We start from the raw sequence: 89,207 nt of genomic DNA, 5'->3' as shown, positions 1-89,207 counted from the left end.
TCTCGGCTCACACTTGATACGCTCTACGGTGAAACGTTATCATGACAGCGTGATAATCGCAGACGCAGAATCCCCAGAACACGCGCCTGACCCGTCATTTGCGAGGAAGCGTCTGGCATTGTTCAGGCGTACAGGAGCATTTGCTACGGGCTTTGAGGCGGAACTCTGGGGTGTCCGCTACAAGATAATATACTGGTCAGACAGTCGGCATTCCGACGAGGAGATCATGAGAGAATACGACAATATCTGCCGTGAAACGTTCACGCCGGAAGAGTACGAACGCTACATCAGGATACCGTTTTAAGCCTCAGGGCAAGGCCGGCAAATACCCTGTCAACTATGTCCGCCCCGCGCGCGAGAAGCTGATAGACTTTGCCGGTCTCTTCCCGCCATCGTCTTTGTGCTTCGTCTACGGGCACAATCCCCCCGCAGATTTCCGTGCAGAGTATCACACACTGCCTCAGCACACGCATTCTAGCCGCGAAGAACTCACACCCGAGCCCGCGCTTCACACCTAAGTGAACATTGACGACGAGGCCAGGCAGCAGAGCATCATCACGCTCGAGGTCAGACACAGCAGGAAACTTTCCGTAGAGCCTCTCAGCGTAGGCACGTTTGCCCTGAAATCTGCCACCAAGAATAACATGCACACTCAATCACCATCCCCAGCAGCATAACCGCTTCACTAACCTCAACGAACGCACCCAGCAAATCCCCAGTGATTCCGCCGAAGAGCTTCAGGCACATTCTCCGCCAGAACAGCAGGCACAAGCAGAACGACAGAGCCGGTGTTGCGCTTCCCAGAGGCAGAAGCCATATTATCATCACCACGAAGAAGATAGTATCCTGCTCTTTCCGTGCTGCTCCGAGAGTTGCGGCGAGACCGTCATTTTTCGCGAACGGCAGGCTGTTGAGCATGAAGCCCATTCCGAGACGCGAATACGCCGGCACGGCCGCGAGCGCAAAGGCGGAAACGTTCAGCGTGAGGAGCTCAGAGAACATGAGAGTTTTCGAGAGAACAACTATCACGCATCCCATCACGGCGAAACTTCCTGCGTGCGTGTCGGAGAGAATCTTAAGGCGCGTCTCTCTGTCCCTGTGCGAGAACACGGCATCGCAGGTGTCCATCAGTCCGTCGAGGTGAAGCCCTCCAGTAAGCCCGAGCGTGAACATCATCATGATGAACCCGCGCAGAACCGGCGAGAATACTTCAGTCAGCGTGAGCACCTTCCACACTGCGAACCACAACAGCCCGAACACCAGCCCGGCAGCCGGAAGCATTACGCAGAACCAGCGCAGAGACGAAGAGTCCCACAGAGGAAGAATCTTCTGCGGGACTGGTATTGCCGAAATGAACGACAGGACGATTAACAGCGACGCGAACACTTACACTCCGAACGTCTTCGAGACTCTCACAAGCTCATCACGAATCTTTATGTGCTGGGGACATGCCGCTTCGCACTTCCCGCACTTGATACACTTGCTGGCGTGTTTGTGCCCCATCCCTTCAACGTTCCACTTCTCGTTGTTCTTCGCGCTCTCAAGGTTGCCGTAAAGCGTGTACATGTTCAGGGACGTGAAGGATGCCGAAATTCCGATGTCCATCGGGCAGACTTTCGCGCAGTAGTTGCAGGTCGTGCAGGGGATTACAGGAACTTTCGCGAGGGCGACGCGCGCTTCGTCGATGACCTTCTTCTCTTCGGCTGAAAGGTGCGTAAAGGTCTTCATGTACGACAGATTGTCCCTCATCTGCTCGAGGTTCGACATTCCCGACAGGACTACCATAACGCCGTCAAGGTCTGCCGCGAACCTCACAGCCCACGACGCGCAGGAAGACTCCGGCTCTGCTGCCTTGAGGATTCTCTCTACGCTCTCGGGAGGCGTGGCCAAGTTTCCGCCCTTCACGGGTTCCATGACGATGACGGGCTTCCCGTGCTTGCGCGCAACCTCGTAGCACGCTCTGGACTGTATCGCGGGGTTCTCCCAGTCGCCGTAGTTTATCTGGAGCTGTACGAACTCCGCTTCTGGGTGCGCGTTCAGAATCTCGTCTAACTGCTCGGGTGTTGAGTGGAACGAGAAGCCCAAATGCTTAATCCTGCCTTCCTTCTTCTCGTTGAGGAAATAATTCCAGAGGTCGAAGTCGTCGAATGGCTTTGTGCGCGAGTCTCCGAGATTGTGGAGAAGGTAGAAGTCGAAGTACCCTGCTCCCGACTGGCGCAGTGATGTCCTGTACTGCTCGAGCGCGTCGTCCTGAGTCTTGCAGCCGATCCACGCGGCATTCTTCGTCGCCAGCTGGAAGCTCTCTCTCGGGTAACGCTCAACCAGTGCCTGACGGATTGCGTCCTCGCTTCCGGGATAAGCCCACGCCGTGTCGAAGTACGTGAAGCCCGCCGCCATGAACTCATCAACCATCTGCTTGACCTGCTCGATGTCGATTACGTCTTCAGAGCCCTCAACTCTCGGAAGGCGCATAAGGCCGAAGCCCAGTTTCTTGATGTTATCGCCTAACATAAATTTACCCCCTCATGAAATGAATTATTTTATCTTAACATCCTAACCCGCGCTTTAATCAACGTCTTGCCCGCCTCTTCTCCTCGTCAGGGAACAGCCCGAACTTCGACAGCCCAGCTATACCCTGCTCAAGACGGGACACAGCCAGCGGCATAAGCTCAACAATCACGTGATTATCCTTCAGCCGGATTGCCCCGACCTCCGAACGTTCGACCTTGAGGGCACGGCACATTGCGTTCAATACTCTTCCGACATCCTGAGCCTGCGAGCTCTTGAAGTATCGGAATGCTCCCTTAGGCCGGGCTTCCTTCTTCTTGGCCGGAGCACGTGATGGCTTGCGGGTGCGTTTTGCCTGTTCGCGCTCTAATTCCTTGTCGAGAGCGTAGCCCTTGTTCCGTGCACTGAGAACTGCAAGGAGTTTCGCGATGATGACCTTCGGTTCTGCACGTTTCGCGAGGTCAGCCGCCCACTTCACGCACTCGCCGTAAAATTCGTCGATTGGCGCGGCGAAAATGTCCTGTTCCGCAGCATCACGCCACGCACTGCGGATCTCCTCGATGTTCGGCACGTCCCGCCATTCGGTGCGAATCTCCGTGCCCCTCAGCATCTCTCTGAACCTACCGGCTTCCGGCGGAGACAGCAGAACGAGATTCACGCCCTCATGTCCGGCGCGTCCCGTTCTTCCGCTTCGGTGAATGAATGTCTCTCTGTCGTCAGGAAGTCCGAGCTGAATCACGTGGCTCACCCCCTCAATGTCCAGCCCCCTCGCCGCAACGTTCGTAGCCACAAGGCACGGCACAGACCCCGACTTGAACGAGGCAAGAGCGGCGTTGCGTTCCTCCTGCGTCATGTCGCCCTGCAGTGCCGAAGCCCTGAAGCCGTGATCCTGCAGCCTCTGCGCAATCTCTATCGATTCCATCTTCGTATGGCAGAACACCAGCGAACGTGAAGGATGCTCCCAAAGCAGTATATCAACTAGGCCCTCAAATCTCTTCTTCGAGGGAATCTGGTACACTCTGTGCAGTATGTCTTCATGCTGTGAGCCTTCTTCGTCAACCGACAGGGTAAGCGGTTCGTGAAGGTATTTCTGTGCGAGTGCCTTGACATCATCGGGCATTGTCGCGGAAAACAGCCACCGCCTGCCTTCGGGTATCGCGTCAAGTATTGCCTCCAGCTCCTCGCGGAATCCCATGTCGAGCATCAGGTCTCCTTCGTCGAGGACAACCGACGCTATTCCGTCAGTCTTCAGCGAGCCGCGCTGAATGTGGTCTCTCACGCGCCCGGGAGTTCCGGCGATTATTGCCGCACCGTGCTTCAGAGCCTTAAGCTGGCTGACTATGTCCATTCCGCCGACAAGTGATGCGCAGGAGATTCTGAGGAAACGGCCGAGAAATTCGGCTTCGTTCGCTGTCTGCTGTGCGAGTTCGCGCGTCGGAGCAAGGACGAGAATGCGGGGCGTGCGTTCACCTATCGCGAGTTCCTGAAAGAGCGGAAGAAGGAAGGCTAATGTTTTGCCCGAGCCTGTTTTTGCACGGACAATCAAATCACTGTTCCAGTCCTCAGAGAGTACGCGATCCTGAACCTCCATAGGCGAAGTGAATCCGCGTTCATTGAGAGCAGAGAGGAGCTCTTTTCTGAGGCCGTAATTGCTGAAATCCAAGATGTATTAATTCCTCCAACAAAAATTTTGCTTATTATCGCACACTAGCTCTCTACTCTCTCCACTCTTCATAGATCATGCGGACAATCTTCCCGTCCCTTATCCTGAACGTAAAGGCGGCATACTCTCCTGCTTCGTACGTCCATGCTGATGCGGACTTGTTGTCTGGTTCTCCGAGAACACGCGTGAGCTTGCTTGTGCTGTCGCCGATGCGAAGCTCACCGAAGCCGAAATCTTTGTTGGGCTGCCATGCCTCAACCTTCACCAGCCAGCCGCGACGGTCGTAGCTTCTCTTGATCTCGGGGTACTCAAACTCGCCGTCATACTCGCCCCAGTAATCATAGTCCCTGTATGGACAGTAGGTCTGCAGCACCTCAAGAATGAGCTTGCCGACTGGTGATTTCTGGACTTCCTCGCCGTAACAGGGCGTGAGATATTTCCCGAACACGAAGGCTGACTCCTGAATGTCCTTAGGGAATATCTCGTACCACACTTCTCCGTTGACGCGTGTCTGGCTTTCGACGATAACCTTTTCGCCGGTGTGAAGGCGACCCCAGATGTCAGCGTTGGTGTCGGGTCTCGCACGATAACGGACGTAGTCGCCGGTGCAGACACCTAGTGTCGGGAACTCGACGAACCTTTCAGCGGCAAAGATTCCTGACGAGGAAAGTACCAGCATTATCACAGCATAAACTATTCTTCTCATGAAAATTCCTCCTTTCTTGCAAGTGTAGCAGACTTTACACGAAATTTGCTCCCTCACAGCCGGGACAATCCGCACCTATTGCCTCTCTGAAAGAATATCTGCCGTAATTCCAGCCGTAGAACAATATGCTGTCCTCGCCGTCATCAATGACACCTTCAAGCTCATTCTTCAGAGCACCGAGCCTTGCGGGGGTAAGTTCGCCCTCGAAGACGCTCCTCTGAACATGAACGAGATAACGCCGTGAGATTTTGAGGACTTTTGCGACACGTTTAGCGTTGACATCGTAGACCATAATCACGAACATTCTCTACCACCTGTGAATAAACGGTTCATAGGGTGCACCGCCGGTTATGAAGTTCTGCACCTTCTGTGCTTCGAGCCTGACCATTCCGCGCCAGCTGGACTTCCTCCCTCCTGAAGGCACATCAATAGTCCGGGCTATGCTCTTCTCCCACTCCGAGACGATAACGTGCCGTGCACTCTCTGACGCGTAAATTCCTCCCGAGTCATTGCGGCTGAAGTCTGAGGCGTGAATCATGTGCCTGTTGACGAGGGAGAAGATTAAGCGGTCGACGAGGAGTGGCTTGAAGACTTCGGACAGGTCGAGGTTGAGGCTGATGCGCCTGTCTGACGGCGAGTGCAGGAAGCTGATTCTGGGGTCAAGACGTGTGCGGTAGATCTGCGACAGGGTCATAGCGTAACAGAGTGAGTTGACGAAGCTGATCAGCGCGTTCATGGGGTTGTTTGGTGGACGGCGGACGCGCTTGACGATGAAGAAAGCCTCATCCTGAATCAGCCTGTCAAAGAACTGGTAATACATGCTCCGAGCGGTGCCTTCGAGGCCGAGCAGTGAGGGGACGTTCTGGACTTCGGAGACTTGGTGCGCGCACTGTTCGAGGTAGTCGAGGATGTCGGCAGCGTCTAGGGAGTCGTGCCTGCGCTGGTAGTACATGATGAGTCGGCGCATGTTGCCGATTGCCCCGAGAACGAACGCGGCGGCCAAGTTGAGGCGTGAATGTTCGTCGAGCCAGTGGGCGGCCTGAGCGAGGAGGACGGTGGAGGAGTTTTTGTTCTCGCGGGGGTAGTAAGTGCCTGTGTATGTGCCGTAATGGCTGAAGAAGTGTAGGGGGATAGATTTTTCCGTGAGGAGCTCGAGGAGGGATTTGTTGAGGTCGACTTCACCGAGAACGAGTATGTCGTCGACGGTTTCGATGGGGATGAATTGAGGGGGCTGGTTCTTGAAGGTCATGAGGAGGGTATTGTCTTTGCGTTTGAGGGTGCCGGAGCTGAAGATGTAGAGAGTTTTTCCCATGAGAGTATGGAGGCCTCCTTTGTGTGAGTGATTGGGAAAAAGAAAAGACCCTGCCGGTCTGTAGCAGGGTCATAAATCCTAAGAGGAAGGTTCAGTAACACAGCTGAAAATGGCAACTCTGGCGGCGAGCGGGTTTCAATTCCTCAAAGGAAGGTTCAGTAACGGACTGGAAGACAACGTTCCGCACCGTTGTCCAGGTTTCAATTCCTCAAAGGAAGGTTCAGTAACGACAACACAGGAGAAAGACGGTAAGAGGCGTATCAGGTTTCAATTCCTCAAAGGAAGGTTCAGTAACAAATAAAGCTGCGTCAATTAGGGAACCTAGAAGGTTTCAATTCCTCAAAGGAAGGTTCAGTAACTCTTCACACACCGCATCATTACTACGTTGGAGATTTTAACATACTTGCAGAAATTACGCAATGTTTCACCCTCCTAACTCATAACCCCTCACCGCATCAACATTCCTCCTCCTGCACCGCGTGAGTCGCTCTCCCCGAAAACTCAATTTTTCGCTCGGTAATTCTGCATATTGGTCAATACGTAGCCCAAAAACAGCCCCCAAACCCTTGCAGGTTCAGGGGCGCAAATTTGACTTTTGAGCAGTCGACCTCTACACAAGAACATCTACCGCAGACGCAAGACCGTAATCCCCCTTCCAGCTCAGAATACGCACCTGCCAGCAATACCCCGTCAGCACCTCAAGACCTCCCGCAAGACCGCGCCTCTTCGCAGTGTTCAGTGCCTCGTCAATCGGTACGCATATCACCTGCTCCTTGTAGTGCTGGAAGTACAGAAACGCATTGTCGTAATCCATCGCCATCGCATACGGAGTCCCGCCCGGCGCGTAATCCTTCTTCCCCTGCCTCTGGTACAGGTACTTCACAGGAGCATACGCATTCACAACAAGTTTCCCAGCCTTGCCCCCGCTCGTGTACACGCTCTCAATCCCTACCGCAAGATACTTTCCGCACGCATCACGTTCAGGGCTGTAGTACCACGCCGACTTGCTCGCAGGAAGAAACGCCTCCACTCCCTCAAGGTCAATGCGGTAGCCCGAAAATCTGCTGTCCCTGCTTACGCAGCGCGTCATTACCCGCCCGCGAATGTAGTCCTTCGCCTCGTACGCCTTCAGAATCTTCGTCCACGATGACCCGTAGAACGGTGAAGACGAGTCCGACGTGTTGATAGTTACGAGCTCGCCTTCAGAGGTCTCGACAGTGAAGAAGCTGTTTCCCGCCTCCTCAGTCTTCGTGCTGAAAAGGTCATGCATCCAGTCGAACAGTCCCATTCCTGCCCGCCCCCTTCCCTAAATCTCCGCCGCCTCCTCAAGTTCAGAAGGCTCGTCCACAGCCGCACTCCCTCCGCACACAGAGCACGACGGAACGCGCTCAAGCCCCAGATGCCTCACGTTCAGGCAGAGTGCCCTATCACTCCCCTCATCGCCCTCGTCGTCAATAGTATATCACCGTCAGGCTCGGAAGGCTCCTACGTCCCATGAGCGCATCAATCGTCCTAAGTGCCGCAGTCTCCGCGACTACGTTAATCTGTGCGGAAAGCCCGGGCTGAATCGTCAAGTCCCTAACGTCCGCAGCCTCGCTGTAGGCTACAGTCTCGTTGCGCTTTCCCGACTCGCTAAGAATGGTGTTCCTGTGGCAGGCAAAGCAGGCCTCCTCAGAGTCGGGCTCGTACACGTGCACAATTCCCGAAGCCGCGCGCTCGTGAAGCCCCGCCTGTACTGCCTTGATTCCGTTCTTGACGGCATAATCATTCACGAGCATCCTAGAGTCGTCCGTGTCCGTAGTGCAGACGATGATGCTGCTCTCTCCCGCGCACCTCATGAACTCGTTGTAGCCCTCCTCGCTGTTCACGATGTCGTACGGGAAGGCCTCAGCGTCAAGCGAGGGGTTCAGTCCAAGAATCAGGTCTCTGACAACGCAGGCCTTGTTGCGTCCGAGATGCACGAGTCCGGCCTGATGGCGCGCAATGTTCACGGGGCTGAGCCTGTCGGGGTCGAACAGCCTGAAGTGTCCCGCTCCCGCACGGGCAAGCGAGAGTGCCATAGTCGCACCCAGACTCCCGCACCCGATAAGCGTAATGGTCTTGTCCCTGAGCTCCGTCGTCTCGGTAAGCCCGGCGTTGCGCTCGTAAATGCTGTTCTCGGGGTCAATGATTACGCTCTTCACCGCCTGAATCTCTCCCTCGCAGGAATGCCAGCACCTCACGCCCTCCGTGCCGACAATAACCGTAAGCACCCCCTCAATTCCGCACACAGGGAGGTTTTCTCCGCTGTCCTTCATGAACTTGGCCGCAGAGTTCTTGATGCCGGGCGTGTCGAGAAAGATATAGCTCTCGTTCTTGTTGTACGTTCCGCGAATAATCCGGCTGTCCTCCCCCGACGCAAGGAAGTCATCAACGTCGCTCATGCTGAGGTACGCGGTTACGTCCGGCTTCTCGCCGGGGGGCTCGGAGAGTTCTACAGTGCCGGTATGGCTGAGGATTCCGCCTCCGAGCTGGGGGGAAAGAATGAGGTTGTTCTCCATCACGAAACCTCCTGCGGTTCTGTTCACGATGGGCAGAAGGAGCATAGGCCAGCCCTCCGTGCTGATAATTCCCCTCGCGGTGTTAATGTCCGTTCCGCTGAGAGAGTCGAAGTCTCCCGGGTGCTTGTGCCACTCGCCGAGATAGTCCCAGCCCTCCGTCTCCCTGTACCAGTCAACCCGCGAACGGTAATACTCCATGTGCGGCGAAAACATCCCCGCGCTCCTGACCGCCTCAGTTCCCGGCCCGGTGGCACGCTCGACGTTCACGGTGATGAAACCGTCAGAGTCTCTCTGCCAGCTCCCGATGAGTGCTCCGCCGGTCTCACGGTCAGGGGAGTTCATGGACTCGGCGGCAATCCGTGCAAGTGCCTCGTCGGAATACACGATCTCTACAGGAGAGTCCTCACAGCCCCACACGCGCTTCTTGACCAGCTCCGTGCCGTTCCTGCTGCCGGATCTGAAAGCCATGTTGCGCGGCATCACCTTGCCCTCAGAAGTTACGTAGCCGATATTGTTCTCGTCATTGAGCACGCGCTCAGTGAGACTCCTGATGTCCATCTCTGCCGCCCCGTCGAAAGGGTTAGAGCGAGTTCCGCTGTTCATGCGGGGATTTACGCCGCCGCTGGTGCTGTCCCTGTAAGGCATCCTCATTGTGTGTAATTCCTCCTCTGCTTTGTGCCGTGAATACTTCGCCCACTTGTCAGCCAGTTCGTTGCCTGCGCTTCCGTTGTGAGCCTTTATCTTGCTGATGATTATTCCTGCTGTCTGTCTGAGATGAGATACTGCCGAGATTATCGGGTCTAATTCCGCGTTGAGGGTTATGCTGTCCAGAAGCGGAAGACAGTCCGAGAGAATCTCTGTCCTGATTCCGTTATGAGCTTTCAGAATTTCGCAGGCCGCGAGAACTGCAAGCCCCAGAGCCCGCTTCTCTGCGTCCCTGCTGTCCGAACACATGCAGTGTGCACAGTACACCGTGTGCTTCCCGTCGCGGAACGTCCTGATGCCCGCAACGTGCGGAGGTCTTGCGCACCACGACGGAACAACTACGGCGATTCCACCTGCACCGGTTCTGCAGGAGTAAGACGCGTCGCAGTACAGGTGCACTATCTGCCGCCCATGTCCCATAGCTACCTGCCGGGCCAAGTTCCCGAACGCTTGTAGACCTCCCACGCGTTGAGCCACGCCGCAGACCACGCAATCACAGCCGCCGCAGTCGTGCCCGCATCGACTCCCTCTCCGCCGCCCCCGTGATCGTTCGAGTACAGGCAAAGATGACCATCTACGTACTTGTGAGGGGTGCTGGTGTTCATGAGTTCGAGGACGTAGGCCTTGATCTGTCCATGAGGGTAATTCGGGGGGTAAACTGCCGCGACGCTGTATTCAGTGTTGAAGTTGGTGGTGAGACGGCCGCCCCAGAAGGTAGTTCCGCGCGGGGCAAAGGGATAAGTTCCGTCCCCCTCGAACAGCTTGAACTGCGGGAAACGGTTAGACATAGTGTTAATCTCGCTGGTGAGACGGGTGCGAGCCTCAGAGTTCATAAACTTATGCGCCTCCTTTCCGTAATATTTAGTTGGGTTATCGGTGAAAAATTGCCCCGCTGGACAACGAGCAGGGCATTTATTGAGTTGAGTGTGAAGGGTTAATCTATTTTCCTGAGTATGTAGGCGTTGTTGGCGGGCTCTACCCTGACGATTTCGGCATCAAATTCATCACCCTTGCCTACAGAAGGGACTGTCTCCCAGCGCACTGACATTCCGCTGGTGTCTCCGATGATTACGCAGTCAGGCTTGCCGTTCTTCTTGAGCTTCCTGCAGAGCACACGGACTTTCTTCGGCGCGTCCTCTGAAGACGTTTTGCCTCCGGCGTTCTGCTTCGTGAGGAGTTCCTTCTGTCTCTTCGTAAGCTCAAGCTCCATTCTGCCATAGCCGGAACGCGTTTTGCCCCCTATGCCGTAATTCTTCAGTGCCTCGCAGATAAGTATGAACACGAAATCAGCCCACTCTTCCCGCGTTTTGGGGTCAGGGTCTTCACAGGCTATCCCTATCTCGAATGTTCCACTGACATGCAGAAACCGAACAGGTACAGGCTCGTCGAAGTCCGAAGGCACATCCTGCCCGCTGTGATGAGGAGTCATAACGTCGTGCTTCAACGCCCCCTTTATGCTCTCGGGCACAAGCCACGCATCATAGAACCTGATGAACCCTGCCTCCTGCTCCTTGTCGTCGGAATGTCCGAACAGCAGGCCGTACAGCTCGGGCTCAATCACTCCTGCGGCGTAATGTGCTGTTATGCCCTTGATGGACGAGCCGGGCAGCATCGGAATCCCGTACGTCGGATTGAGGGTTAAGCCTGTCTCGAGGACATTAGACGAACCCAGACCGGCAATCAGCGGCTGTATAGTCTTTGCGCGCTGGAATGTTACTGTTTCTGCCAAGACCTCACGCCTGCTCGTGAAGGCTTCCGTGTAGAGAGGGGCTGCTTTGAGTGCCGCCTTCTTCATTGCCTCGAACAGGGCAACACGCAGTTCTTGTACACGCGTTGATGATTCGCCCTGCATTCCCTTGACGTAGAGCTCCTTGACGTAACGCGACATAATCAGCGAGGCATTAGCACCATTCTCCAGCGCAAGCCCGTCAAGTTTTTTGCGGCAGCTCCTCACTAGTCATCTCCTCCTCCCGTTGCCTGACAATAACGCTTCAGCCACGACGCAGCACTAAGCGCGTGAAGCGTCATCCTCATGTAGTCGTTGAGTTCTGCACGGCGGCTCTCTGTCTCGAGAGGGCAGGAACTGTCTGCCTTCGCAAAAACTGCGTTGATGTCTTCAAGGTAATCCTTCCTCTTCTTGGCCTGCGCAAATGATACCGCCTGAACGAGCCCGCACGTGTGTATCATTGACGGGAAAGACAGCGCAAAGCTCTTGTACTCCTTGAAGCTGTCCTGAGTACTGCGCTCCGAGATTCGGGCGAACGCCTCCTGAGACATTTTCTGCTCGTTAGTGATTATAGGCATGATTATTCACCGTCCTCAAAGATGCACCGTGCAATTCCCTTCCCCGTCGATGCCTTGCCTCCGACCTGAAGGGTGAGCGGTTCGGAGCAGAAAGCCTTGATGAGTTCATCCGGCGTGAACTTTCCGCCGTAAACCTTGTCGCACCACACGCGCCCCGCCAGCAGAGTCTCGACCGGCAGAGCTTCCTCGTACCACAGAGCTTTACCCGCCGCAGTCCCGGTCTCGGGGTCAATCTTTATGCGAGCGTTGACCTCAGTACCAGACTTGCAGAGGAACGTGAACACATCATCGCTGACAATCACGAAGCGTTCACAGAACATCCCGCGCCATGCCTCTTTGCCCTCGAACACGGAGGCCGAAACCCTGCGCGCAAGGTCTCCCACTGCACTGCTCGTCTTCGCGTCAAGGTCAATATCTTCGAGGTATATTGTAGTCTCCTCTCCGGCAAGCAACGACTCTTCCGGCATTACGGCTTCATAGAGCGCGAGGGGCTCGTCAAAGGTGATGCCCATTCCGAGACGTTCAAGGCAGAAAGGAGAGGTTACCCACGCAAAAGTACCGTAGAAGCTCCGTACCGGCATGCAGAAAATATTTGCGTCCGTGAAGACCAGAGAGCCCGCAAGTGCCGCATCATCTCCTCCTGCACCGAACGCCGCAATCTTTTCGGGAGTCGTCCTGTTCTTCTCCGACGCGTCAAAGTGATCCGCCATTATTCCCTTGATGCTCGAGCCGGGAATATAAGGCCAGTCCGTAACTTTTTCCCGAGCTACCGGCAAATCTATATAGCCGATGCCTCTTCCGCTTCCGACATGAATCGGCGTAACCGCATGAATCCAATAACGAATTTCCATCCCTCAAACCCCTCCTAATCTTCCAGTCAGGCCAAGCCCGAACCCGTCATTAATGTCCTGAATGTCATCGCACACGGACTTTAACCACACATCCGACGCGCGGATTTCACCTTCAAGCACCTTGAAGAAGTACACGCTCCCCGCAGGTACTGCCCTCCTCATTGGCTTATGCTCTCCCTTCTCGTAATCCCAGCCCGAGACTGCCTGCCAGCGGTCAGTTACCGCCGAGAGAAGCTGAACCTTTGCCCTTGTGCCGGGAAACTCTCCCGAGAGATCCCCGAGAGTCAGCCAGCCCGGAAGCCAGCCCTGCGCGAAGATTGCCGGTGTCGCGAGCACGAGCCTGAAGGTTTCATTGATAGCGTAAGTTTGCGGGAGACCTTCAGGGTATGACCACAACGCATTATCCTCATCACAGCGCGTGAAGCCCGCAAGCCGTCTTTCTCCGCCTAAAGGTGCTGTGAACTTTTCCGGCAGAGCGTCAGTGCCTATGTCGATGCTCAACTGTCCGAGAGAGAGCCCGCCGTCATTGTGCAGGAAGTCAAGCCCTGTCGTCGTGAAGAGCCGTCCGTCAGCGGAGTCATTACCCGCCGCGCCGGTTTCTGGGATTATGCTTGCGTGAGTACGTTCATCACGTGCAGGTGCTGAGAGCGTCTCCGATTCATCAAGCGTAAAATCCTTTCTGTCGTTGAGCCATTCGGTTATGAGTTTGCGGCTCCAGAAGGCTTTGAGCTTGTCGGGCTTGAACTCTCCGTCTTTATCCAGAGCACAGGGCATTAATCCTTCAAGCGGCATATCTGCTCCCGAACCTTCGGGGAATTTCTTCATGTCGAGAGGCCTGAGCCTGAAGATTTCACCCTTGCTCACTACAATATCAAGCGGTCGAGGAAAATACATATCTCCCTTGAACAGCGGAAACGCTCCCTGAACCCTCACTCGCCGCAGCGCAGACGTGTCCGGGTTTGCGGAGGACTTCCAGAGGACGGCTCTCACTGCTCCGGCTGAGGCTGTCTGCGGAATCCACGAGAGCGAATGCATACGGCTTCCCGCACCGAACGGACGCGCATCCCTCATTATGAGAGGCTCAAACGGCGTTATCCTGTACTTCATGCTTCTCCCTCCTCTACTGGCACAGCCATTCCGCCGCAATCAGCTCGTCCGCAAAGAGCCTCATTGATTCGGCATCGTGTACCTTGAAGGCTATGTAGCTGTTCACGAGCTTCTTGTCCTCGTCGGACAGTGATATATCCTTGCGCCGGAATATCCTCATAACGTCAGAAGTTACCGCTGTCTTCAGCGCGTCTCCTGCTTCCCAGTTGTCATAGAAGGCCGCGTTTTCCCTGAGTTCGTAGGGGAACTTTGCGGGTATCTGCTCGCGCGTGAACCTGTCCGCAAACCACATCAGCCGTTCGTCGAGGGACATTGCGGAAAGTTCTGCGCCGTCTCCTGCTTGCGGCTTCCACTGTTCACGCACTGTGAAACCTTCGCTGCCTCTGGACTTTATCGACACAGCAAGCCCGTCCCGGTCTTCGCCCCTCTCGTCTGCCTTGCCGTCTGCTCCCTTCTTGGCCGCAGTCTCAGCGTCCCTTCCCCACTGCAGCAGCTGCGACAGGTCTTCTTTGGCGTGAGCAACCGACAGTCCGACGGACAGTGAAGCTCCGTAACCTCCCATAATCCTGCCGAACAGTTCATGAAGCTCGCGGACGCAGGGCATAGCCTTATTCAGTGCTATGAAGGCCATAACGTCGTCTCCGCCTGTGTAGATGCACTGACCGCCGAAATCACTAACAACTTCACGTGCCTTCCCTGCGAAACCCGACAAGTCCCGCGAAAACTTCCTGTGCTCGTCCGCAGTCGTCATCCTGCCGAGTGCCGCACCCATCCTGTCTCCGTCAGCACATATGAACGCCACATAGTGTTCACCGTCCTGCCCAGAATCAATTGCCGCATCAGATACGGGCATGAAACGCTCATCGTCCTTGCCGGGTACGCGCTTGATGAGTCCGATTGCGTCGAGGGATTCACCGCGCTTTATCCTGATGTCTCCCGTTACGGCCTCAATGTTCGCGATGTCAGCTTCGTTGAGCCTGTGCCTGAACACGCTCTCACGCAGTCCGTCAAGCGAACTCTTAGGGACAGGAGCGGGGCAGGGGGTAGGCGCAAAGTTCCGAATGTTCTTCCTCGCGGCCAAGAGACGGGCGACGTTGTGGCGGGCCTCGTAGTAATTCCCGTTCACAATGGGTGTCCACGCGCTGTAGAACTCTATGATGTCGTTAATCTGGCTGTTCCATCTCGTCCAGTCTATCCAGCCCTGCATCCTCCTGAACGTTCCCTCAGCAAAAACTTTCAGCCTCTTCACCGCCGCTTCACGAGCAAGACGCGCAATCTCCCTGAAGTCGTGCTCGCCCGTGAACTCCGCAAGAATTACGTTAGCGACGCTCAGCGGAGAGTTAGGGGCAAGCTCCTTCTTGTCCGTTACGCTGGGGAAAATCAGCGTTCCTCCGTTTTCCATCACAGAGAGTGCGGCTGCTTTGGCGAGTTCAGAGAGCATCATTGAGCCGAACCAGAGGTCGCGCATCCTTCTTGCAGAAGCTATGAACTCCTGAACAGGCCCTATCGATATTTCGAGAAGGTAATCACTCATATTTCTTGTAACCCTCCCTGTCTATGTGCGTTACGAAGCCGGATATTGCGTCAAGTTCTCCCTTCATCGGCGGAATGCTGCTGTAGATTGCCCCGCGCCTGTCGGGAATGTCAGCTCCAGTAAGCCCCTTAGCCTTCAGAGGCTTCGTGAAGACCTCGTCAGTTACGGGCAGGAATATCACCGCCGAGAACCAGCCTTCGGACGTACGGAGTGCCTTAGTGATGACGGGGCTGGCCATTCTGCCGGGATTGTCCTTGTCGCGGCTGTCGCGTGTGCCGAGAATTACGCCGAACTTGTCGAAGTTTATGGGCATACCGAGCGCGGCCTTCGGAGCTAACAGCCGGTCTGTGCGGTGATTCTTCACATCCTTGATGGATCGTGCTTCCGGCCACTGTGATGCTTCGCGCATGTCGCCCGTTCCCTTCCTGTAAGCTCTGTAACTCTTCAGAGCCCCAGTCCACGCGGTTTTTGCGTCAGCCTTCTTAGTCCAGAGCGTGATGCCGGTACAGCACTTCATGACTTCCGAGAGGGGCAATAATGCTCCATCAACGCACCTGAGCGAGCCGCAACCTCTGCGTGTCCTTGCTCCTATTCCGCCGAAATACACCCACGCCGACACAGCAAGACGTACCTTGCGCGTGTACTCTTCGGGGTACGTCAGGGACAGCCTGAACTTCAGCCCCTTGCTGAACACTGCTTCATTCATCGTCTTCAAGACGGGGAACAGCGCATAGCCCTCAAGTGATGAAGGCGTATACTGCGGAGGACTCTCCGGCGGAAGTACGAATGCCGGAACGTCAGCAGAAATTTTCCCCGCCTTGTCCGTGCTGCCGAAGAGCTCAGCTTCTCCGTCGAGCCCGAGCATCCTGAACCAGTACCGCAAGTGTCCGCGAATCGCCGGAACTCTCACGGGACGTGCGCGGTCAACATGCCCGGCCTCATAGCCTCCGCCGGTCATTGGTGTTATTGTCTCTAGTGTGAATGTGTCTGTGAATGGTCTGCTTGCTGCTGAAACTGTCGGGGGTGATGCGCTTATGTGCTTCTTGTCGAGCCTTGCTGTAATGCTCCGCAAGATTAAGCCCTCCCTTCTACTTGTGCCCTATCCCCATGTCTATATCATCAATGACGAGATTATTTCCCTCCCAGTGGCAGAAACCCCGCTAGCCTCCCATGTCGGGCCAGAGGTTGAACTCATGAGTCGACGGAGGACGCGGGTTGTCGATGAGCGGACGGAAATTGCAGCTCCTGAGGAACTCTCCCTTGTCGATCTGCCTCGAGAGCTTGTCGACTGCCTGATTAAGACGCATAATCCTGTCAGGCATCATGAACTTTGCGATGTCGTACACCTTCTGCGTTATCACTATGCGTTCAGAGAGAGGCTCAAGCACTCCCCCGCTGTATGCGCTGTGCTGTACGTCCTCGAAGATTACCCTTCCCCACGCCGACAGCGAACATCTGCCGTCAAGAATGTCCAGCAGAGTCTCGGGGATTCCTGCGCACTCCGAACGGTCAAGCGGTTCTTTCTGCATCAGCCTGAACTTCCCGAAGTTGTCGAGCACGGACTGCCGGGCCTGCGCGTTGAAGTCTGCGGGGATTCTGGGGATTCTCAGAAGCTCGTTGCTCGTCTCGAAGATGTATATAGTTTCGTCGGCGTAAAACATCCCCAGCGTCTGCATGTAGCCCTGCAGAGCCTTGAAGCCGCCGATGGGGTTGAAGATAACCCTGTAACCCTGCGACCTGTAGCCGGGAATTGTGTCCGCGCACCACTGAACGAGGTTATTGATGCCCATCTGGAACTCTTCAACGTTGCCGATTCTGAGATCCTCAACGGGTACGAGGTTCATGGTGATTCCCTTGTTCTCTGCCCACAAACGCAGAAGTTCGGCTGCAGAGTGCCCCAGATACGTATCCGTGTGAATGAGGTAGTGTTCATCCTGCTTTGCGTCGTCGAGTCCTGCGCCGCCGCCGTAGAAGCCTACGAAGCCGTTAAGTTCTGCGGAGAGTCCGCGCGTCTCGTCAATCGAAGCATTAAGCATCTTGTCCAGCTTTGCCGAAACTATGCCATCTACTCTCGAGAGTTCTTCGGGCGTGAAATCTTCCTTCCTGCAGTCAGCCTTGTCGTAGAGAAATTTTTTGTCCGCCGGACTCTCTCCGTTCGTGAGCGTACTTGTTCCGCATGTCGAAACCGTAAGTGTCCTCACTGAGTAATCATCTCGCTTTCTGTCTGTATGTGCTTTGCGTCTCCCTGACGATGACGCTTGCTGGAGAGACGCTTAACCTTTCTGCGCGTTTTAGTCTTTGAGGCCGTGTATACCCAAGAATCATTCTTCACACGGGGCTTCATTGCCATCACTCCTTAACTATACAGCCCCATCCTCCGCTGTTCTTTGCGCCGAGCCCGCAGTCTAATGCAACCTGCAATAACTCTTCATCACCCTCAAGCCTGAACTTTCCCCACCAGCCTTTGATGGGGAACGAGCTTTCACGGTCATACATCGAGACTCTGCGCTTGGGTTCACCGAGAGGAGTTATCCTAAAGTCTCCGGCGGGTGCTTCGCGTTCCGGGTACAGTATGCTGAACTTACGCAGAAGGTTTGCGTGAATGCCCTCCTGAAACTCCGGCTGATTCGGCGAAAGATATTCCGTGTAACGCCGTCCGTCTTTCTCCGCAGATATGTAGCAGGTTATCGGTGAAAGCGTGCGTACTGTTATGCGTGTACTTCCTGCCGTATAGCGTTCGGTCTCGAGCTTCGAACAGAGAACGTGATTATTCCCCACACGTATATCTTCGCGGCCAAGTGCGCAGGACGTGAAGCCCTGTATCAGGCTATCATGAGGAGTTGAAACGGTGAGCCGTACAGGAAGGGGGAAGAGTGCAGTTCTGTCGCCGAAAGTCGGACGTGAATCAGCTGCCGGCCATCCCATAGCGAACATCTTGAACGTTCTGCCGTCAGAATCATAGCCCTCATCGTGGAGGTACGCTGCTTCTTCCGGCGGGAGGAGTGAATACAGAACGGACTGGAACAAATGAAGGTTAGCAGAGGGAAGGCGCATGAATTTTTCTGTCCGCGAAGTGAACCAGAAAGTTATATGCATTGCTTTGCTCCTCCGTGAAATATGCTTATGGGATGCGAGTATTATACCCCATCCATCCGCCGGATACACAACGGAATCTGTAGCCCAGAAATTTCATCCTGCCCGCGTGAGTGATTAAGGTCTTGGCCTCGTTGATGCGGAGGGTCAAATCTCCTTCGAGGAACGGCAAAATGTGCTTTAAGGCCTGCCAGGCTGATGCTTCACTGCGGCAGAATATGAGCATGTCATCAGCATAGCGCACGAAGTTTTCGCCCCGCCTGATGAGCTCGCAATCAAGCTCGTTAAGCATGATGTTGGCGAGGAAGGGGGAGAGAGGTCCGCCCTGAGGTATTCCCGTGCTGGTGCGGATGAGCCTTCCGTCTTTGAGGAGGGGAGAATTTATGCAGTCCGCGATGAGGGAGATTAGGCGTTCGTCGCGAATATCCCTGCTGAGAATCTGCAGGAGTCTGCCTCTGTCTACGCTGTCAAAGAACTTCTCGATGTCCATATCTGCCGCCCAGACGTACCCTGCATTGAGGTAGTCGAGGCATCGTGCTACTGCGTCCTGAATGTTCCTTGCGGGTCTGTAGCCGAAGCTGTTGTCGGAGAATGCGGGTTCGTAGAGGGGCATAAGAACCTGAACGATTGCGCGCTGAATGAGCCTGTCTGTTGCTGTGGGAATGCCGAGCGTCCTAGTGCCGCCGTCAGGCTTGGGGATTTGGACGTACCTGAGGGGCTGAGGTGAGTACGTGCCGGAGAGGACGGAGTATCGGAGTTGTTCTCCGTGTGTGCGGAGGAAGGAGAAGAGCTGCCGGGTGGTCATGTTGTCGATGCCGCGTGCGCCTTTGTTGCGGGAGACTTTGGCGAAGGCGGCATTGAGGTTGTCTGGGGACATAATGAGCTCGAGCAAGGGGATGCCTCCTTGATGTTGTGTTATGTGTTGGGAAATAGCAAGAGAATGTAAGTATTCCTCTAAGGAAGGTTCGGTAACATGTACTGCAAGAGCGAGATCGTCGTGGACGCGGAGTTTCAATTCCTCTAAGGAAGGTTCGGTAACCGTACAAAGTACGCAGAAGGGCAGCCAAACGTCTGGTTTCAATTCCTCTAAGGAAGGTTCGGTAACATTGTAGGAGTGAGGTCGTTGTCGACGCAACGAGTTTCAATTCCTCTAAGGAAGGTTCGGTAACTCGAGCAGTTCGACAAGCCAGCAGTCGAGAAGATCAGTTTCAATTCCTCTAAGGAAGGTTCGGTAACGACAAAGTGCTTGCGCGCCAACAGTTTCCGTGACATGGTTTCAATTCCTCTAAGGAAGGTTCGGTAACTCTTCGCACCCTGCCCCGTTACTGTGTTCGTGATTTTAGCACTCTTGCACGAATTACGCAATCTCTTCATCGCCAAATCCATAAACCCGCACCATTCCCGCAAACCTCTTCCGGCACACCGTGAGTCGCTCTCGAGAAAAACTCAATTCCTCGCTCAGCAGTTCTGCGCATTGGTCAATACGTAGTCCCCAAACACCACCTAAACCCTCACCACGTCTGCATCGTAAAATTGACTTTTGAGGAGTCGACCTCCTCAGGCTTCCCTGACTTCTTTTGACCTCCCACCTCCCCGACGCTTCTCCCTCGTCCTCTCAGCCTCACAGCCCAGAACATCACAATCATTAATCACACGCACAACCCTAATCCCCATCATCCAGACTCCTCCTCCCTACCACTTGATGATAATCTTCACCAGCTCAGCAATAATATCGCCAAGCCCGCCGTCATCCCCACCCGTCATCAGACCGCCGCTCTCCAGCATCTTCATTCATCATTCCTCCTTGATTTCAGCTTCCGTAAAAATTACTGGAAGTTTTGGTGAAAATGCAAATAAATGCGTTTTAAGGTACAATACACATATCCATTACACATTACAGTTAAGGAAGTGCCAGCTTAATGGGCAGAGATATTCTCATGATATGTACTACCGGGACTTCAGCATCCTACCTCAAAAGCTGCAAGTCTCTCGACGAAAAGGATGATGCATCAATCCTTCAGGCTATCCTCAGCATTCCCGGCAAAGACGGCGAAAGAGTCCCGATGATCGAGCTCATGTCTGACCCGCAGGGACATCATGACGCAATGAATGATGCGAACTTCGGGGGCTCGCAGTTCTTCCCGAGCGCGGAATTACAGACCATACTGCGCTGGCTCAAGGACAAAGCTCATGACATTGACCGCCTGAAAGTGATTATGCTTCCGTCGCAGGTAGAAGACTCAATCTTCACCGCCAAAGTTACCCTCCTGTGTCTCGAGCACCTTCACCCACTCTACAGCAATATCACCCTCATCGACGGAGAAACAATCCCCCTGCCTCTTCTTGTCGACAACAGAGAAGACTTCCTCTCTACCGTTGCAAACCTATTCGGGAAGTTCGACGAGCTTATAGAACGTGAAGGCAGCAAAGGCCGCGAAGTCATCATCTGCTCAACAGGCGGCTTCAAGTCCGTTGCGGGGTTCGCGATGCTCTATGCTCAGCTTCATTCTCTGCCGTGCCTGTACTCGTTTGAGAAGAAATTTTCGGAAGCATACGAGGTTATGAGCCTCCCTCTGGGTTATGCCTATGCCAGAATGGACGAGGAAATCAACATGCTCAAAGCCATTCACAGCAACGCCGCCCCCAACACAGAGGCACTCCCGCAGTGGGTAAAGGACTCCAAGCAGTTAGCCGGAGCACTCCTCGACAGCTACAATCAAGCCCGCGTAAAACCCTACGGCACAGGAGAATACCTCTTCAACCGTCTGCGTGAATGCCGGGACGGAGACGAATGGGCAGACTACCTCCAAAATCTTTTGGTGAAGAACTGGGCCAATCTCTGGCTAGGAGACCAGATACCCGAAACAGTAGAGCACAGCCGTCGGCACTCAAAGCGTCTAATGGAACTCGCCGCAAGCCTTTTCCGCTGTGCAGGAGACAGAATGCAGGATATAGGTTTCACACGCGATGACCCGAAGCCCTTAGCCCTGCTCATAGCGTCGATATACCTTCACGACATAGGACACACCGCGCTGTCTTATCCAGTTCTAGCTCCTGATGACAGCATTGAACGCGCAGACATCTTCCCGCTCGGACTGTTCCCCTCAGCAGTGAGAGAGCTCCATCACCTTCTGACGGGTGAAGTTTTGGGGAGAACTCCAGAACGTTACTTCGGAGAGAGAAACCCGAAGCGTGAAGTCCTTGAACGTTTCGTGCCCCTCATTGCCGCGCATCACAGAGGCTACACCGTGCTCGCGGGCGGCGAAACATCGTCCCCGAAGAAGCGCATAGTTCAGGCTGGTTATCTGCTGTTCGGAGAGGAGAAGTTCACGGAGACTTTGAGGCCTCTTCAGGACAGAGCAGAAGGTGCGGAGGACGTGCAGAAGCTACTGTGGGTTACGGCACTGCTCAGGATTCTTGACGGGTGCGACGTTCAGTCAGACAGAGTCATAAGCCCCGAGTATCTGGACTACAGGAACAAACGGAGTGCTGACGAAGCAAGAATGGTACGCGCTGAGCTTGAAGGGTTCATGCGTTTTCTGCCCGCCGGACTCAGGGAGAAAATCAGGGTGCTCGACGCAGAAGGAGAAATCAGCGGGATTTATGAGGATGTGTTTGCGGGATTGACGGAACTTAAGGAGGAGCATCGTACATGGAGGAAGGTACAGGCTGAGGCACTCCCTAAATTTATGGCGTTGTCCCTCGCGAATCGTCTTGCGTTCAAGAAAGAGCAGCATAATCATTTCAGCAAGCACAAGTGCATAAGGTTCGTCCTGCCTTCAATGAATGAGAAAGATAACACAATCACTATTAACGTTTTTCCGAATGATGAAGTAGATGGTTACACAGAAGCAGCTTTGAGCATATCTGATGACATCAGAAAGGAGTACGAGGCGGTGAAAGAAGTACTGCGGGGCTTCCCTGAGTTTCTCGCAGAACCTGTAGGAGGCAGAGCATGAATATTGATGAGGTTATAGCAGTTGTTCGGAAAGCATCAGGTATTGACGCAAGGGAGATTAGTTTTTCGACGGACGGAGGGAGTACGCTTCTTGTGCTTGAGCTTGCGGGGCAGGAGTTCGCCGGTCTTGCGGCCAAGTACGGCACGGAGGATAAGTTACTGCTACGGTGGCTTCTGCCTGAGAGCGACGGAAATTCGTGCATCGTCAGGGACGCACTGAGCGGAAGGACGTACACCGCAGGAAGCATCTTCCGCCGTCCCGAGTTCGCGCCCGGCAATCATGCTCTGAATCTGTCCCCTGACCTTGACGCTGAAGGCAGCTTCGCGGGGTCTTCGTGGCTTCGTGATGTCTGCGAGAAGTGGAAACGTTTTGCGGAGGACATCAAGGCATCAGGAGAATGCACGCTCGATAACTTCATTAGGCTTGAAGCAGGGCTGAACGCGTTTTTCACCAGCGCACGAGCACGGAAGTCCGCAGGTTTTGCGCCGGATGCCCCAAGCGAGGACGCTAACCCTCTGCTTGAACTCGAAGCCAAACGTCAGGTTCTCATAGACTGGCCCGCAAGAACATTAGGCCGCCTCAGAATCCCGCATAAATCGCACAGAAACAGGTTATGCCCCTTCCAGACTCCCGAGTCCAAACGTACAGGACTTCAGCTCACGCTTGCTGCCGATGCCTCGATAAGTGAAGGTACAATCCGCGCGGGAAGGGCTATGCTCTCTGCGGCTGTGGGGCTGATACCTTACCCGAACCACACGGACGGCCCGCGTCTCATGATGGGCGGCAAGAACATGAAGCAGGCAGAAACAGGAACAGCTGGAGCAGAAGCCCCGATAGTGCCGGGATGTTATGAGGGCGAAGCGATGAGCGGTTTTCCCGTGTTCAACAGGAACAAGAAGGCGGGAAGGTTTTTCCCCTATCTCGGCTTGAACGCTCTGACGGTGATTATGCCGTTCGACGGGTACACGTACGAAGATGGAATAGTCATCTCCGAATCGCTCGCTGAAAGGCTGTGCATCCCTGAAGGACATTACAGGTATTCGCGCGTCTTCGACGTTGTGCTGATGAAGCAGGAGCTGGAGGAGGCTGGCATAACTGACCTTGAAGCTCAGGACTTGGCCGGACTGTTCGGAGACGCTGGGGGCAGAAAGTGCATTTACGGCGACCTTCTCCCTGAACCGCGCGTGAAGTTTTACCGCGACGGCAGGCAGCTGGAGTGGCGGGAAAGATACCGGCATCACTCGCCCGGCATCCTCGAGAGCGTGAAGGTGAAGTGCACAATAACAGGAGACTCGGGCAGAAGCGACAAGGACGCAAAGAGCTACGAAGCAGAACTGTCCGTGTCGTGGAATTTCCGCGTTGTCCGGCGAATGGGGCTCGGCGACAAACTTACCGGCAGGAACGGCAACAAGGGAGTTGTTACGAAGATACTTCCTGATGAGCTTATGCCTCATGTTCACTTCAAGGATGAAGTTTTGCCCGCCGAGCTGATTATCTCTCCTGCGTCGGTGATTGGCCGAAAGAATCTCGGGCAGATCTGGGAGATGATACATTCACTGCTCGCACTTAAAGGTGGCGCGGAGCTGGAGGAGTTTCTTGATGATGAGGACATAGACATAAAGAATGAGCCTCTTGACAAAATACCGGGCTTCCGTGAACGTCTCGGTGAGTTTCTCGCGGAAACAGGGTGCGACGAGTCCGGGCTGTTCAAGGTTACGCGTGAGGGGCACGAAGACACAAAGGCTTTCGCGGGGTGGCAGTACTTCTGCCGTCTTCACCATCACGCGTGGAAGAAGCTGCAGGCTCGCGGCGGAAGGGATGTCCCGTACAGCTCTCTAACCGGCCAGCCCCTGCAGTGCGGAGCGTTGACCGGGCAGCGGATGGGCGAGATGGAGAACTGGTCTCTTCTGAGTCATGGTGCGGGAGAAATCCTCTCTGACATGCGCAGGAATTACACCGGGAATTTCGCTACGACTCGGGAGCTCCTCAGAAAAACCCTGCGTTCTCTGGGCGTAATCATGACGGAGACAGACTCGGGGCTTGAGTTCCGTGCGCGCAATGATGAGGATGATGCGGGGCTCAAACGCGAGCCGGTGGAATGGGCATCAGTCCGTGATGGGAGCGAGCCCTTCTGCATACGCATAAAATCCGGCAAGAAGGACGGTGAAATCTCGTGCAGGGCATTGGCGGAAGACATACGCAGCAGGCTCAAGGACGGGCACACGGCACGAAGGCTTGACGCTGTCCTGAAGGATGAGTGTTTCTTCAACCCTGACGGCAGCATTCACGCTGAACCCGACATAATCAGGGGCTGGGACATGTCGAGGCTTCTCCTGCAGTTCTGCATGAACGGTTCAGATTTCAGGAGGGCAAAAGCTCTCGCGGATTATCATGAAGGTTTGATGAAGATTGTTTCGGGCAAAAACGGACTGCCGAGAAGTTATTTTGCTAGGCGGCGTTATGACCATTCAGGGAGAGCAGTAATTGTCCCTGAACCGTCATTGATGCTTCATGAAGCATTTATCCCAGCCGCAATGTTAATCGAGCTTCTTGACGGCTACAGTTTTAACTATGTATGCAGACTTCCCGAGAGAGTACGGGATTTTGACGCGCTCAGAAGAATCTTCAACGATTACGACGAACGCAGAGACGAAGCCCGTAACTTGGCGGGAGAGTTTGACGAGTTCCTGAAAAGTGCTGAGGGGGAGCTGTGGTGCTTCATGATACGTCAGCCCAGCCTTCACCGCCACAGCGTACAGTCCTTCAGGTTAAGGTGCTGGGAATTTCCAGTAATAGGCATTCCTCCGATGGTTACGCCGGGCTTCAACGCGGACTTTGACGGCGACACAATGGCTGTCTTTCTGCCTCCGTATGACGACGCTAAGGACTTGCGCCCCTTCTCGGTCATCAATAATCCCGGTCTCGTAGGAACAGGCGAACCTGCGCTGGCTTCCGGCAAAGACATTGCGCTGGGCTGGAAGGGTACGGGGAAGTTCTCTGAACACCTGGATGAAGTACTGAGCGATATAGCACCTCTGAGCTTCGAGGAGAGGAGCAGAACACTGCAGGAGCTTCAGGCACAAGTGATGCGGGAGTCCTACGGTGCGGCGACGTTAAGCCCTATGGACTGCGAGAGGACGGCAAGCCCTATAGGCAAAATAAGCATGATGAAGGACGAGCCCGACACGGACAAGGACGGGCTGAGCATTGACGACAAGGACAGCTTCAAGAAGGAATACATAGCCGGTAACCTCTGGGAGGGCTTGAGCGATGATGAACTGTTCATGTACAGCTACCCGTCGCGCTACTCGATGGCACAGAAGAAGTTATCCGTTGCTGAGGCTGGGTATCTCTCCCGTCTTCTAGCAGAAAAGCTCTACGAATACACCGTGAGCATTCCTGACTGCGGGACAAAGAAGGGGCTTGAGGTCTCGTACAAGGACGGAAAGCTGTACGTTGACGGAGTCGCAATGCCTGAAGCTGATTTTCCACGCGTCTTGTGGGGCAGAGTCTTGGCCGGAGAGAGTGAGTGCCTTGACGTTGAGGCTGTAACCGAGAGGCTGAAGGCGGGGGAGACCGTGATAGTTCGTTCGCCGCTGACCTGCAAGGAACGCAGAAGAGGGCACGTGTGCTCGGCGTGTTACGGTGCTGATGTTGCAGGAAGGCCGTACAGAAGGCCAGGGCCGGTGCGTGAAGGTTTTGCGGCGGGGCTGACTGCGGCACAGGCAATCGGCGAGAGAGGCACTCAGCTCGCAATGAAGAAATTTCACGATGTCGGAGGAAGCACGCCGGATGAAGTTACGGTGAAGCAGGTGCAGGGTGTCCTGATGAAGAAGCACACTCTCAGCGACACAATCACTGCTATTCTCTGCCGTTCGTCTAACATGAAGCAGGCACTTATACATTTCGAGGTTGAGGCGGCGTACACAAAGCAGGATACAGGGTTCTTGTCCGAACTTGCGGGCGAGAGGGTATCGCTGCTTCTGCGGTCATTGCGCAAAGGTGCGAAGAGTGATGACTTGTCAGGCATAAAGAGCCGTCTTCTGTGGGAAGGAGGAGATGAGTAATGCCGGAAATTCTTACGCATTCACAGACAGAACGCGAACGTACCGGCAACATTGAGCGTTTATCGTTCGGCGGGACAGATTACATGCCGGACAACACAGCACTTGAACAGCCGGAACTTGACCCTGAGGACGACATAGATTTTGAGCCGGAAGACCCGACAGACTACGAGGACGAATATCATTCTGACGACGAAACCGGAAATGACAATGAAGATTTCCGGCGCAAGTCAGTAATCCCGATCTGGATGCTTTGCGGAGACCAGATATTGTGGTCAGCCCTGTACTACCGGCCAAGCTCGAAGCTCCCTCCGCGCGAATACCTCAGGAGAAGGCTTCAGTTATTGCTGGGGTTCTTGTCGCGCGAGTTTCCCGGCCGGAAGCCGGAAGAATTACTGCTGAGCCTTCGGGGATTCTTCACGCAGGATGATGAAGGCGGCGGATGGATGGACACCCTTAAGACGGTCGGAATAGTCTGCGGGGGGCAGGTTCTGCCGCTGGGGAAATTCCGTGCGGGAAGGGGCAAGGGCAAACAGCCGGAAGGAGGCTCAATCCCTCTGCCTGAACACTTGGAGTATCTGTGGCTGTCCCGCGAGCTCGAGCATCACCCCGAACCGAATCCGTTGGACTGGCGGAACTGCAAGAAATGGCTTCCTGAAGGCTTGCGTGAGTTTGCCCGCAATATCAACACTTTCTGCGCAAAGAACTTCGGACGCGAGGACGACGCAGAAGACGACGGCCGCAGGAAATCACGCGGGCGGGGATTAGGCATCAAAACCGTAAATTTCTCGTACAACGATGATCCGACAGTAATGCAGCGCAAGAGGCTCGGGGGCTGGAAGAAGTGGCTCGAGAAACAGCAGGAGGGCAGTCATGAATGATATTGATGTGAGGGTGTGCTACGCGTATGACATGAGCGCGCAGGTTGAGGAACGCCGACAGTTCAAGGCATTACTGGGTGAGATTCTGGAGGGTCTGAAGGCCGGAGGGAAGCAGGAATTTTTTGCGTTCAGCGGGAAAATCAGGAAGTCGGACATAACGGAAGCAGACCTGATAATAGGCGACCCGTCGCACAACAGCTTCAAGTGGATAAGTCCCGCCGAGAAAGAGTCCATGCAGCCCGTGCCAGCACTGATAATCCTATCTTCCGACGTTTGGAGCAGTGATATAAACAATGTCTTGATGAACCCTGTGTTCAACGTTATGGGAGTCTTCAGGCTGGCCAAGCTGTTAGGTGAGGGCAGAGACCCTGAGGACTTCGGTGAATTTGCCGGAGTGTTCAAGAAGATTCTTCGTCAGGTGCTGAGGAAGAAGGCCGGGCTTCACGAGGAAGATTTGTCCAAGCCCACAGACTGGAAGGCAAAGCTGGACTCTGGGTGCAGTACTGATTTCGTCAGCCTGTTTTCTTCGCCGTCAATGCAGCTGATGGCCCGGCGGTACAAGGATGCCGTCCTCGACATAGACACGCCCGAACTCCGCAAGGTACGCTCGCAGCACTTCAGGAGCAGCACGATGTCCGAGCGTCTCTCGGAACTCTCCGGCTTCGGTTTCGGGAAAAATGCCCGCGTGCCGTCAATGCTGATACTCGGAGAGACAGGGTGCGGAAAAACTCTCCTTGCCACAGCCGCCGCAAGCGTGATAATGCACAACCGTCCCCTTACGAAGATAAACATTGCCTCCTACACTAAAGACTCTGTTGATGCGGTTCTGTTCGGTTCGGTGAAAGGTTCGTACACCGGCTCAATAACTGACAGGCTGGGAATATTCATAGAACATTGCGGTGAAGTTGTGTTTCTGGACGAGATTGGGGACATGGATGCGGAGATTCAGACGCGCCTTCTGACATACATGGACAATGGAAACGTTCTGCCGCGCGGAATGGACAGGCCGGTTTGCGTTCCGTGCATACTGATAGCCGCGACGAACAGGGATGTTAGGCACGATCCGTCATTCAGGAAGGACATAGTGAACAGGTTTGAGCACGTGATAGAGATACCTGCACTGCGCGAGAGGAAGCAGGATATACGTCTGTTAATCAGCATGGTGCTGCAGGATGCGAGGATTAACCCTGCTTCGCCGGACGGGAAGCGCAGAGCTGAGAGGATAAGCCTTGATGCGATAGAGTACATAGAGGGCAAGGACTTTCCGGGAAACTTCAGGGAATTGCGGTTCTGTCTGTCGCAGGCTGTGAACAAAGCGTATTCTGAAGGGAGCAGGTGTATCTGCGTCAGGCATTTGGCGTGAGGGATGCCCTTAGTTCCTCGCGGATTGACGAGATGCTGATAATTTCGCCGTCTCTGATTACGTGCCACACGTCGAAGCCGTTGACGCGCGAGGCCTTGAGATTCTTTGCCTGTGCCGCGCAGGTGTGGATGTCGAGAACTTCACCGTGATACATCAATTTTCCGTCTTCTCTGAGCTGTGCGCACGGAGTCCCGTCCTTGAGGCAGAAAGATTCTCCGACAGTGAAAGCTCCCGCGTCAATCATCTCCGACAGAGTTACGCGCATAGGTTTGAGGTCGAAGTCTGCGCGGGCAATCTCCGAGTCCTCAAAGCTTACTGCATTGAGCCGTCTTTCTCCGTGTTCGCAGTAGAGTTTCTCTCTCTCTATCATGATGTACCTGCGCCCGAGTTTCTTGGCCGCCGCCGCGGTGGTCATTGTTCCGCCGAAAGGATCTAGCACGACATCCCCCAAACGTGATGAGATTGCGATTATGCGTTCCAGCAGGGCTTGGGGCTTCTGGGTGCTGTGGAGCTTTTTCCCGTCTGAGCCTTTGAGCCTCTCTCTTCCAGCACAGACAGGGAACGTCCACACTGAGCCAAGCTGTTTTCCGCCGTTGAGGTGCTTGGCTGTCTTGTAGTTGAAGGTGTAGCGGGAGAACTTGTCCCTGACTGCCCAGATTAGAGTCTCGTGGCTGTTGTTGAGCCGTGAACCTCTGAAGTTCGGGACTGGGTTTGACTTCTGCCATATTATGTCGTTGATGAACCAGAAACCGAGCTCCTGCATTACGCTTCCGAGAGTGTAGATGCACTGCATAGAGCCTATGACCCAGATTGAGCCGGAGGGTTTGAGGAGTCTGCGGCATTCTGCAAGCCACTTTCTGGAGAAGTCTGCGTAGTCCGCGAGGGAGGCGAACTTGTCCCAGTCGTCCGAGCAGCCCTGAAACTCCGAGCCTTCGGGTCTGTTAAGGATGCCGCTGGTCTGCATGAAGTAAGGAGGGTCGGCGAATATCAGGTCTACGTACTGGTCGGGTAGCTGTTGCATCTCGCTGATGGTTTCGCCGTTAATGATTGTATCGCACATTAATGAAAACCTCCTCGTAAAATTAATGAAAGTGTTGCTATAATTTTAGCATCATGAAGAATTACGAAGACTTTGCTGATGAACTTAACGCTAAAATCAAGTCTGATGATGATTTCTGCTACGAACTGCTTATAACGGTCATAAGGAATCCTCAGAGATACACGGGAATATTCCGTGTCAGCAACGCCAAAACAAAACTAATCCAGAATGTTACGCAGAGCAGAGAAATAAAGTTCGGCGACTTCATGGAAGACTTAATCACGTGGTATATATCCGAAATGGGTTATGAGAACCTTGATAAGCACATATCGAATAACCTCGAGGCAGACCAGCTTTTCAGGAAAGGAAGAGCGGTTTACCTGATTGAGCAAAAGATTCGTGATGACCACGACAGCACGAAGAAGCGCGGGCAGTATGACAACTTCCGTTTAAAGTATCTGGCATTGCAGGAGAAACACCCTGACTGCGAAATCAACGCGGTTATGTGGTTCATTGACGGCAGCCTCAGGAAGAACAGGAAGTACTACCTTGAACGTGCAGAGGCAGAAGCTGGCACAGGCATAACCATTCACATCATTTATGATGGAGAATTATTCACGGGGATTTTTGCACGCCCGGATGTCTGGGAAGAACTCTGTAGTCATTTGGCTCGCAACAAACTTGATCGTACTGATGAAGTGCTGAGTATTCCAGACTTTGACACCAGCTCGGAAATTCTGCTGGCATTGATACGGCTCAAGACAGAACAGAGGAACTTGTACGAGCGGCTGTTGTCATCACGCCCTGAATACGTTCAGCTACGGGCAGAGCTGTTCCCGACAGGCACAAACCTCAGCCTTTCACAGACCAAATAAATCCCTCCCGCATCGTTTCAGCAGGAGGGACAAAGTTACTCTCTCTGTTACGCGATAACCAGCAGAATATCTCCGGTGCTCACGCTGTCTCCGCTCTTCACGCGGATCTCCGTAACCTTCCCTGAAGCCGTCGCAAAGACCTCGTTCTCCATCTTCATGGCCTCGAGCATCAGCACAAGGTCTCCGCTGTTCACGCTGTCTCCGACGTTGACCTTGACGCTGAGAATCTTTCCGGGCATCGGTGCCGTAACCGTCATTGCGTCGTCCGCAACAGGTGCAGGAGCCGCAGGAGCTTCAGCCGCCGGTGCAGGTGCAGGTGCCGCCGCAGGAGCTGCTGCCGGTGCAGGAGCTGCCGCCGGTGCAGGTGCAGGAAGAGCCGCGCCCGCCCCGAGTGCCTCGACCTCCACAGTGTAGGCCGTGCCGTCTACTATTACTCTGTATTTATTGCTCACGATTCTTATTCTCCCTTCGTTGTTGTTAGTTCCACTTGCGGGTCAGCCTGTTTGCGTTCAGATTAAGCATTCCCGCCGCCTTCCATCTTCTCGTCCAGTAATCCCCGCCGTTCATTCCCTGAACCTCAGGCGTAACTGACAGGATACGGAAATCACTGCTCCCCGTGAACTCCACTATAGCCGCAGTGATCGCCGCAACAATCTTCGCTTTATCCGCAGAAGATGCCTTCGTCAGTACAGGCTTGGGGGCTGGAGAGGCTGAAGGCTTGGCGGGAGCTACATCATTTTTTTTTTCCGTGCCGCCAGCGAACAGCCTCATTCCGTAGATTACTCCCGTGAGCACTAACAGTACTCCGAACACTATCGAGAATGCTACGATGCTTACATTAATTGCTCCTGCTATTCCCTCGAAATGCATTATCCTTCAACCTCCTTTAGTGCGGAATTACTCCGTGCTTCTTGGCCGGACGTGTCTCGCGCTTGCTCTCCATTGCCGCAAGTGCCATGCACACACATTTGCGCGTCTCCTCAGGAAGTATCACGCAGTCAACATATCCCCTCTCTGCGGCTCTGTAGGGGTTGGCGAACGCCTCACGGTACTCGTCGATCTTCTCGAGCATCTTCGTGCCGGGGTCAGTCGCGCCGTCAATCTCCTTCTTGAAGACGATTCTTGCGGCACCTTCAGCACCCATGACCGCGATTTCTGCCTGAGGCCACGCCAGAACCACATCAGCACCGAGCGACTTGCTGCCCATCGCGATGTATGCCCCGCCGTAAGCCTTGCGCATCACGACCGTTACCATCGGGACGCTGGCCTCGCTGTAAGCGTAGAGCATCTTTGCGCCCTGACGAATTATGCCGTTGTGTTCCTGGTCTGCGCCGGGCAGGTAGCCGGGAACGTCGACAAATGTAACTATCGGGAGGTTGAATGCGTCGCAGTGGCGCACGAAACGTGAAGCCTTGTCCGAAGCGTCAATGTCGAGGCATCCCGCAAGAACGTCTGCGTTATTCGCGACGATTCCCACAGCACGCCCGCCGATGCGTCCGTAGCCGATAACGATGTTCTTTGCCCATCCGGCCTGCACTTCCGTGAACTCTCCGTCGTCAAGCACGCGCGTAATCACCTCGTGAACGTCGTAGCCCTTATTGGGGTTGACGGGAACTATTCCGCGAAGTTCAGGGTCTGCACGGTCAGGGCTGTCCGCTGTGGGCTTGAAGGGTGCGTCGTCAAGGTTGTTCAGCGGAAGGTACGACAGAACTTTACGAACCTGCGCGAATGCCTCTGCCTCGTCCTTCGCCTCGAAGTGCGCTACTCCGCTCTTGGTGTTGTGTGCTTCTGCTCCTCCGAGCTCCTCGCCGGTGATTGCCTCGCCCGTTACTGCCTTGATGACTTCAGGGCCGGTGATGTGCATTACACTTTCTCCGTCAACCATGAAGATATAGTCAGTGAGTGCAGGGCTGTACACCGCTCCTCCGGCTGTAGGGCCAAGTATCACGCTGAACTGCGGGATTACTCCGCTGGCGAGAGTGTTGCGCTTGAAGATCTTTCCGTAGCCGTTCATCGCGTCAAGTGCTTCCTGAATGCGCGCTCCGCCCGAGTCGTTGAGGCCGATTACCGGGCATCCCATCTGCATAGCCATATCCATAACCTTGCAGATTTTGTCCGCGTGCTTCTCGCCCAATGACCCGCCGAACACCGTGAAGTCCTGGCTGTACACGAAGACTTTGCGTCCCTCGATTGTGCCCCAGCCGGTTACTACCCCGTCCCCGAGAGGCTTCCTCTCTTCAAGGCCGAAGTTGGTGCACCTGTGCGTAACAAACTCGTCGATCTCTACGAACGAACCCGGATCAAGAAGCTGTGCCAGTCTCTCGCGGGCTGTACCCTTGCCTTTGGCCTTCTGCTTGTCAACGGCTTCTTTCCCGCCGCCGGACTGTGCAGAAGTACGCTTCTCGGCAAGCTCCGCACAAAGCTCTTCTATAGTACGAAGTCCCATAATCCGACAAGTTCCTCCTTTATGTGTGTTGTGTGTAAAATTTTTGGATGCAAGCTAGAATAACATAATAACCCGTTCATTGCAAAGATTGCGCCTACGCGATGTTCTTGCGGATTGTCAGCACATTTTTGCCGTCCTTGTGCTCATAGCTCACCGAGTCCATGCTCTTCTTCACGATGTAGATCCCCAGCCCGCCGATGCTCCGTTCTTCCGCGCTAAGCGTTATGTCAGGGTCAGGCTTCTCCAGAGGGTTGTAGGGAGTCCCGCTGTCCGTGAAGGTTATCTCTGCGTCAGTGCCATTCTTGGCGACGGTGATTCTTGCCGTCTCAGAGCCGGAATAGTGCGCGATGTTCACGAAGAGTTCTTCCGCCGCAATGTTTATCTGCGTCTGCGTCTTCATCGGACAGCCCCATTCCTCGAGATGCCCGTCAATGAAATTCAGCACCTCATCAAGCCTCTCGGTTGCCGCTTCTACTTCAAGTTCATGCATATGTTCACCTCCCGTGAACTTCAGGTACAGCATCGTTATGTCGTCAAACTGCGGAGCTTCCCCCGTGAACTCGTCGACGCTCTGCTTCACGTGCGACAGGACTTCCTGCGCGGTCATGCCATGCGTCTCGTCGAGAACCTCGAGCATCCTGTCCGTGCCGTAAAGTTCGTCGTGTATGTTCGTCGCTTCAGCCACTCCGTCGGTGTACACGTAGAGGCTGTCTCCGTGATTCAGCGTGAACTCGCTCTCCCTGAACCTCAAGCCCTCCATTGTCGCGACGGCCGGGCTCTGCTTCGTCTTGAAGAGTTCGTAGCTTCCTCCTGCCCTGCAGATTGCCGGGTACTCGTGGCCTGCATTCGAGGCGATAACTTTTCCTGTAGACAGATCCAGAATCCCCAGCCACACCGTTACGAACAGGTCAGCTTCGTTGCCCTCGCACAGCTGGTTGTTCACGTCGGCGAGAATCTCGCGTGGAGTTCCCCCCATCATCGCGCGGTTCTTGATGAGCGTCTTCGCGATAACCATGAACAGTGCCGCAGGTACTCCCTTCCCCGAAACGTCAGCCATAACCAGCCCGAGATGTTCGTCGTCGATCAGGAAGAAGTCGTAGAAGTCTCCGCCTACTTCCTTTGCTGGGTTCATCGTCGCGTAGAGCTCGAACTTTTTGTGTCCCAGATACGGCGACAGAATCTTCGGGAGCATGTCCGCCTGAATCTGCGTCGCAACGTTGAGCTCTGCACCGATTCTCTCCTTCTCAGCGGTAACAGCGGCCAAGTTCTTGATGTAGTCCTTGAGGGATGCCGCCATCGTGTTGAAGCTCTGGGCAAGGTCGCCTATCTCGTCGTTGGTGCGGATTTCGGCGCGGTGATCGAGATTGCCGGAGCTTATCCTGGAGACATCGCGGTCCAGCGCAACTATCGGCGAGGTGAGCTTTGCTGAGAACTTCCGTGCCGTAATAATCACGATCACTATTATCAGGGCAAACGCTGCAGTGAACATAAGCATTGTCATGATGATAGTGCGGTTCACCGAACGTACAGGCGACAGTATCGTGCTCTCGGGAATTTTCACGCACAGCTTCCAGTCCGTCATGCTGATCGGTGTGTATGCGTAGTATATGCCGTTATCGGACAAGGCTATTCCCGTCTTCCGCGCCAGAATGTCAGACAATATCTGTTCGTTCGCATCGGTATCGTCGAATAACGTCCTGCTGCTGCCCTTGCTGTCGTACCCTTCTATGATTCTGTCTTTCTGGTCGGCAAGAAATACCTGCGCTCCTTCTCCCAAATCGATATTCACAAGCTCGCTGTATATGTCTGCTACCTGTATGTCCATCCCGATGACTCCGGCGCATTCGCCTTCAGCATCGTAGAACGGAACAGCACAGGCTAATACCGGCTTGTCCCTGTACTCGTCCCAATAGACCGCAGAAAAATATGTCTTTCCTGTGTTCATCGGCTCATGATACCAGTCGTACGAGAAGAAAGCGTAATACTGTTCCGTGCCTTCAACATTTTCTGCCAGCTCTGACTGCGCATCATAGTCGACCATGACTCCGCGCTTAGTTCCCGCGTATATCGTCGTAACTATGCTGCTGTTGTGCCGGATTATCGGATCGAAGACCTGCTCAAGATTCCCGAGCAAAGTTACTTCATCGCTGACTGCCTCAAACGAAATGTCGGGATTCTCGAGGAATCTTTGCATCGCGAACACTCCGGCATTCTCCATCAATGGAGGACGGACATTCTTTGCGGCATAGTTCGAGGGATTCCTGTAGAGGTCCCGGGCGTATTCTGCACAGTTCAGAAGATAACCTGCGTACTTGCTGAGTTCGGAATCCGCAAAGCGGGCTTTGTCCTCAATTATCGTCCTGAGGTTCTGCTCCATCTGATGAATCAATGCAGACTCGCTGTCTCCCTGAATACGCATCATGCTGACTATTCCGGCTGAACTCGTTACGATTAACGCAGCTATAGATATTGCCATCACCATACGCTGAATCTTCTTGCGTATCGGCAGCCGTTTGAGCACTTTCTTGGACTCCATGCCTGTACCTCTCCTTTACACTACTACGTGAATGTTATTCTCTCCGCCTGAATAGCCGTAAGATGCCCGCAAAGCTCTGTGCTTGATTATCTTCAGGCTCATCATGCCCAGAACGTCATCACCTTTGGAGATCACGAACGGGTTATACATTTTGCCCTCATAGCTCAGCCTCATAGATATTGCGTCGCTGTAGTTTATTCGGACTCTTATCTCCGCTTCTGGCAGTGCCTTGAAGATGCGTATGGACATCTCCTCAATACAGCTTTCTATCTCGAACATCCGCTTCATGCCCAAGCCCTTGCTCTCGCCGGTCAGCTCTAGTACTTCATTCGCGCTTTCGAGGCTTTCGGGGTCAGAGAACAGCGAGAACGCCGCGTCATCCTTTACGCTGCAGAAAGGCGGAACTACAGGCTCAACAGCGAGAGGCCCGGACAAGAGGATATTGATGGGCAGGCCTACAATCATCTCTGCCGCAAAGTACGACAGAGAATATTTCGTGTCAAGGCACAATGCAGACGACACCGCACACAGCCCGGAATAGATTATGTATTTGCGGACGGACTTGAAATGCACCGTGTGAGAACGCGAGAATATGTGCCAGCCGAGCCACATAACGAGCCCGTTCACTACTATGCAGAAACACTCATAACCTGCATCGCTCCATGACACGCCCATCACCGCAGAAGGGACAATGCTGCCTGCACAGCACCCTGCGATTCCCCAAGACCCGAAAAACAGTCCGAGCGTTGAAGGCAGAAAACTCTTCAGACCGGCATTGATGGGGAAGAACTCCGTTACTCTTACAGGGACATCAAGAAGAATATACGCCAAGCACGACAGAACTAGGAGCTTGATTTTATCGTGAAACTTTCTTTCCTGCATGGAACATTTTCCTCACTGTACTGACAAATTCCGGCTCGGTAGTCAGAAGCCCGGCCACCATGATTACGCTGCCGATTATCTTGTATGGAGTTATGACCTCAGGTTCTGTGCTGAACAACGCAGAGAGAACGGGAGATACTGCCATAGTGATAACTATTCCTGACGAGAGAACTAATGACGTGTTGAGTGCACTGACATACCTTTGCGCATAAATCTGGATGACTGTATATAAGCCGCGTATGAAGAAGCCGATGTAGATCACTATTCCCCAGAATTGACGCTCCGAAGGAAGAGTGAACGGCATCTTGTAGAACCATGACTCGCCTACCCACAAAATCAGCGTAAACAGGAAGCAGAACAGGTTATGACCCATCGACAGGATCGAGGGATTCGAGGCAGAAGCATAATACCCCACAGTGATTGTGTACGTCGCAAAAGCGATGTCGGCAATCACGAGGTAGAGGATGTGCCTGTCCCACAAGCCTGTAATGTCCATGTCAAGGATGAAGAACAGCCCGATGAAGACTATTATTATTCCGACGATGCTGCTCTTCTCGACGGACTGGCCAAGAAACGCGACAGAGATTATCACGATGAACAGGAAGTACGACGAAATGACCGCCGCTGTCATTGTCGGGTCAACGCCTGACGAGCCGAGAAGCATGAAGATGTCAAACACCATCAGTTCGGCGGCAAGTACAAGGCTCTGGAGAACCTGTTTTGCGTCGAGCCTGAAGAGTTCTTCGAAGAAAAACGCCAGCGTCATGATGAACCCCACAAGGTTAGTCATGCACAGGAACGCAAAGTGCGAAACGTCTTCAGGAACATACGACAGAAAGACGTACTGTATTGCATCAAAGATGGAGATCATCAAGAGCAATACGTTAGCTTCAAGTTTGTTCATTTGTTGTCGGCAATCTCACAGATAGTGAATTTTTCCAGCATGAAGTCAGGCCTGTATGACATTTTCGCTTTCCGCAGGCCCGGAGTTCCGCAGTCCTCTTCCCTGTTGATGTAGTCGCAGTCAGCACAGCATTTCCTGACGAGTTCACGGACAAGAACGCAGTAAATATCTTCCGTGTCATTATCTCCCTTCTCGACCAGGACATCATAATAGCTGTCATCCATGCGGTATCCGAAAGCGTAGCCCTTCAGTTCCCCGTCAACGAACACAACTATTCCCGAGAGGCCAAGCTCTGAATAATGATCGAGCCACCGGCATACTCCCACATGCTCAGCATCAAGCTCATCCTTCAGGCGAGAGTCCGCAGACTGCTTCCTGAGAGCCAGCCAGCATTCCTGGAACTCCCTTATTGCAGGGATATGCTCCTCCCGAATCAGACAGATAGAAACACGGCCGGCGTAATGCCTGAAGAAGCAGTTGTAGTCATAACGCCGCGAACTGAACTTGCTGCCCGGATAATCAGCAAGGCTGGAGCGTCTGTGAATGTACTCTGAATAGTCGCGGGAAGGCTCTATCCTGAAAAGCCCGGAAAATAATTCCTGCACAGCTTCAGCAGCGTCTTTGCTGACTGCCTCGAAACGTGCAGAAAAATTGCGTGAGTGGGCATCTTCGAGTACATTCATTACGGCCTTGCGGAGGGCTGTCCTGTCCGTAAAGTCCCCAAGAGGGAACAGGTAGGCTCGTGCGGACGAAGTACAGCGTTTGGTGCGGAGGAAGTACAGGACATCGTCTTTCTCGCACACCATGTCGCCAAACATGCCCTGCGTTCCGAACAACGACATGAATGAGTACTGGCAAGAATGCCCGCCCCACTTCGAGAAGTAACCCTCAATCATGCTGCGATCACTGAGGGTTACCGGCCTGAAGTCGAGCATACAGACTACTTCTCGATGTTCAGAATCTCGTCGAAACCTGTTACCTCGAAGATCTCCAGAATCTCCGCTCCGGCATTCTTTATCGTCATGCTGCCCTGCTTGTTCATGGTCTTCTGTGCCTTGAGGAGCACGCGCAGTCCCGCCGACGAAATGTAGGCCAGCTTCGCCATGTCGAACACGAGTTCCTTCACGTCCCCCGCCATCGAGGCATTGAGTTCCGCTTCAAGCTGGGGTGCTGTAGTTGTGTCGAGACGGCCGTCAAGCGCAATGGTCAGTGAATCTGTTGCTGTTGCTTTGGTGATGTTAAGTGCCATAATAATATTAACCTCCGTAATTGGATTTGCGTAAAGTATCATTTTTCCCACTGCAAGTCAATAATCTTGCTGTCTAGACACATCAACAACTTGTTGTATAATAGCCCAAAATTTTTATTACCCCATAAATTTTTCAAACCAGTCGGACAAAATTAGTTCACCTGAAATTTTTACACAGGAAGGAAATTCTGAGGATGCTCAATCATAAAGTTTCAGCGTCAGTGATTGTGTTGCTGCTGTGTCTCTGCGCGGCGGCGTTTGGTGCAGAACGTGTTGACTCTGTGCTCGCGCAGTGGTCTCATGAGCTCGAAGCTAGCGACAAAGACGGCGACCAGAGCATAAAGCTCAAGGCTACCTACTACTCCAACGATTACGTCGAAGCACTGATAGCCGCAGAAGCAGAGAAGAACCTCTGGACAGCCGACGAGGCCGAGAACTACAAGTACACGCTCCTGAAGAACCTCAACCTCGCCGAGTCGATACCGTTCCACATCGACATGTACGTCAGGGGAATCCCGATTTACGCGAGCCCGTTCGACAAGAACGTAACGATGATGGTAGGCCGTAAGAAGTACACGCCCATAGACTACGACAAACGCTTCAACTTCAGGATTCTCGGCCCGCGCGACGGAATGGTGTACTTTCCGCGCTATGACCCGAAGACCGGCAAGGACGTTCTCGAGGGTGCGCGTGATGTGCGCCTCGTCTTCAACAGCTCGATAAGCATCGCTTTGTCCGGAAGGGGCGACATAACGTGGGTGTGGGACTTGACGAAGGACAGGGCGAAGATAGGCGGAGGCAAGGCGGCAAACAGGCTCGAGATTGACCGTCTCCTGAAACGCAGCGAGAAGCTCAAGGCGGATCGTGATGCCCTGCGCAAACAGCTTGACGAGCTCGACAAGGAAGCGCAGGAAGTAAACGACAGGATAGAGGAACTGCAATCCGAGTAAACATAAGCTACAATATCTGCGCAATACAGACAGCACACGAAAGGAAGAGTGTAGTTACCATGATCAAGATGGACCGTATCGCTGTACTGACGAGCGGAGGAGACTCGCCGGGCATGAACGCGGCAGTGAGAGCCGTAGCCCGTACGTGCATGTTCAACGATAAGGAGTGCATCGGAGTAATGAGAGGCTATGAAGGCCTCATCGAGGGAGATTTTGTGCCCCTTGACCGTGCGGCAGTAGGCGGGATAATCCACAAAGGCGGGACTATCCTGAGGACTGCGCGGAGCGAGCGTTTCAGGACACCCGAAGGCCGGCAGGAAGCTCTCGAGCAGATGAAGAAGGCAGGAATTGACGGCCTTGTAGTAATCGGCGGAGACGGGTCGTTTCACGGCGCGAAGGAGCTTCATGATCTGGGCTTCCCGACGATAGGAATACCCGGCACGATCGACAACGACATTACGGGCACGGACGAGACCATCGGGTTCGACACGGCGGTGAACACGGCACTTGATGCCATCATGAAGCTGAGGGACACAGCCTCGAGCCACGAAAGGCTTTTTGTGGTCGAAGTAATGGGGCGCAACGCGGGATTTCTCGCGCTTGAAGTTGCAGTAGCGACGGGGGCAGAATATGCCGTAGTTCCCGAACTGCCGCTGAGCATCGGGAATCTGGTGAAGATTCTCAAGCAGTCCCACTCACAGCACAAGACGCACACGCTCATCATTCTTGCTGAGGGCGTAATGACAGCCGCAGAGATGCGCGAACAGCTCGCCGACGCAGGAGGGTATGACGCGCGGGTAACGGTGCTGGGATACATTCAGCGCGGAGGACATCCGACATCGTTTGACGTAGTGCTTGCGACGAGGATGGGAGCTTTCGCGACGGAGAACCTCATGATCGGCAAGTCCGGAATGATGGTCGGCAACATTAACCACAAGCTGGTGCTCAGTCCTCTCGAGAGGGCATGGAGCGAGCATAAATCCTTGAGCCCGGAGATGCTGAGCCTGATCAACAAGATGAACTAGTGCTTTACCGTGAGGGGAGTGAAGCTGTTGCTCCCCTCTCTTCACACAAATACACTCAATAAGGAAACAGTACATGCCAAGAAGAAAATCAGAAGACACAGAGACAGAACAGCCCCGCGCAGTCAGAACGCGCACGGTGCGCAGGACAACGGCCCGGAATTCGGAGCAGGACGAGGCGATGGCGATGCCTCCCGTGTCAGGAATGACGGCCGAAGAGCTCAGCGAGGAAGTGAGGGAGATTCAGACGGAAGGATATACCAGACCTGAAGAGGTCATGATGCCCGAAGAGCCAGACATTCAGGACGAGACAGCGGACGAGCCGGAGGAGTCCTCTGCGTTAGGCCAGCAGTATCGGACTGGGAGGCGCGAGATGATTCAGCACCCGAAGCCGAAATACACCTACGCGATGCTGTCGGCACGGAACGCGGCGGATCTGCGGAAGCTCGCGAAGGAATTTGACGTGAACGCTCCGGCGAACATGCGCAAGGATGATGTGATTATCGCGATTCTGAAGGCGCAGGCGGAGAGCATGAATTACCGTTTCGGCGGCGGAACGCTGGAGATTCTGCCGGAGAATTTCGGTTTCCTGCGACCCAAAGGAATGCTCCCGACGGATAATGACGTGTACCTTTCTGCCTCACAGATACGACGCTTCGGGCTTCGTAACGGCGATGTTATCTGGGGGCTCATTCGTCCGCCGAGAGACCAGGAGCACTATGAAGCGTTGCTGCGGGTCGAGACGGTGAACTTTACTGACCCTGAGCATTCGCGCAACAGGCCGATATTCGCCCAGCTCACGCCGGTTTTCCCGGACAAGAGGCTGAGCCTTGAGTACGAGAGCAAGGACATCGCCACGCGCCTTGTGGACATGTTTGCGCCGATAGGACTCGGCCAGAGAGCATTAATCGTGTCGCCCCCGAAAGCCGGAAAGACCACGCTCCTGAAGCGTATTGCCCGTGCGATCGCGGCGAACTCTCCCGACGTAATAATCATGGCACTGCTCATCGACGAACGCCCGGAAGAAGTTACGGACATTGCGCGCTCGATTGACGGAGAAGTAATCGCGTCGACGTTCGACCGGCCGTCGGACGAACATATACGCGTCGCCAACCTTGCGCTAGAGAAGGCGAAGAGGCTCGTTGAGGCCAAGAGGGACGTTGTGATTCTGCTGGACAGCATAACGAGGCTGGCGCGTGCGTCGAACCTTACCGTTCCGCCGTCAGGACGTACGCTGTCGGGAGGGCTTGACCCGTCGGGGCTGTACTTCCCCAAGAGATTCTTCGGGGCAGCAAGGAACTTCGAGGAAGGCGGAAGCCTCACGATAATCGGCACGGCTCTTACAGACACGGGCTCTAGGATGGACGACGTTATCTACGAGGAGTTCAAGGGCACGGGGAACATGGAGCTTCACCTGTCGCGGAAACTTGCGGAACAGAGGATTTTCCCTGCAATAGACATCACCAAATCAGGAACAAGGCGCGAAGAACTGCTTATCCCGGAGGAAGAGCTCAAACGCTTGTGGATTCTCAGGAAGAGAATAGCGGGCGTTGACGAGGCAGGGGCACTGAACCTCATACTTGACAAGCTGAGGCAGACGGAGAGCAACAGCGATTTCCTGAACTCAATCAAACTTGCCTGATACACGCAATCCCACAAGAGACGAGAAAACCCGCCTTAGCGAATAAGACGGGTCATTGTTCTCTGTGTGATGGAGCCGGTGAACAGATTCGAACTGTTGACCTGCGCATTACGAGTGCGCTGCTCTACCTCTGAGCCACACCGGCACAACAGGGGAAATTTTATCAGCCGATTAACTTTTTGGCAAGCCTCATCCTCTACATTACCGCATAGCACACAGTCTCGTTGAGGCCGTTGGAGTGATGGCGGATGTATAGCCTGTACTCTGGGACTACGCTTTTTATCCAGAGTGGAATCTCGTAGAGGTGGCTGGGCTGGTGGTAGATGCAGATCGCGAGTTTCGGCCTGTATTTCCTGATGGTGCGTTCTGCTCCCTTGAGGGCTTCGGGTTCTGCTCCCTCAATGTCCATCTTGATGAACGTTACAGGTTCGTCGAAGTGCTGGTTGTCGATGCTGTCGGCCTGAACTGTTACCTTGCCGAACTTGCTGACCTGTGAAATTACGCTGCCTGTTCCTGAGAAGTGAAGCTGTTCGCGCTTGCTCCACATTGCGAATGGCTTTACCTCGAAGTTCGTGAAGCCTTGAAGTGTCCGTGTGATTCTTGCGATGTTCTCTGCGTCCGGCTCCCAGATGTACGCCTTGCAGTTCTCGGGAGCTGTTGCATAGCTGGTCAGAAAGTGCAATACGTCTTTTCCGTCATACCCCCCCCCCGTCTACGTATATTTCCCTATCTTCTGGTACGCAAATGTCCCTAAGGAAATACTGTGGCTGAACGTTGTAGTTCCTCATCATGCTATAGTCTCCTGACTTGCTGGCATGAATGACGGCGTTGAAAGTTTCGCGGGAAAGATCATCGGCAAGCATGTCGTACACCTGCCGAAGTTCCTTCCCGTGCCTGCGAAGCCCTGCAGAGTAGTTGATACCCTGCAGGAATCTCGCAAATCTCGTGTGGCTGAGCTTGACAGCCAAATTCTTGAAGCCCATGCGTATCGCAAGGGCTCTGAGAGCGCGTAAGTCCAAAATATAGCTCCTCCTCGCCTATAACTTGAAACGAGCAGATATTATAGGCACAATCAGGAGTAATGCAAACGCGCCAAGTACAAGGCTTCCGCACCCGCCGCTGCCTCCACTGTCCGAGTCTCCGCCACCGCTGTAGCTCTGCTCGTCCGTAGTGTAGTCTTCGTAGTCGTCGTAGTCTGTCCACTCAGTGCTTTTTTCGGGGACTGCCGCCTGATAGTTCAGCGTCGCCAGAAGGTCGAGTTTCTCCCCGCTTGCGTCGAGGATTGCGCGCTTGAGCTGGTAGGCAGTGTAGTTCGGCTTCGCCGACGCGAGAAGTGCCGCCGCCCCCGCAACGTGAGGAGCCGCCATCGATGTGCCCTGAATTGCCCGCAGGCTCGTGCCGTCTGATGAGCGGTATGATGCCGAGTTCTGAAGCCACGTGCTCAGGATGTTCACGCCCGGTGCTGAGATGGTGGCGTTCGTGTTGCTGAAAGAAGCTATTGTGCCGTCAGTGTCCAGTGCAGAGACGGAGATCAGGTTGTCGAGGCCGTTGAACGACGCAGGGTAGACATAATAGCCGATACCGAACATGCCGTCAGGATCAGCGTATGTCGTGGGCTGTCCGACAGTAACGGCGTAATTCCCGGCCGCGCAGACTATTACCGCCTGGTTGAGCGCGTCAAGGTCCTTGAAGGCTCTCCATAAGGGCATCTGCACAAGGTTGTCATGTTCAGGTGCGGCAGGAATGTAGGTCTCCAGCGACAAGTTCACAGCTCTGACGTTCACGCCCTGCTGAATCAGTCCTGTTACGTAGTCTATCGCTGCGATTACGCCGGCAAACGTGCCCGAGCCGTTGCTGTCGAGTGCCTTGACCGAGATTAAGCCTACGTTCCAGTTCACGCCCGCAATGCCTCTGCTGTTGTTGCCGACAGCTCCGATTGTTCCGGCGACGTGAGTCCCGTGCCCTTGATCGTCGCGCGCAGAAGACCCGCCCGCTGTGTTTGTGCCGTACTCTGTAGCGACGTTGTCCGTGAGGTCGGGGTTGGTCTCGTCGATGCCGGAGTCGATTATCGCGACGTAGACGTTACTGTCTCCTGAGGTGATGTCCCACGCGGCGGGGGCGTTGATGGAGCTCAATCCCCAGCACTGGCTGATGAACGTGTCGTTTGGGGTAACAGCCGCCCTGACCTTGTAGTTCGGCGAGGCCGCGAGAACATCGGGGTTGGCGAGGAGTTCTGCGGTGAGGTCTTCGGGATTCTTTGTCTCAGAGTGAAGGAGCGCGTACACGGAACTTCCTGCGCCGGACAGGGCAGAGTAGACTTCCTTGACGCTGGCACCCCACGCGGCGGCAAATGACGAGGCCTTTACGCCTTCGGAGGGCTTGAAGACGACGAGGACATCGCCAGGCACGTACTCGGCTGAATATGCCGGGACTGCGAGCATCACGATTAATGCGCACAGTATGAACTTTCTGCAAGTATTCACAAACATTCACTACCTCTCTCAAATTATGGGATAATTGGCAAATTATATAACACTATTTCGGAGGATACATGACAAATAACGAAAATATCATCATCATCAACTGCGGTTCGCAGTTCACCCAGCTGATAGCGCGCCGTCTCCGCGAGATGAAGATACACAGCGTTATCCTGAACTGGGATGCTGATGCCGCGAAAGTCTCATCATACGCGCCGAAGGGAGTAATAATCTCCGGCGGTCCTGACAGCGTCAACGAACCCGACGCAATCACGGTTTCTCCTGCGATTCTGGAGCTGGGCTGTCCTGTGCTGGGAATCTGCTACGGAATGCAGCTGCTCGCGAAACTCACGGGCGGCGTTGTGAGTTCGGGCGGGAAACCTGAATACGGCGTAACTGCCATCCGCACTGCGAAGGACTCTGCTCTCCTGAAAGGCGTTCCCGAGACGCTGAACGTCCTGATGAGTCATGGCGACAACGTTTCTGTTCTGCCTTCCGGCTTCCGCGCAACATCATCAACGGCGGGCGGGGTAATCTCCTCGTTCGAGAATGACGCGCGAAAACTCTACGGCCTGCAGTTCCACCCCGAAGTCGCCGCAACTGAGCACGGCACGGAGATTCTGAGGTCGTTCGTGTTTGGAGTGTGCGGGTGCTCGGGGGACTGGGACTTGGCCGACTGGGTGAAGGGGACTGTTGAGGCTATCCGCGAATCTGTCGGGAGCGATAAGGTAGTGTGCGGTCTCTCGGGCGGAGTGGACTCGAGCGTTTCGGCTGTGCTGGTGAATAAGGCTATCGGCGGAAACCTTCAGTGCGTGTTCGTGAATCACGGGCTCATGCGCAAGGACGAACCTCAGCAGGTCATGAGCCAGTACGAAGCACTAGGCCTGAATGTGAAGTACGTTGACGCGTCGGACAGATTTCTTGACGCGCTCGCTAGGGTTACTGACCCGGAACAGAAGCGCAAGATTATCGGCCGTCTGTTCATTGAGGTGTTCGAGGAGGAGGCACGGAAGATTGAGGGTGCGAAATGGCTGCTGCAGGGCACAATCTATCCTGACGTTATCGAGAGCGGGACGAAGAAGGGCAGTGCGGTAATCAAGTCCCACCACAACGTCGGCGGACTTCCTGAGCACATGAACCTGAAGCTGTTAGAGCCGTTAAGAGACTTGTTCAAGGACGAAGTGCGCGCGCTCGGCCGGATAATCGGAATGCCGGAGGACATCATCAACCGCCAGCCGTTTCCCGGTCCGGGACTTGCGGTGAGGTGCTTGGGAGGGATTACGCGCGAGAGACTCGACACACTGCGCGAAGCTGATGCGATTTTCCGTGAGGAGCTCAAGAGTGCGGGGCTGTATGCTGGTATCTGGCAGTCGTTCTGTGTGCTTCTTCCCGTGAAGTCCGTCGGAGTTATGGGGGACAGCCGGACGTACAGAGAGGCTGTAGTGCTGAGAGCCATCCACTCGCAGGACGCAATGACGGCGGAATGGGTCAGGATAGATTACGACGTTCTTGACCGTGTCGCAAAGAGAATCTGCAACGAGGTCAAGGGCATCAACCGCGTTGTGATGGACGTAACGTCGAAGCCGCCCGCAACGATCGAGTGGGAGTAAGGATTAGGGGTTAGCTAACCCCTAACTTCCTTGCTATTATTCCGTCAACGTCAGCAGGATTCCTTGAGACATCGCAAGACCATTCGCCGTAAACCTTTACGAGGTTCACAGCCTTCACCCAGTCAGCGAGAGCCTCACGCTTCACCCTGTCCTGCTCCGACTCCCTGCCCTTGACCTCAAGGATGAGAGTTCTGCCGTTCGACAGCCTCACCAGAAAGTCAGGAAGGTATCTGTGAACTTTTCCGCCGAACATGTAGCTCACGCTGAAACCCAAGTGGTCATTCTTCGCCCACGCCTTCACGTCCGGGTTGTGGTCGAGGCACCAGCCTTCCGAGTGTTCCCATGTACTGTCGCAGACGCACTTGCTGATGTGTGAGTGCATGGTCTCATACGCAGGCCGGGCAGTCCACCACGGCGACATGTCCCGCGTCGAACGCCCCCTGTTCCCCTGCTCAATAACCGGGATAATCTCGTCTACGTTCTCGCTGAAGATATGCCCCCAGATGTGCCGGATAATACGCTTCATGTTCAGCGCGAGCATTATCTTCCGGCGCAGCTTGTCAGTCCCGAAAAGCTCCGGCTGAATCCTCACCGCACCTCCGCGCAGATATTCTTCCGTGAGACGAATCACCTGCCCGATATGTGCGAGCTTCACCCCCTTCTTCTGCCACTGTTCGCTGAACTCATCGTAGACTTTCCCGGCCGCATCAAAGATTATCCGCTGAAGCCTTACGCTTTCCCCCAGACGCTGGAGGTCAATCCCGCTGCACTTCTCCAAGTCCGCCTGCCCGTCGATAACCGGCGCAACATCCGCGCTGAGTATCGTGCTCCCTGCCTCAAGCACAAGTTCAGGCACGCTCCCGACATCAAGGCTGAGCTTCTGCCTCGTAACGTACTCAAGCCTGCTGACGACCGGCCAAGTTATCGCGTACTCCGAACGTTCCGGCAGTACCTTCACGATGCTCTTGGGCTTCTCGACTACGGGCGGGTCATTCTCCCCGGTGCTCTCGTCGCCGCCGAAGAACATCGACCTGAACGGCACTCCGAACACATTGACGTATTCCGGCGAAAACAGCCCGTCCTCGCTTTCCGGCGGATCGTATGACGTTCTCCGCAAGCCGCGCCCCACAACCTGCTCGCACAAAAGCTGGCTCGTGAATGCACGCAATCCCATTATGTGCGTAACTGTCCGCGTGTCCCATCCTTCAGACAGCATAGACACAGAAATTATGTTGCACTTCTTTTCGCCGGGCTGTCCTTCCTTGCCGACAGTGTCAGCCGTCTTCCTGAGCTCGTCAGCTTCCGGGCCGGTAATCTTGTCGAGTTTTCCCGAGTCTATGTGCAGAATTGCATCATCACTGCACAGGCCGGGCACTCCCGCGATTCCATCGCTGAACATCCGGGAAACTCTCGCGGCGGTCTCCGTGCTGTTGGTTACGGAAATCATCACGGGCAATGCAGGAACATCCGCCTCACGCCATGCCTCCAGCGTTTTCTGCCAGTCAGCCGCAAGAATAGCATACGCGTTGCGCACAAGGTCAGGAAGTTCGTCGTCTTCCCTGCTTCCTCTGCGCGTAAGGTCTGCCTTCACCTCCGCTTCTGCGTAAATGTGATACAGCTTCGGCTCAAACGTTTTTTTGTCCGGCGGAATGTTCGTGCCTGTTACGCGTCTGGGTGTCTTCACGATCCCGGCTTCTATCCCGTCGCTAAGTGAATAGTCGCTCACAATCCACGTGAACAGCCCTTCCTCATCTTTAACGCTCATTCCCGGCACAAAAGGTGTTGCCGAAAAGTCGTAGCATGTCCTTATTCCGCGCGTCCTGTGAAGTCGGTCAAGCCCCTGTATCCACACAGTAGCTTCCTTCTCGTCTTCCGTGAGCTTCTTCCTGCCCGGATTAACTCTCCACGCGTGATGCGCCTCGTCGTTGATGACGATGATGTTCCTCATGCTGCCAACAAGCTCCCTGCAGAAAGCGTTGTCGCTCTTCGGGCCTCTCTTGTCGACGCTGGTCGTGTCGGGCTTGTCGGGCTTCATCTCCTGCCAGTTGTGAATCTCTATGCGCGCTTTGTTGAGCATCTCCCTCATCTCAGGCGGAACAACAGAAAAAGTGTCGTAGTAATTCCCCGCTCCTCCGGGCAATAACACCTTCAGCCTGTCCTTGACGGTGAGGTTCGGCGTAACTATAAGGAAGTTCCTTGTGCCGTTTGTGCTGCAGGCCTGCCACGCAATGAGCATCGACATCACGATAGTCTTGCCCCCGCCGGTGCAGAGCTTTGTGCACAGCCGCCTGAACTCTCCGCCGTCGCCGTCAACCTGAACATTCGCCCGGCCTTCCTCGAGAAAAATCAGCGTCTCTATTGCCTCGAGCTGGCACCAGAAGAACGGGTACATTCGTGCGGAATTGTCGTGCCAGTGTTCGAGGAGTCTGCGGGTCGTTGCGGTAACGTGCGGATAAGCGTTTTCCCGCCATTCCCTGACGAGTTTGCGGATTGCGTTGACGTTGTCGAGGGGCTTGAAGATTGTGCGGCTGCTTCTTGGGACAGCGAGGAAGTACCCTGCAGGCCTGCGCTCCGGGATTATCTCGAACCTGCTGGTCTCGTCGTTGTAACGGTGATACTGCTGCGGTTCAACGTAGGGCGAATTTATCGTGAAGTCTTTGCGCTCCATCATTCGGCCTCCTCACGGCGAAGCACCTTCATGCTCTCAATCCCTCTGTCGTCGATGACCTTCACCGCGATTTTCTCTCCGGCCTTGAAGGGTAAAGACTCCGTGCCCGAATACGCCTCGATAAGTTCAGCGTCAATCTCAGCATTGAGAGTCCTTGCGAGCTTTGCCCATCCTCCGCTTCTGCCCTCCATCGGGAAGAACACCTGCGAGGGATTCAGAGTCCCGCCGTCATAATCAGGGTCAAGCATCCACATCGCAATCTTGTCAGCGTTGCCGGAGTCTACCTTTCCCGCCTTGACATCGTAATAGTCGAACCCCAGCACCCTCACGCGGTACATTCCGCCCTCAGCATTCAGCAGCTCAACATCCGGCTGACCAACGAGCCAGAAAGACTGGTCCGTCTTGAGCTTCTTGCGCAGATCCTCAGTCATCAAGTCCGTGTTCATTAACGCCTGAAGAATCGTGAGGCTGTGAACCCCGGCCAAGTCCTCGATGAGCTGCGATGCCTCCGGGTCGAACTGGAACGCCGCAAAAATCAGCATGTCGGGCTTCACGAGCAATGCTTCCTGCACTGCGTTGAAGACCCTGCGCGAGTCCATGAGGCTTGACTCGTCCGCGAAACACACATACGCGCTCCGTCCGTCCTCCGTCTCTGCCTCAGCGTTGAGCCACCGTGTGCCGGTCTTGGCCTCGACGCGTGAAAACCTTATGCGTTCGCCGCCCCTGCTGACGATTCCCGTAGCCTTGAGCTGTTCGCGCCAGTCCGATAGTTTCGCGCCCTCTCCTGCTGTGCCGGACTCTGCGGCCTCGTCGGGGGAAAACACTACGGGAGCAGGGAGAGCCTCGACGGTGAAAGGCCCTGTGAGGCGGATGAAGCCTGAGTCGGTCTCGGGTTTGTCGTAGAGGATTTCCTGTGCGGGGGGCTCATTGTTGGCGATGGATTTCAGCGTGATGTGCGGGACTGTCTCATACACGAACCCTGCGGAGACTCCGGCCTGAAGGTCGGCCAGCTTGTAGTAGGGGAAGGTGGCGGTGAGGAGTCTCTGCCGTGCGATGGCGATTGCTACGCGTGAGGTGTCTGCGGTTATCCAGCGTCTGCCCCACTGCTCTGCGACGAATGCGGTTGTGCCGGAGCCGCAGGTGATGTCGAGGACGAGGTCTCCGGGGTCGGAGGTCATCAAGATACAGCGTTGAATTACCTTCGTGGAGGTCTGGACTACGTAGAGCATGTCGGGAGTCCCGCCTGTGTCATTCCACATGTCGTCGAGTTGCATCATTGGCGAATCGCTCATGTATCTTTTGTAGCGCAAGGTCTTTCCTGAAGCACTGATGCGTCCTGCCGCTATGAGTCTCTTCATGCCTTCAATCGTTGTCTTCCAGTGATTATTTGCGGGTGGAGAATACTTCTTGCCCTCGAACTCCAAAAGTTCAGTAGAATTACTAGTTGCGCCAGCCGACAGTAATGTATCATACTGAAAATTTCGGCACCTTGATAGAAATGTTTTGTCGTTCATCTCCTCTGGTGTTAATTTCCTCACAGTTCCGTCCTCCAGCTCAATGTACCTGTACACGTCAAACGATGGCGTACCTGGCTTCCTCTCCACATATAGCTGGCGATACTTCACATGCTCCTTGTCCTTCGCGTACCACACGAGATAATCTGTAGTGCTACCCATGAGGTTCGAAGGATTCTTCCCTGACTTCGTGAACTTAATCATCGTTACGAAATTCTCGGGGGAAAAGACCTCATCGCACAGCTCCCGCACATGGTGAACATTCTCATCACTTATCTGCACAAACACGCTCCCAGAATCGCACAGCAGCTCCCTCACCAATAACAGCCGGTTTCGCAGATACGTCAAATACGAGTGAATCCCCAGCTCCCACGTGTCGCGGAATGCCCGAATCATCTCCGGCTCAGTGCTCAGGTCATCGTCGCTCCTGTCCTTAACATCCTTCTTCCCCACGAACGGCTGAAAGTTGCTCCCGTACCTTATCCCGTAAGGCGGGTCAATGTAGCACGTCTGCACAGTCCCTGCCATGCTCTCCTTCTGAAGCAGCGAGTTCATGATTATCAGCGAGTCTCCGGCTATCATCCTGTTCATCCAGTTCTTGGCGTGCTGGTAGGTCTCAACGGCCGCAAGCGTGCTCTTTGCCCTGTCAGCGTAAGACGCTTCGGGGAAAAGATACTGCTGGCGTTCGGGCGTTCTGGTCTCCTCCTTCTGGACTGGGAAAATTATTCTGTGCGGCCTCACTGTCTCGTGAACGTGGATTGACGACGTCGGAACGGTGAAGCTTTCTCCCTCAGTCTTTCCTGCCCAGTCGAGCGCGGGGGATTCGTGCGGGTCAAAAGCGTATGTGTGCGTAGGGTCTGCGGGGGGCTCAAGCTGTCCGTGCCCGGCTTCGGGGTTGTTTATGCGCGTCTCTGCGTGAATGGTTGCTGTCATTTCGTGCTTCTTTCCGCTCTTCTTTGTGGCCAAGATTGCGGTCTCCTTTCGTGAGGGTAAAAAAATTACCCGGCTGTTACACCGGGCAAGCGTAACCTTCTCTTAACGTGATAACAGCGTCAGCATAACTCCAGCCGCAACTGCCGTTCCGATAACTCCCGCAACGTTCGGGCCCATCGCGTGCATCAGCAGGAAGTGTCCCGGGTACTCATGCTGTACGCACCTCTGAACAACGCGCGCCGCCATAGGCACAGCACTGACTCCCGCCGCGCCGATCATCGGGTTGATCTTTCCGCCCGAGAGCACCTTCATTATCTGTCCGAACACAAGACCGCCGAACGTCGAGAACGCGAACGCTACAAGTCCCAGCGCGATAATTGCCAGCGTTCCCAGCGTAAGGAATCTCTCTGCCGCCATCGTTGAACCTACCGACAGCGCAAGGAATATCGTTACGATGTTCATCAGCTCGTTCTGTGCCGTGTTGCTGAGACGCTCGGTAACTCCGCATTCACGCAGAAGGTTTCCGAACATCAGCGTACCTACAAGCGGAACGCACGCAGGCAGAATCAACCCTGAAACCACCGTGCAGATGATGGGGAAGAGAATCTTCTCCCTCTTGCTGACGGGGCGGAGCTGTCCCATTACGATGCCTCTGTCCTTCTTGCTGGTCATGAGGTAGATAACGGGGGGCTGAATCATCGGCACTAACGACATGTAGGAATACGCCGCGACCGCAACAGCACCGAGAATCTGCGTCTGTCCGAGCATAACGGTCAAATAAATGCTCGTCGGGCCGTCAGCTCCTCCGATGATTGCGATTGATGCCGCTTCCTTGATGTTGAACGACACGAGGCCGCCCGTCAGAGTGCCGAGATAGTTTGCACCGATGAATGCCACGAACACGCCGAACTGTGCCGCCGCTCCCAGAAGGAACGTAATGGGGTTGGCGATGAGGGGTGCGAAGTCCGTCATTGCTCCGATGCCCAAGAAGATAAGTATCGGGTAAATCTCGAACTCTGCTCCGTAGTACAGCGAGCGCAGGAAGCCTATCGTGTGCGTTGTGGCGTTGTACTCGTCCCAGATGCCGGAGAGGGGCAGGTTGACGAGCAGACAGCCGAAAGCTATCGGCACGAGCAGGAGGGGTTCAAAGCCTTTGCCGATTGCGAGATACAGCAGGACGAACGAGACAATAATCATGATGATGTTGCCCGTCGTGAGCCCGAAGAATCCCGACTGAAGAATTAAGTCTTTCAGTGCAGCAAGATACATTTCCATGTTATGGACTCAAATCCTTTCGTGAAAAGTTTTTGTGAGTGAGTAATTTATATCACAACGCTTGATACTTTGGCAAATGAAAACATCCCCCCAAGTTTCGGAGGGATGCTTTATGTTTTTATGAGCATGGTCATCAATGATAATTCGTGTTGTTGGAGTGCAGATGCCTCGCGATTGTGTGCGCACCCTGAACGTTGTTGTTCGCCTGAACAGGTACGGCCTGCGGGTGTTCGGGAAGTTCGCTCTGAATCTCGCGTATCCTCTCTATGAGCAGGTTCACTATGTGCCTGTCCTCTTCCTGCGGTGAAATAACGCGCTCAGGTTCTGCGTCTGCGTCGTAAGAGTGCGACAACGACAGCGAGAGTTTCGCACAGCCCGGGCCTATGAGCTCGTAGAGGACGCTCGAGGCCAGAATAACCGTCCGCAACGCACTGCCCATGTCTCCGCCCAATGTCCGTGCTCCGAGTTCCGCGAGGCCTATTGCGACTCCTGCCTGCGGGATTAACGCTAGACCGAGATAGTTGCGCACGAGCTTATCCTTGCCGGTCATCAGGCAGCCCCAGAAAGCTCCGGCATATTTTCCCGCGATTCTCACAAGAAAGTACACAACTCCGAGCATCAGGAGAGACGTACCTCCTGCGCTTCCTCCGCCTGTGAGAGCAGCAAGGTCGAAGCTGACTCCCGACCTCACGAAGAACAGAAGCAGGAACGGAGGGCTGAAGGTGTTAATCTGCTTGAAGAGCTTGTCATCGTCAGTGATGTTGATGTAGACCGTCGACATGAACATACAGCCCAGAAGCGGCGACACTCCGAGAATCTCGCACACTCCGCAGAACCCGAACAGAACCGCAACAGAGATTATCAGCCTGTTATCCGTTGAACGCTTCGGGAAAAGCATCATCTTCAGGAGGACTCCGAGCAGTGCACCGATGATTATGCTGGCCAAGTTGATGAGCAGGGGAAGCACTATGTTTCTGAACTCGAAGTCCGCACCTGACGCTGTAGACGCGAGAGCAATTGATATGGCGATGCTGTACGCGAGAAGCCCCACAACGTCATCAAGTGCCACGACCTGAAGCAGGGTGTTCACGAAGTCTCCGTGTGCGCCTGTCTGACGGATTGTCATCATTGTTGAGGCTGGTGCAGTTGCCGACGCGAGAGCCGCAAGAACGACCGAGAACGCCAGATCCAGCCTGAGCACGAAAAACGCCGCGATGAACACGAACGCCGAAGCCGCCAGAGCCTCCAGAACGGTAATCACGAGAACTTTTGCGCCGTTGCCCCGAAGCGCGCTTACACGGAAGAACTGTCCCGTACTGAACGCGATGAACGCCAGCGCGACGTTGGGCAGAAAGGTAGTGTACTCGACGACGATTGACGGCACGAGGTTCAGACAGTAAGGGCCGATGAGTATTCCCGTAACTATGTAGGCGGTAACGTTCGGCAGCTTCAGGAGCTTGGTGATTCTGGTGAGCGCGAAACCGAACAGCAGCATTATTGCCACTGTGATTATCCCCACGCTTGCGGGCGAACCTCCGTGAAGATAATTCATAACCTGAGCAAACAAAATTATTCTCTCCTTTCTCGTTTGCACACGCCACAAATAAATTAATTCCCCTCACTTTTCGGCAGGGAGGGGAAATCAAGATTATCTGCTGTGGATAGTGAGATATTCTAGCATTTTTTCGGTGCTCCGCATTGTTATACTTACTGAATACCCGAGAAAATTAATCCCGTATATTGACACCTGAATTTTTCCCGTTATAATGTTTGGCATAACGAACAAATGAACAAAGCAATCCACAGAAGGCTATGAAGATGACTCTCGATTGTCATTTTTCTCGTTCTTGTTCGATCGTTTGATAGTTTTACCCCCCTCAAAAACTTGGCCGGGCTTCCAGCGATTTGGAGTAAGGCCACGTTTTTTTGTGCGCTATAATCTGCAGAAACACAAGGAGTGATTCAGCGATTGCCGCCGTTAATCAGCGTAATAATACCCGCGTTCAATTCGTCCGGCCGGATACGGGACTCACTTTTGAGCGTCATCAGGCAGTCTTGCAGTGAGACAGAAATCATACTCGTAGATGATGCCTCGAATGACGGCACGGGTATTGCTGCGTGGGAAATACTGGAAAATTCGGGTCGTCCCTTCAGGATTCTCACCAATCCCAAAAATCTCGGAGTGTCCGCCTCGCGCAACAAAGGGCTTGATGCTTCACGCGGGAGTTACATCTGGTTCATGGACTCCGACGACACAGCACACCCCGAAATGCTTGCTGTACTTCACAGGCTCATAACAGGTACTCAGAGCGATGTAGCTTTCTGCGGATACAAGCGGCACTTCACGGACGGACGGCCTGACGTTCACGCAAGGTGCTGCAGGCGCGATGGAATTTCCGGCGGCGAAAACTTCCTGCCGGAGCATACACCGCCGCTGTGGTGCTGCCTCTATGAAGCCGACTTCCTCAGGAGATATTCCCTGCGTTTTCACGACGGATGCACTTCTGGCGAGGATGTCGAGTTTCAGGCAAAGGCTTTCTGTTGCGCGCAAAAAGCTGCTTTCACGCCTCAATGCCTGTACTCGTACACGGAGCATGAGCCTTCGCGTGATAATATCATCAGCTACAGGCACAACACAGAAGCTCAGGAGCGTACGGCTGCCTATCTTCTGGAACATTCACGCACCGAACGAGTGAGGTATCTCGCTGAACATGTGCTAATGCCGCAGACAGTAATACGCAGGGCTAATCTATGTGCGATGACGGACAGCAAAGCAGGTTATGATTCTATCGTGCGCGAAAACAGGAATGTGCTCAATTGTGCTCTGGAACTGCGCGTATTGTCAGGAAAGCCTGAAGTGTTCTTCAAATCGCTGGCGATTCTGAAGTTCCCTGAGCTGTATTACAGGATGAGGACAAAATAACATGACGACAACAATTTTTGATGCTCCTTACGGCAATGATTCTGAAATTCCCGGCTGGCTCAGCGAGGACGGACACGGGCACATGAGGGGAAATGACTACCTCTTCACTCTGGAACGTAACGCTGACTGGCTCATAGTCAATGATACCCCGTATTCATGCTTCTGGACGGACATTCCCAGAGAGAGAAGAATACTGTTCATCGGAGAGCCGAAGGAGATTCACGACTGCTCGAAGATTCGTTACTACATTGAACAGTTCGGGACTGTCGTAACCCACTACGAGCTTCCCGGCTATTCCGGCAGGGTGATAACCTCCAACCCTAACTTAGGCTGGACGGCAGGAATTAGGGGCGAACTCTCTACGCTGCCCCGTGCGCTGAACTTCCAGCCCCCGCAAAAGACACGCGGACTCTCAATCATCACATCCCTCAAGCACAAGACACCTTATCACCGTAAACGTTTAGCTTTCCTCCGCGAACTTCAGAGGGAGTTTGCGGGAGAGATTGAGTGTTTCGGGAGAGAGTTCAACCCTGTGGACGACAAGCTGGATGCTGTTGAGCCGTACAAGTACCACGTTGTGATAGAGAACTCGCGGCACAGCTATTACTGGACGGAGAAGCTCTGCGATGCGTGGGCGGGCTGGGCACTGCCGATTTATTGCGGAGACCCTGCAATACTTCAGCAAATCCCCGACAAAAACGGGATTGTGATTATTGATGTTGATGACATTGAAGGTTCGCTGAGGAAGATTCATGAAGTCATAAACAGTGATGTATATTTGTCGAGGCTTGAGGCTATAGGCAGGTGCAGGGAATGGGCATTGAAGGCTTCTGACCGTTACGAGACAACATGCAGAATAATCGAGGAGTTCAACGATACCACGCCCAAACTTGCACGGCCGGAACTGTTCAGGCGGTTAATCAGCAGGAGCAAGAATGCACTGTACGAGCTGATGAAGGGAGTATCGCCGAGATTTGCGGACAAAGTTTTTGAGTCATACCACAGGATGAAGGGTAGGGTTTGGGAGTGAGAATACTATTCTGTTCGGACGCGCTGACGATTGACGGCGTAACAAGCTACATCCTCAACGTCGGAGCGGCACTCAGGCGCGCAGGGCACACCGTCGGAGTACTTGGCCGGTGGTCGGGCAAAGGCTTTCAGGCACGCTACAGGCAGGAAGGCTTCACGGTGATAACGTGCCCTTCACTTGGTGTCGGGAACATGTACTTTGACCTCCGCGCAAAACTCTTCAGGCCTGACGTGATTATGACTGACCCGCGCCGTTCCTTCCCCCTCGCAGCGAGAATCAAGCGTGTTACCGGCGCACCTGTAATCACGTACTTCCTTGACCCCGTCGAGAAGACTGACAGGCCGGGAAGAGACATACCCTCACTCGTGAAGTTCAGCGACGCATGGACAGCCTTCGAGCCCGGAATACTCGGACAGCTCCACGAACTCGGAGAGAGCATCCCGATCGTGAAGATGACACGTCCGCTTGATGTGTTCTTTGCGCCCTCAGAGCTTCCAACGCGCGAAAACTTCAGCATTCTGTGCTTCGGCCGTCTGAGCAGGTACAAGACACCGGGCATCTTCCACATGCTGGACAACATAGAGCTGATTCAGGAACACATACCCGGCTTCACGATAACGATTCTCGGCGGAGGAGGCTGGAGGTTGTGGGAGTTCCGGCTTCTTGCACGGAAGCTCAACAGCAAGCTGGGCAGAAAGTGCGTGAAGATTGCCGGTGCTCAGGACACCCCGCGACCGTTCATCGAGAGGGCTAATGTCGTCTTCGCGTCCGCAACGAGTGCGATGGAGGCGGCGTATTCCTTGAGGCCGGTTGTGGCGATGTGCTCGGGGTATCTCGGCACTGTTACGCCGTCGAACCTTGACGAGGCAGTCAGAAGCTATTTCTCTGAACGTTATGCAGAACATGACTTCTCGGGATTAACAGCGGACTTGTTCAGAATTTACGACCGCTACAACGATGAAGGCTTCAGGAATGACCTCAAGGAAATTTCACAGAGACTAGGGAATGAGTTTGCGGAGAGTGAGACAGTTCGCAGCTTCAACGAAATAACGTCCGGCATTCAACGGCACCCGAAGAACACCGCTTAGTGCTGCTCCCTTCCGGGCCTGACACGATTCACAGGTCTCCGCCGCGCTGAGCCGGACAATTGATATTCTATCACACTCCGATTAATTCACACCATATGGCATTACCGAGCCGCATACCTTTCGGAGTGAGGGCTATGCGTTCAGGCGTGATGATGAAGAGGTCAGAAGGCATCCTGACAATAATTCTCTCGGCTTCCGGCAACAATAATTCCCGTCTGATGCCCCATTTTGTGCGCAGTGAGAGTATCGCCAGCTCTATTGCACGTTCACGCGGAGAGAGTTCCTCACGTTCCGGTTCTTCACCGGCGAGCCATGCCTTGAGCGTGCGGGGGTTGGTGTACCTCACGCCGCCAGTGTACCCCGAAGCCGACGGGCCGAGAGCGATAACGTCAGAGTGATTCCAGTAGCTGATGTTGTGCCGGCACTCTTGGCCTTCGGGGGCAAAACTGGAGATCTCGTACTGCGTGAAACCTTTGCGCGGAAGGAAGTATTGTGCGTACCTGTAGAATAAATAGCCCTCTCTGTTGAGTTCTTCATTCCCGTACAATTTTCCCATAGGGGTATCGGGCTCAAGGGTGAGCTGGTACGTCGAGATGTGGGAGGCATACTGCATCACGGTACGGAGAGAACCTGCCCACGTTCTGAGTGTCTGCCCGGGCACGGCAAAAATCAGGTCGCACGACAGGTTCAGCCCCGCATCTCTCACCATCTCCATAGCCCGCAATGCCTGACGCGAGTCATGAAGTCGGCCAAGTGTCGCAAGCTCCTCGTCGTTGAGGCTCTGTACTCCGAGACTTACCCGCGTAATGCCGTTGTCCCTGAAGAACGCGATGTGCTCTTCTGTCAGGGAGTTGGGGTTAGCCTCTGCTGTTGCTTCAAGGAGGTGTAAGGTGTTGAAGTTGTGGTGAATCGTGCGCATCAGTTCCTGCCAGTGAGAGAGAGATAATACGCTCGGAGTTCCCCCGCCGATGTAGAGAGTCGTTACCTCTGTGCCCCTGAACTTCACGGCATCACGCGCAATCCCATCAAGCCACGCCTCAGCATCGCCAGCCCCTGCCCTTACGCTGTAGAATGAGCAGTAACCGCACTTCCTCTCGCAGAACGGAACGTGAACGTACAGGCTACTTCTCACCAGTATCAACCTGCATGAACGCTAGGAAGGCTTCCTGCGGGATTGAGACCTTGCCGATCTGCTTCATGCGCTTCTTGCCCTCCTTCTGCTTCTCTAGAAGTTTGCGTTTGCGCGTTATGTCTCCGCCGTAGCACTTGGCCAGCACGTCCTTACGTAATGCCTTGACGTTCACGCGCACAATTACCCTCCGGCCGATTGATGCCTGTATCGGTATCTCGAACAGCTGCGACGGGATTAACTCCTTCAGCTTCGTTACGACAGCATGACCGCGATTGTACGCTGCATCCTTGTGGCAGATGAACGAGAACGCATCAGCCGCCTCGCCGTTCACGAGAATATCAACCCTCACGAGTTCGCTGGGCTTCAGGCCAATTAACTCATAATCCAGCGACGCATAGCCCCTTGTCTGTGATTTCAGCTTGTCATGGAAGTCAACGATGAACTCCGACAGCGGCATCTCGTAAACAAGCCTCACGCGTTCGGGCGTAATGTAGTCCATTGATTTATACGTACCGCGCTTGTCCTGCACTAACTGCATTACACGCCCCGTGAACTCCGACGGCATAAACACCGACAGCTTGATGTACGGTTCGCGAATCTCCGTAATCTCGCTAGGGTCAGGAAAGTCCGAAGGCCTGTGAGCCTCGATGACCTCACCCGAAGCCTTCACGACCTCGTAGATTACGTTCGGAGCAGTAGCAACAAGTTCAACGCCGTATTCTTCGCGCAGTCGTTCTCTTACTACGTCCATGTGAAGCAGGCCAAGAAATCCGCACCTGAACCCGAAGCCGAGTGCCTCTGAGCTTTCCGGCTCGTAGGTTACAGCGGAGTCATTCAGGCAGAGCTTCTCGAGTGCGTCGCGTAACTGCGGGTAGTTGTCGCGTTCAACGGGGTAGAAACCGCAGAATACTACGCTCTTCACCTTCTTGTAGCCGGGCAGTGGTGAGGATGCGGGGTTGTTTGCGTCAGTGATTGTGTCGCCGACCTGAGCTTCTGCAAGCGTCTTGATGCTCGCCGTAACATACCCGACTTCTCCCGGTCCAAGCTGAGCAACTGGCTCAAAACCGGGACGGAAGACTCCTGCTTCGTTGACGGGGTAAGTTATTCCGTTCGACATGAACATAATGTTCTGCCCGGCCTTTATCGTGCCGTTCACGACTCTGACGTAGCAGATGACTCCTCTGTAGTTATCGTAAACACTGTCGAAGATTAGGGCTTGAAGCGGAGCGTTCGGGTCTCCTTCGGGCGCGGGAATGTCCGTAACAATCCGTTCAAGTATCTCGGGCACTCCTGCTCCCGTTTTCGCGCTGGCCAAGACTGCACCAGAAGCATCTATTCCCACAACGTCAGAGATTTCCTGTTTCGCGTTGTCTGGACGTGCTGAAGGTAAATCCGTCTTGTTGATGACGGGCAGAATCTCCAGCCCCTGCTCGACGGCCTGATAGGCATTCGCGACGGTCTGTGCTTCGACACCCTGAGTCGCATCGACGACGAGGAGCGCGCCTTCACACGCCGCAAGTGAACGTGAGACCTCGTAGGCAAAATCTACGTGGCCGGGTGTGTCTATGAGGTTGAGGATGTATTTTGTGCCGTCAGAGGCCGTGTAATCCATCCGTACAGGGACGAGCTTTATCGTTATGCCGCGCTCGCGTTCAAGAGCCAGCGAATCGAGAATCTGAGCCTTCATGTCGCGTGATGAGATTGTGCCGGTAGCTTCAAGGAGTCTGTCGGCAAGGGTAGATTTTCCGTGATCTATGTGAGCTATTATGCAAAAGTTGCGTATGTTCTTCATTCTTTCACCTCACGCAGAATAATATCACGGCGCAAAAAAATTCCCCCCGGCTGTCCGGGCCGGAGGGAGAAAATACGCCTGCTACCGCTCAGAGATAATGTACAGTTCTTCGGACTCCAGTTCCTCATCCCCGTGCTGTGCTCTGACTCCTACCTTGAAGTCTCCATGAACTTTCTCTGCAGGGAGTGTAAACGTGCCTTCTTCAACCGTAATATCTTCCGCAAGAGCGTCATCGATGAACACTCTGACATCTGAGGCATTAAAGCCCCGCCCGCCGACAATGAACCTGACGGGTGCGCCAGCTTTGACCTTGACTATGTCGCTGTCTCTGCCTTCATGCGCTTCGACGATGTCCCTGCTGTCGATCTGAAGGGTGATGCCGGACACCGAAGGCAAGGACTTTACTCCACGCGGTGTCGCTCCAACGTCAGTGGGAGTCGGTTCAACAACCTTCACTGTGAATTTCTTTGTGCCCGCAATTCCGTTTCTGTCCACAGCTTTGATGATGAACGTGTACGTTCCGACCTTTGTGAGGCCGCCGCTAACCTTCCCGGTTGACTTGTTGAAGCTGAGACCGGCAGGGAGGCTTCCGCCACCGAGACTCCATATGTAGCTCGGAGTGCCTCCTGAGGCCTTGAATACCCACACGACAGAAACTCCGCGCGTCAGCACCGTCTGGATTGTTCCTGTTACTGTCGTCTCGGTTACCGTCATCGCGAAGGACTTTGATACTGTGAGACCGTTCTTATCCCGCACGGTAACGGTAAAAACGAATCTTCCCGCCTTTCTGAGTGTTCCTGAAATCTTCCCCGTGCTGGAGTTTATGCTGAGGCCGTCTGGAAGTCTGCCGGAGCTTATGCGCCACGTGCAGGGCTTTATTGCCCAGTCGGCTTTGAGCGACGTTATTGATACAGTTGCTCCGCGTGCAAGTAGTGAAGGCACAGTTCCTGTTATCGCGGGCTGAACTATCGTTATGCTGTATGCTTTACTGCCCTCAGCTCCGTTTTTGTCTCTGGTCTTGAGCGTAAAGGTGAACGTTCCGGCCTTCTTGGGAGTTCCCTTGATGTAAATCCTTTCTCCTGATACGCTGAGATACAAGCCGTCCGGGAGTTTGCCTGAGGCAATGGAGCAGGTATACGGCGATGTACCTCCGGAGACCTTCACCCAGTCAGAATAGGGTATGCCGTTCACGCCGTTCATAAAGCTGTAGCTGAATGTGAGCACTACCTTCTTCTTCACCTTCATCTTGAAGGCTTTCGTGGCTGTTGCACCGTTCTTGTCGGTGATCTTCAACGTGAATTCATAATCCCTGATAGTGGAAGGTGTACCCTTGAAGTACACTCCGCGACCTGATACAGACATTGACAGTCCTGCAGGACGTGTGCCCCTGATTATCTCAGCCTTGAACGGTAACGTCCCATAATCCACGCCCACATATCCTTCATAGTACATGCCTTGCATAGCATCCTTCAGAGTCCCGAATATCACGGGAGGCCTGTTGACTACGAGCTTGAACTCTTTGGGATCGCTCCAGCCTGCTGAATTATACGCTCTGACCTTGAACGTGTACAAGCCACACACTGCAGGAGTTCCTGCGAGCTTGCCAGTGGACTGGTTCAGCGATAACCCTCTGGGCAGACTGCCGCTGATTATCGCCCACTTTGTCGGATTGTTCGAGGCAGCGAAGGTTACAGCATAAGTCCTTCCTTGCGTGGCCTGCGGAAGAGGTGAAGTTGTGGTGATTATGGGCTTTCTCTGCCTGACGGTAATGGTGAAAGTTCTTGGGGCAGAAGAGCCTGCGGAGTTCGTGGCAGTTACCGTGAAGTTCAGGGTGTAAGGCAGAGCCCTTTTTGCAGGGTTCTTCGGAGTGCCCTTGATGATGCCCGAAGTATCGCTCCCGTTGAGCATTTCCTGCGTGCCGATGCCGTTTGCCAGCGTTTTAGCAGTGCCGCCGGTGAAATAAATCGGTGTTGTGCCTGTAACCTGAATCTTCGCGTAGAAGAACTCGCCGATGTATGCGTCAGAAAGGCTTGTCGTTAGTATCTTCGGAGGCTCGTGGTATACCCTGAAGGAAGCAGGATAGTTTACGTACATAGGAACATAGCACTTCTCCGACAGCCTCGCGTACGTATACGTTCCTTTATGCGTCCCGACCATTCCATTCGCAACTGTGTCCCAGCAATAAGTCTGGTCAATGTACGTTATCGTTTGTGTACTGGTATTATTATCCACAACAAAAATTACGTGATTCCAGTCGTTGAGGTAATCACCCTTCTGTAGCTTCTTATAAGCAGGATAGCCTGAACTCGCTTGGCTGCTCCTGATGCTGGCCCAGATATTCTGCCACTGTTCGCAAGTATGGTCGTTGTTGAAGATAGCACTCGAGACTGACGACACCAACTTAGTGTAAGCACTGCTGTAGCGACTCTTGTGGAACATAACCGTATGTAGCAACGGCAGTTCCCTATCCCAGAAAGCCTGCCTTATGCAGTCCGTTACCAGCGTTGCGCAGACCATCCCGTACTTCATTGAACCGCCGTAAACGATTCCTTTGTCCGCATTAGATAACGCTTTGTACTCTGCGAACGATACCATGTTCGCGTAAGTGTAAGGTATTCCCTTGATTGTTCCGGAAACAGCTGTTGGATTCTTGTCTGCATGATAGCGAGGGATAGAATGCTTTACAGACCACGTATAATTGTAGATCTGGTAGGCATAATCTACAGCAGCGTCGCGCGGAGTCTTTGCCCAGACCGTCGAACACAGACACAGCAGCAACAGAATCACCGTACAAACAATTCCCGCAAATCTTCCCTTCCTCATTGGAACATCATCCCTTCCTTTGTGTGTTTTCTAGGCTCTGCAGGCTAGTTATCTTCTGGTGCTAGCTTGATATATATAGTCATTAGCCCACAAAATTAGCCTTGTATGAAAAATATAATCCACGTTTTTATCCTTGTCAATCGGTACTAATATCTCTCATTATCAACGATTAGCCAACATCAGCCTTGTTTTGTCTAATCCAGAAAGTTTATATTCTCGCAAAAAAGGGGCGGTTACTATGATTGACGGTTCAGTCTTGAAGGAACTTAGGCGCGAGAGAGGACTCAGCCAAGAAGAATTAGGCAATCTTGTCGGCACTGAAGGGAACGTAATATCACGCTGGGAGAGAGGCACGTCAACCCCGAGTCTTCATTACGTGCACAAACTCTCGGAGGTTCTGGAACGGCCGGTAGACTACCTCATGAAGGGTGAAGCATCCGACATCAAGGAATGCTCTATCTCCGAGAACAGAGGCGTACTAGTCTTCCAGACAGGAGAACAGAGGCTCGAAGTCCCCGCAACCCTAGCCTTCGCCAAACAGTTCTGGGAACGCGTCGACAGAATGATCGACAACAGCACGGCCGCAAAACAGCAAAATTCCCCCATGCCGTAAGACAAGGGGGAACAGTCAGTGTGTATTGTGTAGCGTTAATAGAACAGATGACCCAAGCTGAACACTCCCAGCCATGACATCAGGACGTTGATCAACACATTCGCCACAGAGAGCAGGAACAGCGTCTTGAACATGTTGTTCATCTCTTCGGTGGTGGTCTCCTTGCTCGCGCTGTAGGATGACATTATGATTGCTCCTCCCGTCGACAGCGGAGAAATCGCCGCCGCAAACGATGTCGCAATTATCGCGCTCATCAGCTCAACGTAACTCACCCCGAACGTCCTAGCAACATTATCCGCGATGGGCAGCAGTGCTGGCATTACGACTCCCGTCGTCGAGCTTACCCACGAGAGGATTCCCGAAGTTGCTGACATAATCGGCGTGGCAGTCTTCGCGGTCATCAGGCTCTTGAGGTAGTCGGAGACCAGTGCGATTCCGCCCAGCTTGTTGATGACGTTCACGAGTGCTCCAACGCCGCAGATGAACACCAGCGTTCCCCAAGGGATGCCCTTGATGGCCTTCTTCTCGTCAGCACAGCCCGTGAGGATAAGCACGCTCGCGGCCAAGAAGGCGAACAGTCCCGTATCGAGCTTGAAGCCTATGCAGCAGATCACCACGATAGCGATGACGCAGATTGTGATTCTCTGCTCCCTGTTGAACGCAGGGATGTCCGACCACTTCAAGGGGTTGTCAGCTTTGACCGCGTAGCCCTTGTAGAGGATGTAGACCACGCACGTGAACACGAACCCCGACAGCAGCGTCGACAGGAACAGGTGAAGCCCGAAGCCTGAATAACCCATCGGGTTGGAGAGCTGAGCCGCAAGAATGCCCGTTATCGAGAGCGTCGATGCACAGCCCGCGTTTGCCCCCAGCTTGGCGTATAATGACGTAGCCATAGGGTTGATGTCCATCTCGAATGCTAGGTACATTGCGAAGGTCGTCATTAATATTCCGGCCGCGATATGACCGGGTCCTATGGCTGATATGAATGCTGACAGCACGAACATCAAGATAGGAATCAGCACCGTGTGTTTGCCGACGAGGGCAACTACCTTCTTCGAGAACAGCTCGAGCGTGCCGTTCTGGCTGGCCATCCCGAACATGAACGTAACTCCCACGAGCGTAACGAACATTGACGAGCTGAACCCTGCGGTGATCTGCGAGGCCTTCATTCCGCCGACAGTTCCCAGAACGAACGCAACTCCCAGCGCGAAGAAGCCGAGATTGATCTTCTTGATGAAGCCGACTGCCACGACAACAGCAAGAACAACGAGCGATATTACCGGTAAATACTCCTGCATAATCTATACCTCCTACAACCTTATAGTTGCTGTGCCTTCCATGAGAAGATTCGCTGTCCTGAAGCCGAACGTGTCCTCGATGTACGGCACATTGCTTCCGTCCTGAAGCGTGAAGTCAGCTCCGCACTCGAGGATTCCTGCGGCGTGGCCTATCCTGATGAACTGAGTATCTGCGCCAGGAGCAAGCACCTGATTGACGATTGAGCCGGGAGTTACTGCGGCGGCGGCCGTGCACATTGCGCCGGTCATTGCGTAGGACGGGTGAGCTTTCTGCATCGACATCATGCGCGACAGAAGGTCAATGCTGCCCTTCGCTATCTTCTTGCCGTCGGAGGTTGTGTAGTCTTCAGGCTCTGCAACGAAAGTCATTTTTGGGATGCCGGGAGTGTCCCACGCAGAGCGCGTGTAGTCCTCAATCAGGCCGAGCTTCACTGCCGCGAGACCGCGAATCTTCTCGAGTAGCTCGAGTGCTGCGGGGTTGCCGTTTATCTCGTCGGGAGTCTCTTTGCCAGTAAGGCCGATGTCCTTTGCCTTCGCGAAGACGAGGGGATTCGCCGCGTCAACGATGGACACCTGAACCTTGCCGAAGCCGGGAACGTCGAGGGTGTCAACAACATTTCCCGTAGGAAGAAGGCCGTTTCCGAGAGTGCCGGAGGGGTTGACGAACTTCAGCTTTACGGGCGAGGCTGTGCCCGGTACTCCTGCTATTGCGAAGTCTCCCGAGTACTCTACCTGTCCGCCGGGGGTCTTTACGTCCGCCGCAATAATCTTGTTCGTGTTGGTGTTGAAGATTCGCACGGTCGTTGTTCCGTCTTTTGCCTCAACTAATCCCTTCTCGATCGCGAAAGGCCCGACACCTGAGGAGATGTTCCCGCAGTTGCCCTTGTAGCTCACTAGCGGCTTGTCGACGCTCACCTGTGCGAACGTGTAATCCACGTCAGCTTCTGGGTTGTCTGACTTCTTGATGATTGCTACCTTGCTCGTAACTGAGTATGAGCCACCGAGACCGTCAATCTGCTTTGCGTCGGGACTGCCCATAAGTCTGAGCAGTAACGGTTCCCACTCGTCGTGATTGGCGGGAAGGTCGGACTCGAGGATGTAGACTCCTTTGCTGGTGCCGCCGCGCATAATAGTTACCGGCAGCTTCTTTACGGCTGTCATCGTGTTTTACCCTCCGTTGTGTGTGAATTTGTGTTGTGGAATTGATGAGCAAAGAATACAGCGGGTGAGGTATAATGTGAAATACTCGTTGGGAATTGTTACCCTTACTGAAAGTTATAGTTGGAGGATGCTATGGACTTTAGGGAACTGTCATACATAACAGCAATAGCGAAGCACCAGAACATCACGAAAGCGGCGGAGGCACTCTACATCAGCCAGCCGGGGCTGAGCAAGTTTCTCGCCGGTCTAGAGGAGGAACTTGGCCTGAAGCTCTTTGACAGGCTGGACAGGAAGTACGTCCCAACTTACGCCGGAGAACGTTACCTCGAGTACGCGCGGGCAATACTCGACACGAAAGCCAGTCTCGACTCCGAACTCGACGACATAATCAAGCGCGATATCGGAGTCCTGAACATCGGCCTGCCCAACATGCGGTGTGCGTACGTCCTCCCGAAAACTCTCCCCGAGTTCAATGCGAAATACCCCAACGTCAAGGTAAACATCTTCGAGGGTACAAGCGCGGCGATAGATAAACGGCTTCTTGATGGAGAGACGGACCTAGCGTTCTACAGCAAGCCCCACGAATCGAACCCGCACCTGACGTACGAGACTCTTGCCCGCGAAGAACTGAAAGTGTGTACGTGCCGCAATCATCCCGTTAAGGCCTCCTCAGAGGACGGACACATAGAGCTTTCCGCGCTCAGGGACGAACGCTTAATCCTCCTCTCGCCCGAACAGCGGACGGGGCAGATTTCCCGACACCACCTGAAACTTGCAGGGATTCCCCTCACGAACTCAATCACCACTAACAACATGCCCGCCGTAATGTCTCTGACCGAGCAGGGCTGGGGAGTGTCATTCATCTTTGAGAGCCATTTACGCTGGCACTCGCCCGCACCAGAAATCGACACGTACAGCTTCGGCGACGGAAAGGTGATGAGCGACTTTGTTGCCGCGTACAGGAAAGGAAGCTACGTGTCCTCCTATGCGCGGGAGTTCATCAGGATTGCCGCCAAACTCTACAGCTAGCAGGCCTTCCTGACACTCCTTATGCCTCCGTCGTGAATCTGCCTCAGAATCTCTACTGCAACTTCAAGTGCCCTCTTGCCCTCGCTTCCTCCTACGACAGGACGGCCGTGATCCCGTACGCACCTCACGAAATCCGCAAGCTCCAGCTTCAGCGGCTCGCTCTTCGGGAAGACAGGGGTCTCGCGAATCTCTACCTGCCCGTCAGAATTGTTCACGCAACGAGAAATCTGCACGGTCTGCTGTTCGTAGTTGATGGTAATCTGACGTTCACGCTCAACTATCTCAAGCTGGCGGCACTTCTTCTCTGCGCAGCGGCTCACAAGAATGTGTGCGAGTACTCCGTTCTCGAAGGTTATCTGAGCGTCGGCAATGTCCTCATAGTCCGTGAAGACACATGCGCCCGTCGCGGCGATGCGGGCTATAGGAGAGTTCACCAGAGACATAACGATATCGATGTCGTGAATCATCAGGTCAAGCACAACGCCTACGTCATTGATTCTTCCCGTGAAGGGGCATGTACGGCGCGAATCCAGATACACCGGCTCGCACTTTATGCCGGAGATGTAGCGTATCGCACTGTTGAAGCGTTCGATGTGCCCGACCTGAAGCACGAGGTTCTTCTTCGCGGCGAGGTCAAGGAGTTCACCTGCTTCTTCCGGGCGGACGGTTACTGGCTTCTCTACGAGGACGTGTATTCCGGCCTCGAGGGCAGTCTTGGCGATGTCATAGTGCTGGCTCGTCGGGACGACAACGGAGATTGCGTCGGGCTGCTTGCGCCTGATAAGCTCCTCAAGAGAACCGTACGCAGGAACTCCGAGATGCTCGCCGATAAAGCGCGCGCGGTCAAAATCGCTGTCTGCTACTCCGACAAGGTTTGCATCAAGAAGCTCCGTGTATATCCTTGCGTGATGCTGTCCGAGATGCCCTACTCCTATAACTCCGATTCTTGCTGTCATGAAAAATATCCTTCCCCGTGAAATATTTTCTAAATATACTTATCACGGACTAAGTAATTTTTGTGGTATAGTGTAGAAAAATTTTTGGGAGGTTTTGTGAATGACGAAACAGGAAATTCTCGCGAAGGTCAATGAGCTTATTGCTGCTCCTATGTGCAACCCCGAACTCAAAGCGGCGGCTGAAGCGTACCTGAAGGCTCAGGACAAGAAGAGTGCTGATGCTCTGGTGAAGATGCTCGAGGCTACAGTCAGCAGTGTAGACGAGACGATTGCGTTTGCGGAGTCGGAGGCAGGAGCAAAGGTCTTCGGAGCAGAAGCGGCGAAGGGTCTTGCGGCGGCGGCCAAGAAGGCGAAAGCTGAGGGCGGGAAGTACTGCATATGTCCTGCGTGTCAGGCAGGCGGAGCAATCTGGGAGAGCAGGGAAGCATTAGCGTAAACAATGCTATAATAAGCACAGACACCCGAAGACGGGGGAAAGATTTTCGGATGTCTGCGCAACAACTCTGGGTTTGCCTAAATGGGACTGCCATCCCACTCAGGCAATGAAGTCAAAGCCTAGTACCCAAAGAAGGACAGTATCGCACGAACTACTGTCAGCACGATTTCAAGTAAAGCTGCATACGTACCGGCAACGGCTATTATATGCAGCATTTTTATCGCAAAGTCCAGCCATTTCATGCGCTCTCCCCTCCCTTCTCTTCGTCAGGAGGAGATACTCCCGAGCATCCCCAGCCAAACTGCAAAGATACCCCGTCTGCAACTTATTCTATCACACGGGAAATCTGCAGGTCATGCCTTTTTGCGTTGTACCATGATTCAATTCATGATAATCTTTCCCCCAAATCCCATTTTCTACAGGAGATAACATGATATTTGACAGCGTAAAGAAACTGCTGGGCCTTGACCCCAACGACAGGGCACTAAAGCATTATTCAGGCCTAGCAGACATAATCAACAGCTACACGCAGGACATTCACGCCAAAACTGACGACGAACTCAAGGCACGTTTCCTCGAGCTCAAGGCGCAGGTTCAGGACGGCGGAAGCCTTGATGACGTTATGCCGGAAGTCTTCGCGATAGTCCGTGAGGTCAGCGAACGCACGATAGGCCTGAGGCATTATGATGTCCAGCTCATTGGCGGAATGGCTCTCAATGACGGCCGCATAGCAGAGATGAAGACCGGCGAAGGCAAAACCTTAGTTGCTACCCTCGCAGTCGTGCTGAACGCAATGAAGGGTGAGGGTGTGCATCTCGTTACGGTGAACGACTACCTTGCGCGCAGAGACTCCGAGTGGATGGGGCCGATCTACAGTTTTCTTGGCCTGACCGTCGGCGTGATCTATCCCTACATGCCGCAGGACGAACGCATCGCCGCCTACAATGCGGACATAACCTACGGGACAAATTCCGAGTTCGGGTTCGACTACCTGAGGGACAACATGGTTCTGAGCCCGGCCGAGATGGTGCAGAGAGGACACAGCTTCTGCATTGTCGACGAGGTTGACTCGATACTCATCGACGAGGCGCGTACTCCTCTCATAATTTCCGGGCCAAGCGACGACGACGCAGAACTTTACGTTAAGGCCGACAACGCCGCGCGTACCCTCAGGGAAGGCACGGACTACGAGGCTGACGAGAAGGAACGCAGCATCTCGATGACTGAGGCAGGAATCCAGAAGGCGGAAGACTACCTGAAGATGCCCGGCCTCTTCTCGGATGCGGCACACTCCGAACTTGCGCACAGAATCGTGCAGTCCCTCAAAGCTCACAGGCTCTACAAGCGCGACACTGATTACGTCGTGAAGGACGGAGAAGTAATCATTGTCGACGAGTTCACGGGAAGGCTGATGATAGGCCGCCGGTACTCTGACGGACTTCATCAGGCCATAGAGGCAAAGGAACGCGTCAAGGTCGGACGCGAATCGCAGACTCTCGCGACGATAACCCTGCAGAACTACTTCAGGATGTACCACAAGCTGGCTGGAATGACAGGTACTGCCGCAACGGAAGCCGAAGAGTTCAGGGAGATTTACGGGCTTCAGGTGGTGAGCATTCCGACGCACAAGACGATGATTCGCACGGATCAGCCGGACGTGATTTTTGCGACAGAGCACGAGAAGTACACAGCTGTTGCGGATCAGGTCGAGGAGTGCCACAAGAGAGGGCAGCCCGTGCTCGTCGGCACAACGTCAATTGAGAACTCCGAGCGCGTCAGCAAGCTCCTCAAAGCGAGAAGGATTCCTCACAGCGTCCTCAACGCAAAGTATCACGACAAGGAAGCGGAGATTGTTGCTCAGGCAGGGCGTGAAGGAGCAGTTACCGTAGCAACGAACATGGCCGGGCGCGGAACAGACATAATGCTCGGCGGAAAAGACGCACCTAAGGAGGATCACGACAAAGTTGCTTCGCTCGGAGGGCTGGCGATTATCGGCACGGAACGCCACGAGTCCCGCCGAATCGACAACCAGCTTCGCGGAAGGAGCGGCCGTCAGGGAGACCCGGGCGTGTCGAGGTTCTACCTGTCGCTTGAGGACAACCTCTTGAGGCTGTTCGGTTCTGAGAGAATCCAGCCCCTCATGGGAAAACTTGGCCTCAAGGACGGCGAAGCTATAGAGTCTTCCGTTCTCACGCGGATAATCGAGAACTCACAGAAGAAGGTCGAGGAGATGCACTTCGACATCAGGAAACAGCTTCTCGCCTACGACAACGTCATGAACCAGCAGAGGGAAGCGATTTACACCGAACGCGGCGACATCCTCACTACACCTGACGACGAGATGCCTGACTACGGCTGGGACATAATTCACGGTGTGGTGAACGGCATACTAGATAGGTATTTTCCCGAGAACGGAGAAGCTGAACCAGAGAGAGCAGCATCAAGACTGCGCGGTCTGTTCGGTCAGGGTGCAGAAGGCAGAATCGCGAGCGTAGATACCCGCCTCGACATGGAGGGCATGAGGGAAGAGATACTTGACGGCGTGAAGTCCCGTTACTACGCGAAGATTGAGTCTCTCAACGCAAACGCTGAGGGCAATATTGCTGGTACAATCGTGCGGCACATAATACTGAACACGCTCGACTCTGCGTGGCGCGAACACCTCACCGGCATGGACGAACTCCGCAGAGGCATCGGCCTCCGTGCAATCGGCCAGAAAGATCCGCTCATCGAGTACCAGTTCGAGAGTTACAACCTGTTCACCGAGATGATGGAGAGGGTGAAGGATACTTTCAGCGAGCAGATATTCAGGGTTAGGATTCTGACGGAGAGCGAACGCCAGCCCAGACGCATGATGATGGAGAAGCAGGAGTTCCACACGAACGCACCCGCCGCACCGCGCGAGCCGCTGAAGAAGCTGCCAAAAGTCGGACGCAATGACCCGTGCCCGTGCGGATCGGGCAAGAAGTACAAGCACTGTCATGGAAGGGGGCTGTAACGCTTGAAGCGTAATTTTTGGCTTATGATTCTTCTGTTGTTCGTGAGGCCTGTTTATGCTGATGACCTCATGGACAGCTCGAAACTCAACATGCGGCATGTCGACGAGATGAACATGTCGGGAGTCCTCCCGTCCTACGTGAACCCATCGATGTCCTTCACTGAGGCGGAAGGCGTAGAGTATGACCTTTCGCGCATGAAGCAGATGAACCCGGACTTCACGACATACCCCGAAGCGGCTGGGATAATCTGGCTGAAGCACTCTGTGTACTCCTCACACAAAAACGGCGGGGCAGAAATAGCGAGGCTTTACGTGATACTTGGCCGGAGGGGGCTCGGCAGCAAGTGGCTGCACTGGAACATTCCCGTTCCTGCAGACGGCAGCGCGGAGGTCATCGAGGCAGACATCTACGACTTTGCGAGCCTCGCGAAAATTGGTTCAGCATCGCAGGAAGAGGACACGCAGGCAGGCATCATCCGCGTGAACTTTCAGGCACTTCCCGAGACGTTCATTATTGTGATGTCGTGGAAGGAGCATCTCCCGTCGAAGCTGAGCGTTGAGGGCTTGTGCTGGTTTCAGGAGGAACTGAGAGTGTGGGAGTCGATCGTTGAGGTGTATTCCGGCGAGTCGATGGCGTACAAGACGTTTCCTGACTTCGTTTCGCCGGAGACACAGAAGCTCACGGGAGAGACGCTTTCTACGTGGCGGCGCATAAACCTCGAACCCTACAGCACGGCCGGAGAGCTCGCACGCCTTCAGCGGTCAGGAGTAGCTTTCAGCACAAGGCGCGGGACTGGCGGTGCGCTCGGTGCGGTGAAGGACGCGGAAAGCCTGGCGAAACTTCCTGCGGATTCTGAGGCACTGGCCGGGTTCAAGCGTTCGAAGGCAGACGGTGCTGTGAGGCTCGCTGACTACCTGCGGAATCGTGAGACAATAGAGCTCGCTGAAGGCAGTCCGAGAAAGATTCCGGCTTCCGGCGCGCTGACGCAGAGGGAGAAGGCTATACTGGCCAAGTCGTGGCTTGAGGCACAGAAAGTCTCTGCGTCGCTGGTGTGGCAGCTGCCGTTTGAGCCCGACGAGAACTCTCCGCTGTGTGATGCGATGTTCTTCAGCCCAGTGCTGAATGTCTCGGGCATCAAGGGTATTGAGTTCGACGACCTCACCTCAGCGAAGCTCCTCGAGGGCGCGAAAGTCTTCGGCGTGTCTCCTGAAGGACGGATAACCACAATGCGCGTCCCGTCCTCGAAAGCCGCAGACAACAGGCTTAGTGCTGTGATGGATCTGAAGCTCAACGAACACGGGCAGCTCAGCGGTACAGTGAAGGTTACGCTTCGCGGAGCGTGGGGGGCTCTGATGCTCGGGAACAACCCCACGAACGGCACGGCAAGGGGTGCGTTGCTCTCGCTGTTTCCCGGCCTGACGAACTACAAGGACGTTGCCGTCAAGAACGTCAAGGGAGTCCCGGAACTCTCCTTCACCATCGAGAACAAGCCCGGTGTCGGCGGGACAGGAAGGGGAGTGCTGGCGATTCTGCCGTTCTTCGAGCCCGTTGCGATGCGCAAACTCGGAGGGTATGAAGCTCCTGTGGAGATGGCGTTTCCGTTCGTGATCGACCAGAACATCACGCTCGGTTTCCAGAAAAACGCGTCTCAGGCCTTAGTGAGCGGCAAGACCGCCAAGAATCCAGACAAAATAAACTACTCCGACAGTTACGTGAACAGGCGGCACAGGCTTATAGCTGACGCACGCTTCGAACTCAACATGACCAGCATAAGCGCGGGGAACATGTCTCTTCTTCGGAGACACTTGGACAACTGGCGGGCATTCTCGGCACGTCAGATTCCCGTGAGATAGGAGAGAGTGAGCATGAACGGAGAAAATACAGCAGTCGCAAAACTTAATGAGGCACTCACTAACGCAGTCAAGGCACTCGGCGTTGAGGATGTCCAAGCGGAATGGGAGCGTCCCAAGCACGAAGGGCACGGGGACAGGGCAGCAAGCGTTGCACTGAAGCTCGCTCGTCCGCTGAAGTCCAAACCGCGCGACATTGCGGAGAGGCTTGCGGAGAGCATAAAGGGTGAAGAAGTCATTACTGACACCGAGATAGCCGGGCCGGGCTTCATCAACATTACGCTGTCGGGAAAGTTCTACGCTGATGCGGTGAGCGACGTACTCAGGCAGGGCACGAATTACGGAGCAGTGAATCTCGGCCAAGACAGGCGGGTACAGGTTGAGTTTGTGAGCGCGAATCCTACCGGGCCTCTGCACATCGGGCACGGAAGAGGAGCGGCAGTAGGTGATGCCGTTGCACGAATCCTGAAGTTCACGGGCTGGGACGTTCAGCGGGAGTACTACATGAATGATTCGGGCCTGCAGATTGACACGCTCGGACGCTCTACAATGGCGAGATACTTCGAGCTTCTGGGTGAAGGTGATATTTTCCCCGAGAACGGCTATAGGGGAGCATACATCTACGACATTGCGAGGGAGATTATCGCGAAAGAAGGAGATCGTTTTCTCGACGAACCTGACGAGGAGAGGCTGGATTACTTCAGGAAATACGCATCATCCGTAATCATGGCGGGAATACGTGAAGACCTCGAGAGATTCCGCGTTGGCTTCGACAACTTTTTTGCGGAGGGTTACCTTCACGCCAACGGCCTCGTCAAGGGAGCGATGGAGGAGCTCAAGGCCGGAGGATACGCTTACGAGCAGGACGGGGCGTTGTGGTTCAGGACGGGCGACACTGTCGGCGACGACAAAGACCGCGTATTAATCCGCGCAAACGGAATCCCGACGTACTACGCGTCTGACATTGCGTACCACAGGGACAAATTCATCACGAGAGAGTTCGAGAGAGTGATTGACGTTTGGGGGGCAGACCATCACGGATACATCGCCAGAATGAAGGCGGCGGTCAAGGCGATGGGCAAAGACCCTGATGACTTCATCGTGCTGCTGATTCAGCTGGTGAACCTTCTGCGCGACGGAAAGATAGTTACGATGTCGACGAGAGCCGGAGAGTTCATCACGCTTGCTGACGTTCTCGATGAAGCTGGGGTTGACGCAACAAGATTCTTCTTCCTGATGAGACGCTCGGACAGCCAGATGGATTTCGACCTTGACTTGGCCAAGAAGCAGGGCAGCGACAACCCGGTGTATTACGTACAGTACGCACACGCACGGATTGCGGGGATTCTCCGCGAGTACGCGAGCAGGGGCGGAGACCTTTCGACGCTCGATGCGGGGAACATTCCCGCTGAAATCTTCGCCTCGAAGGACGCTAAGGACTTGGCCGACTGCCTAGCATCCTATCCTGACGCGGTTAAAGAAGCCTCGAACGACCTTGCGCCTCAGGCACTCACGGGGTACGTGCTGAACTTGGCGGGAGTGTTCCACTCGTTCTACAACACGAACAGGATTCTTGACGAGCCGGACGAAAACATACGCGCCGGACGGCTGAACATTGCGCGGGCTGTCAAGGCAGTGATTGCGTCGTGCCTTGAGCTCTTGGGAGTATCCGCGCCGGAGAGAATGTAGGATGCTCTTCCTGAAGCGGCTGCTGTGGCTGGTGCTGGGCGTTGTGCTTCTGGCGATAACTGTGGGGTACTACAGGTTTGAGCTTGAGAGGATTGCGCAGATTCGGGAGGCCATAGTGAAGAGCGAGGCGATACTTGCAGAGAAGCGCGAAGCAGTCCGCGAGTACAAGGAGAAGGTAGCGTTCTACAAGACCGAAGAGGGTGTGGCACACTTGGCGCGGGAACAGTATAACCTTGTGGGTGAAGGAGAGAGGGTGTTGCTGCTGAAGAGTCCTGATGTCGAGGAAGCAGAGCCTGAAACAGAAGCTCCTCCCGAGCCGGAAGAGCAGGAATGAAGAATCCCCCCTCGAACGTGAAGGGGGATTTGCTTTGTCGGGAGTTACCTGCTGCTTCTTGTGTCGTGGATTCTGTCGCGGGTGCTTAGCAGGATGGAATCTTGGACCTGATACTCGACAAGTACGAGGACGAATACCTCAGCAGATTCATTCGGCCAAGACGTGGCATCAACCCTCCCGACGCAGAAGAAGTGATGCGCTTCTGGGAGTACCTGAAGTACGACGCAGCTCTTCACGAAGACTACACGCCAGACTTGCCGCTGGTGGCCGATGATGTCCCAAAACAGGACTGCTCTTCACAATAATATTTGCCTTGAGTATGTGAGCGCGTATCTGGTGTTCACGGACGGGACGAGTTCGGACATACGGCGTGCAGAGTAAGAAGAGACCTCCTGAGATTCAGGAGGCCTTGTGAGTTAATGTGTAGCCTTGAGGTACTGCAGATCTCCGTACCAGTACGAGGCTGTTGTTCCGCCGTCAATCAGGAAATCGCTTCCCGTAATCCAGCGTCCTTTCTCGCTCATCAGGAACGCGGCCAAGTCCCCGACCTCGTCAGGTGTACCAGCCCTTCCCGCCGGGCAAAGCCTCAGCATCTTCCTGTAGCCCTCGCCGCGCGGACCGTGAAGCTCGTCGTTCGCGAGAGGTGTAATGATTATCCCGGGACTGATGGAGTTAATCGTTGCGCCACGCTTTGACCACCTCGAAGCCTCGTACATCACGCGCAGTACGTTGCAGCGTTTGGAGTACTGGTAGGCCTTGAGGGTGTCGGTTATCGCCGCAATGAATGGCAGAGTCATCAGCTCATCGACCGGCGAAGTCGCGAGCTGTGCGTTCTGCTCCTCAGAGAGCGCGCCTAACCTGTGGCCTGACTGAGAGGAGATTACGACACCAGAGCCGCCCTCCGCAATAACTTTCCCGAACTCCTCGAGCAGTACTGCCGTCCCGTACAAGTCTACCTTCAGGATGTCCTGAACTGAGGCCTGAGAGGGTGAGACACCTGCGGCATTGATGAGGTGCTTCACCGCCCCGAAGGTCTGCGCGTGTTCAACGAGTGCGAGGATGTCATCACGCGAGCCGAGATTCACGGCTATTGTGCTTGTCTCGAAACCTGCATCCTCGAGAATCTTGGCCGCTTTGTCCGCGTTCTCCTTCTTGAGGTCAGCAAGTACTACATGTTTCCCTGCTCCGACACGACGGGCTATTGCCTGCCCTATCGAACCTGTCCCTAACAATACAGCTACTTCTTTGTTCATCACTAAATCTCCTTCACGATTACGCTCATGCCTAGAACGCGTGCTGCTTTGTGTGCGCGACGTACGGTGCTTCGAGTGCCGCAATCTCCTCCGCGCTGAGGGTAATATCTACTGCGCTGGCGGCTTCCTCGACGTGCTTTACGCTGGTTGTGCCGACGACGGGCGAGCAGATGAACGGCTTGCTGAGCATCCACGCTAAGGCTTCCTGAGCCATTGTGCGTCCGTGCTCCTTCGCGACCTTCTCGAGGTTGTCGACAACGGCTTTATCCTGCTCTGCGGTCTTGTCCGTCCAGACCATCGGCGAAACCGCGTCAATCTTCGTGCGTGCCGTCTGAGTTCCCCACGAATGAGCGCACCTTCCTCCGGCAAGAGGACTCCACGGGTTCACGCCGACCTTCCTGTCGAGGCACAGAGGCATCATCTCGTGTTCTTCCTCGCGGTAAATCAGGTTGTACTGGTTCTGCATCGTGATGAACTTCGTCCAGTTATGACGCTCGGCGATGTTCTGCAGACGCTCGAACTGCCACGCGTCCATTGTACACGCTCCGATGTAGCGGGCTTTGCCGGACTTCACCACGTCATGAAGTGCCTCCATGATCTCCTCCATCGGCGTGAAGGCATCGAGCCTGTGAATCTGGTACAGGTCAACGTAATCCAGTCCAAGACGCTGGAGGCTGTGGTCAATCTCGGCCATTATGTTCTTGCGGGAAGAACCTGCTCCGTTGGGACGGCCTGCCCTCATCTCGAAGTTGACTTTTGTCGCGACGACGATTTCATCACGGTTGAGGCCGAACTCACGGATGAGCTTGCCGGTGATTTCCTCGCTGCTGCCGAGCTGGTAGACGTTGGCTGTGTCGAAAAAGTTTATGCCGAGCTCTACGGCCTTCCTGAAGAGGGGTTTTGCGTCCTCAAAGGGCAATGCCCAAGGAAAGACTCCGTTTTCTGTGCCGGGCTTGCCGAAGCTCATCATTCCGAGACATATGCGCGAGACATCTACGCCGCTGTTTCCGAGTTTCACATACTTCATTGTTCTGTTCTCCTTGCGTTTGGGATGACACAATGATAGCTGCGTATGATTAATTCCTCAAATCGAAATATCCAATCAATAATCAGCTATACTTATTTTAACTGAGAATCTTCAGCATCCGAAGCCACGCCATGAACTGCTCAGGCCACAGGTAACTCGTGAACGGTTTATGTCCCATCCCGATTTTGACCCGGCAGGAGCACACTCGGCGTTGTACACTGCCATCAACGCACCGGCATAGAACCCTACGATTCCGATTCGGTCGGGCTTGATGCGGAAGTCTCCTGCTCTTTCACGCACGAGCTTCACTGCCGCGTTAATGTCCTCGTACAGGAAAATTCCACCTCGAACGTCGGCGCGTCAATGTACTTCACTTCCTGCGCATGAGCTGAAGCCGCCATCATCAACAGCATTACCGCAAGCAGTATCTTCATCATTCGTCAAGTCCCTTCTCTGCAAGCCATTTCGACAGCAGGTCAGCAAGCTCTATGTTGTTGAGGTCAGAGAACATGAAATGCGTGTTGCCCTTGATGCCCAGTTCCGGCAGGTGAATCACTGTGCAGTCCCCGCCGTACTTGTTGACGAGCTCCGCGAACTTCCTGCCCATCGCAAGCTCAGCCCTCCACTGGTCAGAACCGTAATTGTCCGTAGGCTCTGTCGCAATGTGGTCGCCGTAGAAGATTATGATGGGAAACTTCGTGAACTTCCTGAACTTCTCAAGAGGAATCGCAGTCCCCTCGATGATGCCGAACGACGTAGCGATAGGCTCTGGCACTTCACCTTCAGGGAACAGTCTCGGACTTCCGCCTGGCTCGTAGGCAGCAATGGCCTTGATGTTCTCCGTCCGCAGTGCAGTCATCCATCCTGCTCCGCCTCCCTGAGAATGCGTTACGAGAATCGCCGGGCCCGTCTTTGCGAGCACTGCCGCCATAGCATCAGCAACAACGTCGAAGTCCAGAGGCGCGGTGTTCGGTGTCCCTTGACGGTAGAACTGCTCGAGACTCGCAGAATCTTTCGGGAACTGCGTATCATCGTAGAACTCCGGCCATCTTCCCAGACGGAACAGCGTGAACATTGTGCGGTCGTAATACGCGGGCGGTATAGCTTCACCCGAAACCGTCGAGAACCCTGCTTCGCCGCGTCTTGGCTGGTCGACAAGGTACGTACTGAAGCCCCTGCGCAGAAAAATATTCTGGAAGCCCTCGCGCCCGTCAGGAGTCGTCTCCCACGTCTTCTTTGACTGACCGCCTCCGTGAAGAAACACCATAGGCAGCTTCTTCGCTTTCTCGGGAATCTGATACCACACATACGCATGATCCCCGTACGCTGTCTGCCCCGACGGACTCCACAGGTCAGCGAACACGAACTCTCCGCTGTTCACAGCAACTTTTCCGCCCGCAGTGAAACTTCCCTGCTCCTGAATCACTATCGGTTCAGCGAACGCCGCCACCGGCAGCAGCACGGCAAGCACACACAACAATAACTTCTTCATGAGTAACCTCCTGGCAAGGGTGAGATTTGAACGGGGAAATAGTAGACGCTGGGGATATAATATGCAAATCACAGACACTATCAGCGATAGAGAAAATTTATCATGGACACAAAGCAGATTGATTACGTTCTGGAGCTGGCCAAGACCAAGAACTTCAACAGAGCCGCAGAAAACCTCTTTATCTCACAGCCCGCCTTGACCTACCAGATTAAGGCCATCGAGGCAGAGGTGGGCTTCATGTTGTTCGAGCGTTCACCGAGAGGAGCGGTGCTCACGCCTGCGGGGGAACAGTTCTGCGTAATGCTGAAGAACATTCGCGACGAGTTCAGGCTGGCCGTCGAGCAGGGACAGAACTTCAGCACGCACTACCGCACCAACATAACGATAGGCCTTCCGATGAGGAGCGCAGTACACTTTCTGCCTGAGGCTATCGAGAGCTTCGAGCAGTCCCACGAAGGAATATCAATCACTCCGCACTTCCTTGCGCTGTACGACACGTCATCATTCCTGAAGGGCGAGGAGGACATACTCTTTGCGCGCCAGAACAACGTCAAGAACATTCCCGGCATAAAGATTCACCCGCTGTTCGAGAGCAGAATATACCTCATCACCGAGAAGACTGACGAACTCGCTGGGAAAGACGTTGTGCATCCTTACGACTTGGCCGGAAGAGTTCTGATGGTAGGAGGAGGCTCGCCGCCGGAACTCCGTGCCGTGCAGAACAGGCTGATTGAGACGGTAGGGATGCACTACTTCAACAGCAACGACCGCGAGACAACATTAACGAACATTGCCGCACATAAGGGCGTGTGTCTTGCGCCGGGCTTCCTGAATGACCACAACAATGAATTCGCGTGGACACCCTTTGACTGCCCGGAAAAGGTGAAGTGCGTGCTGTGTACTCACTCTGACGAAAAGAGGGAGTGCGTAGGGGAGTTTGTCAAGCTGCTGCAAGAAATATACCGAGCACACCAAGAGTTCATGTTCTAAAAAGAAGGGTAAACGGACAAGCAAAGGTGTGCTATAATAACTAAGCTAATAGTCTAACGCACATAAACAGGTCGTGATTCGCGGTCACGTTCTATCTCTTTGTCTTGTCCTGTGTATATTTTATCACAGAATAAGTCAGTTTGTTGTTGTGCGTGCTTTTTCCTTGTTCGCGCAGTGCTTTGCGACAAACATCCCAAGGGGGGCGGGAACTCCAAGAGATACACTTCAGGCGCAAAACGGCGGGCTCTTCTGGAGTCTAATCTTTGTGTTCCGCTTTTGTGAGCGGAAATTGTTTTGTTTAACGAGAGGAGATCATTGTTGTGTTCAGGAAAATAGGTTTGCTGCTGCTCGTTGCCGCGTGGGTGCTCGCTGCTCTGACACCGGCAATGTCAGCAGATTATCAGTGCGTTTTGGAGGAGGAAGGGGATCCGGAGCTCCACGAGGACAATCCGGAGGCGGACGAGACATACTTCGGCTACAACTACCTTGCTAAATACAGACTGCCGGAGCTTAAGCTCTACATATTCGATAAAGCCGACCCTGACGATGAGAGTGAGATCACCACCGGCTTCAAGCTTTCGTGGGACATCACATTTTCGTCCAGCAACCTGAAGCTGAAGGAACTGAGCGCAGACTCTTCGGGGGGTATATTCGTGGTCAGCGGATTTCTGCCCGAGTCATCGGACGCTTACACCGAAGAAATCACAGTTAAAGCTAAGGTTACAGACACTACGGAAGATATGTACAGGGCATATGCTGTAGGTGTCGAGATCAGCTTTGATGTTCTCACTGTTGAAGTCAAGAAGGACGATGAGCATACAGCTGCTACATCAGACGCTCTCACGAAGTACCTCGTGCACGACAGCAATACGGACATCCACGAAGTTACCCGGAACTATAAGGTTACGGTTACAGTCAGCGCGGACTACGCTCAGCTGCTGACGAGGTACGATAACTACATCCAGTCTGAGGATGAATACACGATAAACCTTCCCGAATGGCTGACGTGGGAGCTCACTGGAGAGCAGGAAAACTTCGGCGGCAATGAGGATCTCGAGTCGGAGTTCACAGACAGGAAGGCAATAACTTCCATCGTGATAAAGTTCAACGACAGCTACGACGGAAAACTTCTTGGAGACCTGCAGGACGGTACGATCGCGAAGGTAAACGTCCCGTTTCTGGGTTTGGAGGGAGACGGAGTAGACGCATCATTCCTCCTGAGCTGGGATGTAACTTACCGCAAGCCTGCTCCCTTCACAGTAACGTCTGGCAGCCCCATGAGCTTCACGCTCTGGCCGGGCAGCACCGACGTAAAGACGGCTCAGTACTCCGGCTCAGAGCCTGTGAGCATAACGTCGAACGATACATCAAGCGGCGTAAGGTTCAACACAGCGGCTGCAAACGGGACTATAACCGTTACCGTCGAGGCTTCAGACAGCGCGGCTGCAGGCAGCTATAACAAGACGTTCACCTTCACCGACGCTTACGGAAATTCCGGCAACGTAACAGCAAACGTTACTGTTGTTCAGAAGCCAATCCCACTGACACCGAAGATCGCTATCACGGGAGAACCCAAGACGTTCTCGCTGAAGGCTGGAGAGTCCGCGTCAACGACACTCACAGCAAGCGGTGATGTCAGCGGAGACGTAACGTGGACTGTCGGGACACTCTCACCGGCGGCAGACATTCTCGTTACATGTTCAGGCGATGTTTCCGCAAAGGTATCTATAGTCGTGGGGCAGAATGTTTCGGCGGACACGTACAGCGTTACGGTTAGTGCTAAGGACTCAGCGGGGACATCGGCCAACACAACGCTGAGGATAACCGTCACAACAACTGTACCCCCGATACCAGACCCGTCCGAAGACAGCACGGACATCACCAGCAAGGTAGGCATCAAGAACGAGGATGGGACTGCGGTAAATTCACGGCCGTTCTCCACACTGGCGGCAGGCTCGAAGGCTACTTACACCATCTCGCTTGAGGGCACAGGCATAACCGCCCGGGCGTGGAAGCTGCTCATAAACGGTACTGCTGTGAGTTCGGCCGCTTTCACGTCAGCGGCGGACAGCTGGGCGAGGATAGTAACATCCAATGCGACATCAGCCACAGTTGAGGCAGCACCTCCCGCAGACCTCAGCACCGACTCTCAGATTTCGCTGTCAGTTACTGGCAATGACGGCAAGGAGTATACGGCTGATCTCGGGACGGTGAAGAAAGCGACAGCTGACACCAACTATAATCTCGGAAGTTCTGACGGAGGCTGTAACGCCGGAGCAGGGGTACTGATGCTCGCGGCTGTGCTGTTTGCGTTCCGCCGGAATAGTAGGAGCAGATAGTACATGTGCCGGGCATGAAACACTGAGCACTCTAAGTACATGCAGAATATCCCCGCGACTCCCAGAGGCCTGCATGGCTTGGGCGGCGGGGATTTTTCGCAGAGAGGAGGTATGACGGAACTATGAGGAAATTTCTTGTGATGGCACTGTTAGCTGTCCTGTGTTCGGCGGTGGGTGTCTCGTCAGCCGGAGCTGAGGAATACTCTTTCGGCGGTGAATACTACAACATGGGCAGGAGTGGTGATAGCTGGGAGGACGCTTACTTCATCAGATCGTCTGAGGACATGACGCTGTTGCGCGACAGAATCAAGAGCGGCGAGGAAGCGTCAGGGAAGTACTACAAGCTGGGCGCGGATATATCTCTGACTGGCTGGAGCAGTTACGGAATCTTTCAGGGGCACTTTGACGGGCAGGGGCACACGGTTGAGCTGAACGAAGCGGAGAGTGGCTTGTTTTACCGTACTAGTGGCGATGTTCCTGCAGTGATGAATCTCAATGTCGTCGGGGATATAGAGGCATCGGATGCTTGCGGTGCGATCACAGCTCACATGTATTCAGGAGTAATCGAGAACTGCAGCTTCAACGGCAGTATATCGTATCGTTCACCTAGTGCTGCCGACATAGGCGGGATAGTTGGATGGCTGCATGGCGGAACAGTCAGGAACTGTACAGTGAACGCTGAGATTACATCTGCCAACACTTCTCTTTGGTATTGTACAGGCGGTATCGTAGGATACTCATATGATTTTGAGGAGAGCGGGGACAGAATCAGTATAGAGAATTGTACTGTAGAGGCTGGCACCATCATAACAGCTTCGCAAGATGCAGGCGGCATCACTGGACGTGCAGGCGGCATCACTATCAAGAACTGTACCGTCGAGGAAGGTGTTGAGATCACTTCTGTCTCAGGTGATGTTGGCGGTATCGCCGGGTCTTCCTACAATGCGACCATAGAGGGCAACAGCTGTCCTTCAAGCTACCCGGCAGTAGGGAGAAGCAGCGGAGACATTCCAATCCCAGACTCCTCAGACCCCACGCCGCAAATCTCCTGGAACAAGCACCGCTATCAGGTCTTCAACGAACCCACGACGTGGGAGAACGCGAAAGCCCGCTGTGAGGCACTCGGCGGACACCTCGCGACAATAACAAGCTCTCTCGAACAGGAACAGGTCGAAGCCCTCCTCAGGCAGTCCACGACAAATTACACGTACTACTGGATCGGCGCGAAGTCCAACGCTTCCGGCTGGCTCGAGTGGGTTACCGACGAAGTTCTGGAGCGTCAGTACAGCAACTTCGGGGACGGACAGCCCGACGGCTCAGGAAACAACGTTCATATCGTGTGGGACTCGAATGCCGCAAACTCTTCCGCCAACGGCAAGTGGGACGACTCAGACGGTGCTGAAGCTCACGGATTCATCTGCGAGTGGGACGACGAACCCCAAGCAGTCGAGGAAGCTCCGGCCGCAACAGACTTCCAGACTTGGCAGCAAAACCCTGACGCGTGGAGGAGCGATGAGGACAGCAATGTACCTTCAGGAGCAAGGCCGAGCCCTGTGGGCACATCGCACCTCAGCAGCAACCCGCCTAATGTCAACATGCCTTCCCTGCCAGCATCGTATGATGCCAGAACAAGCGGAAACCTATCGCCGGTAAGACATCAGGGAATTTATGAGACTTGCTGGGCGTTCGCAGTTCTCGGAGCAATGGAAGCAGACTACATGCTACACAAAGCCCCAGCCTCCCCGGCCAGCCTTGACCTCTCAGAACTTCATCTCGCATGGTTTGCGTATGAGGCCAGCTTTGACAACTTCATGAGGCGCGGCAAGGATGTCCTCATGGAGGGAGGCGACCCCGATATTGCAGTCTCGTTCCTGAACAAGATAGATATAGCCCCTGTTGATGAGTCAGCGATGCCTTATTCTGAAGCCGGCACAATGTCTAGTGATTCCAACAGCAAGGTAAACGCGTTCCTGAACGGCAAGGCGGCGGGCAGCTTCGACAAATCACGCGTGATACTCTCTGACGTGAACGAACTCCACGACATAAAGACGGACTATGCCAATGATACCGAGACCGTGAACTACATCAAGCAGCAGATTATGGATCACGGAGCTGTGTATTTCCGTTACGTCAACGCGCTTCAAGGTTACGACAGCAATTATTCCACGTTCTACTCAACAAACAGCACCGCGTTGTCGCACGCGGCACTTCTTGTGGGCTGGGACGACGATTACCCTGCTTCGAACTTCAAGAACAATCCGGGTGTCAATGGTGCATGGCTGGTACGCTCAAGCCGCTGGACCGACAAGGAGACCGGCGAGCTGGCCAAGCTGGGCGATGATGACTACGGCTGCTTCTGGATGTCGTACGCTCAGGCTGGGACGGATGGGGGTATTGTGCAGCTGAGGTCATTCATAGTGAAGGAGCAGAGCCCCACTGAGGACATCACTTCAGGACAGGGAGCACGAAATTTACGGACCAACGGCAGCGCAAACCATACTAAGGACATCACTTCAGGATGGGGAGCACGGATTTTCCGTGCCTCGCGCAATGAGCGTATCACCCGCGTGTCGTTCCACACGACGGACAACAACATGACGTACCAGCTCTACATCAACAAGTTCGGCAAGAGAGTCCCGACAGACCCCGGACGCGCTGAGCTTCCGTTGTCGAGCGGCAGCATTGCTTTTGCCGGCTACCACACAGTTACGCTCCCTGAGGCTGTAAATCTCTACGAAGGGGATTACTACTCGGTCATACTGAAGATGACGACGTTCCAGACATCCAGCTACAGATACCCTACAGCGGTTGAAGCCAGCTTGGATAAGTACCTGGAGATTGCCGTGAACGAGGGGGAGAGTTTCTTTGCGGAAGGCGACGGCGTGCCGTCAGTGTGGCAGGACGGAAAGGATGTCAGCGGAGGACCGTACAATGCCTGCATCATGACGTTCACGGAGTCGTGGACGACGTACAACAGGCCTCCTGTAATCACCACAGCATACTTGCCTGACGGGACGGTAGGTGTGTCGTACTCGTTCACGATGTCATCATCTGGGAATCCGTCAAGCGAATGGAGGAGCGGCTCTCTTCCCGCCGGTTTATCGCTGAGCAAGGAAGGAGTTCTGAGCGGCCAGCCGGAAGCTGCCGGGCAGCACGAGATCTTCTTCACTGCGATGAACGAGGTCGGCTACGAGGAGAAGAGTCTTACCCTGACAGTGAATGAGGCCAAGAAAGACGAGCCTGAAGACGAACCTGAAGATGAGCCCGAAGACGAACCTGAAGACGAGCCCGAAGGTGAGTACTCCCTACTTGAGAATCATGACTCCGGCTGCAATTCGTGGTCTGGAGTGTACGCGGGAATGCTGGTGCTCGCTTTGGCGGCGGTGAGGAGGGCTCGAGGCAGATGAGGGTCTCGTTTGCGCACTGTGTAAGGCGGTGCAGGAGGTGCGGGCATGAGGAGAAGCCTCCTTAGGGGGAGGTTGTCAGCGGCGCATGAAGGCATACGGAATTTTTGTGCATGAAGAAGGAGGATAGATTTTCATGACACACAGAAGATTTATGTGGGTTATTGCGGTGGTGCTGTGTGCGGTGCTTGGGCTCACGGGTATGAGCTCGGCTACAAGCCTGATGTACGACGTAAATTCCCAGAAGTGGCGCGATTTGGAAGTCCTGAAGGTTCCTGGACGCGGTGGCGGTGATGTTGATAACGATTACTACGGTACAAACTGCTACTGCTTTGTGGACTGGGTGCTGAAGGATGATGGCAGAGGTGCACTCTCAGGGTTCTGCTATGAGGCGTACCTCAACGGATTGGACAGCATTATGCTGGCACAGTATCTCAACGCTCATCACAACAGCTCAGGCCCGAGTGAAGCGCAGGTTCGTGAAGCGTTTCAGAAGGCAAGTGCTGGTGATGTTGTGCAAATGCGTTGGTCATATTATTCTGGCGGCTCGAGTGTTCACACTGCGCTCATCAACGGTTTTGAGAGCAATGGTGTTTACTTCTTCCAGTCGCACGTAAGCGGATACGGCGTGAAGAAAATATCAAACAGCTTCTACACGTATTCTGAGCTGGCGCGGCGTTACACGAATCCGGGATATAGAGGCGGTTTCTCGATATACCGCTTCGGTTCAGTGCCATTCCCTCCAAGACCTGACGACGATTATGTCGAGAACCCCGCAATATACAGTCAGGGACTCCGCAGTCTGACCTCGAGCAAGTACGCCAAGATATACACGCTCTCCTCTGGACGCTACTACAACCTGTACAGCAACAAGGAGCTGACAAGCAGGCTTTCTTCAAGCGCGTGGACAGGTGAGAACGATGAAGACTGGCTGCTAGGTGTCGGCGTGAACAGCAACAGCGTCGTATACGCTCAAATATCCTACCCTACATCAAGCGGGCGCAGGACTGCATACGTGAGACTGCGCGAGCTCTTCGTCAAGGGGTCGGAGACAGAGTCCTTCAAGGCGGCGAGGAGTGCTTATGGCCTCTATAGGCGTCTCAATTCCGGGCGGAGCTGGTCGTACGGTATTGATGCAGAAGATCAGTGCTACCTTCTCACCAAAGAGAACGGCTGGTGTCAGGTCATGTACGCAACATCTGACGGACGCTGGCGCATAGCGTGGATGCCCGAAAACACCTACAACGTAATTAAGCCTGGCCCTATTCCGATCCCGGTAATCACCAGCATCGGCAGCCTTCCCAAGACAGTCGTAGCAGGGACATGGTTCAGCAACACCCTGACAGCCACAGGCTCAACCCCAATAACGTGGTCGACATCAGCCGGGACTCTTCCGTCAAGTGCATCACACCTACGCACCAACCTTCCTCCCGGACTGTCCATAAGCGGCTCAGGTACAACGGGCACAATCAGCGGTACTGTCGCTCATACCGACGCGGGGAAGGACTCGTACATGCCCTTGATGTACTACTTCAGCGTTACGGCCGCAAACTCATCCGGCTCATCAGCCCATAAGCAGAGCTACATCGTGGTGTATGAGCCTCCAGTGTTCGAGACTGCGGAGACACTTGCACGCGGCGACCTGAACTCCCGCTACAACCAAACCATCAAGGCAAAGGGCACCGAATGGAGCATGAGATGGAAGATCACCAAAGGCAAGCTTCCGCCAGGATTGACCTTTAACGGCAAATCCAGCAAGCGCGAAGCTACGATTACGGGTATCCCCACTCAGACAGGGTGCTTCAGGTTCACTGTGGAACTCAGCAACCTAGTCGGCGACTCTAGCACAACGACAACACGCGAGTTCGTCATCTACGTCGGGAACGTAGCCACAGAATACCAAGACCCAAATATAAAGCTGTTGTACAACTTCCTCAGCGGTCAGGCAGGGACAAGCTATTACGACTGGACGGGCATCAAGGATACTTCATCGCCAAGCACGAAGAACCTCGACAATTACATATTCCTTGTCTCGAAAGGCTCTCTTCCTCCAGGCTTGAGCATCGAGGAAAAATCAGCAAACGGCTACAACGTCGGCAAAGTCTACTTGAGCGGAATACCAAAGGCTTCAGGCACCTATGAGTTCACGCTGCAGGCGAAGAGAATCAGCGACGGCGGGTACAACACGCGGTCTTACACCCTGAAAATATCACCGGCATCAAGCACGGCTTGGCGGAACTACAGCATGTCGCTGCGAGGCGGATTCGTACAGTGGAAGATGATGCGTCTCAATTACTCTTCCTACATTACCGTCAGAGGCGGATCATCACCGTACACTGCTTCGGTTGTCGCTGGAGAGCTGCCTCCTGGTACAAGGCTTGAAGCATATCAGAACTACATATTCTTGGAGGGTGTTCCCAAGAAGGCAGGCGCGTTCCCGTTCACGATAAGGGTTACGGGCAGCAATAACGGGTATGTCGAGCAGTCGTACACCGTGAATATCGCGAAAAACCCCTACTACAAGTCAGGCGGCACAGGCAGCACAACCAAGCCCAAATATACGTCCAAAGAACTACCTGATGCCCACGTAGGCAGCATGTGGGAAGCTACCCTCGAATGCTCTGGCGCAGAACCTATAGCGTGGTACGCCGTCGGAGATCTGCCGGACTGGATGACGCTCGAAGAGGATACCGGCAGGATTTCCGGCATACCTATGGAACTCGGCAAGTACAAGTTCAAGGTCAAGGCTGAGAACGAGAAGGGCTCCGTAACGAAGTCGTTCAAGGTTAAGGTCGTGAAGACAGCACCAACCATCATAACGGCATCCTTGCCTGACGGAAGGGTTGGCGTAGAGTACACCGAATACCTCAGAGCATCAGGCACTGACCCCATAAAGTGGAGCAAGATCGGCAAGTTCCCGAGCGGCCTGAAGCT

At 54.3% G+C, this 89,207-nt stretch carries 71 protein-coding genes, 1 tRNA gene, 1 other RNA gene and 2 CRISPR repeat arrays (1 of these 75 only partly in view); of the genes, 24 read left to right on the top strand and 49 right to left on the bottom strand.

What is annotated here, in order from left to right; genetic code table 11:
- A partial coding sequence (locus tag IJT02_10070) for a hypothetical protein (GenBank protein MBQ7545272.1) occupies window positions 1-304 on the top strand: 304 nt, incomplete at its 5' end.
- Here the strand turns inward: IJT02_10070 and IJT02_10065 are convergent.
- The 20 genes from IJT02_10065 to ltrA form a co-directional block, all read right to left on the bottom strand.
- Complete coding sequence (locus IJT02_10065; GenBank protein ID MBQ7545271.1) at window positions 288-650, bottom strand: bifunctional adenosylcobinamide kinase/adenosylcobinamide-phosphate guanylyltransferase; 363 nt, start codon at window positions 648-650, stop codon at window positions 288-290. The two genes, IJT02_10070 and IJT02_10065, sit on opposite strands and share 17 nt — an antisense overlap.
- Window positions 601-1,386, bottom strand: a complete 786-nt coding sequence (locus tag IJT02_10060; protein ID MBQ7545270.1) for an adenosylcobinamide-GDP ribazoletransferase — start codon at window positions 1,384-1,386, stop codon at window positions 601-603. The genes IJT02_10065 and IJT02_10060 overlap by 50 nt, the downstream gene beginning before the upstream one ends.
- On the bottom strand, window positions 1,387-2,511 hold the full coding sequence (locus IJT02_10055) for an aldo/keto reductase (GenBank protein MBQ7545269.1): 1,125 nt from the start codon (window positions 2,509-2,511) through the stop codon (window positions 1,387-1,389).
- Window positions 2,512-2,569: 58 nt separating this feature from the next.
- Window positions 2,570-4,171 carry a DEAD/DEAH box helicase gene (locus IJT02_10050; GenBank protein ID MBQ7545268.1) on the bottom strand — a complete coding sequence of 534 codons (1,602 nt, stop codon included), beginning with the start codon at window positions 4,169-4,171 and terminating at the stop codon, window positions 2,570-2,572.
- A gap of 52 nt (window positions 4,172-4,223) precedes the next feature.
- A complete protein-coding gene (locus tag IJT02_10045; protein ID MBQ7545267.1) occupies window positions 4,224-4,877 on the bottom strand; it encodes an SH3 domain-containing protein in 654 nt (217 codons plus the stop codon).
- 34 nt (window positions 4,878-4,911) lie between these two features.
- Complete coding sequence (gene cas2, locus IJT02_10040) at window positions 4,912-5,181, bottom strand: CRISPR-associated endonuclease Cas2 (protein ID MBQ7545266.1); 270 nt, start codon at window positions 5,179-5,181, stop codon at window positions 4,912-4,914.
- Window positions 5,182-5,184: 3 nt separating this feature from the next.
- Window positions 5,185-6,189, bottom strand: coding sequence for a type I-B CRISPR-associated endonuclease Cas1 (cas1b, locus tag IJT02_10035; GenBank protein MBQ7545265.1), 1,005 nt, complete (start codon window positions 6,187-6,189; stop codon window positions 5,185-5,187).
- 67 nt (window positions 6,190-6,256) lie between these two features.
- A CRISPR array of direct repeats spans window positions 6,257-6,548; the repeat unit is 32 nt; unit sequence GGTTTCAATTCCTCAAAGGAAGGTTCAGTAAC.
- Window positions 6,549-6,799: 251 nt separating this feature from the next.
- Entirely contained in the window at window positions 6,800-7,477 is a 678-nt protein-coding gene (locus IJT02_10030) for a hypothetical protein (protein ID MBQ7545264.1), read from the bottom strand.
- Window positions 7,478-7,640: 163 nt separating this feature from the next.
- Complete coding sequence (locus tag IJT02_10025; GenBank protein ID MBQ7545263.1) at window positions 7,641-9,899, bottom strand: ThiF family adenylyltransferase; 2,259 nt, start codon at window positions 9,897-9,899, stop codon at window positions 7,641-7,643.
- Window positions 9,857-10,267 (bottom strand): hypothetical protein, encoded by a 411-nt coding sequence (locus tag IJT02_10020; GenBank protein ID MBQ7545262.1) that lies wholly within the window; start codon window positions 10,265-10,267, stop codon window positions 9,857-9,859. The genes IJT02_10025 and IJT02_10020 overlap by 43 nt, the downstream gene beginning before the upstream one ends.
- 101 nt (window positions 10,268-10,368) lie before the next feature.
- A complete protein-coding gene (cmr6, locus tag IJT02_10015; protein MBQ7545261.1) occupies window positions 10,369-11,388 on the bottom strand; it encodes a type III-B CRISPR module RAMP protein Cmr6 in 1,020 nt (339 codons plus the stop codon).
- Entirely contained in the window at window positions 11,388-11,738 is a 351-nt protein-coding gene (locus tag IJT02_10010) for a type III-B CRISPR module-associated protein Cmr5 (GenBank protein ID MBQ7545260.1), read from the bottom strand. Before IJT02_10010 ends, cmr6 begins: the two co-directional genes overlap by 1 nt.
- Window positions 11,739-11,740: 2 nt before the next feature.
- Entirely contained in the window at window positions 11,741-12,589 is an 849-nt protein-coding gene (gene cmr4 / locus IJT02_10005) for a type III-B CRISPR module RAMP protein Cmr4 (protein MBQ7545259.1), read from the bottom strand.
- A 3-nt stretch (window positions 12,590-12,592) separates the two neighbouring features.
- A complete protein-coding gene (locus IJT02_10000; protein MBQ7545258.1) occupies window positions 12,593-13,696 on the bottom strand; it encodes a type III-B CRISPR module-associated protein Cmr3 in 1,104 nt (367 codons plus the stop codon).
- Between the two features lie 13 nt (window positions 13,697-13,709).
- Window positions 13,710-15,230, bottom strand: a complete 1,521-nt coding sequence (gene cas10 / locus IJT02_09995) for a type III-B CRISPR-associated protein Cas10/Cmr2 (GenBank protein MBQ7545257.1) — start codon at window positions 15,228-15,230, stop codon at window positions 13,710-13,712.
- Window positions 15,223-16,302, bottom strand: coding sequence for a type III-B CRISPR module RAMP protein Cmr1 (gene cmr1 / locus IJT02_09990; protein MBQ7545256.1), 1,080 nt, complete (start codon window positions 16,300-16,302; stop codon window positions 15,223-15,225). Before cmr1 ends, cas10 begins: the two co-directional genes overlap by 8 nt.
- An 88-nt stretch (window positions 16,303-16,390) precedes the next feature.
- Window positions 16,391-17,431 (bottom strand): CRISPR-associated protein, encoded by a 1,041-nt coding sequence (locus tag IJT02_09985; GenBank protein MBQ7545255.1) that lies wholly within the window; start codon window positions 17,429-17,431, stop codon window positions 16,391-16,393.
- The gene (locus IJT02_09980; protein MBQ7545254.1) at window positions 17,428-17,574 is read right to left on the bottom strand and encodes a hypothetical protein; all 147 of its coding nucleotides are present in this window, start codon (window positions 17,572-17,574) and stop codon (window positions 17,428-17,430) included. Before IJT02_09980 ends, IJT02_09985 begins: the two co-directional genes overlap by 4 nt.
- A gap of 5 nt (window positions 17,575-17,579) precedes the next feature.
- Window positions 17,580-18,326, bottom strand: coding sequence for a CRISPR-associated endoribonuclease Cas6 (gene cas6, locus IJT02_09975; GenBank protein MBQ7545253.1), 747 nt, complete (start codon window positions 18,324-18,326; stop codon window positions 17,580-17,582).
- A 25-nt stretch (window positions 18,327-18,351) separates the two neighbouring features.
- Window positions 18,352-19,215 carry a group II intron reverse transcriptase/maturase gene (gene ltrA, locus IJT02_09970; protein MBQ7545252.1) on the bottom strand — a complete coding sequence of 288 codons (864 nt, stop codon included), beginning with the start codon at window positions 19,213-19,215 and terminating at the stop codon, window positions 18,352-18,354.
- Between the two features lie 50 nt (window positions 19,216-19,265).
- A CRISPR array of direct repeats spans window positions 19,266-19,627; the repeat unit is 31 nt; unit sequence GTTTCAATTCCTCTAAGGAAGGTTCGGTAAC.
- Window positions 19,628-20,242: 615 nt separating this feature from the next.
- Between ltrA and IJT02_09965 the strand changes: the two genes are divergently transcribed.
- From IJT02_09965 to IJT02_09950, 4 genes are read left to right on the top strand one after another with little or no spacing between them, the layout of a single operon-like run.
- Window positions 20,243-22,282, top strand: coding sequence for a hypothetical protein (locus IJT02_09965; GenBank protein ID MBQ7545251.1), 2,040 nt, complete (start codon window positions 20,243-20,245; stop codon window positions 22,280-22,282).
- Window positions 22,279-26,349, top strand: coding sequence for a hypothetical protein (locus IJT02_09960; GenBank protein MBQ7545250.1), 4,071 nt, complete (start codon window positions 22,279-22,281; stop codon window positions 26,347-26,349). The genes IJT02_09965 and IJT02_09960 overlap by 4 nt, the downstream gene beginning before the upstream one ends.
- A complete protein-coding gene (locus tag IJT02_09955) occupies window positions 26,349-27,227 on the top strand; it encodes a hypothetical protein (protein ID MBQ7545249.1) in 879 nt (292 codons plus the stop codon). The genes IJT02_09960 and IJT02_09955 overlap by 1 nt, the downstream gene beginning before the upstream one ends.
- Window positions 27,220-28,590, top strand: coding sequence for a sigma-54-dependent Fis family transcriptional regulator (locus IJT02_09950; GenBank protein ID MBQ7545248.1), 1,371 nt, complete (start codon window positions 27,220-27,222; stop codon window positions 28,588-28,590). Before IJT02_09955 ends, IJT02_09950 begins: the two co-directional genes overlap by 8 nt.
- Here IJT02_09950 and IJT02_09945 read toward each other — a convergent pair.
- On the bottom strand, window positions 28,574-29,650 hold the full coding sequence (locus tag IJT02_09945) for a site-specific DNA-methyltransferase (GenBank protein ID MBQ7545247.1): 1,077 nt from the start codon (window positions 29,648-29,650) through the stop codon (window positions 28,574-28,576). The genes IJT02_09950 and IJT02_09945 overlap by 17 nt on opposite strands.
- Before the next feature lie 53 nt (window positions 29,651-29,703).
- On the opposite strand from IJT02_09945, the gene IJT02_09940 reads away from it, so the two are divergent.
- On the top strand, window positions 29,704-30,504 hold the full coding sequence (locus IJT02_09940; protein MBQ7545246.1) for a hypothetical protein: 801 nt from the start codon (window positions 29,704-29,706) through the stop codon (window positions 30,502-30,504).
- 47 nt (window positions 30,505-30,551) lie between these two features.
- On the opposite strand, the gene IJT02_09935 is transcribed toward IJT02_09940, so the two are convergent.
- From IJT02_09935 to IJT02_09900, 8 genes are all read right to left on the bottom strand, one after another.
- Window positions 30,552-30,956, bottom strand: coding sequence for a biotin/lipoyl-binding protein (locus tag IJT02_09935; GenBank protein MBQ7545245.1), 405 nt, complete (start codon window positions 30,954-30,956; stop codon window positions 30,552-30,554).
- Between the two features lie 25 nt (window positions 30,957-30,981).
- Window positions 30,982-31,374, bottom strand: coding sequence for an OadG family protein (locus IJT02_09930; GenBank protein ID MBQ7545244.1), 393 nt, complete (start codon window positions 31,372-31,374; stop codon window positions 30,982-30,984).
- Between the two features lie 16 nt (window positions 31,375-31,390).
- A complete protein-coding gene (locus tag IJT02_09925; protein ID MBQ7545243.1) occupies window positions 31,391-32,950 on the bottom strand; it encodes a methylmalonyl-CoA carboxyltransferase in 1,560 nt (519 codons plus the stop codon).
- A gap of 94 nt (window positions 32,951-33,044) precedes the next feature.
- Entirely contained in the window at window positions 33,045-35,486 is a 2,442-nt protein-coding gene (locus IJT02_09920) for a SpoIIE family protein phosphatase (protein MBQ7545242.1), read from the bottom strand.
- Window positions 35,487-35,501: 15 nt separating this feature from the next.
- The gene (locus IJT02_09915; protein MBQ7545241.1) at window positions 35,502-36,368 is read right to left on the bottom strand and encodes a hypothetical protein; all 867 of its coding nucleotides are present in this window, start codon (window positions 36,366-36,368) and stop codon (window positions 35,502-35,504) included.
- Window positions 36,343-37,272, bottom strand: a complete 930-nt coding sequence (locus IJT02_09910; protein ID MBQ7545240.1) for a DMT family transporter — start codon at window positions 37,270-37,272, stop codon at window positions 36,343-36,345. Before IJT02_09910 ends, IJT02_09915 begins: the two co-directional genes overlap by 26 nt.
- Window positions 37,269-38,207 carry a DUF2156 domain-containing protein gene (locus tag IJT02_09905; protein ID MBQ7545239.1) on the bottom strand — a complete coding sequence of 313 codons (939 nt, stop codon included), beginning with the start codon at window positions 38,205-38,207 and terminating at the stop codon, window positions 37,269-37,271. Before IJT02_09905 ends, IJT02_09910 begins: the two co-directional genes overlap by 4 nt.
- A gap of 5 nt (window positions 38,208-38,212) precedes the next feature.
- Window positions 38,213-38,521 (bottom strand): STAS domain-containing protein, encoded by a 309-nt coding sequence (locus tag IJT02_09900; protein ID MBQ7545238.1) that lies wholly within the window; start codon window positions 38,519-38,521, stop codon window positions 38,213-38,215.
- Between the two features lie 194 nt (window positions 38,522-38,715).
- On the opposite strand from IJT02_09900, the gene IJT02_09895 reads away from it, so the two are divergent.
- The 3 genes from IJT02_09895 (at window position 38,716) to rho (ending at window position 42,135) form a co-directional block, all read left to right on the top strand.
- Window positions 38,716-39,471 (top strand): hypothetical protein, encoded by a 756-nt coding sequence (locus tag IJT02_09895; GenBank protein MBQ7545237.1) that lies wholly within the window; start codon window positions 38,716-38,718, stop codon window positions 39,469-39,471.
- 68 nt (window positions 39,472-39,539) lie between these two features.
- Entirely contained in the window at window positions 39,540-40,496 is a 957-nt protein-coding gene (gene pfkA / locus IJT02_09890) for a 6-phosphofructokinase (protein MBQ7545236.1), read from the top strand.
- A 370-nt stretch (window positions 40,497-40,866) separates the two neighbouring features.
- Window positions 40,867-42,135: a transcription termination factor Rho gene (gene rho, locus IJT02_09885; GenBank protein MBQ7545235.1), complete on the top strand. Its 1,269-nt coding sequence runs from the start codon at window positions 40,867-40,869 to the stop codon at window positions 42,133-42,135.
- A gap of 70 nt (window positions 42,136-42,205) precedes the next feature.
- On the opposite strand, the gene IJT02_09880 is transcribed toward rho, so the two are convergent.
- From IJT02_09880 to IJT02_09865, 4 genes are all read right to left on the bottom strand, one after another.
- A tRNA-Thr gene (locus IJT02_09880) sits at window positions 42,206-42,280 on the bottom strand.
- A 51-nt stretch (window positions 42,281-42,331) separates the two neighbouring features.
- A complete protein-coding gene (locus tag IJT02_09875) occupies window positions 42,332-42,817 on the bottom strand; it encodes an FkbM family methyltransferase (protein ID MBQ7545234.1) in 486 nt (161 codons plus the stop codon).
- Window positions 42,818-42,830: 13 nt separating this feature from the next.
- Window positions 42,831-43,154: a hypothetical protein gene (locus IJT02_09870; GenBank protein ID MBQ7545233.1), complete on the bottom strand. Its 324-nt coding sequence runs from the start codon at window positions 43,152-43,154 to the stop codon at window positions 42,831-42,833.
- An 18-nt stretch (window positions 43,155-43,172) separates the two neighbouring features.
- On the bottom strand, window positions 43,173-44,624 hold the full coding sequence (locus tag IJT02_09865; GenBank protein MBQ7545232.1) for a S8 family serine peptidase: 1,452 nt from the start codon (window positions 44,622-44,624) through the stop codon (window positions 43,173-43,175).
- A 62-nt stretch (window positions 44,625-44,686) separates the two neighbouring features.
- On the opposite strand from IJT02_09865, the gene guaA reads away from it, so the two are divergent.
- Window positions 44,687-46,222, top strand: a complete 1,536-nt coding sequence (gene guaA, locus IJT02_09860) for a glutamine-hydrolyzing GMP synthase (protein MBQ7545231.1) — start codon at window positions 44,687-44,689, stop codon at window positions 46,220-46,222.
- 10 nt (window positions 46,223-46,232) lie between these two features.
- Here the strand turns inward: guaA and IJT02_09855 are convergent, their stop codons facing one another.
- From IJT02_09855 to IJT02_09840, 4 genes are all read right to left on the bottom strand, one after another.
- Complete coding sequence (locus IJT02_09855) at window positions 46,233-48,893, bottom strand: DEAD/DEAH box helicase family protein (protein MBQ7545230.1); 2,661 nt, start codon at window positions 48,891-48,893, stop codon at window positions 46,233-46,235.
- Window positions 48,890-51,370 carry a site-specific DNA-methyltransferase gene (locus tag IJT02_09850; GenBank protein MBQ7545229.1) on the bottom strand — a complete coding sequence of 827 codons (2,481 nt, stop codon included), beginning with the start codon at window positions 51,368-51,370 and terminating at the stop codon, window positions 48,890-48,892. Before IJT02_09850 ends, IJT02_09855 begins: the two co-directional genes overlap by 4 nt.
- Before the next feature lie 69 nt (window positions 51,371-51,439).
- A complete protein-coding gene (locus IJT02_09845) occupies window positions 51,440-52,612 on the bottom strand; it encodes a sodium ion-translocating decarboxylase subunit beta (protein MBQ7545228.1) in 1,173 nt (390 codons plus the stop codon).
- Window positions 52,613-52,745: 133 nt separating this feature from the next.
- Complete coding sequence (locus IJT02_09840; GenBank protein ID MBQ7545227.1) at window positions 52,746-54,164, bottom strand: cation:proton antiporter; 1,419 nt, start codon at window positions 54,162-54,164, stop codon at window positions 52,746-52,748.
- Between the two features lie 417 nt (window positions 54,165-54,581).
- Between IJT02_09840 and IJT02_09835 the strand changes: the two genes are divergently transcribed.
- Both IJT02_09835 and IJT02_09830 read left to right on the top strand, forming a co-directional pair.
- Window positions 54,582-55,535: a glycosyltransferase family 2 protein gene (locus IJT02_09835; GenBank protein ID MBQ7545226.1), complete on the top strand. Its 954-nt coding sequence runs from the start codon at window positions 54,582-54,584 to the stop codon at window positions 55,533-55,535.
- 1 nt (window position 55,536) lies between these two features.
- Entirely contained in the window at window positions 55,537-56,565 is a 1,029-nt protein-coding gene (locus IJT02_09830) for a hypothetical protein (protein ID MBQ7545225.1), read from the top strand.
- A 136-nt stretch (window positions 56,566-56,701) separates the two neighbouring features.
- On the opposite strand, the gene IJT02_09825 is transcribed toward IJT02_09830, so the two are convergent.
- The 5 genes from IJT02_09825 to IJT02_09805 form a co-directional block, all read right to left on the bottom strand.
- Window positions 56,702-57,133, bottom strand: coding sequence for a hypothetical protein (locus IJT02_09825; protein ID MBQ7545224.1), 432 nt, complete (start codon window positions 57,131-57,133; stop codon window positions 56,702-56,704).
- Between the two features lie 479 nt (window positions 57,134-57,612).
- An RNA gene (gene ffs, locus IJT02_09820) (signal recognition particle sRNA small type) lies at window positions 57,613-57,711 on the bottom strand.
- Window positions 57,712-57,723: 12 nt separating this feature from the next.
- The gene (gene hemW / locus IJT02_09815) at window positions 57,724-58,785 is read right to left on the bottom strand and encodes a radical SAM family heme chaperone HemW (protein MBQ7545223.1); all 1,062 of its coding nucleotides are present in this window, start codon (window positions 58,783-58,785) and stop codon (window positions 57,724-57,726) included.
- On the bottom strand, window positions 58,775-60,577 hold the full coding sequence (gene lepA, locus IJT02_09810) for a translation elongation factor 4 (GenBank protein MBQ7545222.1): 1,803 nt from the start codon (window positions 60,575-60,577) through the stop codon (window positions 58,775-58,777). The genes hemW and lepA overlap by 11 nt, the downstream gene beginning before the upstream one ends.
- Window positions 60,578-60,658: 81 nt before the next feature.
- The gene (locus IJT02_09805) at window positions 60,659-63,400 is read right to left on the bottom strand and encodes a putative Ig domain-containing protein (GenBank protein ID MBQ7545221.1); all 2,742 of its coding nucleotides are present in this window, start codon (window positions 63,398-63,400) and stop codon (window positions 60,659-60,661) included.
- 238 nt (window positions 63,401-63,638) lie between these two features.
- On the opposite strand from IJT02_09805, the gene IJT02_09800 reads away from it, so the two are divergent.
- On the top strand, window positions 63,639-64,013 hold the full coding sequence (locus tag IJT02_09800; GenBank protein MBQ7545220.1) for a helix-turn-helix transcriptional regulator: 375 nt from the start codon (window positions 63,639-63,641) through the stop codon (window positions 64,011-64,013).
- Between the two features lie 35 nt (window positions 64,014-64,048).
- On the opposite strand, the gene IJT02_09795 is transcribed toward IJT02_09800, so the two are convergent.
- Window positions 64,049-65,314, bottom strand: coding sequence for a hypothetical protein (locus tag IJT02_09795; protein MBQ7545219.1), 1,266 nt, complete (start codon window positions 65,312-65,314; stop codon window positions 64,049-64,051).
- 12 nt (window positions 65,315-65,326) lie between these two features.
- On the bottom strand, window positions 65,327-66,475 hold the full coding sequence (locus IJT02_09790; GenBank protein ID MBQ7545218.1) for a PrpF protein: 1,149 nt from the start codon (window positions 66,473-66,475) through the stop codon (window positions 65,327-65,329).
- A 132-nt stretch (window positions 66,476-66,607) separates the two neighbouring features.
- Here IJT02_09790 and IJT02_09785 point away from each other — a divergent pair, with 132 nt between their 5' ends.
- Window positions 66,608-67,504, top strand: coding sequence for a LysR family transcriptional regulator (locus IJT02_09785; protein MBQ7545217.1), 897 nt, complete (start codon window positions 66,608-66,610; stop codon window positions 67,502-67,504).
- On the opposite strand, the gene IJT02_09780 is transcribed toward IJT02_09785, so the two are convergent.
- Window positions 67,501-68,460 carry a Gfo/Idh/MocA family oxidoreductase gene (locus tag IJT02_09780; protein ID MBQ7545216.1) on the bottom strand — a complete coding sequence of 320 codons (960 nt, stop codon included), beginning with the start codon at window positions 68,458-68,460 and terminating at the stop codon, window positions 67,501-67,503. The two genes, IJT02_09785 and IJT02_09780, sit on opposite strands and share 4 nt — an antisense overlap.
- Window positions 68,461-68,560: 100 nt before the next feature.
- Between IJT02_09780 and IJT02_09775 the strand changes: the two genes are divergently transcribed.
- The 6 genes from IJT02_09775 to IJT02_09750 all read left to right on the top strand — a co-directional run bounded on the left by IJT02_09775 (window position 68,561) and on the right by IJT02_09750 (window position 76,073).
- Window positions 68,561-68,896 carry a heat-shock protein Hsp90 gene (locus IJT02_09775; protein MBQ7545215.1) on the top strand — a complete coding sequence of 112 codons (336 nt, stop codon included), beginning with the start codon at window positions 68,561-68,563 and terminating at the stop codon, window positions 68,894-68,896.
- 433 nt (window positions 68,897-69,329) lie between these two features.
- Window positions 69,330-71,894 (top strand): preprotein translocase subunit SecA, encoded by a 2,565-nt coding sequence (secA, locus tag IJT02_09770; GenBank protein ID MBQ7545214.1) that lies wholly within the window; start codon window positions 69,330-69,332, stop codon window positions 71,892-71,894.
- Window positions 71,895-71,897: 3 nt separating this feature from the next.
- The gene (locus tag IJT02_09765; protein MBQ7545213.1) at window positions 71,898-73,748 is read left to right on the top strand and encodes a hypothetical protein; all 1,851 of its coding nucleotides are present in this window, start codon (window positions 71,898-71,900) and stop codon (window positions 73,746-73,748) included.
- A gap of 12 nt (window positions 73,749-73,760) precedes the next feature.
- On the top strand, window positions 73,761-75,434 hold the full coding sequence (locus IJT02_09760) for an arginine--tRNA ligase (protein ID MBQ7545212.1): 1,674 nt from the start codon (window positions 73,761-73,763) through the stop codon (window positions 75,432-75,434).
- Between the two features lies 1 nt (window position 75,435).
- Window positions 75,436-75,768: a septum formation initiator gene (locus tag IJT02_09755; GenBank protein ID MBQ7545211.1), complete on the top strand. Its 333-nt coding sequence runs from the start codon at window positions 75,436-75,438 to the stop codon at window positions 75,766-75,768.
- A 101-nt stretch (window positions 75,769-75,869) separates the two neighbouring features.
- On the top strand, window positions 75,870-76,073 hold the full coding sequence (locus tag IJT02_09750) for a hypothetical protein (GenBank protein ID MBQ7545210.1): 204 nt from the start codon (window positions 75,870-75,872) through the stop codon (window positions 76,071-76,073).
- 111 nt (window positions 76,074-76,184) lie between these two features.
- Here IJT02_09750 and IJT02_09745 read toward each other — a convergent pair whose 3' ends face one another.
- The 4 genes from IJT02_09745 to IJT02_09730 all read right to left on the bottom strand — a co-directional run bounded on the left by IJT02_09745 (window position 76,185) and on the right by IJT02_09730 (window position 79,540).
- Window positions 76,185-77,021, bottom strand: coding sequence for an SDR family oxidoreductase (locus IJT02_09745; protein ID MBQ7545209.1), 837 nt, complete (start codon window positions 77,019-77,021; stop codon window positions 76,185-76,187).
- 31 nt (window positions 77,022-77,052) lie between these two features.
- Window positions 77,053-78,048, bottom strand: coding sequence for an aldo/keto reductase (locus IJT02_09740; GenBank protein ID MBQ7545208.1), 996 nt, complete (start codon window positions 78,046-78,048; stop codon window positions 77,053-77,055).
- A gap of 111 nt (window positions 78,049-78,159) precedes the next feature.
- Window positions 78,160-78,357, bottom strand: coding sequence for a hypothetical protein (locus tag IJT02_09735; GenBank protein ID MBQ7545207.1), 198 nt, complete (start codon window positions 78,355-78,357; stop codon window positions 78,160-78,162).
- Between the two features lie 124 nt (window positions 78,358-78,481).
- Window positions 78,482-79,540, bottom strand: a complete 1,059-nt coding sequence (locus tag IJT02_09730) for an alpha/beta fold hydrolase (GenBank protein ID MBQ7545206.1) — start codon at window positions 79,538-79,540, stop codon at window positions 78,482-78,484.
- Between the two features lie 102 nt (window positions 79,541-79,642).
- On the opposite strand from IJT02_09730, the gene IJT02_09725 reads away from it, so the two are divergent.
- From IJT02_09725 to IJT02_09710, 4 genes are all read left to right on the top strand, one after another.
- Window positions 79,643-80,530 (top strand): LysR family transcriptional regulator, encoded by an 888-nt coding sequence (locus IJT02_09725; protein ID MBQ7545205.1) that lies wholly within the window; start codon window positions 79,643-79,645, stop codon window positions 80,528-80,530.
- A 320-nt stretch (window positions 80,531-80,850) separates the two neighbouring features.
- The gene (locus tag IJT02_09720) at window positions 80,851-82,869 is read left to right on the top strand and encodes a hypothetical protein (protein MBQ7545204.1); all 2,019 of its coding nucleotides are present in this window, start codon (window positions 80,851-80,853) and stop codon (window positions 82,867-82,869) included.
- Between the two features lie 122 nt (window positions 82,870-82,991).
- The gene (locus tag IJT02_09715; GenBank protein MBQ7545203.1) at window positions 82,992-86,276 is read left to right on the top strand and encodes a hypothetical protein; all 3,285 of its coding nucleotides are present in this window, start codon (window positions 82,992-82,994) and stop codon (window positions 86,274-86,276) included.
- A gap of 133 nt (window positions 86,277-86,409) precedes the next feature.
- Window positions 86,410-89,207, top strand: partial view of a putative Ig domain-containing protein gene (locus tag IJT02_09710; GenBank protein MBQ7545202.1) — the 5' portion only. 706 nt of this gene lie beyond the right edge of the window; the window shows 2,798 of its 3,504 coding nt (coding positions 1-2,798); it begins with the start codon at window positions 86,410-86,412; its stop codon lies beyond the right edge, outside the window.

The sequence above is a fragment of the Synergistaceae bacterium genome, assembly GCA_017450125.1.
In the GTDB taxonomy this organism is placed as follows: Bacteria; Synergistota; Synergistia; order Synergistales; family Aminobacteriaceae; genus JAFUXM01.
This window is presented reverse-complemented; position numbering and strand designations above follow the sequence as displayed.

Excerpts from the sequence above, each read along its gene's own strand:
- pfkA (MBQ7545236.1), top strand. The coding sequence starts at position 39,540 with ATGGACCGTATCGCTGTACTGACGAGCGGAGGAGACTCGCCGGGCATG.
- lepA (MBQ7545222.1), bottom strand. The coding sequence starts at position 60,577 with ATGAAGAACATACGCAACTTTTGCATAATAGCTCACATAGATCACGGA.
- IJT02_09730 (MBQ7545206.1), bottom strand. The coding sequence starts at position 79,540 with ATGAAGAAGTTATTGTTGTGTGTGCTTGCCGTGCTGCTGCCGGTGGCG.
- IJT02_09895 (MBQ7545237.1), top strand. The coding sequence starts at position 38,716 with ATGCTCAATCATAAAGTTTCAGCGTCAGTGATTGTGTTGCTGCTGTGT.
- cas2 (MBQ7545266.1), bottom strand. The coding sequence starts at position 5,181 with ATGTTCGTGATTATGGTCTACGATGTCAACGCTAAACGTGTCGCAAAA.
- IJT02_09790 (MBQ7545218.1), bottom strand. The coding sequence starts at position 66,475 with ATGACAGCCGTAAAGAAGCTGCCGGTAACTATTATGCGCGGCGGCACC.
- IJT02_09830 (MBQ7545225.1), top strand. The coding sequence starts at position 55,537 with ATGACGACAACAATTTTTGATGCTCCTTACGGCAATGATTCTGAAATT.
- cas10 (MBQ7545257.1), bottom strand. The coding sequence starts at position 15,230 with ATGAGTGATTACCTTCTCGAAATATCGATAGGGCCTGTTCAGGAGTTC.
- IJT02_09900 (MBQ7545238.1), bottom strand. The coding sequence starts at position 38,521 with ATGGCACTTAACATCACCAAAGCAACAGCAACAGATTCACTGACCATT.
- cas1b (MBQ7545265.1), bottom strand. The coding sequence starts at position 6,189 with ATGGGAAAAACTCTCTACATCTTCAGCTCCGGCACCCTCAAACGCAAA.
- IJT02_10045 (MBQ7545267.1), bottom strand. The coding sequence starts at position 4,877 with ATGAGAAGAATAGTTTATGCTGTGATAATGCTGGTACTTTCCTCGTCA.
- IJT02_09745 (MBQ7545209.1), bottom strand. The coding sequence starts at position 77,021 with ATGAACAAAGAAGTAGCTGTATTGTTAGGGACAGGTTCGATAGGGCAG.
- guaA (MBQ7545231.1), top strand. The coding sequence starts at position 44,687 with ATGACAAATAACGAAAATATCATCATCATCAACTGCGGTTCGCAGTTC.
- IJT02_09845 (MBQ7545228.1), bottom strand. The coding sequence starts at position 52,612 with ATGGAAATGTATCTTGCTGCACTGAAAGACTTAATTCTTCAGTCGGGA.
- IJT02_10055 (MBQ7545269.1), bottom strand. The coding sequence starts at position 2,511 with ATGTTAGGCGATAACATCAAGAAACTGGGCTTCGGCCTTATGCGCCTT.
- IJT02_09740 (MBQ7545208.1), bottom strand. The coding sequence starts at position 78,048 with ATGAAGTATGTGAAACTCGGAAACAGCGGCGTAGATGTCTCGCGCATA.
- IJT02_09785 (MBQ7545217.1), top strand. The coding sequence starts at position 66,608 with ATGGACTTTAGGGAACTGTCATACATAACAGCAATAGCGAAGCACCAG.
- IJT02_09725 (MBQ7545205.1), top strand. The coding sequence starts at position 79,643 with ATGGACACAAAGCAGATTGATTACGTTCTGGAGCTGGCCAAGACCAAG.
- IJT02_10010 (MBQ7545260.1), bottom strand. The coding sequence starts at position 11,738 with ATGCCTATAATCACTAACGAGCAGAAAATGTCTCAGGAGGCGTTCGCC.
- cas6 (MBQ7545253.1), bottom strand. The coding sequence starts at position 18,326 with ATGCATATAACTTTCTGGTTCACTTCGCGGACAGAAAAATTCATGCGC.
- IJT02_09755 (MBQ7545211.1), top strand. The coding sequence starts at position 75,436 with ATGCTCTTCCTGAAGCGGCTGCTGTGGCTGGTGCTGGGCGTTGTGCTT.
- IJT02_09910 (MBQ7545240.1), bottom strand. The coding sequence starts at position 37,272 with ATGAACAAACTTGAAGCTAACGTATTGCTCTTGATGATCTCCATCTTT.
- IJT02_09940 (MBQ7545246.1), top strand. The coding sequence starts at position 29,704 with ATGAAGAATTACGAAGACTTTGCTGATGAACTTAACGCTAAAATCAAG.
- IJT02_09825 (MBQ7545224.1), bottom strand. The coding sequence starts at position 57,133 with ATGTGGAAGATGCCCGGTGTCTTGTACCTGCTCAGACGGCCGAAGCAC.
- IJT02_09865 (MBQ7545232.1), bottom strand. The coding sequence starts at position 44,624 with ATGTTTGTGAATACTTGCAGAAAGTTCATACTGTGCGCATTAATCGTG.
- IJT02_09855 (MBQ7545230.1), bottom strand. The coding sequence starts at position 48,893 with ATGATGGAGCGCAAAGACTTCACGATAAATTCGCCCTACGTTGAACCG.
- rho (MBQ7545235.1), top strand. The coding sequence starts at position 40,867 with ATGATTCAGCACCCGAAGCCGAAATACACCTACGCGATGCTGTCGGCA.
- IJT02_09760 (MBQ7545212.1), top strand. The coding sequence starts at position 73,761 with ATGAACGGAGAAAATACAGCAGTCGCAAAACTTAATGAGGCACTCACT.
- IJT02_10000 (MBQ7545258.1), bottom strand. The coding sequence starts at position 13,696 with ATGAAGTACAGGATAACGCCGTTTGAGCCTCTCATAATGAGGGATGCG.
- IJT02_09800 (MBQ7545220.1), top strand. The coding sequence starts at position 63,639 with ATGATTGACGGTTCAGTCTTGAAGGAACTTAGGCGCGAGAGAGGACTC.
- IJT02_09915 (MBQ7545241.1), bottom strand. The coding sequence starts at position 36,368 with ATGCAGGAAAGAAAGTTTCACGATAAAATCAAGCTCCTAGTTCTGTCG.
- IJT02_10030 (MBQ7545264.1), bottom strand. The coding sequence starts at position 7,477 with ATGGGACTGTTCGACTGGATGCATGACCTTTTCAGCACGAAGACTGAG.
- IJT02_09780 (MBQ7545216.1), bottom strand. The coding sequence starts at position 68,460 with ATGACAGCAAGAATCGGAGTTATAGGAGTAGGGCATCTCGGACAGCAT.
- IJT02_09775 (MBQ7545215.1), top strand. The coding sequence starts at position 68,561 with ATGACGAAACAGGAAATTCTCGCGAAGGTCAATGAGCTTATTGCTGCT.
- IJT02_09965 (MBQ7545251.1), top strand. The coding sequence starts at position 20,243 with ATGGGCAGAGATATTCTCATGATATGTACTACCGGGACTTCAGCATCC.
- IJT02_09840 (MBQ7545227.1), bottom strand. The coding sequence starts at position 54,164 with ATGAATTATCTTCACGGAGGTTCGCCCGCAAGCGTGGGGATAATCACA.
- IJT02_09955 (MBQ7545249.1), top strand. The coding sequence starts at position 26,349 with ATGCCGGAAATTCTTACGCATTCACAGACAGAACGCGAACGTACCGGC.
- IJT02_10020 (MBQ7545262.1), bottom strand. The coding sequence starts at position 10,267 with ATGAACTCTGAGGCTCGCACCCGTCTCACCAGCGAGATTAACACTATG.
- IJT02_09905 (MBQ7545239.1), bottom strand. The coding sequence starts at position 38,207 with ATGCTCGACTTCAGGCCGGTAACCCTCAGTGATCGCAGCATGATTGAG.
- IJT02_09805 (MBQ7545221.1), bottom strand. The coding sequence starts at position 63,400 with ATGAGGAAGGGAAGATTTGCGGGAATTGTTTGTACGGTGATTCTGTTG.
- IJT02_09795 (MBQ7545219.1), bottom strand. The coding sequence starts at position 65,314 with ATGCAGGAGTATTTACCGGTAATATCGCTCGTTGTTCTTGCTGTTGTC.
- IJT02_09950 (MBQ7545248.1), top strand. The coding sequence starts at position 27,220 with ATGAATGATATTGATGTGAGGGTGTGCTACGCGTATGACATGAGCGCG.
- IJT02_09925 (MBQ7545243.1), bottom strand. The coding sequence starts at position 32,950 with ATGGGACTTCGTACTATAGAAGAGCTTTGTGCGGAGCTTGCCGAGAAG.
- IJT02_09930 (MBQ7545244.1), bottom strand. The coding sequence starts at position 31,374 with ATGCATTTCGAGGGAATAGCAGGAGCAATTAATGTAAGCATCGTAGCA.
- IJT02_09960 (MBQ7545250.1), top strand. The coding sequence starts at position 22,279 with ATGAATATTGATGAGGTTATAGCAGTTGTTCGGAAAGCATCAGGTATT.
- IJT02_09945 (MBQ7545247.1), bottom strand. The coding sequence starts at position 29,650 with ATGTGCGATACAATCATTAACGGCGAAACCATCAGCGAGATGCAACAG.
- IJT02_09920 (MBQ7545242.1), bottom strand. The coding sequence starts at position 35,486 with ATGGAGTCCAAGAAAGTGCTCAAACGGCTGCCGATACGCAAGAAGATT.
- IJT02_09980 (MBQ7545254.1), bottom strand. The coding sequence starts at position 17,574 with ATGAAGCCCCGTGTGAAGAATGATTCTTGGGTATACACGGCCTCAAAG.
- cmr4 (MBQ7545259.1), bottom strand. The coding sequence starts at position 12,589 with ATGGAAATTCGTTATTGGATTCATGCGGTTACGCCGATTCATGTCGGA.
- IJT02_09715 (MBQ7545203.1), top strand. The coding sequence starts at position 82,992 with ATGAGGAAATTTCTTGTGATGGCACTGTTAGCTGTCCTGTGTTCGGCG.